106 protein-coding genes, 1 tRNA gene and 1 riboswitch (2 of these 108 running past the window's edge) are annotated in these 115,343 nt (G+C 54.3%); of the genes, 55 read left to right on the top strand and 52 right to left on the bottom strand.

The window, feature by feature from the left end:
• From ACTU44_RS20875 to ACTU44_RS20860, 4 genes are all read left to right on the top strand, one after another.
• Nucleotides 1-707, top strand: partial view of an SDR family oxidoreductase gene (locus tag ACTU44_RS20875; RefSeq protein ID WP_462096278.1) — the 3' portion only. Its footprint begins 64 nt before the window's first position; the window shows 707 of its 771 coding nt (coding positions 65-771); its start codon lies beyond the left edge, outside the window; it ends in the stop codon at nucleotides 705-707.
• Between the two features lie 10 nt (nucleotides 708-717).
• Nucleotides 718-1,410, top strand: a complete 693-nt coding sequence (locus tag ACTU44_RS20870) for a TVP38/TMEM64 family protein (protein ID WP_462096277.1) — start codon at nucleotides 718-720, stop codon at nucleotides 1,408-1,410.
• A gap of 7 nt (nucleotides 1,411-1,417) precedes the next feature.
• Nucleotides 1,418-2,299, top strand: a complete 882-nt coding sequence (dapF, locus tag ACTU44_RS20865; protein ID WP_462096276.1) for a diaminopimelate epimerase — start codon at nucleotides 1,418-1,420, stop codon at nucleotides 2,297-2,299.
• Between the two features lie 189 nt (nucleotides 2,300-2,488).
• The gene (locus ACTU44_RS20860) at nucleotides 2,489-3,685 is read left to right on the top strand and encodes a phosphoglycerate kinase (protein WP_336083085.1); all 1,197 of its coding nucleotides are present in this window, start codon (nucleotides 2,489-2,491) and stop codon (nucleotides 3,683-3,685) included.
• A 90-nt stretch (nucleotides 3,686-3,775) separates the two neighbouring features.
• On the opposite strand, the gene ACTU44_RS20855 is transcribed toward ACTU44_RS20860, so the two are convergent.
• From ACTU44_RS20855 to gpmI, 10 genes are all read right to left on the bottom strand, one after another.
• Entirely contained in the window at nucleotides 3,776-4,762 is a 987-nt protein-coding gene (locus tag ACTU44_RS20855; RefSeq protein WP_114097086.1) for a squalene/phytoene synthase family protein, read from the bottom strand.
• Nucleotides 4,763-4,875: 113 nt separating this feature from the next.
• Nucleotides 4,876-5,538 (bottom strand): hypothetical protein, encoded by a 663-nt coding sequence (locus tag ACTU44_RS20850; RefSeq protein ID WP_462096275.1) that lies wholly within the window; start codon nucleotides 5,536-5,538, stop codon nucleotides 4,876-4,878.
• A gap of 217 nt (nucleotides 5,539-5,755) precedes the next feature.
• The gene (locus ACTU44_RS20845) at nucleotides 5,756-6,601 is read right to left on the bottom strand and encodes an alpha/beta fold hydrolase (protein ID WP_462096274.1); all 846 of its coding nucleotides are present in this window, start codon (nucleotides 6,599-6,601) and stop codon (nucleotides 5,756-5,758) included.
• A 33-nt stretch (nucleotides 6,602-6,634) separates the two neighbouring features.
• Nucleotides 6,635-7,441 carry a methyltransferase domain-containing protein gene (locus ACTU44_RS20840; protein WP_336083077.1) on the bottom strand — a complete coding sequence of 269 codons (807 nt, stop codon included), beginning with the start codon at nucleotides 7,439-7,441 and terminating at the stop codon, nucleotides 6,635-6,637.
• 76 nt (nucleotides 7,442-7,517) lie between these two features.
• On the bottom strand, nucleotides 7,518-7,706 hold the full coding sequence (locus tag ACTU44_RS20835; protein WP_114097090.1) for a hypothetical protein: 189 nt from the start codon (nucleotides 7,704-7,706) through the stop codon (nucleotides 7,518-7,520).
• A gap of 82 nt (nucleotides 7,707-7,788) precedes the next feature.
• Nucleotides 7,789-8,322: an RNA pyrophosphohydrolase gene (locus ACTU44_RS20830; RefSeq protein WP_114097091.1), complete on the bottom strand. Its 534-nt coding sequence runs from the start codon at nucleotides 8,320-8,322 to the stop codon at nucleotides 7,789-7,791.
• A gap of 42 nt (nucleotides 8,323-8,364) precedes the next feature.
• Nucleotides 8,365-9,882, bottom strand: a complete 1,518-nt coding sequence (locus tag ACTU44_RS20825) for a divergent polysaccharide deacetylase family protein (RefSeq protein ID WP_462096273.1) — start codon at nucleotides 9,880-9,882, stop codon at nucleotides 8,365-8,367.
• A gap of 58 nt (nucleotides 9,883-9,940) precedes the next feature.
• Nucleotides 9,941-11,242, bottom strand: coding sequence for a S41 family peptidase (locus ACTU44_RS20820; protein WP_336083071.1), 1,302 nt, complete (start codon nucleotides 11,240-11,242; stop codon nucleotides 9,941-9,943).
• Nucleotides 11,239-12,600 carry a murein hydrolase activator EnvC family protein gene (locus ACTU44_RS20815; RefSeq protein WP_462096272.1) on the bottom strand — a complete coding sequence of 454 codons (1,362 nt, stop codon included), beginning with the start codon at nucleotides 12,598-12,600 and terminating at the stop codon, nucleotides 11,239-11,241. The genes ACTU44_RS20820 and ACTU44_RS20815 overlap by 4 nt, the downstream gene beginning before the upstream one ends.
• Nucleotides 12,578-14,170 (bottom strand): 2,3-bisphosphoglycerate-independent phosphoglycerate mutase, encoded by a 1,593-nt coding sequence (gpmI, locus tag ACTU44_RS20810; RefSeq protein WP_462096271.1) that lies wholly within the window; start codon nucleotides 14,168-14,170, stop codon nucleotides 12,578-12,580. Before gpmI ends, ACTU44_RS20815 begins: the two co-directional genes overlap by 23 nt.
• Nucleotides 14,171-14,457: 287 nt before the next feature.
• A riboswitch (glycine riboswitch) is annotated at nucleotides 14,458-14,552 on the top strand.
• Nucleotides 14,553-14,753: 201 nt separating this feature from the next.
• On the opposite strand from gpmI, the gene ACTU44_RS20805 reads away from it, so the two are divergent.
• Both ACTU44_RS20805 and ACTU44_RS20800 read left to right on the top strand, forming a co-directional pair.
• Nucleotides 14,754-16,196: an L-serine ammonia-lyase gene (locus ACTU44_RS20805; RefSeq protein WP_462096270.1), complete on the top strand. Its 1,443-nt coding sequence runs from the start codon at nucleotides 14,754-14,756 to the stop codon at nucleotides 16,194-16,196.
• A gap of 162 nt (nucleotides 16,197-16,358) precedes the next feature.
• A complete protein-coding gene (locus ACTU44_RS20800) occupies nucleotides 16,359-16,898 on the top strand; it encodes a dihydrofolate reductase family protein (RefSeq protein ID WP_462096269.1) in 540 nt (179 codons plus the stop codon).
• Between the two features lie 63 nt (nucleotides 16,899-16,961).
• Here the strand turns inward: ACTU44_RS20800 and ACTU44_RS20795 are convergent, their stop codons facing one another.
• The gene (locus ACTU44_RS20795; RefSeq protein WP_181850157.1) at nucleotides 16,962-17,624 is read right to left on the bottom strand and encodes a YajG family lipoprotein; all 663 of its coding nucleotides are present in this window, start codon (nucleotides 17,622-17,624) and stop codon (nucleotides 16,962-16,964) included.
• Nucleotides 17,625-17,721: 97 nt separating this feature from the next.
• On the bottom strand, nucleotides 17,722-18,501 hold the full coding sequence (gene fabG / locus ACTU44_RS20790) for a 3-oxoacyl-ACP reductase FabG (protein ID WP_114097207.1): 780 nt from the start codon (nucleotides 18,499-18,501) through the stop codon (nucleotides 17,722-17,724).
• 313 nt (nucleotides 18,502-18,814) lie between these two features.
• On the opposite strand from fabG, the gene ACTU44_RS20785 reads away from it, so the two are divergent.
• Together ACTU44_RS20785 and ACTU44_RS20780 are read left to right on the top strand one after the other, a co-directional pair.
• A complete protein-coding gene (locus ACTU44_RS20785) occupies nucleotides 18,815-19,816 on the top strand; it encodes a phosphotransferase enzyme family protein (protein WP_462096268.1) in 1,002 nt (333 codons plus the stop codon).
• Nucleotides 19,813-21,147, top strand: a complete 1,335-nt coding sequence (locus ACTU44_RS20780; RefSeq protein ID WP_462096267.1) for an aspartate aminotransferase family protein — start codon at nucleotides 19,813-19,815, stop codon at nucleotides 21,145-21,147. The genes ACTU44_RS20785 and ACTU44_RS20780 overlap by 4 nt, the downstream gene beginning before the upstream one ends.
• An 8-nt stretch (nucleotides 21,148-21,155) precedes the next feature.
• On the opposite strand, the gene ACTU44_RS20775 is transcribed toward ACTU44_RS20780, so the two are convergent.
• The 6 genes from ACTU44_RS20775 to ACTU44_RS20750 form a co-directional block, all read right to left on the bottom strand.
• On the bottom strand, nucleotides 21,156-21,929 hold the full coding sequence (locus ACTU44_RS20775) for a DeoR/GlpR family DNA-binding transcription regulator (protein WP_462096266.1): 774 nt from the start codon (nucleotides 21,927-21,929) through the stop codon (nucleotides 21,156-21,158).
• Nucleotides 21,930-21,977: 48 nt separating this feature from the next.
• The gene (locus ACTU44_RS20770; protein ID WP_462096265.1) at nucleotides 21,978-23,759 is read right to left on the bottom strand and encodes a methyl-accepting chemotaxis protein; all 1,782 of its coding nucleotides are present in this window, start codon (nucleotides 23,757-23,759) and stop codon (nucleotides 21,978-21,980) included.
• Nucleotides 23,760-23,958: 199 nt separating this feature from the next.
• Complete coding sequence (rlmH, locus tag ACTU44_RS20765) at nucleotides 23,959-24,417, bottom strand: 23S rRNA (pseudouridine(1915)-N(3))-methyltransferase RlmH (protein WP_114097103.1); 459 nt, start codon at nucleotides 24,415-24,417, stop codon at nucleotides 23,959-23,961.
• Nucleotides 24,418-24,507: 90 nt separating this feature from the next.
• On the bottom strand, nucleotides 24,508-24,897 hold the full coding sequence (gene rsfS / locus ACTU44_RS20760) for a ribosome silencing factor (protein WP_309471199.1): 390 nt from the start codon (nucleotides 24,895-24,897) through the stop codon (nucleotides 24,508-24,510).
• A 55-nt stretch (nucleotides 24,898-24,952) separates the two neighbouring features.
• Nucleotides 24,953-25,561, bottom strand: coding sequence for a nicotinate-nucleotide adenylyltransferase (locus tag ACTU44_RS20755; RefSeq protein WP_114097105.1), 609 nt, complete (start codon nucleotides 25,559-25,561; stop codon nucleotides 24,953-24,955).
• Nucleotides 25,558-26,844, bottom strand: coding sequence for a glutamate-5-semialdehyde dehydrogenase (locus tag ACTU44_RS20750; protein ID WP_336083042.1), 1,287 nt, complete (start codon nucleotides 26,842-26,844; stop codon nucleotides 25,558-25,560). The genes ACTU44_RS20755 and ACTU44_RS20750 overlap by 4 nt, the downstream gene beginning before the upstream one ends.
• A 252-nt stretch (nucleotides 26,845-27,096) precedes the next feature.
• Here ACTU44_RS20750 and ACTU44_RS20745 point away from each other — a divergent pair, with 252 nt between their 5' ends.
• The gene (locus tag ACTU44_RS20745; RefSeq protein WP_462096264.1) at nucleotides 27,097-28,959 is read left to right on the top strand and encodes an ABCB family ABC transporter ATP-binding protein/permease; all 1,863 of its coding nucleotides are present in this window, start codon (nucleotides 27,097-27,099) and stop codon (nucleotides 28,957-28,959) included.
• A 99-nt stretch (nucleotides 28,960-29,058) separates the two neighbouring features.
• Nucleotides 29,059-30,153 (top strand): YHYH protein, encoded by a 1,095-nt coding sequence (locus ACTU44_RS20740; protein ID WP_462097443.1) that lies wholly within the window; start codon nucleotides 29,059-29,061, stop codon nucleotides 30,151-30,153.
• Between the two features lie 76 nt (nucleotides 30,154-30,229).
• On the opposite strand, the gene ACTU44_RS20735 is transcribed toward ACTU44_RS20740, so the two are convergent.
• The gene (locus ACTU44_RS20735) at nucleotides 30,230-31,186 is read right to left on the bottom strand and encodes an AEC family transporter (RefSeq protein WP_462096263.1); all 957 of its coding nucleotides are present in this window, start codon (nucleotides 31,184-31,186) and stop codon (nucleotides 30,230-30,232) included.
• Nucleotides 31,187-31,339: 153 nt separating this feature from the next.
• Between ACTU44_RS20735 and ACTU44_RS20730 the strand changes: the two genes are divergently transcribed.
• Entirely contained in the window at nucleotides 31,340-31,939 is a 600-nt protein-coding gene (locus tag ACTU44_RS20730; RefSeq protein ID WP_462096262.1) for a DUF4269 domain-containing protein, read from the top strand.
• Between the two features lie 5 nt (nucleotides 31,940-31,944).
• On the opposite strand, the gene ACTU44_RS20725 is transcribed toward ACTU44_RS20730, so the two are convergent.
• Together ACTU44_RS20725 and nadB are read right to left on the bottom strand one after the other, a co-directional pair.
• The gene (locus ACTU44_RS20725) at nucleotides 31,945-32,403 is read right to left on the bottom strand and encodes an MOSC domain-containing protein (protein WP_462096261.1); all 459 of its coding nucleotides are present in this window, start codon (nucleotides 32,401-32,403) and stop codon (nucleotides 31,945-31,947) included.
• A gap of 25 nt (nucleotides 32,404-32,428) precedes the next feature.
• Nucleotides 32,429-34,075: an L-aspartate oxidase gene (gene nadB, locus ACTU44_RS20720; RefSeq protein WP_114097110.1), complete on the bottom strand. Its 1,647-nt coding sequence runs from the start codon at nucleotides 34,073-34,075 to the stop codon at nucleotides 32,429-32,431.
• 245 nt (nucleotides 34,076-34,320) lie between these two features.
• Here nadB and ACTU44_RS20715 point away from each other — a divergent pair, with 245 nt between their 5' ends.
• Nucleotides 34,321-34,731 carry a GFA family protein gene (locus tag ACTU44_RS20715; protein WP_462096260.1) on the top strand — a complete coding sequence of 137 codons (411 nt, stop codon included), beginning with the start codon at nucleotides 34,321-34,323 and terminating at the stop codon, nucleotides 34,729-34,731.
• On the opposite strand, the gene ACTU44_RS20710 is transcribed toward ACTU44_RS20715, so the two are convergent.
• From ACTU44_RS20710 to ACTU44_RS20675, 8 genes are all read right to left on the bottom strand, one after another.
• Nucleotides 34,722-35,696 carry an SAM-dependent methyltransferase gene (locus ACTU44_RS20710; protein WP_462096259.1) on the bottom strand — a complete coding sequence of 325 codons (975 nt, stop codon included), beginning with the start codon at nucleotides 35,694-35,696 and terminating at the stop codon, nucleotides 34,722-34,724. The genes ACTU44_RS20715 and ACTU44_RS20710 overlap by 10 nt on opposite strands.
• Before the next feature lie 94 nt (nucleotides 35,697-35,790).
• Complete coding sequence (locus tag ACTU44_RS20705; RefSeq protein ID WP_336083028.1) at nucleotides 35,791-37,092, bottom strand: esterase-like activity of phytase family protein; 1,302 nt, start codon at nucleotides 37,090-37,092, stop codon at nucleotides 35,791-35,793.
• Between the two features lie 166 nt (nucleotides 37,093-37,258).
• Nucleotides 37,259-37,864, bottom strand: a complete 606-nt coding sequence (locus ACTU44_RS20700; RefSeq protein WP_114097112.1) for a flavin reductase family protein — start codon at nucleotides 37,862-37,864, stop codon at nucleotides 37,259-37,261.
• Nucleotides 37,865-37,901: 37 nt separating this feature from the next.
• Nucleotides 37,902-39,200 carry an amidohydrolase family protein gene (locus ACTU44_RS20695; RefSeq protein WP_462096258.1) on the bottom strand — a complete coding sequence of 433 codons (1,299 nt, stop codon included), beginning with the start codon at nucleotides 39,198-39,200 and terminating at the stop codon, nucleotides 37,902-37,904.
• Between the two features lie 53 nt (nucleotides 39,201-39,253).
• Nucleotides 39,254-40,195: an ABC transporter permease gene (locus ACTU44_RS20690; RefSeq protein ID WP_114097114.1), complete on the bottom strand. Its 942-nt coding sequence runs from the start codon at nucleotides 40,193-40,195 to the stop codon at nucleotides 39,254-39,256.
• A gap of 11 nt (nucleotides 40,196-40,206) precedes the next feature.
• On the bottom strand, nucleotides 40,207-41,274 hold the full coding sequence (locus ACTU44_RS20685) for an ABC transporter permease (RefSeq protein WP_114097115.1): 1,068 nt from the start codon (nucleotides 41,272-41,274) through the stop codon (nucleotides 40,207-40,209).
• Nucleotides 41,271-42,869, bottom strand: coding sequence for an ABC transporter ATP-binding protein (locus ACTU44_RS20680; protein ID WP_462096257.1), 1,599 nt, complete (start codon nucleotides 42,867-42,869; stop codon nucleotides 41,271-41,273). Before ACTU44_RS20680 ends, ACTU44_RS20685 begins: the two co-directional genes overlap by 4 nt.
• A gap of 230 nt (nucleotides 42,870-43,099) precedes the next feature.
• Nucleotides 43,100-44,104 (bottom strand): BMP family protein, encoded by a 1,005-nt coding sequence (locus ACTU44_RS20675; RefSeq protein ID WP_114097117.1) that lies wholly within the window; start codon nucleotides 44,102-44,104, stop codon nucleotides 43,100-43,102.
• A 509-nt stretch (nucleotides 44,105-44,613) separates the two neighbouring features.
• On the opposite strand from ACTU44_RS20675, the gene ACTU44_RS20670 reads away from it, so the two are divergent.
• Complete coding sequence (locus ACTU44_RS20670) at nucleotides 44,614-45,714, top strand: site-specific DNA-methyltransferase (RefSeq protein WP_114097119.1); 1,101 nt, start codon at nucleotides 44,614-44,616, stop codon at nucleotides 45,712-45,714.
• Nucleotides 45,715-45,854: 140 nt separating this feature from the next.
• Nucleotides 45,855-46,064, top strand: coding sequence for a hypothetical protein (locus ACTU44_RS20665; protein WP_114097120.1), 210 nt, complete (start codon nucleotides 45,855-45,857; stop codon nucleotides 46,062-46,064).
• An 84-nt stretch (nucleotides 46,065-46,148) separates the two neighbouring features.
• On the opposite strand, the gene mutY is transcribed toward ACTU44_RS20665, so the two are convergent.
• Entirely contained in the window at nucleotides 46,149-47,222 is a 1,074-nt protein-coding gene (gene mutY / locus ACTU44_RS20660; RefSeq protein ID WP_462096256.1) for an A/G-specific adenine glycosylase, read from the bottom strand.
• 70 nt (nucleotides 47,223-47,292) lie between these two features.
• On the opposite strand from mutY, the gene ACTU44_RS20655 reads away from it, so the two are divergent.
• The 9 genes from ACTU44_RS20655 (at nucleotide 47,293) to ACTU44_RS20615 (ending at nucleotide 56,718) form a co-directional block, all read left to right on the top strand.
• A complete protein-coding gene (locus tag ACTU44_RS20655) occupies nucleotides 47,293-47,916 on the top strand; it encodes a DUF721 domain-containing protein (RefSeq protein ID WP_462096255.1) in 624 nt (207 codons plus the stop codon).
• 243 nt (nucleotides 47,917-48,159) lie between these two features.
• Complete coding sequence (locus ACTU44_RS20650) at nucleotides 48,160-48,756, top strand: thioredoxin domain-containing protein (RefSeq protein ID WP_114097123.1); 597 nt, start codon at nucleotides 48,160-48,162, stop codon at nucleotides 48,754-48,756.
• Nucleotides 48,757-48,829: 73 nt separating this feature from the next.
• Nucleotides 48,830-52,363 (top strand): chromosome segregation protein SMC, encoded by a 3,534-nt coding sequence (smc, locus tag ACTU44_RS20645; protein ID WP_114097124.1) that lies wholly within the window; start codon nucleotides 48,830-48,832, stop codon nucleotides 52,361-52,363.
• Between the two features lie 105 nt (nucleotides 52,364-52,468).
• On the top strand, nucleotides 52,469-53,800 hold the full coding sequence (locus ACTU44_RS20640; RefSeq protein ID WP_462096254.1) for a class I SAM-dependent methyltransferase: 1,332 nt from the start codon (nucleotides 52,469-52,471) through the stop codon (nucleotides 53,798-53,800).
• Between the two features lie 454 nt (nucleotides 53,801-54,254).
• Nucleotides 54,255-54,608: an AtpZ/AtpI family protein gene (locus ACTU44_RS20635; RefSeq protein ID WP_462096253.1), complete on the top strand. Its 354-nt coding sequence runs from the start codon at nucleotides 54,255-54,257 to the stop codon at nucleotides 54,606-54,608.
• A gap of 34 nt (nucleotides 54,609-54,642) precedes the next feature.
• Nucleotides 54,643-55,365, top strand: a complete 723-nt coding sequence (locus ACTU44_RS20630) for a F0F1 ATP synthase subunit A (protein ID WP_114097126.1) — start codon at nucleotides 54,643-54,645, stop codon at nucleotides 55,363-55,365.
• A gap of 60 nt (nucleotides 55,366-55,425) precedes the next feature.
• Complete coding sequence (locus ACTU44_RS20625; protein WP_033068123.1) at nucleotides 55,426-55,650, top strand: ATP synthase subunit C family protein; 225 nt, start codon at nucleotides 55,426-55,428, stop codon at nucleotides 55,648-55,650.
• Between the two features lie 74 nt (nucleotides 55,651-55,724).
• Nucleotides 55,725-56,210, top strand: coding sequence for a F0F1 ATP synthase subunit B family protein (locus ACTU44_RS20620; RefSeq protein ID WP_114097127.1), 486 nt, complete (start codon nucleotides 55,725-55,727; stop codon nucleotides 56,208-56,210).
• Nucleotides 56,211-56,214: 4 nt separating this feature from the next.
• Nucleotides 56,215-56,718 (top strand): F0F1 ATP synthase subunit B family protein, encoded by a 504-nt coding sequence (locus ACTU44_RS20615; RefSeq protein WP_114097128.1) that lies wholly within the window; start codon nucleotides 56,215-56,217, stop codon nucleotides 56,716-56,718.
• Nucleotides 56,719-56,832: 114 nt separating this feature from the next.
• On the opposite strand, the gene ACTU44_RS20610 is transcribed toward ACTU44_RS20615, so the two are convergent.
• Entirely contained in the window at nucleotides 56,833-57,795 is a 963-nt protein-coding gene (locus ACTU44_RS20610) for a glutathione S-transferase family protein (RefSeq protein WP_462096252.1), read from the bottom strand.
• A 175-nt stretch (nucleotides 57,796-57,970) separates the two neighbouring features.
• Between ACTU44_RS20610 and ACTU44_RS20605 the strand changes: the two genes are divergently transcribed.
• Complete coding sequence (locus ACTU44_RS20605) at nucleotides 57,971-58,936, top strand: LysR family transcriptional regulator (protein ID WP_462096251.1); 966 nt, start codon at nucleotides 57,971-57,973, stop codon at nucleotides 58,934-58,936.
• 51 nt (nucleotides 58,937-58,987) lie between these two features.
• Here the strand turns inward: ACTU44_RS20605 and ACTU44_RS20600 are convergent, their stop codons facing one another.
• Genes ACTU44_RS20600 through ACTU44_RS20585 form a run of 4 tightly spaced genes read right to left on the bottom strand, consistent with a single transcriptional unit; the run spans nucleotide 58,988 to nucleotide 65,765 of the window.
• The gene (locus tag ACTU44_RS20600; protein ID WP_462096250.1) at nucleotides 58,988-61,063 is read right to left on the bottom strand and encodes a hypothetical protein; all 2,076 of its coding nucleotides are present in this window, start codon (nucleotides 61,061-61,063) and stop codon (nucleotides 58,988-58,990) included.
• On the bottom strand, nucleotides 61,060-63,774 hold the full coding sequence (locus ACTU44_RS20595) for a DUF4159 domain-containing protein (RefSeq protein WP_114097132.1): 2,715 nt from the start codon (nucleotides 63,772-63,774) through the stop codon (nucleotides 61,060-61,062). The genes ACTU44_RS20600 and ACTU44_RS20595 overlap by 4 nt, the downstream gene beginning before the upstream one ends.
• The gene (locus ACTU44_RS20590; protein ID WP_114097133.1) at nucleotides 63,771-64,724 is read right to left on the bottom strand and encodes a DUF58 domain-containing protein; all 954 of its coding nucleotides are present in this window, start codon (nucleotides 64,722-64,724) and stop codon (nucleotides 63,771-63,773) included. The genes ACTU44_RS20595 and ACTU44_RS20590 overlap by 4 nt, the downstream gene beginning before the upstream one ends.
• Nucleotides 64,725-65,765, bottom strand: coding sequence for an AAA family ATPase (locus tag ACTU44_RS20585; RefSeq protein ID WP_114097134.1), 1,041 nt, complete (start codon nucleotides 65,763-65,765; stop codon nucleotides 64,725-64,727).
• An 11-nt stretch (nucleotides 65,766-65,776) separates the two neighbouring features.
• Between ACTU44_RS20585 and ACTU44_RS20580 the strand changes: the two genes are divergently transcribed.
• Genes ACTU44_RS20580 through ACTU44_RS20560 form a run of 5 tightly spaced genes read left to right on the top strand, consistent with a single transcriptional unit; the run spans nucleotide 65,777 to nucleotide 69,440 of the window.
• Nucleotides 65,777-66,457, top strand: a complete 681-nt coding sequence (locus ACTU44_RS20580; RefSeq protein ID WP_258548623.1) for a DUF1285 domain-containing protein — start codon at nucleotides 65,777-65,779, stop codon at nucleotides 66,455-66,457.
• Nucleotides 66,457-67,101: a CoA pyrophosphatase gene (locus tag ACTU44_RS20575; RefSeq protein ID WP_114097136.1), complete on the top strand. Its 645-nt coding sequence runs from the start codon at nucleotides 66,457-66,459 to the stop codon at nucleotides 67,099-67,101. The genes ACTU44_RS20580 and ACTU44_RS20575 overlap by 1 nt, the downstream gene beginning before the upstream one ends.
• A 24-nt stretch (nucleotides 67,102-67,125) precedes the next feature.
• Nucleotides 67,126-67,413, top strand: coding sequence for a hypothetical protein (locus ACTU44_RS20570; protein WP_114097137.1), 288 nt, complete (start codon nucleotides 67,126-67,128; stop codon nucleotides 67,411-67,413).
• Between the two features lie 60 nt (nucleotides 67,414-67,473).
• Nucleotides 67,474-68,793 (top strand): CCA tRNA nucleotidyltransferase, encoded by a 1,320-nt coding sequence (locus tag ACTU44_RS20565; RefSeq protein WP_114097138.1) that lies wholly within the window; start codon nucleotides 67,474-67,476, stop codon nucleotides 68,791-68,793.
• A complete protein-coding gene (locus ACTU44_RS20560) occupies nucleotides 68,790-69,440 on the top strand; it encodes a DUF459 domain-containing protein (protein ID WP_462096249.1) in 651 nt (216 codons plus the stop codon). Before ACTU44_RS20565 ends, ACTU44_RS20560 begins: the two co-directional genes overlap by 4 nt.
• Before the next feature lie 6 nt (nucleotides 69,441-69,446).
• Here ACTU44_RS20560 and ACTU44_RS20555 read toward each other — a convergent pair whose 3' ends face one another.
• From ACTU44_RS20555 to ACTU44_RS20535, 5 genes are all read right to left on the bottom strand, one after another.
• A complete protein-coding gene (locus ACTU44_RS20555) occupies nucleotides 69,447-69,800 on the bottom strand; it encodes a hypothetical protein (protein WP_114097140.1) in 354 nt (117 codons plus the stop codon).
• A 127-nt stretch (nucleotides 69,801-69,927) separates the two neighbouring features.
• Nucleotides 69,928-71,709: a GGDEF domain-containing protein gene (locus ACTU44_RS20550; protein WP_258548624.1), complete on the bottom strand. Its 1,782-nt coding sequence runs from the start codon at nucleotides 71,707-71,709 to the stop codon at nucleotides 69,928-69,930.
• Nucleotides 71,710-71,974: 265 nt separating this feature from the next.
• Nucleotides 71,975-72,931 carry a site-specific tyrosine recombinase XerD gene (gene xerD / locus ACTU44_RS20545; RefSeq protein WP_114097142.1) on the bottom strand — a complete coding sequence of 319 codons (957 nt, stop codon included), beginning with the start codon at nucleotides 72,929-72,931 and terminating at the stop codon, nucleotides 71,975-71,977.
• Between the two features lie 12 nt (nucleotides 72,932-72,943).
• A complete protein-coding gene (locus ACTU44_RS20540; protein WP_462096248.1) occupies nucleotides 72,944-75,001 on the bottom strand; it encodes an antifreeze glycopeptide in 2,058 nt (685 codons plus the stop codon).
• A 1-nt stretch (nucleotide 75,002) separates the two neighbouring features.
• Nucleotides 75,003-75,140, bottom strand: a complete 138-nt coding sequence (locus tag ACTU44_RS20535; RefSeq protein WP_170310220.1) for a hypothetical protein — start codon at nucleotides 75,138-75,140, stop codon at nucleotides 75,003-75,005.
• 433 nt (nucleotides 75,141-75,573) lie between these two features.
• On the opposite strand from ACTU44_RS20535, the gene ACTU44_RS20530 reads away from it, so the two are divergent.
• From ACTU44_RS20530 to ACTU44_RS20505, 6 genes are all read left to right on the top strand, one after another.
• On the top strand, nucleotides 75,574-76,185 hold the full coding sequence (locus tag ACTU44_RS20530) for a shikimate kinase (protein WP_114097144.1): 612 nt from the start codon (nucleotides 75,574-75,576) through the stop codon (nucleotides 76,183-76,185).
• Nucleotides 76,151-77,305 (top strand): 3-dehydroquinate synthase, encoded by a 1,155-nt coding sequence (aroB, locus tag ACTU44_RS20525; protein WP_114097145.1) that lies wholly within the window; start codon nucleotides 76,151-76,153, stop codon nucleotides 77,303-77,305. Before ACTU44_RS20530 ends, aroB begins: the two co-directional genes overlap by 35 nt.
• A 168-nt stretch (nucleotides 77,306-77,473) precedes the next feature.
• Nucleotides 77,474-78,748, top strand: a complete 1,275-nt coding sequence (locus tag ACTU44_RS20520) for an HlyC/CorC family transporter (RefSeq protein ID WP_114097146.1) — start codon at nucleotides 77,474-77,476, stop codon at nucleotides 78,746-78,748.
• 229 nt (nucleotides 78,749-78,977) lie between these two features.
• A complete protein-coding gene (locus tag ACTU44_RS20515; RefSeq protein WP_114097147.1) occupies nucleotides 78,978-79,427 on the top strand; it encodes a CBS domain-containing protein in 450 nt (149 codons plus the stop codon).
• Nucleotides 79,428-79,602: 175 nt separating this feature from the next.
• On the top strand, nucleotides 79,603-80,184 hold the full coding sequence (locus tag ACTU44_RS20510) for a DUF2889 domain-containing protein (protein WP_114097148.1): 582 nt from the start codon (nucleotides 79,603-79,605) through the stop codon (nucleotides 80,182-80,184).
• A 262-nt stretch (nucleotides 80,185-80,446) separates the two neighbouring features.
• Nucleotides 80,447-81,667: a type 2 periplasmic-binding domain-containing protein gene (locus tag ACTU44_RS20505; RefSeq protein WP_147251941.1), complete on the top strand. Its 1,221-nt coding sequence runs from the start codon at nucleotides 80,447-80,449 to the stop codon at nucleotides 81,665-81,667.
• Nucleotides 81,668-81,670: 3 nt separating this feature from the next.
• On the opposite strand, the gene ACTU44_RS20500 is transcribed toward ACTU44_RS20505, so the two are convergent.
• The 3 genes from ACTU44_RS20500 to ACTU44_RS20490 form a co-directional block, all read right to left on the bottom strand.
• Nucleotides 81,671-82,258, bottom strand: a complete 588-nt coding sequence (locus tag ACTU44_RS20500) for a c-type cytochrome (RefSeq protein WP_462096247.1) — start codon at nucleotides 82,256-82,258, stop codon at nucleotides 81,671-81,673.
• The gene (locus ACTU44_RS20495; protein WP_114097151.1) at nucleotides 82,258-83,511 is read right to left on the bottom strand and encodes a PQQ-dependent sugar dehydrogenase; all 1,254 of its coding nucleotides are present in this window, start codon (nucleotides 83,509-83,511) and stop codon (nucleotides 82,258-82,260) included. Before ACTU44_RS20495 ends, ACTU44_RS20500 begins: the two co-directional genes overlap by 1 nt.
• A 142-nt stretch (nucleotides 83,512-83,653) precedes the next feature.
• Nucleotides 83,654-83,947 carry a BolA family protein gene (locus tag ACTU44_RS20490; RefSeq protein ID WP_114097152.1) on the bottom strand — a complete coding sequence of 98 codons (294 nt, stop codon included), beginning with the start codon at nucleotides 83,945-83,947 and terminating at the stop codon, nucleotides 83,654-83,656.
• Nucleotides 83,948-84,108: 161 nt separating this feature from the next.
• Here ACTU44_RS20490 and ACTU44_RS20485 point away from each other — a divergent pair, with 161 nt between their 5' ends.
• The 4 genes from ACTU44_RS20485 (at nucleotide 84,109) to gluQRS (ending at nucleotide 88,820) form a co-directional block, all read left to right on the top strand.
• Nucleotides 84,109-84,753, top strand: a complete 645-nt coding sequence (locus ACTU44_RS20485) for a J domain-containing protein (protein ID WP_114097153.1) — start codon at nucleotides 84,109-84,111, stop codon at nucleotides 84,751-84,753.
• A gap of 224 nt (nucleotides 84,754-84,977) precedes the next feature.
• A complete protein-coding gene (gene cobS / locus ACTU44_RS20480; RefSeq protein ID WP_114097154.1) occupies nucleotides 84,978-85,985 on the top strand; it encodes a cobaltochelatase subunit CobS in 1,008 nt (335 codons plus the stop codon).
• Nucleotides 85,986-86,036: 51 nt separating this feature from the next.
• A complete protein-coding gene (gene cobT, locus ACTU44_RS20475) occupies nucleotides 86,037-87,962 on the top strand; it encodes a cobaltochelatase subunit CobT (RefSeq protein WP_114097155.1) in 1,926 nt (641 codons plus the stop codon).
• Nucleotides 87,963-87,980: 18 nt separating this feature from the next.
• Nucleotides 87,981-88,820, top strand: a complete 840-nt coding sequence (gluQRS, locus tag ACTU44_RS20470; protein ID WP_114097156.1) for a tRNA glutamyl-Q(34) synthetase GluQRS — start codon at nucleotides 87,981-87,983, stop codon at nucleotides 88,818-88,820.
• Between the two features lie 3 nt (nucleotides 88,821-88,823).
• Here the strand turns inward: gluQRS and ACTU44_RS20465 are convergent, their stop codons facing one another.
• The gene (locus tag ACTU44_RS20465) at nucleotides 88,824-89,732 is read right to left on the bottom strand and encodes a LysR family transcriptional regulator (RefSeq protein WP_181850160.1); all 909 of its coding nucleotides are present in this window, start codon (nucleotides 89,730-89,732) and stop codon (nucleotides 88,824-88,826) included.
• Nucleotides 89,733-89,855: 123 nt separating this feature from the next.
• On the opposite strand from ACTU44_RS20465, the gene ACTU44_RS20460 reads away from it, so the two are divergent.
• Both ACTU44_RS20460 and ACTU44_RS20455 read left to right on the top strand, forming a co-directional pair.
• Nucleotides 89,856-90,455 carry a short chain dehydrogenase gene (locus ACTU44_RS20460; RefSeq protein WP_114097158.1) on the top strand — a complete coding sequence of 200 codons (600 nt, stop codon included), beginning with the start codon at nucleotides 89,856-89,858 and terminating at the stop codon, nucleotides 90,453-90,455.
• A 183-nt stretch (nucleotides 90,456-90,638) separates the two neighbouring features.
• Complete coding sequence (locus tag ACTU44_RS20455) at nucleotides 90,639-92,699, top strand: putative bifunctional diguanylate cyclase/phosphodiesterase (protein WP_462096246.1); 2,061 nt, start codon at nucleotides 90,639-90,641, stop codon at nucleotides 92,697-92,699.
• Between the two features lie 81 nt (nucleotides 92,700-92,780).
• Here the strand turns inward: ACTU44_RS20455 and ACTU44_RS20450 are convergent, their stop codons facing one another.
• Nucleotides 92,781-92,969 carry a hypothetical protein gene (locus tag ACTU44_RS20450; protein WP_114097160.1) on the bottom strand — a complete coding sequence of 63 codons (189 nt, stop codon included), beginning with the start codon at nucleotides 92,967-92,969 and terminating at the stop codon, nucleotides 92,781-92,783.
• A 488-nt stretch (nucleotides 92,970-93,457) separates the two neighbouring features.
• On the opposite strand from ACTU44_RS20450, the gene rpmB reads away from it, so the two are divergent.
• On the top strand, nucleotides 93,458-93,751 hold the full coding sequence (rpmB, locus tag ACTU44_RS20445) for a 50S ribosomal protein L28 (RefSeq protein ID WP_008889909.1): 294 nt from the start codon (nucleotides 93,458-93,460) through the stop codon (nucleotides 93,749-93,751).
• Nucleotides 93,752-94,125: 374 nt separating this feature from the next.
• Nucleotides 94,126-94,692 (top strand): HNH endonuclease, encoded by a 567-nt coding sequence (locus ACTU44_RS20440; protein WP_114097161.1) that lies wholly within the window; start codon nucleotides 94,126-94,128, stop codon nucleotides 94,690-94,692.
• 84 nt (nucleotides 94,693-94,776) lie between these two features.
• On the opposite strand, the gene ACTU44_RS20435 is transcribed toward ACTU44_RS20440, so the two are convergent.
• The 4 genes from ACTU44_RS20435 to ACTU44_RS20420 all read right to left on the bottom strand — a co-directional run bounded on the left by ACTU44_RS20435 (nucleotide 94,777) and on the right by ACTU44_RS20420 (nucleotide 99,430).
• Nucleotides 94,777-96,996 (bottom strand): TonB-dependent receptor, encoded by a 2,220-nt coding sequence (locus tag ACTU44_RS20435; RefSeq protein WP_462096245.1) that lies wholly within the window; start codon nucleotides 96,994-96,996, stop codon nucleotides 94,777-94,779.
• 146 nt (nucleotides 96,997-97,142) lie between these two features.
• The gene (locus ACTU44_RS20430) at nucleotides 97,143-98,030 is read right to left on the bottom strand and encodes a helix-turn-helix domain-containing protein (RefSeq protein WP_462096244.1); all 888 of its coding nucleotides are present in this window, start codon (nucleotides 98,028-98,030) and stop codon (nucleotides 97,143-97,145) included.
• A gap of 244 nt (nucleotides 98,031-98,274) precedes the next feature.
• Entirely contained in the window at nucleotides 98,275-98,799 is a 525-nt protein-coding gene (locus ACTU44_RS20425) for a disulfide bond formation protein B (protein ID WP_114097163.1), read from the bottom strand.
• Between the two features lie 43 nt (nucleotides 98,800-98,842).
• On the bottom strand, nucleotides 98,843-99,430 hold the full coding sequence (locus ACTU44_RS20420) for a YqaA family protein (protein WP_462096243.1): 588 nt from the start codon (nucleotides 99,428-99,430) through the stop codon (nucleotides 98,843-98,845).
• 217 nt (nucleotides 99,431-99,647) lie between these two features.
• On the opposite strand from ACTU44_RS20420, the gene ACTU44_RS20415 reads away from it, so the two are divergent.
• The 12 genes from ACTU44_RS20415 (at nucleotide 99,648) to ACTU44_RS20360 (ending at nucleotide 113,152) form a co-directional block, all read left to right on the top strand.
• Nucleotides 99,648-99,733, top strand: a tRNA-Leu gene (locus ACTU44_RS20415).
• A 215-nt stretch (nucleotides 99,734-99,948) separates the two neighbouring features.
• Complete coding sequence (locus ACTU44_RS20410; RefSeq protein ID WP_114097165.1) at nucleotides 99,949-100,896, top strand: cyclase family protein; 948 nt, start codon at nucleotides 99,949-99,951, stop codon at nucleotides 100,894-100,896.
• 53 nt (nucleotides 100,897-100,949) lie between these two features.
• The gene (locus tag ACTU44_RS20405; RefSeq protein ID WP_462096242.1) at nucleotides 100,950-101,435 is read left to right on the top strand and encodes a hypothetical protein; all 486 of its coding nucleotides are present in this window, start codon (nucleotides 100,950-100,952) and stop codon (nucleotides 101,433-101,435) included.
• 148 nt (nucleotides 101,436-101,583) lie between these two features.
• Nucleotides 101,584-102,621: a substrate-binding domain-containing protein gene (locus ACTU44_RS20400; protein ID WP_114097167.1), complete on the top strand. Its 1,038-nt coding sequence runs from the start codon at nucleotides 101,584-101,586 to the stop codon at nucleotides 102,619-102,621.
• 120 nt (nucleotides 102,622-102,741) lie between these two features.
• Nucleotides 102,742-104,274 (top strand): sugar ABC transporter ATP-binding protein, encoded by a 1,533-nt coding sequence (locus ACTU44_RS20395; RefSeq protein ID WP_462096241.1) that lies wholly within the window; start codon nucleotides 102,742-102,744, stop codon nucleotides 104,272-104,274.
• Nucleotides 104,271-105,326, top strand: coding sequence for an ABC transporter permease (locus tag ACTU44_RS20390; RefSeq protein WP_258548625.1), 1,056 nt, complete (start codon nucleotides 104,271-104,273; stop codon nucleotides 105,324-105,326). Before ACTU44_RS20395 ends, ACTU44_RS20390 begins: the two co-directional genes overlap by 4 nt.
• A 20-nt stretch (nucleotides 105,327-105,346) precedes the next feature.
• Nucleotides 105,347-106,309, top strand: coding sequence for a sugar-binding transcriptional regulator (locus ACTU44_RS20385; protein WP_114097169.1), 963 nt, complete (start codon nucleotides 105,347-105,349; stop codon nucleotides 106,307-106,309).
• The gene (locus ACTU44_RS20380; protein WP_462096240.1) at nucleotides 106,309-107,304 is read left to right on the top strand and encodes an aldo/keto reductase; all 996 of its coding nucleotides are present in this window, start codon (nucleotides 106,309-106,311) and stop codon (nucleotides 107,302-107,304) included. The genes ACTU44_RS20385 and ACTU44_RS20380 overlap by 1 nt, the downstream gene beginning before the upstream one ends.
• A gap of 11 nt (nucleotides 107,305-107,315) precedes the next feature.
• A complete protein-coding gene (locus ACTU44_RS20375) occupies nucleotides 107,316-109,010 on the top strand; it encodes a glycerol-3-phosphate dehydrogenase/oxidase (protein WP_462096239.1) in 1,695 nt (564 codons plus the stop codon).
• A 35-nt stretch (nucleotides 109,011-109,045) separates the two neighbouring features.
• On the top strand, nucleotides 109,046-109,894 hold the full coding sequence (locus ACTU44_RS20370) for a class I fructose-bisphosphate aldolase (protein WP_114097172.1): 849 nt from the start codon (nucleotides 109,046-109,048) through the stop codon (nucleotides 109,892-109,894).
• Between the two features lie 4 nt (nucleotides 109,895-109,898).
• Nucleotides 109,899-111,419, top strand: coding sequence for an FGGY-family carbohydrate kinase (locus tag ACTU44_RS20365; protein ID WP_462096238.1), 1,521 nt, complete (start codon nucleotides 109,899-109,901; stop codon nucleotides 111,417-111,419).
• Between the two features lie 128 nt (nucleotides 111,420-111,547).
• Nucleotides 111,548-113,152 carry a GMC family oxidoreductase gene (locus ACTU44_RS20360; RefSeq protein WP_462096237.1) on the top strand — a complete coding sequence of 535 codons (1,605 nt, stop codon included), beginning with the start codon at nucleotides 111,548-111,550 and terminating at the stop codon, nucleotides 113,150-113,152.
• Between the two features lie 183 nt (nucleotides 113,153-113,335).
• Here ACTU44_RS20360 and ubiV read toward each other — a convergent pair whose 3' ends face one another.
• The 3 genes in view from ubiV to ubiT are tightly spaced (at most 23 nt apart) and all read right to left on the bottom strand, a layout consistent with a single transcriptional unit that may run on beyond the window.
• On the bottom strand, nucleotides 113,336-114,232 hold the full coding sequence (ubiV, locus tag ACTU44_RS20355; RefSeq protein WP_462096236.1) for a ubiquinone anaerobic biosynthesis protein UbiV: 897 nt from the start codon (nucleotides 114,230-114,232) through the stop codon (nucleotides 113,336-113,338).
• A 17-nt stretch (nucleotides 114,233-114,249) separates the two neighbouring features.
• The gene (gene ubiU, locus ACTU44_RS20350; protein ID WP_336082913.1) at nucleotides 114,250-115,227 is read right to left on the bottom strand and encodes a ubiquinone anaerobic biosynthesis protein UbiU; all 978 of its coding nucleotides are present in this window, start codon (nucleotides 115,225-115,227) and stop codon (nucleotides 114,250-114,252) included.
• 23 nt (nucleotides 115,228-115,250) lie between these two features.
• Nucleotides 115,251-115,343: the final stretch of a ubiquinone anaerobic biosynthesis accessory factor UbiT gene (gene ubiT, locus ACTU44_RS20345; RefSeq protein ID WP_462096235.1), read on the bottom strand. The gene runs 618 nt beyond the window's last position; 93 of the gene's 711 nt are visible here — the last part of the coding sequence; the start codon falls outside the window, past its right edge; its stop codon occupies nucleotides 115,251-115,253.

Raw genomic sequence — 115,343 nt, 5'->3', positions numbered from 1 at the left:
TCGGTCTTTATTACGATCAGGGCTTTCAGGTCATTGCCCACGGGCGATCAGAGCTAAAACTTTCAACCCTTGTCGATCAGTTTCCGGGCGTGCAAACCGTCCTCTGTGATCTGGCAGACCTTGGTGCTGTCGAGCAGATGATGGATGGTGTTTTGGCGACACATCCAGCTATCAGCCTTGTGATCAATAACGCAGCGGTTCAGATGCCGGGCATGATCACGCAGAGCGCGTGCGATCCATGTGATGCGGATCGGGAAATGGCGATCAACTTTCTTGCACCGCTTTGCATTTGTCACGCGGTGATGTCCCGTTTGGCGAAGCAGCACGGAATGTTGGCAGGCGGAACTGCAAAAGACCGGATTCGGATTGTAAACGTATCGTCCGGACTGGCGTTTTTTCCCAAGACTGGAAGTGCAGTCTATTGCGCCAGCAAGGCCGCCCTGCACAGCCTGTCGCAAAGCCTGCGCTACCAGATTTCAGAGGCCGATCTTCCCATTGCTATCAGCGAAGTGTTCCTGCCTGTCGTGGATACGCCGATGACCAAGGGCCGCGATATGCGCAAAATATCTGCGCTGCAGGCTGCCAGCGAGATTTGGGATGGTATCACCGAAAACAGGGACGAAATCTTTGTCGGCAAGGCGCGATGGATTCCCGTTCTGAACCGGGTGTCGCCTGCCTTGATGAAATCAATCCTGCGCAGGGGCTAGGGCGAGAATCATGAAAGACCTTTTGAAAATCGCCCTGATTCTGGCGAGCTGCTTTGCTCTTACATTCTTTGTTCTGGTTGCTCTGGGCGTTTTGCAGCGCGAGGACGTGACAAACTGGCTTGAAGTCGCGCAACAGATTGATCCGGCATTTGTCGCGGGGCTTGTGATTGTTTTGCTGGTTGCTGATCTGTTTGTCGCGGTACCGACCATGACCATCACCATACTGGCGGGATATTTTCTGGGGCCGGTGGCTGGCGCATGTGCGGCCGGAACAGGTATGATACTGGCGGGCGGTACGGGATATGTCCTGAGCCGGAAATTCGGTCGACCTGTGCTGGGGCGAGTCATTTCCGATGACGCACGATTGAGCGAGATGGAGGATGTCTTTGCCCGATATGGCGTGGTTGTTCTGATGATTTGCCGGGCAATGCCGATCCTGCCCGAGGTATCATGCTGTCTTGCCGGTGTGACCCGTATGCGGTTGGTCCATTTCGTTTCGGCCTATCTTGTTGGCACCGTGCCATATGTGATCGTGTGTGCCTGGATCGGCGCACAAAGTTCACTTGTCGATCCGATGCCTGCAATCTGGGGAGCCGGGGCTGTGTCGGCCGTGCTGTGGATTTCCTGGTTTGTTCTGATCGGTCATCACCGTCGTCAAAAACGCAAGCTTGCACAAAGCTCCGGGCGTGCTACATCCGGGTAAGCGACATATGGACTGGTTTTGGAAACAGGACTATAAGGCGGGTATGAACGGTATTCCTTTTGTCAAAATGCATGGTCTGGGAAATGATTTCGTTGTCTTTGACGGACGACGCGATCCCGCCGTGCTTGATCTTGATGATGCAACAGCCGCCCGGATTGCAGATCGCAAGACCGGTGTTGGCTGTGATCAGCTGATCGTTATTGAACCCGCCCGTGATGATATGGCGGACGCCTTTATGCGTATCCGAAACAATGACGGCGGCGAAGTCGAGGCATGTGGCAATGCTGCGCGCTGTGTTGCCAGCATCGTGATGGGCGAGCTTGGCCGCAATGATGCGATCATTGAAACCGTTGTCGGATTGCTTGATGCCAATGCGTCAACCAATGGTCTGGTGACGGTCGATATGGGGCAGGTCAAACTTGACTGGCGCGATATCCCGCTTGCCGAGGCAGTTGATACCAACCACATTCCGCTGTCGCTTGGCCCGCTTTCCGATGCGGTCGGGGTCAATGTTGGCAACCCGCATGCGGTGTTCTTTGTCGAGGACGCCGAAGCGATTGATATCGAAAAGCTTGGTCCGGTTCTTGAACATCACGAGATGTTCCCGGAACGCGCCAATATCGAAGTTTGCAGCATCGTTGGCGAAAACCAGATCCGGATGCGTGTCTGGGAGCGTGGCGTTGGCGTAACCCGTGCTTGCGGGACCGGGGCCTGTGCTGTTGGTGTGGCAGCTGCGCGCCGCGGTTTGACCGGACGCAAGACCGAAATCATTCTGGATGGTGGCAAACTGACCATCGAATGGTTGCCAGATGACCATGTTTTGATGACCGGGCCGGTAGCGACCAGTTTCCAGGGCTTTTTGCATTCATCCCTTCTGGGACAGCATTGATCGAAATTCGATAACCGGCCGTCAGGATCATGACCGGCCGGTTATTTTTTACAGGTACTTTTACGGACCGCTTCGGGCCTTGCGTCGATTGCCCTGATCAGGCAAAACAGGGCCCAACAGGATTTGGTTCGATCCATGTCGGGACGCCCGCCTCCCGTCTTTTGTGAAACTCAAAAGCAGGTTCAGATAATGGCTGACTTTAATACGCTTGACGGTGTCAATGTCGCTGGCAAGCGCGTTTTGCTGCGCGCTGATCTTAACGTTCCGATGAAGGATGGTGTGGTTGGTGATACGACTCGTATCGACCGTACCGTTCCGGGCCTGATTGAACTGGCCGATGCCGGTGCGAAGCTTGTGGTGATCACCCATTTCGGCCGTCCGAAAGGCGCGCGCGTTCCCGAAATGTCGCTTAAGCCGGTGGCAGAGGCCCTTGCCAAGCAGCTTGGCCGTCCGGTGAAATTTGCCGATGATTGCATCGGTGAAGCAGCAGCAAGCGTTGTGAACAGCCTTGAAAATGGCGAGATCGCGCTTCTGGAAAACCTGCGTTACCACGCAGAAGAAGAAAAGAACGATCCGGCTTTTGTAGCGGAACTTGCCAAGCTGGGTGATGTTTATGTCAATGACGCGTTTTCATGCGCGCACCGTGCGCACGCCTCGACCGAAGGTCTGGCACGTGCGCTTCCGGCTTATGCCGGGCGTTTGATGCAGGCCGAGCTTGAAGCACTTGGCAACGCGCTTGAGGCACCGAAACATCCGGTGATGGCGATTGTGGGCGGTGCCAAGATTTCCACCAAGCTTGATCTTCTGGGCAATCTGGTTGCCAAGGTTGATCAGCTGGTGATTGGTGGTGGCATGGCCAACACCTTCCTTGCGGCCAAGGGTGTCAATGTTGGCAAATCACTGTGCGAACATGACCTGCTTGAAACCGCGCGCGAGATTTTCAAAAAGGCAGAAGCCGCCAATTGCGAAATCGTTCTGCCGGTTGATGGTCTGGTTGCCAAGGAATTTGCCGCCAACGCACCGCATGATGTTTCCGACATCAATGATGTTGCAAGTGATGGCATGATTCTGGATGCCGGTCCGGAAACCATCAAGGATCTGAACAAGCGCCTTGAAACCTGCGAAACGCTGGTCTGGAACGGCCCGCTCGGTGCCTTTGAAATCACGCCGTTTGACACGGCAACGGTTTCAGTGGCCCAGCATGCAGCAGCTCTGACCAAGGCAGGAAAGCTTCTGTCGGTTGCCGGTGGCGGTGACACGGTTGCCGCATTGCGCCACGCCGATTCTGATCAGGCATTTTCCTATGTCTCGACTGCGGGCGGCGCATTCCTTGAATGGCTTGAAGGCAAAACCCTTCCGGGTGTTGCAGCCCTTAGCGCCAAATAATATCCATCAGGTCCGACCTGAAAATGACAAACCCCGCCAGTTTGGCGGGGTTTTCTTTTGCCTTGATGGTGTCGCGACCATCCAGAATGGTCAGTCGTTGCTGATATCAGGCAGGCTGTTCTGGGCGGTGGTTTCCATGATCGATTTGCGATCTTTGAGGAAACTGGCATAGCCGTTTTCCATCATTGCGCCGCCCAACTCGATATAAACCGTGAACAGGCGAGACAGGGTGTCGGCCTCGTCAGTGTCAAGGACAGACAAAAGTTCGCCAGACCGGGCCTGACCGGTTTCGAAATGTTCCCATGCATGTTCGAGCATGATTTTCCCGAGATAATCGAGCTCTTCATACTTGCCCTGACCGATGGCATTGCGAATTTCGCCAAGGGTGATGTCGGCTGCGATCAGCATTTCGGACGGAATGGTGACAAGGCGGTCGGGGCCTTTGATGTCGTCGGGCAGATCGCGCAGGATGTGAATAATATAGCAGAAAATTGCCATGTCCCGCGCGTGATAGATCGGCGGATTGGTCAGGGGCGAGGTATAGCCGATTTCCGGGTCAAAGCGCGCAGATAGCAGATAGACAAAGATCGATGCAGGCGCAGCAGTCGCGCCTTCGCAATAGGCGATGAAATCGTCCCATTCATCCATCGGTTCTTCGGCAACGTCGCGATGAAGGGCGTCAGCCAGTTCGATCCATGGATCGGTCGCAAGATCACTGCGGCCAAGGGTCAGGCGGAGTGCCTCATACACATCACCGCTAAGCGGTCCGGTTTCGGGCAGCGGATTTTTCGCCCCGGCCTTGGCCGAGATGATTTGTGCCTGCCACTGATTGATGGTTTCGATAACTGTTTCGCGCTGAGCATCGCGTTCGGCGTCGGGCAACTCAAGAAAACCGTCATCGACGATATCGTCAATGACGCGCATCGAGGCGTAGCTTGCCAGAAAGAAGCGCTGGCGTTCCGGAGAAAGACGCATAGCCGCACGATAAAGATTGGCGTTTTTGGCCGCAGCAAGTTCATTGCAGGCATTAAACGGTGCGCCAAGTACGGCATTTTCAGGTGGGAGCGAATGGCTCATACGCGTCTATATGTCCCTTTGGGTTGCCTTTCAAAGAGTCATACAGGACTGCCCGTCCTGTGCAACAGGGTATTTGCCCATCGGCCTGTAAATGCAGATATCGATCGGTCAGATCAGAATTCGATTCGATAGCGCGCGGTCAGGCCCAGCATGGCATCAATACCGTCAAGGACGCTTTGATCGGGTTGGGACGGCGTCAGGTTGCGCGACACACTGCCATGCAAGCCGATCCAGATATCCTGAAGCGGCATGTAGGAAAGTGACGCAGCAAGACCGGCATCGTTTATGTCATTGTCGCTTTCAGATAACAGAAGTGGCCTGCGTGATTGCTCAAAAGCATAGCCGCCCGTCTGGTATATGCCGATATTTTCCGATTTCGATGCGCTCAGATCAAGAAACGGTCCAACGGCAATGCCAAGACCCGGTGTCGGTGAATAGCCCAGCCCGATCTGGGCGCTAAGCCCGTTGTGGGTGTTCCGGGTCCCGTCCATTTCAAGCCAGAACTGACTGCTTTGTCCAGTGTCATCGGGTTCCGAGCCAAGCAGGAAACTGCTGCGCGTGCGTCCGGAAAAATACCGGCTGATACCGTTATGACCTGCCGGCGGCAAGATCGCGGCCCCCAGATCACTGCCAAATGCAAGACGCGGAGCCGAACTGATCGGAGGAACGTCATCTGATTGCGCATAGGCAGAAGAAAGCCGACCCATGCCCACCGTGATGAGGGCAGCGAGTAATGCGCTATAGAGCGAAAAGTTTGCCAGATGCAGTTTCATCATGCCGCCTGTTCCCACAGGTGATCACAGAGCCACAGCAATCAGCGCATTGGATTTGGGACCTCTGCGTAGGAGGTCATATACGTCTTCGGTGTCGGTCCCATACCAACCATGTATTGTCCGCGCCGCCACATTCTGCGTGGCATTTTTCGCGGATCGAACCTGATCAGGTCACTTGTGAAGGAGGGAGACGTCAACGGGACCGCGTAACGATTGCGGCCTATTGGCTTGTGCTTCCCAGAAAGTCCCTGATTGCGTTGATTTGCGCTTTGTCATTCAGATGGGGAGCATGTCCGCAGTTCGCCACTGCAAAAACAGGCATTTCAGGTTTTTTATTTTTCATTTTATCGACAATAGCCCTGGGGATCAGATCAGATTGTTCGCCGCTGATCAGCATTACCGGACAGGGCAGGGCATCAAAAACATCCCAGGCATCAAAGGAATCAATGTGTTCGGCAAAGATGCGCATGACTTCGGGGTCGTAATGCATCATGAAATTGCCATTCGGCAGGCGTCGCACGGACCGTGAAGCTAAAAACGCCCAGGTGGCATCATCGGCAACGCCAAACGGGGCATAAACCAGCCTGACCAGCTTTTCAACATCATCGATGGTTTCGAATTCCGGTGATGCCCCGACATAGGATTTGATCCGGGCAACCGCATTCGGATCAAGTTCCGGCCCGATATCATTGAGGACCAGCTTTTCGATCCGTCCTGCGACTTCGGCAGTGGCATAAAGGCCAATCAGCCCGCCCATGGATGTGCCGATCCAGTCACAGGTACTGACCCCGAAATGGTCAAGCAGTTCAAACATCTGGGCGACATAGAAAGGGACGGTATATTCGCGGTCCGGATCTTTGGCCCAGCCGGAAAAACCACGCCCGATCATGGTTGGACACAGTACGTAATACTGATCGGTGAAATGCGGGGCAACATGATCAAAATCATCGGCAAGTCGCGCCAGACCATGCATCATGATCAGTGGGCGTTTTGCTGGATCACCCCATGCCCTGACATGGATTTCATACCCACAGCATTTGACGAAATGTTCGCGAAAATCTGCCATGGGAAGGCTCCTTGTCAGGGAAGTGATCGGGGATCAGCTGGCCCGTTTGCGGGCGATCATGAACAGGCGATTGAATGGGAACAATGTGCGTCCATCATCGCGTATCGGGTAAACCTGATTAAGGCGTTCCTTGTATTTCGCGGTAAAGCTCGCACGTGCCGCGTCATCAGGAAGGGCTGCCATAACCGGGCGCAGGATGGTCGAGCTGGTCCAGTTATAAACCGCGTCCGGGCCATTGAGCACATGGCAATATTGTGTCTGCCAAAGGTCAATCTCGTCACAGGACGGTGCAAGAACATCAAAATAGTCGCCAGGTCGCATGATGCGTGCGGCATGCATGGCTTCGGCGACTTCCTTGCGCCACTCGATCCCGGCTTCACCGATCAGCTGATGGCTGGGGGCCAGGAAATTATTGGGCACCTGAATGGCAATCATGCCGCCGGGGCGGACAAAACTCATCAGGCGCGGAAACAGGTGTGAGTGATCGGGGACCCATTGAAGGGCGGCATTGGAAAACAGCAAATCAACCTGATCATCAGGCTGCCATATTGCGATATCGGCCTTTTGCCAACGGATATTTTCCGACCGTTTGCGTGCGGTCTCAAGCATCTCGTCAGAGGAATCAACACCTATAATTCGCGGGGTATCGTCGCCTTGATCCGCATATGCATCGGCAAGGACAGCTGTTACCGATCCCGGGCCACAGCCCAGATCAACGATGTGACGGGGTGAAAATCCGCTTGCTGCTTTGGGCAGGCGGGTAATCAGATCAATGGCCGGTCGCAAACGCTCATTGCCAAACAGACCGTAACGGGCAGGGTCCCAATATGTATTGCTCATAGACAATTCCTAGAGCTTTCTCGGGTGTTTTTAAAGCATTAGATGCCGGTTACGGCTGCGTCAGGCACAAGGTTGATTAATGATCGGCTGCTTCGAGCTGATCATAATAACCCTTGATCAGATGGAACATGAACAGCACAGCGCCAATGAAAAGGGCCAAACCGACAAAATAGGAATAGCCGTCTTGTGAGCCAGATGCATAGAACAGGCCCAAAATACCGACCGCAATGGTCAAAACACCAAAGATAATCCGATCCGCACCCATATTGGAACTCCTCTAAACCGTAGGTGTTATTGATTCTTGAAATTTAGCGAAAAGAACGCGGCGATCAAGCCGCATAGTCGCCTTATGCCTGTTTGATTTCACGAATTCTTTGCGGTACATCACGAAATGCATCAGCAATTTGCAAATAAACCGGCCGTTTGAACGGCACGATCAGATCGGGCAGTGTGGCAAGATCATTCCAGCGCCAGGCATCAAATTCCGGATTGGGAACATCAATCTTGATGTGCTTGTCCTTGCCGGTAAAGCGCATGGCGAACCATTTCTGTTTCTGGCCGCGATACTTGCCCTTGAATGCTTTGCCGACCAGATGGTCGGGCAGGTCATAGGTCAGCCAGTCAGGTGTTTCTGCGATGATTTCAGCCTTGTCGGTGCCGATTTCTTCCTTGAGTTCGCGAAGGGCGGCCTCAACCGGTGTTTCGCCATCATCGATACCGCCCTGTGGCAACTGCCAGGCACCTTCAAAGCCCAGACGATTGCCCATCCAGACCAGACCATCCGCATTGAAAAGTGCAATGCCGACGCACGGACGGTATGGCAGGTCTTCGGCACGGACCTTTGATTTGGTTTCGGACGGGTTTGCGGATTTGTCAGCCATGATTTCTCCTGCGTGACCGGGGCCGGAATTGGCGGCTTGCCGTCACTGACCTTCGATGGTGGCGGCGGGTTCTGTGTTGTTGGCAGAATCTTGCGCCATTGCTTCGATTTCGCGTTTTTCAGCTTCAAGGCGCGATGCTTCGGCCTCGGCGACGGATTGCGGTGTGACTTGCATCCCGGAAATTGCACTGACCGGGGCCAGTTCGACCCCCTGACGTTTTAAACGCAATGCCCAGTTCCGCAGACGCTGGATTGTGACCGGATAGGATTGGGCAAATCCGATTGCCGCGCCGTTGCGCTTTGCAAGTTTCACCAGTTCGGTCAGTCTCGCATCGATCTGGCGGCGGCTCGGGATTTCATCAATCAGGACATTGCCGATTGCATTGGGTGTTCCGGCATTCGATGCCAGTTGTGCGCCGTAGCTTGCCATGCCGCTGCGTGTACCTTCGACATACATCAGACCGGATCGGGAAATGAATTCGATGATCGGCCGGATGGCGCTATCAAGGCTGCCGAATTTTGATCCTTCGTGACTGACCAGTCCGGCATAGCCGGGGAACTGTGCAAGTAACCATTCAAGCCGCACAAGGTTTTCCCCCTCGGACAGGGATGTCAAAAGTGCACGTGGGCCGGGATCAGACAGCGGGAAGTCGACGGGTTCCATCGGCAGTTCAAGGAAGACTTCATGTCCCATTGCACGGGCCTGACTGGCGACCGATTTGATGTCGCGCCCATAAGGCGAAATCGCCAATGACACGTTCAAGGGAAGATCATTGATCGCGGTCTGGGTGCGTTCATCATTCAAGCCAACACCGGTCAGAATGATGGCGACATAAGGCTGTCCGTCGGTTTTCTCGAACGGGCGTTTATAGGCATCAAACGGGGTTGTCCCGTCATCTGCAATACGCGGAATACGTCCGAAGCTTCCTTCCTCGTCAAGGCCGGGAAGCGGGGCCTGTCGCAAGGGATCGGGTTCGATGGGATCGTCAATCGATCCTTCCTCGGCGATCAGGGCTGCGAGTTCTTCGGGGGATGGCTGGTCCCCTGAAGTTGCAGCATCACCCTGTTCGGGGGTCCCGATCAGATCGGAAATACCTGATAGCTGACTGGCGATTTCTTCGGGACTGCTATTCGTGCCATCGGTTGGCATATTGGCGTTTTGCTGAGCGCGTTCGCGTTCCTGCATGTCGCGCACACCACGAGCAATCTCTTCCTGAAGTTCGCGCTCTGAGCCCGGCACGGCAACCAGTGCCTCGGGCCCGCCGGTATGAAACAGTCGCCAGCCGGTTTCAGGATCAAGAACCGGGATCATGGCCACAGCTGTCGCCCCGAAGGGCGACAGGAACAACGTAATGATCAGAAGTTTTGACAGCCAGCTGCGCCTTGATTTCGGCCGCTTGGGAAGTCTTTTGAACTGAACATCGATGGGCAGTTCATTGAAGGGCAGGTCATCGAGATCAACATCGTGTTCGGCGTCAGACATCCCGTCGCCAAGGTCGTCAGCCAGCGCGCCAGCCATGTCCTCGTCGAGATCGCCATTCTTCTTCTTTCTGAATGGCAAGGAGTTTAGGATTTTCCTGAACACGAACAGCTAGTCTCTCACGGTGTCCGGTTGGTCCTTACCCTTGCGGGCGAGAACCAAACAGGGAAATGCCCCGGATCATGTCAAGTGCACGCGACAGCTGGTAATCGTCAATCGCAAGCTGCTCGGCCTGATCCCGGCGGGAGTTTGCATCCTTTTCGGTGTCGGTGGTGTGTGCATCCTCGTTGCGAAGCGCACCATTCAGTGATGCTTCGGAACGGCGGGTGTCACCTTCGATGCTTTCGACACGGGCCTGTGGCACGATGATATCGGGAACGATCCCGACTTCCTGAATCGATTTGCCCGACGGGGTGTAATAGCGCGCTGTCGTCAGACGCAGTGCGACATTGCCCGGCATCGGAAGGATGGTTTGTACCGATCCCTTGCCGAAGCTGCGCGTGCCCATGATGATCGCCCGGCGGTGATCCTGAAGCGCACCGGCAACGATTTCGGATGCCGATGCCGAACCGTCATTGATCAGAACAATCATCGGAAGACCTTCGGCCAGATCGCCGGAACGGGCGTTGTAGCGTTCGGTATTCTGGGTGTCACGCGGACGGGTCGATACGATTTCGCCTTTATCAAGGAAGGCATCGGAAACCGAAATTGCCTGATCAAGAAGGCCGCCCGGATTGTTGCGAAGGTCAATCACTAGACCCTTGATTTCCGGGCCGATCTGATCGCGCATGTCGGTAATTGCGCGCTGCAGGCCGCTAAAGGTCTGTTCGTTGAATTTGGTGATGCGGATGTAACCGATATCTTCCTTTACCTCGGCGCGAACCGACTGGATCTTGATCACTGCACGGGTCAGGGTGACATCAAACGGCGCCTGTTCACCCTTGCGGATGATGGTCAGGACGATGTCGGTATTGACCTTGCCGCGCATCATTTCGACCGCGTCGTTAAGCGTCAGGCCGCGAATGGCAGTGCCATCAATATGGGTGATGAAGTCGCCCGGTTGCAGGCCGGCCTTTTCCGCGGGCGTGTCATAGATCGGCGAGATGACTTTGACAAAGCCGTCTTCCATCGTGACTTCGATCCCAAGCCCGCCAAATTCGCCGCGGGTATCGACTTGCATTTCCTCGAAATTATCCATGTTCAGATAGGAGGAATGCGGATCAAGCGAGGTCAGCATGCCGTTGATGGCAGCTTCGATCAGCTGCTTGTCATCGACTTCTTCGACATATTTGGCTTTGACCTGTTCAAAGACATCGCCAAACAAATTCAGCAGGCGATACGTTTCAGCCGAGGACGTTGAAGATTGCGCCAGACTTGGGGACGCAAGGCCGAAAGTCATGCCGGTCGCGAGTGCGAGTACTGCCAATCGAGAGGTTTTCATCCACTTACCTTGCCGTTTTTCGAGGCCAGCCAGGGAAGCGGATTAATCGCTTCTCCGTCCTGGCGCATCTCCAGATACAGTTTAGGCGCCGTTTCACCCATAATACCAACAGGTTCGCCCGCCAATAGATATTGTCCTACCACACTGTCGAGCCGATCAAAACCGGCGATAAGGCTATGGTATCCTTCGCCGTGTTCGATAATCAAGAGTCGGCCGTAACCGCGGAAGGGTCCGGCAAAGACAACTTTGCCGTCAAAGGGCGAGACAACCTGCGCATTTGCACGTGTGCTGATCTCAATTCCCTTGGATCTTGTGACTGTCAATCCGTCCGGGCCACGTGATTTTTCCCCGAACAGTGTGACGACTTTGCCACTGGCGGGCATTCGTAAATGCCCGTGTGCCAGCGTAATTGAACTGCCAACAGCGAATTCCTCGTCGCTGGTACCATCTTTTTTGTCTGGTGCGCTGGGTGCGTCATCTTTTCGCGCCGGGGGGTCCGGCGGCGGGTTGCGCGCAATCGTCGTCGCGCCAAGCGTGTCGGCGTCCGGTTCGGTCCGGCTGGCAAGCTGAATTTCCGGGCGGGAACGCGGTTTTGGCAATCCTTCGGCACGCTTGCGAAGCGTACTCAGCAACTCGCCAAGTGATTTGGCCTCGTCGGCAAGGGCGCTCACGGCTTTGGCGGCTTCGTGTGCTTCGGCCTCGGTCTCGGTGCGCAAGCGGCGTTTTTCACCCAGCAGGGCGGCCAGTGATGCGCGGTCCTGCTGTAATTCCTTGGTCGCTTTGGCGACATCGGCGCGACGGTCGCGGATATCTTCGCGAAGTGTGGCGATTTCAGACAATTCCTTGCGCAGGTCGCGCGCATGCTGCTCCACACCGGGAAGCGCTGCTTTGAGCAACACCGCCGAACGCAGGGTATCCTGCGGTGATGTTGGCAGGGCAATGACGGCTTCGGGCGGTGTTGTTGACAGACGCTGAAGCGCCATCAGGATGCGGGCATATTGCCCGGCCTTGTCTTCGAGACTGGTCGCGGCAACCTTTTCACGGGTTTCGAGTGTCTGAAGCTGATCTTCAAGTTCGGTCAGGGTCGTTTCCAGACGCTGGGTCCGCCGGGCAACCGAAATGGCTTCGGATTGCAGGGCCTGTTCCTCGGTCCAGAGTTCGCGCGATTTACGCGACAGGAACTCTTCCTGTTTTTGCTGTTCGGAAAGCTGGCTTTCGAGTTGATCAAGCTTCTTGTCAACTTTCTGCAGCGATTGGGCAAAAGAAGGCGCTGCCCCGCCTGCCGCAAGAACCACAAAAACGGTCAGCGCAGGCAGGGCTATCCTGTAAGCAAATTTAGCTCGCAAGAAGCGCATCATTCTGTTTCAGGCCCCTAAGCAACGGTTTGCCAGTCATCTCGGCTGGCTGGGCGACGCCAAGCAGTTGCAGCAAGGTCGGCGCAACGTCGGCAAGACGCCCATTCTCCAATGTTACCCCTTCCGGACCGTTAACAAGAATGGTCGGAACCAGATTAAGGGTATGTGCCGTGTGCGGTTCGCCGGTTTCAGGATCGACCATGACTTCGCAATTGCCGTGATCGGCAGTCACAAAGGCGACACCACCAACCGACTTGATCGCATCAATCACTTTGCCAAGGCAGGTATCAACGGCCTCGGCCGCCTTCATGGCCGCAGACAGAATGCCGCTATGGCCGACCATGTCGGGATTGGCAAAGTTCAGGATGATCGCGTCGTATTTTTCCGACTTGATCGCAGCAACCAGTTTTTCGGTCACTTCGGGGGCGGACATTTCCGGCTGAAGGTCATAGGTCGCGACTTTTGGTGATGCGACCAGAATACGGTCTTCGCCTTCGAAGACCTGTTCTTCGCCACCGTTAAAGAAGAACGAGACATGCGGGTATTTTTCAGTTTCGGCAATACGAAGCTGCTTCAGACCGGCTTTGGAAACCACTTCGCCAAAGATGTTCGGCAGGGTCTGGGGCGGATAGATCGCATCCATGTATTTGGCATGTTCGGACGAATATTCGACCATGCCAGCCTGTACTGCGAACTTGACCGGCGTGCCACGATCAAAGCCATCGAATTCCGGAGCGCACAGGGCTGCCAGGATTTCACGGGCGCGATCGGCACGGAAGTTGGTCATCAGCAGGCCATCGCCATCCTTGATGCCATCGAAATCACCAATCACTGTCGGCAGAACGAATTCATCGGTGGTGTCTTTGGCATAGGCATTGGCAATGGCGGCTTCGGCACTTTCAGCCGTACGGCCATCGGCGTAATTTTTGCCCTGCACCATCGTGAAATAGGCCTGACTGACGCGTTCCCAACGGTTGTCGCGGTCCATGGCGTAATAGCGCCCGGTAACGGTCACGATTTCAACGTCGGCATCGCCGATCAGGGCGCGGAATTTTTCAAGGAATTTGGCAGCACTTTTCGGTGCCGTGTCGCGACCATCAAGATAGGCGTGAATTTTCACCGGCACATCAGCGCCCGCGATGATTTTAGCAAGGGCGGCCATATGGGCCTGATGGGAATGAACGCCACCTTCGGACAGAAGACCGGCAATGTGGCAGACGCCATTGCTGTCTTTCAGGGTCGCGATAATCTTTTTGACGGTGTCGGTATCGGCAATGGAGCCAGTTTTGACGGCTTCATCAATTTTGGGCAGTTCCTGCATGACCACACGGCCCGCCCCAAGATTCATGTGACCGACTTCCGAATTGCCCATCTGGCCTTCGGGCAGGCCAACATCCAGACCGCACGCCTTGAGGAAACCGGTCGGGTTATTGGCATAAAGCGCATCCCAGACAGGCGTATTGGCCAAGGCAACGGCGTTGTCCTTGGTTTCTTCGCGATAACCCCAGCCGTCCAGAATGCACAGCACCACCGGGCGCGGGCGCTTTACGGAATTCGATACAGTCACGTTCATAAACCCCACTGATAGAGATAAAGGCTGAATTACCCGTAAATAATTACCAGTAAATATGGTGACTTACGGGACGGTTCGCCATCAATCCTGTTGCGCGGGCAGGGTGGGTCAACCGTTACTCGCAACAGGCACATGCGTAATTCCGGCAATTTAGCATGAATGTGGCCGCGAAACAGTACCCGTGCCGGGAATTTTTTGCAGGTGCAAAGCTGCTTTTTGACAGGGTTTGCAGACACAGATACTCTGCGTTCCAACGGTGATCCTCAGAGACGGCAGAAATGGCGTTTCGCACCACGACGGGAGAGCCCGGTCATCCGCATGGCCGGCGCCGAAGGAGCAATAGCCCCATAAAACTCTCAGGCAGATGGACCGTCGCGGATAGAGGCTCTGGAGAGAGAAAACGGATGGCGTGCATGTTCATTGTGCCCGGCACCCGGTTTCCACCGAAGGATGAAAACCTGTTGGCTGACATTGTTTTTGGCAGGCAGGCGCACAATCTCAGGTCAAGGGACAGAGGGGGCAAGACACCGGTTCGCAAACGGCGCGAGATTTCGCGCGTTCAAGAGCCGTGAAGGAGGCCCTTATGACCACCCATACCGCCACCGGTCCCGCTTCGGGATCGCAAGACGGATCTGTGCAAGACGTAAACCTTTCTGTTGTTGATCTTTATACCATCGGGATTGGCCCATCGAGTTCGCATACGGTTGGTCCGATGCGGGCGGGTTACCGCTTCTGCCTTGAACTTGAAGCCCGCAATCTTTTGAGCGCAACCGGCAGCGTTGTGGTCGATCTTTATGGATCTCTTGCCCTGACGGGTAAGGGACATGCGACCGATACCGCCGTGATCATGGGCCTTTCAGGGCAACGTCCGCGCAGTGTGGATCCCGATGATGTGGCCCCGACCATGGCGGCAATTGATGCCAGTTCCGAGCTGCAACTTTACGGGCAGCATCCGGTGGCCTTTAACCGCGAGACCAATCTTGTTTTCCATTTTACCGAGACCTTGCCGCAACATCCCAATGGCATGCGGATCACGGCCTTTGATCGTGACGGGGTGAAAATCCACGAACAGGAATATTTTTCAGTTGGCGGCGGATTTATTGTGTCTGGTGATGATCGCGGGGCGGAATATTCCGGTGATAACATCACATTGCCCCATCCGTTCGGATCAGCCGATGAATTGATGGCGATCTGCAAGCGCGAAGGGCGTTCGATTGCCGAAATCATGATGGCAAATGAACAAAGCTGGCGCAGCCCGGACGAGACATATGAATTTGTCGATCGCGTGCATCGGGCGATGATGGATTGTATTGATCGTGGCTGCAAAACGGACGGTATTTTGCCCGGCGGGCTGAATGTGAAACGGCGTGCATCCAAGCTTTATCACGAACTGACAGATAAACCCGAGGCGGGCCTTCGCGATCCTTTGACCGTGATTGACTGGGTCAATCTTTATGCCCTTGCCGTGAACGAGGAAAATGCCGCAGGCGGGCGCGTCGTGACGGCTCCGACCAACGGGGCAGCCGGGGTGATCCCGGCGGTACTTCGTTATTATGAACGGTTTGGGGCCAATGCCAGCCAGGCCAAAATTCGCGAATTCCTTTTAACTGCTGCTGCAATCGGTTCGATCTACAAGAAGCGTGCCTCGATCTCGGCAGCCGAGGTCGGATGCCAGGGCGAGGTCGGTGTTGCCTGTTCGATGGCAGCGGGCGCACTTTGTGCCGTTCTGGGCGGCACACCCGAACAGGTCGAAAATGCTGCCGAGATCGGGATGGAACATAACCTTGGCCTGACCTGTGATCCGATTGGCGGTTTGGTGCAGGTGCCCTGTATCGAACGCAATACAATGGGGGCGGTCAAGGCGATCAATGCCGCACGTCTGGCATTGCGCGGCGACGGACAGCACACCGTCTCGCTTGATCGTGTGATCGAAACCATGCGCCAGACGGGACTCGACATGCAAAGCAAGTACAAGGAAACCAGTCAGGGCGGGCTTGCGGTTAATGTCAACGTTGTCGAATGTTAACCCCTGTTCGGAAGAATAGGGCGGAAAACAGCGGTTTCTGACAATCGGGTGGTGATGGAAACAGTGCCGGTTTCTGCTTTCTTGTCACTCCCGGTTGATAATCTGCTATGATCGGTGAACCAAAAAAAGGGGCAAAGACCCCATCAAAGGTTGGACATAGACATGGGCAAAAAGCTGTTCCGCATATATATCGCGGTCAGTCTGGATGGCTTCATTGCGCGCACCAATGGTGCGGTTGACTGGCTGGATCAATATGATCCGGCCGAGTTTGGCTTTGATGACTTTCTGGACTCCGTTGGCACATTGATCATTGGCAGAAACACCTTTGATCAGGTCATGGAATTTGGTGACTGGCCGTACGAGGCTCGCCGCACCATCGTTCTGACATCACGCGATCTTCCCGAAGACCGCCCGGCAAATATCGAGGCCTATGGCGGCAGCATTATCGAACTTGTCGATCAGCTTCGCGACAGTCGGAATGGGGACGGGGATATCTGGGTTGTTGGCGGGGGCAGCGTGGTGACGCAGTTCCTGTTTGGCGGCTTTGCCGACCAGCTTGATATCTTTACGGTACCCGAAGTGCTCGGCGATGGCATATCGCTGTTCGGGCGCGATGCCGGTGGTATCAAACCCCGACTTCTGGCGTCAGAGCGCTATAATTCCGGCGTGGTCCGCAGCCAGTATGGGTTGCATGATATCTGAATGACAAAAACCGCGCCCAAACGGCGCGGTTTTTGGTTCACCACGTTTCGGCTTAAAGGCCGATCATTTTTCTGAAAGCGCCAAGAGCTGTTCGGTGATTTTTTCGCGAACCTGCTTTAAAGCGTTGATTGCACTTTTCTGCCAATCGCTATCGAGCGCCATTTGCATGTTCTCGTTGTACTGCTCTTTGATCCTGATAGGGCCAGACTGGGTGATATTGTCGGCAGTTAAGGTTATGTCGCTGCGATTGTGTATGGTGATTTGCCAGAAGCCGGGTTCAAACCATGACCAGAATTCCGAAATATCAACTTTGACATCGGCGGCGCTGGCGTAATTCGGATCTTCTGGTGTCAAAACACGGTATCCTGCTGCCTGGAATCCGTTTTCGACCGTTTTGGCAATGGCGTCGGCGACGGTCTTGCCTTCGGGGATCAGCACATCGCCCAAGGCCATGCCATAGGTGTTGCGTTTACGCGCATAGGCGCGGGACGTGATCGACTTGTTATCAATTTCGTCATTGGCAAGTGAGGGGATATCCGGACTGGGCGGGTCAATCTGGAATTGACGGTTGTCGTTCACTTCCAGAATTCTGACCTCGGTCCCTTCGGCGGGGTTTTCAATGGTGTCTGGTTGTTCGATTTGAACGACACTTCGTGATGTTGCGCAAGCCCCGAGGAACGCAACGCAGCCGAGCACTGCGAGAATCTTAAGGTGATGAAGTTTCATGATAAATCCCCTCTGAATACTGAAAATATCAGTATCCAAAGGGGAAAGGGGATGCAAATTTAAATTGTGTTTCCCGGGTGAGTATCTCGTTTTTTGCTTAGATCTCGCCCAGTGCATCAAGCGATTCAGGCAGGATTTGTCCGCCGTCGACGATAATGGATTGGCCGGTGATATAGGCGGCCTCGTCGGATGCAAAGAACAGGGCGGCATTGGCGATGTCCTCGACACTGCCCAGACGTTTGAGCGGGATCGAGTTCGCCATCGAGTCCAGGTAATCCTGTCCAAGATCAGCCAGACCTTCGGTCATGATATTGCCCGGCATCACGGCATTGATCGTCGTGTTATAGCGCGACAGTTCCATTGCGGCAGTCCGGATGAAACCAAGCTGACCAGCCTTGGACGCACCGTAATGCGCCCAACCGGGATAGCCGGTGACCGGACCGGTTATGGACGAGGTGATCACGACCCGGCCTTTGCCGGCTTTCTCGAAATAGGGAATGCAGGCCTTTACGCAGAGAAAGCTGCTTTTGAGGTTGGTCGACATGACCTGATCCCAGTCATCTGCACCCATTTCAATCATTTTGACCTGCGGGAAGATACCGGCATTGGCGCACAGGATATCAATCCCGCCAAAGGTCTTTGCGGTGTATTCCGCCATGCCCATGACCTGATCCCAATCTGCGACATCACACAGAAACATATCCGCTGTACCACCGGCAGCCTTGATTTCCTCAACCGTTACGACCGCATCCTTTTCGGTGCGGGCCACAACCATGACCTTTGCGCCCTGTTTTGCAAAGACGCTGGCGATGCCCTTGCCAATGCCCTTGGAGCCACCGGTAACGATGACGCTTTTTCCGGAAATTGAAGTCAGCATGAGGGATCCTTTCATGAAGTCACGGCACGCCGGTCGATGCATTTGAAAAGCGTCTGACGGGTGCGTCGTCCCTGATTGTGCGGTGCGTTATGTTTTTCAGATGATCGGGGCAATTTTTCCGTGATGCAACAAAAAATGTTGCAAGTTACACATTTTAGAGCACAATATTCACAGAAGGCCGTCTAAAACGGCTTATCCGGTGAAATGCGTGACGGATGCCTTGGGCCAATGCCGACAGTTTTCAACGGCTTTGATGGCAGTCACCCGATCAGGTTTCGAGACGGTTTCAGCTTGGGAATGAGGGAGGCCAATATTGGGCGGAATTTACGATGACGAGCTGATTGCTGCCCTTAAGGCTGGTGCAATATCGGTTTTGGGCGGCTGGGGTATGGGGCCTGACAGCATCGTGTCGCTTTTGACGGTTTCGGAAAACGCCACCTTCCTTGCGACCGATCCGGATACGGGTGCCAGGATGATCTTGCGGGTACACCGGCCCGGTTATCACACCCGTTCCGAAATCGAGTCCGAACTTGCCTGGATCAATGCCTTGCGCGCGGCTGACGTGGTCGATACGCCCAAACCGCGCTTGCGCAGTGACGGATCACTGGTGGCCGGTTTTGATCAGGATGGCGTTACCCGCCATGTGGTGGCCTTTGATTTCATGAAGGGCGATGAACCATCCGCCGATGATGCCTTGATCGACGGGTTTTTCAAGTTGGGTGCGATTAGTGCCCGGTTGCATGGTCATGCCCGGAAATGGTCGCGTTCGGTGAATTTTGTGCGCAAAAGCTGGACATTTGACACCACCCTTGGCGCAACACCGCATTGGGGGGACTGGCGTGCTGCACCGGGGCTGGACCCGGACGGGCTGGCTCGTCTGGAACAGGTTTGTCGCCATCTGGATCAGAAACTTATGGCCTTCGGGATGGGGAGTGAGCGGTTTGGACTGATCCATGCGGATTTGCGTCTTGCCAACTTGCTGGCCGATGGCGACCGGCTTGGTGTCATTGATTTTGACGATTGTGGCTTTGGCTGGTTTGGCTATGACTTTGCCGCAGCCATCAGCTTTATCGAACTGGACCCGATCATTCCGGCACTCAAGGAAGCCTGGGTGGAGGGGTATCGAACCATCGCGCCATTTTCCAAAGCAGATCACGAGATGCTCGACAGTTTCGTGATGCTGAGACGGTTGTTGCTGACGGCATGGATTGCAAGTCATCCGGAAACACCAACGGCCCAGGAAATGGGAACCGATTTCACCAGCGGAACCCTTGCGATGGCGGAAACCTATCTTGCGGCAGAGGGGGTATCATGACCGAGGTGCGCCCCATCCTTGATATGAATGCCTATGACATTTCTGCCCCGGACAGAAATGACCCGGCGCGACCTGATCTTTTAAGTCGCCGGTTGCGCAATGTCGGGGCAGCATCGGTGCTGTTTTACCGCGACCCGATTGAAATGGTATCCGCATCGGGATGCTGGATGACTGCCGCAGACGGCACCAACTATCTTGATTTCTACAACAATGTGCCCTCGGTTGGGCATTGTCATCCACAGGTGGTCAGCGCAATGGCCGACCAAGCTGCGCGCCTGAATATCAATAGCCGCTATCTGCATCAGACGGTGGAAACCTATCTGGATCGTCTCAAGGAGACGTTTCCTGATCATCTGGAAAATATCGTTCTGACATGCAGTGGCAGCGAGGCCAATGACCTTGCAATCCGGGTTGCGCAGCGTACGACCGGGGCACGGGGCATCATCGTTACCGAAAGCGCCTATCACGGGAATACTGCGGCCGTGACCGAGATATCACCATCGGCGATCAAGCGCGGCGCGCTGCCCGATCACGTGATTGCGATCCCGCCTCCTGACAAGCAGGCCTATGGCGATAATATTGCTGCCGGTTTTGCCGATGCTGTGCATTCGGCGATTGAAACGCTGAAAGAACGTGGTTGCGGTGTTGCCGCCCTTATTGTCGACAGCATCTTTTCGAGTGACGGCGTCTTTTCAAATCCAAAGGGCTTTTTGCGACTGGCCGTGGCGGTTGTCCATCGCGCGGGCGGGGTGTTTATTGCAGATGAAGTTCAGCCCGGATTTGGCCGGACCGGTGATGCATTTTGGGGATTTGCGCGTCACGATGTTGTTCCCGATATCGTTAGTATGGGCAAGCCGATGGGCAATGGTTTTCCGATGGCGGGCATTGCGGTCAGGCCGGAATTGCTGGCCGCCTTTTGCGAGGATGTCGGTTATTTCAACACCTTTGCGGCAAGTCCGGTTGCCGCAGCCACAGGGCTTGCGGTGCTTGACGTCATTCGTGACGAGAACTTGCAAAATAACGCGACCGTGTGCGGCACCTATTTGCGCGAAGGGTTGCAGCATCTGGCCGAGATTGATGGCCGCATCAGTGATATTCGCGGTGCCGGTCTTTTTCTGGGGGTTGATCTGTCGGCTAACGGGGACCCGGCACAGCCAAGCGGGCAACTGGTCGGGGATGTGATCAATGCGATGCGCCGTCATCGCGTTCTGATCGGTGCAGCCGGAAAATACGGGCAGACATTGAAAATTCGTCCGCCCCTTTGCCTGAAACGATCAGAAGTCGATTTCTTTATCGAGGCACTGGGCAAGTCGCTTCGCGCCTGTGGCTAGATGAGTGTTCAGTCGGGTTGTTTGGCCTTGATCACGGAACCGGCGGCACGAATGGTTTCACCCAGTGCGCCCAACGGCTTCTGGTCACTGACCAGAACATCCACACCATTCCATTCGCAATAGCGCGCCGGGAAGGACTGATTGAATTTGGTGTGGTCGGCGACGATCATGCTGCGCGTGGCGCGTTCCATCATTACGGCGTAAACCTCGGATGCATCAATCATGGCGTCGCTTGCGCCGTCACCATCAAGGCCGCTGGCCCCAAGAATTGCCCATTCCACCCGATAGTTTTCCAGAAACCGGATGGTCTGTGCGCCATGCATCGCACCTTCCTGGGCGTGATAAAGACCGGGTGCCATGATCACGCGAATGGTCGGATTGATTGCAAGCACGGTCGCGACCCCGAAGGAATGCGTGATCACGGTCAGATCATTCATGGTCACAGCCAGACGCTTGGCGACATGCACTGTGGTTGCACCGGACCCGATCATGATATGGCGGGCACCGGCCAGAACCGGCATCGCCTGACGGGCAATCAGTTCGCGTTCGGCAATGTGAAGCTTGTGTCGTTCATTCAGGCCCGGCTCGCTTGATTGCCGGCGCACCGCACCGCCATAGGTCCGGTTGATCAATCCCTGCTGGGTCAGTTCGTCAAAGTCACGACGAATGGTCTCGGTCGAGACACCAAGACGTTCTGCCAGATCAATGATCCGCAAGGACGGTTCATGATCCAGTTCGCCTAGAATGCGTTGTTGTCGCAGGGATTTTTTGTTTGCTGCCATGGCGCGATGATAGTGCCGATACCCTCATCGCGCCAGAGGCTTAATGCGTTACAATGATGACGGATTGACCGGATTGAGGCCGAATTTCCTGCAATGTGCATGATAGCTGCTGGCAAGCTCATCAGCCCCGATCAGATTGCCGGTCTCGTCCTTGTAGGTCAGATGATGAGTGATCGCCTGCCCCTGCCAAAGCTTTTCAATTTCGGTCCGTTCCGGGGTGGTGCGGAACCTGCCAATGAAGTCATTGATGGCACACAGCAGGGTATAGGATGCCGGATCGGAGGCGACAGCGGCGGTGTAATAGTATGGCAGTGGCAGGATACTGCCTGGCAGGACCTCAATCCGGCCGTGCCAGGGACTTTCGGGATTGTTTGCGGCCCAGTGAAAGATCGGCTGATCAACGGCAAAGGCATCAACGGCCCCGTCGGCCAGTGCATCATGCAGGCGCGTCTGGTCGCTATAGGCGATCAGGTTGGAAAGTTTGGCAATACCACCGGGCTTGTTTTCATTGCCTGCCCAGCGAAGCCCCTGTTCTTCAAGTACCATGAAGGCGACCGGGTCGTTGATGATGCCAAGTACCTTGCCATTGAGATCGGAAAGCCGGTTAATACCGGTATTTCCCGCCCGGCGACACAGGGCGAAATTCAGATATGTATAGGTATCTGAATAGGCGACTCCCTTATAAAACTCGCTTGGGGGAAGGGCGCTCCAGACCACATCGGCGGCCGGGGTTCCGGGTTTGCTGCCAACAAACAGAAGTTCGGTCAGCAAGTCCCACGGATGTTCAACGAATTCGCACTCAACGCCCAGCCATTTCGCCAGTGCGCGTGCATAATCGGCATCAAGACCGCGCAGCGGGTCACCCGGTTTCAGGCGGAAAGACAGACCGACAAAGGCCGGTTCAATGGCGATCCGGATTTTGCCACGTGCCTTGATGTCGGCCAGCCGATCATAGGTCGGGTCATCATGAAGATGATTGGTCTTAAGGAAGCTCGCGAGTTTCTGTTGAGCCGAGCCCGTGTCTGTAAGGCTTCCGGCAAGGTTTCTGGTATCCGTGCGGGCCCATGTGACCTTGTTGCGGGTTCGCGCGGACGCATCCTTGCTTCCTGCAAGCAGTTCAAATACCACCTGATTATGTTCGGAGATGTCAGCCAGACGATCCGACATATTGGCAAAGCGTTCCTGCAAGGTGGCAAGGGATGCCTCGATCTCGTTGCCCAGACTGTCAAGGTCGCTACCGATATTGGCCATGCTTTGGCGTAAGGCACGGGTCACATCGGACAGGTCGATCAGATCGACGGCCTCGTTGGTGCGTTGCATGGTGCTTTGTGCCAGATTGCCGACTTCCTTGGCGACAACTGCAAAGCCGCGGCCATGGTCACCGGCACGCGCCGCCTCAATCGCGGCATTAAGAGCCAGAAGCTTGATGCCCTTGCCGATATCTTCAATTGCACCCAGAACCTTGTTGGCACCTTCGGCCTTGGTTTCAAGTTCCGCGCTGATGCGTTCAAGGTCGCTTCTGATGGCCTCGGTCTTGCGGGCAACGGTAGAGCGCGTGGTGTTCTGAATATCCCGGGCGACGTCGGTACTATTGGCAATTTCGCGACGGGTTTCATCAAGACCGGCGCGCAGATTGTTAGACCGGACATCGATCTCGCGCATCAGGCTATCCTGACTTTCGCCAGCCGTGTTGGCAAATTCCAGAAGGTGCTGGATGTAATCGAGTGCGGTTGAAATACCGCGCATCAGATCTTTGATCTGTGCTTTGGCCACAACGCTACTGTCTGCGTCATCGGCGACATGATGTGCCGAAAGGACGGTCTGTTCCATTTTTTAAAGCCTCGCCACTACCCAAGAGTATTTTTGATTTTGGGAATGTTTTTTTCTTATGGGGAAAGATTAGCGAGTGTGGCGTTATGTTGCAAGGCAACATACACGAAAAACGAGAGAAGTTGTTTCTTCACTCGGTCATCAGTTGCTGTCATTGAATTTTGGAAGGGCCGGTCACGAACAGGGAAGCGTAAAGACCTTATTCGCGGTGGTAGGGATGATTGGTCTGGATGGCGTGGGCCCGAAACAGCTGTTCGGCGATCAATGCGCGGACCAGCATATGGGGCCATGTTGCCTTGCCAAGCGACCAAAGCGTGTTGGCGCGGGATTTCAGTGCCGCGCCATGGCCGTCTGCCCCGCCAATGGCAAAGGCGATATTTCCGGCATACTGATCCATCCAGCCTTCAAGTTTTTGCGAAAACTCGATGGAGCCATATTCCTTGCCATGTTCGTCAAGCGCGATCAGGAAGGCGTTGTCGGGAATGACGCCAAGCAGCAATTCTGCTTCGCGGTCTTTAAGCTGATTGGGCGGGAGCTTTTTCTTTTCCTCGACTTCGCGCACGACAAAGGGCCAGCGCAGTCGGGCAGCATAATGGTCAAACAGATCTTTTTCGGGCCCGGCTTTGATCCGGCCCACGGCTGCAAGGGTGATTTGCATGGTTATGATCCTGGCCGTTATGCTGCAATCGGTCAGATATGCGCCCGAATGAAACGATATCAGTCGGGCGCAGCCGGGCTGCGCGGACTGTTAGTACAGTCGCGCTGCCTGCTGTTTCAGTGCCGGGTTTTCAACGCCCCACATCTCTTCGATGTTGTAGAAGGCGCGGACTTCCGGACGGAACAGATGAACAATGACGTCGCCGGTATCAACCAGAACCCAGTCACCCTGTTCCTTGCCTTCTGCCGCTGCACGGCCCTGACCGGCATCCTTGATTGCCTCGACAATATGTTCTGCCATGGAAGCCACGCGACGCGAGGACGAGCCAGTTGCGATGATCATATGATCGGCAAGAGAGGTTTTATCGGTCAGATCAATGATGACAAGGTCTTCGGCCTTGTCGTCTTCGAGGGTACTCTTGATCAGTGCAAGCATTTCGCCAGACTGAAGAGTTTGTTTTGCGGTACCTATGGTCGCCACCTTAATGTTCCACGTGCTGGACCGGTTTGAACCGAATGCCCAGATCACCGTTTGCTTACACCTGCCATCTGCCTTCGGCGCGGATTGCGGTCGAAGAAGCCGGATGGCGCTTGATTGGCAGGTATACCCAGGCCGGAACATCCAGATCGGCCAGCAAACCCGCCCTGTCCATGGGAATACGCCAGCGTTCCATACGGCGCGCAGCGGTCCCGGACAATGCCTTGTTAGAATACCCCTCACGGTCGATAACCGCAATGGGAGCACGTAAAATCAACCTTTCCCACCATTTCCATTTATGGAACTGGGCCAGGTTGTCTGCTCCCATCAGCCAAACGAACCGTGTTTGGGTAAAACGACGCTGCAAGGCTGCAAGAGTGTCGGCCGTATAGCGGGTTCCGAGCTCGGTTTCAATTGCAGAAACAACAATGCGGGGATGCTTTGCCATCATCAGTGCAGAATCAAAGCGATCTGCAAGATCGGCCATCCCGGTTGTCGGCTTTAACGGGTTCTGTGGTGACACCAGCCACCAAACCGCGTCCAACTGCAGGCGTTTCAAGGCTTCCAGCGAGATATGCAGATGCCCTTCATGGGCGGGATTAAACGACCCGCCCAGCAATCCGACGCGTTTTGGTGCCACATGCGATCTTGGCGCAGGTACGGTCATGGACGGGTCTGACCCTGACCGCGAACGATGTATTTATAGCTGGTCAGCTGTTCGACTCCGACCGGACCGCGCGCATGAAGCTTCCCGGTCGAAATGCCGATCTCCGCACCCATGCCAAATTCACCACCATCGGCAAACTGGGTCGAGGCATTGACAATCACGATCCCCGAATCAACTCCGTTGAGGAAGGTTGTGGTTGCGGCGGCATTTTCGGCAATGATCGCATCGGTATGGTGCGAGCCATAGGTGTTGATGTGATTAACGGCCTCTTCAACGCCCGAAACCACCTTGATCGACACAATTGCATCAAGATATTCAGTGACCCAGTCTTCAGACGTTGCAGCTTTGATCCGCCCATCAACCGCCTGTGCTGTTTCATCTCCACGCAGTTCACAGCCCTTGGCGACCAGTGCCTCGGCAATACGCGGCAACAGGCGTCCGGCAACCGAACTGTCAATCAGGATGGTTTCGGTGGCACCGCAAATCCCGACGCGACGCATCTTGGCATTGACGACAATGTCGACAGCCTTTTGTGGATCAGCGCTGGCATGAACATATGTGTGGCAAAGGCCTTCCAGATGCTTGAACAGCGGAATGCGGCTTTCATCGGTGATGCGCGCAATCAGTGACTTCCCGCCGCGCGGAACAATCACATCGATATAATCGGACAGTTTCAGCATTTCACCGACGGCTGCGCGATCGGTGATCGGGATCATCTGAATGGCATGTTCAGGCAGGCCAGCCTCAATGATGCCTGCAACCATGCAGTCAAAGATTGCACGCGAGGAATGGAAGCTTTCCGACCCGCCACGCAGGATCGCAGCATTGCCCGATTTGATGCACATCGCGCTGGCATCGGCGGTAACGTTCGGGCGGCTTTCATAAATGATGCCGATCACGCCAAGCGGTACGGAAACGCGGGCAATATCAAGCCCGTTATGTTCGGGGCTCCAGCGGGCCAGTTCGCGACCAACAGGATCGGGAAGGTCTGCGACTGCTTCGACACCCGATGCAATACCCTCAATGCGACCTGCATCAAGGGCAAGACGGTCCAGAAGGGCGGCGGTCAGGCCCTTTGCACGGCCTGCTTCCATATCCTTGGCATTGGCAGCAAGGATGGTTTCGGCGTTTTCGCGCAGTTTCGCAGCCGCCGCTTTGAGGGCAGCGACTTTTGGTTCGGCCGGGACCTGTGCAAGTTCGAGTGCAGCTTTGCGGGCATTCATACCCATTTCGCGCATAAGTGCAGCGATGTCCTGGCTTTCGATACTGGCAAGCGCCGTCATGGTCCTGATTCCGTTCCTAGAAAATGATTTGAACACACATGTCTCAAACCCGTCGTTTTGAGATTTTATCAACAAATTGACAAAATAGACATCAAACCCGCGCTCTGCAATGACCTTAAGTCGATAAACAATCGACGATGCTTGCCAAACGCGGCTTCCCGGTCCATCTGTTGATGACAGTAAGAAAAAGATATACCGCGCGCATCCCGCAATGCCGTTCGGTACCTGTTTGGGGATAAGAAATTGAAAAATATGGGTTCCGACCAACCGACTGCACGCGCAGAGTTCGGCGTCGTCAAAACATTCTTGCCCTATTTGTGGCCGCGTAGCGAGTTCGAGCTTAAGGCGCGTGTTGTTATCGCACTGATGTTTCTTGTCGGTGCCAAGGTCGCAAACGTTTACATCCCGGTTCTTTACAAATATGCGGTCGATGCGCTTGGCGGTGGGGACAAGGCCGGGGCAGCGGTCCAGTCATCTGGTACCGATACCACATCCCTGATTGTCGTGCCGGTGGCATTGATCATTGGATATGGTCTTGTGCGTATTCTTGTGTCGGCCTTTGGCGAGATGCGCGATGCGGTCTTTGCCAAGGTGGCCCAGCGCGCCATTCGCAGATCGGCGCTTAGCGTATTTGAACATCTTCACGGGTTGTCATTGCGGTTCCATCTGGACCGCCAGATGGGCGGACTTTCGCGGGCGATTGAACGCGGTGTTAAAGGCATCGAATTCCTTCTGTCCTTTATGCTGTTCAATATTCTGCCGACCTTGCTTGAAATCTTCATGGTCTCGGCGATTCTGTGGGCACTTTATGATGTCTGGTTTGCGCTGATTACCTTTGTCACCATCGTGATTTATATCGTCTTTACGCTGGTCGTGACCGAATGGCGCATGAAGTTCCGTCGCGAAATGAACAAGCGCGATGACGAAGCAAACACCAAGGCCATCGACAGCCTGATCAATTACGAGACGGTCAAGTATTTCAATAATGAAGCCCATGAATCCAAGCGTTATGACGCAGCCCTTCGTGGCTATGAGGTTGCCGCCGTTCAGTCACAGGTGTCACTTTCCAAGCTCAATGTCGGGCAGGGTGCGATTATTGCGGTGGGGCTTGTCCTGAACATGCTGCTGGCGGCTCAGGGTGTCAAAGACGGCACCATGACAGTGGGTGACTTTGTGCTGGTGAATACCTATTTGTTGCAGCTTTACATGCCGCTTAACTTCCTTGGCTTTGTCTATCGCCAGATCAAGCAATCCCTGACCGATATGGAGCGGATGTTCTCGTTGCTGGATGTCGACAAGGAGGTTGAAGACAAGGAAGGTGCCGATACGCTGGCCTGTCAGGATGCCGCGATCCGGTTCGAGGATGTGCATTTCTCCTATAATCCTGATCGCAACATCCTTAAGGGTGTGAGCTTTGACGTTCCGGCGGGCAAGACGGTTGCCGTTGTCGGCCCAAGCGGGGCGGGTAAATCGACCCTGACCCGACTGATGTTCCGGTTCTATGATGTGTCGGGTGGCCGGATCACCATTGATGGTCAGGATATCCGCGATGTTACCCAGAATTCCTTGCGTCAAAGCATCGGTATCGTTCCGCAGGACACGGTGCTGTTTAACGACACCATTGCCTATAACATTTCCTATGGCCGCCCCGGCGCAGAGCAGAGCGAAATCGAAAATGCTGCGAAACTTGCCAGCATCGATGGTTTTGTTGCGGCCTTGCCAGACGGTTTTAAAACCATGGTCGGGGAACGTGGCCTTAAATTGTCAGGTGGCGAAAAGCAGCGTGTTTCCATTGCGCGCATGTTGCTGAAACGGCCCAAGATCATGATCTTTGACGAAGCCACATCTGCCCTTGATACAAGAACGGAAAAAGACATTCAGCAGGCCCTGCGCGAAGTATCGCGTGGTCACACCACCCTTGTGATTGCCCACCGTCTGTCGACCGTGATTGATGCTGATGAAATTATTGTCCTGCGTGATGGTCAGGTGGCCGAACGCGGGCGTCATCAGGAATTGCTGGCTATGGAAGGTCTCTATTCCGAAATGTGGGCACAGCAACAGGAAATCCGCGAGGCCGAGGAAATCCTTGCCCATGCGGGGGGAATTCCCGGTTAATTTGGATCGGGTGCATTTTTCTCTGGAACATCGTGACGTTATCGCCAGATAAAAGGGATAACGTCACGATTACTTTTGGGGGGAAGTCCAGTGCCGAAAATGACAAGAAGCGAGCTTCATGCGCTTCAGGATCAACAGCTTGGACATGCACATGTCCATCACCAGCACCACCACCACCACCACCATCATGAACCGATGGATGAAGGCAAATATGCCGGTGATACGCGCGAAGAAGTCGACCGGATGCGCCGCAACATTCTGGTCGGACTGGGAATGTTGCCGCTTGCCGGCATGGTCCTGAACCCGACGCGGCAAGCCTGGGCACTTTCAAACGAAATCAGTGTTCGTGAAGACGGCCGGTATCGCTATATCACGTCGAATGCGATCCCCGATCACGCAACGGGCAGTTTCCCCAATCGCCGGAATCCCAATTCGATCAAGGCCCAGTCACTTGAATTCCGTATGCCGATCAATCCGCAGCGCAGCGGACGTTTCATGCCCAATCCGCGTAATCTTTTCGGGGTTGCTGTGAACGGTGTGCCGTTTGATCCGTTTACGGGCGAGTTCTGGAACCGTGATCGTCAGTCGGGTTGGCGCTACGAAGCGATTTCACCCACGCTTGATCTGGGCCTTGATCAGAACAATGCCCATGTGCAGCCCGACGGGACCTATCACTATCATGGCGTGCCAAAAGGCCTGATCACAAGCTGGTCACCAAGCCAGCATTCCATTCGCATCGGTTTTGCGGCTGACGGGTTCCCGGTCTATGCGATGTTCGGCTATTCAAATCCCGATGATCCGGGATCACCGGTAACCGCTTTGCGCAGTTCATGGCGGGTTAAGAACGGAACGCGCCAAGGTGGTCCGGGCGGGAAATACGATGGTACCTATGGCGAGGATTTCGAATTTGTCCCCGGCCTTGGCGATCTTGATGAAGCCAATGGGCGTGAAACCGTGACGCCGGAATACCCGCAAGGCACCTATGCCTATTTCGTCACTGAAAGCTTCCCGTTCATTCCGCGCGTGCTCGCTGGGATTCCAGATCCAAGCTTTGACAAGGGACCGGGCGGAATGCAGCCGGGTGGCCCGGGCGGCGGAGGTCCCGGTGGCGGTGGACCAGATGGTCGTCGCGGCCCTCCTCCGGGTGGTGGTTTCCCGGGACAGCGTCCTCCGTTTGGTCAGCGGCCGGGTTAAAACCGGTACTTGGACGACATTAAACAACAAGGGCGGTCATGCATGTTCTGACCGCCCTTATTGATTGCCGATTTTCCTAGGGAAGCGGGCCAAAGACACTTGTCGTATCAAGCAACCACAACGCCGTGCTGATGGTGATAAAGGACAGGGACGTCGCCATCATAAGGGACGCTGCACAAAGTCCTTCATGGCCATAACGCTGGCCGAAAATCGGATAGATGCTCAGCATCGGGGAACAGGCAAAGGCGACGCACGCGATCCTCAAAGTCGGGTCGAAACCGGGCAGTAAGTAAACCAGAACGAAGACTGCAATTGGATGGAGGACGAGTTTCGCACTGACGATGCGGGCCATGTCCGCACGCAGACCTTTAAGCTTAAGCCCGACAAGGCCGCCGCCAATAACAAACAATGCAACCGGCCCGGACGCAGATGCCAGCATATCAACAACCTTGAAGATCGGCGTTGGTAACGTGATCCCGGAAAGCGAAATTACCAATCCGATCATGATACCGATAATGATCGGATTACGGCCAAGATTGAGGAATGCCTTGCCCAGAACCTGCATGCGGGTCTGGCCGTTATTCTGTGAACTGTCGCCCAGCACCAGAACAAGCGGCATCATCACAAGGTTTTCAATAATAACGCACAGGGCCAGTGCAATTTCGGCGGTCGGGCCAAAGACCTGCGACGCGACGGGATAACCGACAAAGCCGCTGTTGCACATCGACATGCCAAGTCCCTGCAAGGTGGCATTCGCCTGTCCTTTCCCGGCGACCTTAAGCGCATAAAGATATCCAAAGGCAAAAACCAAAAGCGATCCACCGCCATAGGCCAGAAGATAAACCGGTTCAATGACTTCGGTCAGATCGCGTTGCGCCAATGCCCGAATCAGAAGGCAAGGCAACGCAAAATTCATTACAAACGCCCCCATGCCGCGGGTAATGCTTTGCGGAACGATGTTGCGATAGACGGCGAAATATCCGATTGCGATAATCATGAAGATCGGTGACGTGATCGCCAGAATATCAATCATGGGGCGTACGGGCTTTCCGGTTTGGCGCGATCAAGGAAGTGCGCAGGTGGCGGGTCAGAACCATCTTGTTGGAATGGCTGCAACAATCAGATATCCCCGCAATGTTCAATCGGGTCAAGAAACAGAATGGTTTTGTAAATGAACCAAACAGTAATGAATTGGCCAGACCAACTGTGTATCGATCATTTCCGTGGTCTTGATGGTCTGGAACAGGCGTCGTCACGGGGGCTCTCCGCCGCTGGAATTCTGCGCGATTATCGCATTCTGGAGACATTGGCTGAATTTGATCCGGTCATCGCGGGGACATTGCCGATCGGCATTGATACCGCGCAATCAGATATCGATATTCTTTGCCATGCATCTGATTTAACTGCGTTCGAACAGTTTGCCTTGCGCGCATTCGGGGCGATGTCGGGGTTTACATGTCATGAACGCCAAGCGACGCGGAATGTCCGGCCGGCGCTGGTTGTGCGCTTTACATGTGATGATTTGCCTGTCGAGATCTTTGCAACCGACTGCCCGGCGACCTTGCAATATGGCTTTGTCCATATGCTGGTGGAGGCGCGTATTCTTCATCTGATGGGCGATGGGTTTGCCGATGACCTGCGTGCGTTAAAGGAAACCGGGGTCAAAACCGAACCAGCCTTTGCAAAATTGCTGGAGATCGATGGTGATCCCTATATCGCGCTGGCTAACCTTGTGGAGCTTAATCCGGTCGAACTTGCGACGTATCTTTCGGCAAAGCCGCGATAGGTGAGTTAGCCCGTAGTTTCAATAACAAAGGCGCTGTCGCCAAGGCGAAGTTCACCCCCTTCAATCACCCGGCAGGTCACCCCGCCACGCCAATCCGGCGTCATGGCATCCATGAGCCCGGAAGCGGCGTCATCCATCCGGCTGCAAGGATCGGTTTCCCCGGTGATTTCAAAAGTTACGGTACCAATCACAAGTTTACTGCCCTTTTCACGTGGCAGATCAATTCCGCGCACCAAAAGGTTTGCCCGGCGGGTTGTCCATGGCAGATCAGGTCTGTTGATTTCATTGATGGCTGCCTGCCAGCCTTCTTCTGCCAATATTGTCACCTGACGACGACGCAGCTTTCCCCGGTAATCGCCGTCAATGCCAAGATCTGTGCTTGCCGTAACCTGATCAAGTGAGTCCATTGGCGCGCGCGATTTTGACTTGCGGGCAATGCCGATCAGTTCTGCTTTGACAGTCATGGTTCTTCCCGAATGCTGTGACAGATCAGGTCTTCCACTGGCCGGAAATCACCCAGCGACCGGCAAAGTTTTCAGGCACCAGAATGGTCTGGCGCGGCGAGCCGCTTTGATCAAGGTCCGGATAGTCCGTGGTGTAATGCAGGCCACGGCTTTCGCGACGCCACAAGGCGGATTGAATGATCAGCTTGGCAACCACGGACAGGTTACGAAGTTCAAGAAGGTCATTGGTGACGCGGAAATTGCCGTAATATTCATCGATTTCGGACAGCAGCAAGTCAACGCGATGTTGCGCGCGCTGAACACGCTTGGTGGTGCGGACAATCCCGACAAAGTCCCACATAACGTTGCGCAACTGTTCCCAGTTATGGGCAACAATGACTTCCTCGTCGGAATCTGTAATGCCGGTTTCATCCCAGTCGGGGATCGGCTTGAAGTGATCCTCGACCGGGAGGGCTTCAATAATGTCATTTGCGGCAGATTCGCCAAATACCAGACATTCAAGAAGCGAGTTCGATGCAAGGCGGTTTGCCCCGTGCAAACCGGTACCGGCACATTCGCCGATGGCATAAAGCCCGGTCAGGTCAGTCCGGCCGCGCAGATCGGTCAGAACCCCGCCACAGGTGTAATGGGCCGCCGGGACAACCGGGATCGGCTGTTTGGTCATGTCGATGCCATAACCAAGACAGGTTTCATGAATGGTCGGGAAATGTTCCTTGATGAAATCCGCACCCTTATGGGTGATATCAAGATAAACGCAATCGGCACCCAGACGTTTCATTTCATGGTCAATCGCGCGCGCAACAATATCGCGCGGTGCCAGTTCGCCACGTTCATCAAACCGGTCCATGAAACGTGTGCCATCAGGCAGCAAAAGCTTGCCACCTTCGCCGCGTACGGCCTCGGTAATCAGGAATGATTTGGCTTGCGGGTGATAAAGGCAAGTCGGGTGGAACTGGCTGAATTCCATATTCATTACGCGGCAACCTGCACGCCATGCCATGGCGATGCCATCCCCGGTGGAGCCATCCGGATTGGATGTGAAACGGTAAACCTTGCTTGCGCCACCGGTAGCCAGAACGACCGTACGGGCATTGAATGATTTGACGGTGCCGGTATCGAGATCAAGGGCATAGGCACCGATACAGCGACGACCTTCGCCGCCAAACTTGCGATCCGTCACCAGATCAATCGCAAGGTAGTTTTCAAAAATCTTGATGTTGGGATGATTGACCGCCTGACTTTGCAAGGTGGTCTGCACAGCGCGCCCGGTGGCGTCTGCGGCATGGACGATGCGTCGGTGGCTGTGTCCGCCTTCGCGTGTCAGATGGAATGGCTGGCTGTTATCCCCGTCAGGATCGCGGGTCAGTTGAATCCCGAGTTCATCAAGCCATGCAATCGCGCGTGGTGCATTGGCCGCGACGAATTCGACGGTTTCGCGTTTACACAGGTCCGCCCCGGCAATCAGGGTGTCGCGGACATGGTTTTCAATGCTGTCAGTGGCATCAAGAACGGCGGCAATCCCGCCCTGCGCCCAGTTGGTGGAGCCGTCATCAATCTTGCCCTTGGACAGGACTGCGACCTTTACATGCGGGGCAAGTTTAAGGGCGGTGGACAGACCGGCAGCACCACTACCGATGACAAGCACATCATAATGGAAAGAATTTTCGGACATTTTATCCCATCACTTTCGGGCGGTGCCAGATGGCAGGAACTGGCGCGGTGGCGTCATCATCTGGCTCCGAACAGACGCGCAGAATAGGACTGCTTTTCGGCAATCTCAAACATATTTGTCTGAAATGGTGTGATGAATTCGTGCTGAACAGGTGTCCGGATGGTCGTGTTTGCGGCTGTGCTTGCAATTTGGGCAAGGCAAGACAGATTAAGATGAACCACACATCACCGGTCAGGGAGGTCAGGGTGGCCCAAAATTCTACACAGAAACCGACCTATCAAGGCGGTTGTTATTGCGGTTCGGTTCGATTTGAAATCAACGGAGCGATCAATGATACCGTGATGTGTCATTGCAATCTGTGTCGCAAGCTGCACGGTCATGTCAGTTCCTATGCGCGGTTTGATCGGCAGGATCTCGAACTGGTGCGTGATGACGGATTACGCTGGTATCGTCTGTCTGAAAAGACGGACCGGGGCTTCTGCAAGGAATGCGGGACCGGGCTGTTCTGGCGTCCTGTGCGTACCGAGCATATGGCGGTCATGCCCGGCACCCTTGACCAGACCGGAGGAATCAGGACAGCCGGGCAGATTTTCTGTGCCGATAAAGGCGATTACTATCCGATTGATCCTACGATCAGGCAGCTGGATCAATCCTGATCGGTAACGCCCGGCACCTTCATCCAGGTCAGTTCGTGCTTGTTGTTATAGAGATGCACGACCTTTGATCCGGGGATATCGGCAAACTGGGTGATGGCCGAATAATCGGTATCGCCCTGCAATTTGATGGTGCAGATAAAGTTGGTCGCCATGCCTGCATCCATCCACTGATTGACCAGTGTAAACAGGCGATCAGGATAGCAGATCACATCCGAGCACAGCCAGTCGATATAGCCGATTTCTTCCGGATTGAGGCCAAAGGCGCTTTCCTGTCGGAAATCAACACGGGGCAGACTGGCGATCTTGGCGTCAAGACGTGCCTTGTCGATGGAAATGACATCGGTGCCGAACTCATGAAGCACCCATGTCCAGCCGCCGGGGCTGCCACCCAGATCCATGGTACGATCACCGGCCTGCGGCGCGGCACCAAGACGGGTAAAGGCTTCCCACAGTTTCAGATAGGCGCGGTTTGGCGGGGTAACCTTGTCTTCCTCAAACTCGATTTCGCCGTTTTTCCAGGGGCTTGAGCAATCTGCCGATGCGATGATCGTATCAGGATCAATCAGGGTCCAGGACCCGAGCGGTGCGGTCGGGGCCGGTTCACCAAATACCTGACGCTTCGCCGATACATGGGGCAAATGCCCCTCGATCAGTTTGGCGCGGGAAAAATGATCGAACTTGAACAGGGCCCAGTTACGCTGATTGAATTTCAGGATTTTGGCAGCACCCTTGATCGACGGAATGGCGATCCGAACCGGATTGCGCCAGACATTCTGTGCCCAGAAAACACGCCGTTCGGGACCGGGTGCGAACATCAACCGGTCGTGGCGCTCAATGACGTCGCCCAGTTCGTTATACAACTGCTCCTCGAACCCGACAGGGGCGAGATAGCCGGTTGCATCCATGGGCTCGATGACGGCGGTAATGCCGTCCGGGGTGTCGAATGTCTGTGTGTTTGTCATCATGGGCCTGCTTTTACGCCCATTTCAGGCAATAAAAAAGCAGGAAAGCTGCATAACAGCTTTCCTGCTTTGATGTGCCAATCCGGGAAAAGGCAAATCAGAATTTATCGGCCTGAACCAGACCATCGATCAGGATCACCTTGGTCGGGTCGCCCTTGATGCCAAAGTCATTGTCATTGATCATCGCAAGCGCGCCGTCACCCATGATGGCAAGCCCTTCGAGCTTGTTTGGTGCCTCCGGATAATCAGCACTGTCAAAACGCAGGGTTTTGGAAACAGCAACCAGATCAATTCTGGAAAGATCGTTTTCCTGTTCAAGTGTCGGGCTGGTGGACATGTCATCCCAGCGCGATGCGAGGATATTGGTTGCACCATCCAGCTTGACTTCGTGAAGCTTGGTGGTTTTGTCGGTGCGTTCGAGAACCAGAAGACGATCATTGCCAAGAGCAAGAACTTCGGAAATGCGCGGGGCATTCTGCTTTTTGGACGGATCGTTACGGAAGGTCTGCGGATCATCAAGCTGATAGATATATTCACCGGCAAGCTTCTGGGCTACGCGGTCATAAACGAACAGGCGGGTGTTCTTGGCCGCCTTGTAGGCATCGGCATTCGGGTTGGCCAGCGGGTTCTGAACCATGAAATACAGTTTGGTTTCATCAGGGGAAACCGCCATGGATTCAATGCCACGGTTGGTCTGACGGGTAACCAGAATTGCCGGAAGACCGCCGGTGATTTTGTATGCAGCGCCTTCGAAGTCTTTTTCCGAACCGGCCGGAACGATGCGTTCGATCACGGTACCATCGGCAGCAACATGAAGTACGGACGGACCGTTTTCTTCACCAATCCAGTAGGAGCCATCCGAAAGGCGAATGATGCCTTCGGCGTCAATCGAGGATACTGACTGTTCAAGCGCATTGCCGTTGGCATCAACCGGTTTTTCGGTTTTGGCAACGGTCAGCTTGTTGGTCAGGCCGCTCAGTGGAACGCCTTTCTGATCCTTGATGGTGATGACATCCTTGATGTCAAAGCTGCCATCGCCATTGAGGAAAATGGTGTAGATCGACGGGGAATAATCCGGGGTCGGATAGATACGGACTTTCTTGCCTTTGCAGACGACGTCTTCGGATACACCAAGGACATCCTGAACGTCACCGCAAACGAAGTTCGGACCACGGTCGGAAACCGCATAGAACATATTGGCGGGGTCGCCCGGACGGCGATAGGCACCAGATCCCAGCCCAACGGTCAGGTCACGGGCCTTGCCACCCTCAACCATCACGGTCGAAAGATTGTTGATCGCACTTTTGGTTTCGAAAACCTTGGCTTCTCCAGCCATTGCCGAGCTGGCAAGCAGCAAAGCTGCAAAGCCGGCGACGCCCGCTGCAAACGTCCGTTTCATGGAATGATTCCCCCACAGAAAAATCTGAAAAATGTAAAAAAGACACAGCTCAAGCCCGGAAATGTTCGAGCGAACTGTGTTCCTGATCACATTAGAGAGTCTCTGTGACAGTTTGTTTGCGCTTGGGCGTCGTTTTGATGAAACCGATCTTTTGGTTAACGGTTTTCTATTTCCAGAAATCTTCGCGTCGTACCGTAAAGGTCTCCGATACGCTGGCATATTCCTGATAACCGAGCCGCGCGAGCGGTTCAAACAGGGTGATATCGACCATACCATCGCGAATGATGGCGTCATCAATATGCAGCCCGATTACGGTTCCGATCACCATGGCACAGGGACGTTCCGGATTGGAACTGGGCAGGTCGACAATCTGGAACACTTCACATTCCATATGGATCGGAACGCCTTTGATCAGGTATGGTTTCACGCATTTGGCGGGGAGCTTTTCCAGACCGGCATACTCAAATTCATCTTCTTCGGGCGGCAGCGGGGCCGAACTGAAATTCAACTCTTTCAGCATAGCCCTGGGAGCGACACCGACAACGAATTCTCCGGTATCACGCGCGTTTCTGAGGCTGTCGATGGATCCGCCGGATGAAAACATCACCATTGGCGGATTGCCATGCACGGCATTGAAAAACGAATAGGGCGCCAGGTTCGGACGCCCGTTTTTATCCAGCGTGGAAACCCAGCCAATCGGACGCGGCGCCACACAGGCCTTGAACGGATCATGCGGCAGGTTATGTGGCGTTTTTCCGGGTTCATAGAACATGGCAGCGTCCGTTCAGTAGTGATGTATCAATGCCCGGTCAGGTTGATTGCTGACCGGGGGTGTATTCATGTTCGCGGACATGGTCCGGGCGATCAGCCAGATGCAGGCGGGTCTGGGTCATCGGGGTTTCGGCAATGATTTTACCGCGCCGAATGACAAACAGACGGTTTGCCCGCATGCGAATGGCTTCAATTGTATCGCGGGCTTGGAGGATGACAAAATCGGCATTGTTACCGATTTCGATCCCGTACCCTTCAAGTCCCATTATTTTGGCAGGTTCGACCGTTACGGCGTCAAAGCAGGCCCGGATATCATCACGTGAGGTCATTTGTGCAACATGAAGTCCCATCGATGCGACTTCAAGCATGTCGCCCGATCCCATCGAATACCAAGGATCCATAACGCAATCATGACCAAAGGCAACCGTCAGTCCCGCCTTGCGCAGTTCCGGCACACGGGTCATGCCGCGACGTTTCGGATAGGTGTCGTGACGGCCCTGAAGGGTTATGTTGATCAGCGGGTTGGCGATGGCGGCAACCTCGGCCTCGGCCATAAGGGCGATCAGCTTGGAGACGTAATAGTTGTCCATCGAGTGCATGGATGTCAGGTGCGATCCGGCAACGCGACCCTGAAGACCCAGACGCTGGGTCTCATAGGTCAGCATTTCGATATGCCGCGACAGCGGATCATCCGATTCATCGCAATGCATATCAACCATCAGGCCGCGGTTCGCAGCCATTTCGCAAAGCTCCTTGATGCTTTGCGCGCCATCGGCCATGGTGCGTTCGAAATGCGGAATACCGCCAACAACATCGACACCCTTGTCGAGCGCACGAATGGTGTTTTCCTTGGCCGTGGCACTGCGGAAATAGCCATCCTGCGGGAAGGCAACCAGTTGCAGGTCGATATAGGGTGCGACCTGTTTCTTGACTTCCAGCAACGCATCAACGGCCAGCAAACGGTCATCGCAAACATCGACGTGACTGCGGATTGCAAGCAGGCCCTTGGACACAGCGAGATCGCAATATTTAAGGGCACGTTCAATTACGGCTTCCGGCGTCAGAAGTGGTTTGAGCTCCCCCCAAAGGGCGATGCCTTCAAGCAGGGTGCCCGACTCATTCATGCGCGGTAGACCAAGGGACAAGGTCGCATCCATGTGGAAGTGACTGTCGACAAAGGGTGGGCTGACCAGCATGCCGCCGCAATCGATTTCCTCGGTCGCGGGGATGTTCAGGTTTTCGCCAATCTCGACGATCTTTCCATTGCTACAAGCGATATCAACGCCCGCCTGTCCATTGGCGATATTGGCATTTTTCAAAATCAGATCGGCTTGCATGGCGTCATCCTTGGTGTGGTGGTCGCAAAATCAGAGACGTTTGGAAGTGATACTTAACGCTGGCCCTTGAACCATGGCACCAGAAGTGCCTTGGGGTAATCGGCCTTACGGGCAACAACAATCAGGGCGATGATCGACAGGATATAGGGCATCATCAGGAAGACCTGTGAGGGCAGGAATGCCCCGACTTCGGTTTGCAGGCGAACCTGAAACGCATCAAAGGCCCCGAACAACAGGGCGCCGATCAATGCCTTTCCGGGGCGCCAGCTTGCAAAGACGGTCAGCGCAATGCAAACCCAGCCACGGCCATTGATCATGCCAAAGAAGAAAGCGTCAAAGGCCGACATGGTCAGGAAAGCCCCGCCCAAGGCCATCAGCGATGATCCAACAACAACGGCGCCGATGCGCAAACCATAAACCGAAAGTCCCTGTGCCTCGACCGAGGACGGATTGTCGCCAACTGCACGGATGGCAAGACCCAGCGGGGTGCGATACAGAACCCAGCCGGTGACAAACACCAGAACAAGGGCCAGCATCGTCATTGCGGTTTGCGAAAACAGCGCCTGGCCGATGAAAGGCAAGTCTGACAGGAACGGAATATCAAGCGGCCGGAACGGTTCGATGCGCGGCGGGGACGAGACATCGGGCAATGCCGTGCGATAGGTGAAATATGACAAACTGGTCGCAAGCAACGTCACCCCGATGCCTGATACGTGTTGGCTAAGGCCCAATGGCACAGTCAGGATCGCATGGATCAGGCCAAAGAAACCCCCGGCAAGGGCTGCGACAAGAACGCCGCCCCAAAGTCCGGCACCTAGCCATACCGCCATCCAGCCCGCCATGGCACCGGCGGTAAAAATACCCTCGATGCCAAGGTTAAGAACCCCGGCGCGTTCGCACACAAGTGCGCCCAGAACCCCGAATATCAGCGGGGTCGCGATACGAATGGCGGCTTCCCAGAAGCTGGCGGCAAGAAGAATATCAATGATTTCCATGTCTTTTCCCCTTAACCGGCCGTCTTGCGATCAAAATGAACCGTAAACCGGGTCAAGAAGCCGCCAATCAAAACACAAAGCAACGCCATCGCGACGATCAGATCCGCGAGATAGCTTGAAACGCCAATGGCACGGCTCATGGAATCAGCACCGACAAAGACCGAAGCCACAAACAGCGCCGATGCAATGACGCCAACCGGCGACAAACGGGCAAGCATGGCAACCACAATTCCGGCATAGCCATATCCGGGCGAAAGATCGGTTGCGAGATACCCACGCGTTCCGGCAACTTCGGCAACACCTGCAAGTCCGGCCAGCCCCCCCGAAAGGGCGGCAACAAGGATCATGGTTTTGGTGACAGAGATGCCTGCAAATCTGGCGGCGGCGGCGTTTTCACCCACGGCGCGGATTTCAAACCCCCAGACGGTGCGTTTGACAAAGATCGCAAGCGCAATCGCCGAAATCAGTGCAATGATCAGACCCAAATGAACACGCATCCGTTCCAGAAGTGGCGGGAACACGGCACTGTCAATGATCGGTTCGGACTGCGGCCAGCCCATCGACATCGGATCTTTAAGCGCGCCTTCAAGCATCATTTGCACAAACAGGAGAACGATGAAGTTCAAAAGCAGCGTGGTGACGACTTCATCCACACCCAGACGGGTTTTCATCAATGTCGGCCCGATCAGCATCAGCGCACCGGCAACTGCACCGGCAATCATGATAATCGGGATCATGACCCAGCTTGGGCCATCAATCGCACCCGATCCGATGGCAACAGCGGCCATGGCCCCCATGTAAAGCTGTCCTTCAGCACCGATATTCCAAAGCTTGGCGCGAAATGCGATGGCAGCAGCAAGGCCCGTCAGGATCAGGGGCGTTGCGCGTGTCAGCATTTCCGAAATCGAGAAAACCGAACCATAGGCACCCGTGATCATAAGACCATAGGCCTTGATAATCGGGGCATCGGCAAGGGCAAGCGGGATGGCGGCAAGCAAAATGGCAATGGCAGCTGCAATGACCGGCACGCCATAGGTCAGAACCGGGCCTGGATTGGTGCGGGGTTCAAAGCGGATCATGCCGTTTCTCCCGAATGTGCGTTGGTAGAGGCATGACGGACTTTCTTTTGGCCGGCCATCATCAATCCCAGTTCGGATCGATCAATGGTGTCGGTTGCCATTGCCGGTGTGACGTGACCGGCATGGATAACGGCAATCTGATCTGAAATGGTCAGAAGTTCATCAAGATCTTCGGAAATCAGAATTACGGCAGAACCATTCTGACGCGCTTCAAGCAGGCGGCGATGGACTTCGGATTGCGCGCCAACGTCAAGGCCACGCGACGGCTGATTGGCCAGAATAAGTTTGGGTGATTTTTCCAGAACACGCGCCAGAATAAGTTTCTGGATATTACCGCCCGACAAAAGGCGCGCTGGCGCATCCGGGCCGGGACAGCGGACATCATAATCCTTGATCGCGTGTTCAGCGCGTTTGCGAATAGCATCGAAATCAAGGAAGCCGAATTTCTGGTAACCGGCATTACGGACATCTTCGATGGCGATGTTTTCAGCCACCGTCATCGATCCGACGATGCCATCATGATGGCGGTCTTCGGGGATGCGGGCGATGCCGTTTTGCGCAAATTTGTGGGCGTCGAATTTTTCGACCTTTTCACCGAAAATCTCGACCGAACCCTGATCGGGTTTATCAAGGCCCGCAATCAGTTGCGCAAGGGCAGCCTGCCCATTGCCCGAGACGCCGGCAATCCCGAGAATTTCCCCTTCGCGGGCCATGATGGAAACGCCATGAAGCGACCGCCGTGAATCCCCGCGATCAATCGTGATATCGGTTAGCGTAATGACTGGTTTGCCCGGCTCGCGCGCGACGCGGCGGCTGACTGGAACTTCACGACCAACCATCAGTTCAGCAATCGAGCGATGATCAGCATCGCTTGTCATCATTTCACCGACCTTTTTACCGCCGCGCAGAACAGCAATACGGTGCGATACGGCCAGAACTTCAGCCAGTTTGTGGGCGATAATGATGACAGCCAGCCCGTTCTGGGCCAGTTTGCGCAGGATGGCAAACAGGCTGTCGGCTTCTTGCGGGGTCAGAACCGCAGTTGGTTCATCAAGAACCAGAAGTCGTGCGTCGCGATAAAGCGCCTTAAGGATCTCAACGCGCTGCTTTTCACCAACGGTCAGCTTGTGAACCGGCTGATCAAGGTCAACATTAAGGCCCGAACCGGCCATCAATTCGGCCAGTTTGGCGCGTGCCTTGGTGCGGTCGCGGCGCAGCCGGAAAATCGGCTCGGTGCCAAGAACGATGTTATCAAGACCGGTCAGGTTTTCGGCCAGGGTGAAATGCTGATGAACCATGCCGATCCCGGCATCAAGGGCAGCCTGCGGGGCACCCGGTTCAAGCTGTTCAAGGTTTCCATCGCGCGCAGCAACCGTGACGGTGCCTTCGTCTGCGACATAGTGACCGAACAGGATGTTCATGAGCGTGGTCTTGCCCGCGCCATTTTCGCCAAGCAAGGCAACAATTTCGCCCTTGTGGACCGTCAGGTCGATGGCGTCATTGGCGATAAGCGGGCCAAATCTTTTGGTAATGCCTGCAAGCGCAAGCAGCAGGTCTTGGGATATTTCAGGTGATGTTTGCGCAGCAGATGACATCCGGGTAATCCGTTTTGTTTTTATGCGTCACGCTGTAGGGCGAAGTGCCGATGGTGCGGGACCCGAACGCAAAGAGCAAGCTTGGCGACAAGATGTCTGCATCGGATTTACAGCACAGGCATGATGGGGTGCGGTGACGGCCCCGATTGGTTCAAACCCGGGAAACAGGGTCAAACGGCAAAGGGCAGTCCGGCTTCTACACCGAACTGCCCCCGCATTTTAAGCAAATCTTACATCGAAGATTTCGGTTCTTCGTCATTCACGGTGACGGTGAACTTGCCACCAAGGATTTCAGCCTGTTTGGCTTCGACCTTGGCAACAGTGCCTTCCGGAAGGAGGCTTGCATCAAGAACAACGCTGCCGCCGCCAAATTCCATGTAGCTGAACTTGCCGTAATCTTCGGCTTTGAAGTTGCCAGCTTTGACCGCTTCGATGGCGTGATCAATGGTTGCTTCCATGTGCCAGAGCGCCGAACCAAGAATGGTGCCCGGATAATCAGCAGCCGTGTCGATCACGTTGCCAACTGCCAGAATGCCGCGTTCCTTGGCCGCATCAGATACGCCGAAACGTTCCGCATACATGACGTCCGCACCCTTGTCGATCATCGCGAAGGATGCTTCCTTGGCCTTGGGCGGGTCGTACCAGCTGTTGATGAAGGTCACCATGAATTCAACATCCGGATTGACCGATTTTGCACCTTCCATGAAGGCATGCATCAGGCGGTTGACTTCCGGGATGGCAAAACCGCCAACCATGCCGATTTTGTTCGATTTGGTCGCCGCACCGGCAGCCATGCCGACAAGATAGCTCGGTTCGTGAATGAAGTTGTCAAAGACCGAGAAATTGTCGCCATCCGGGGCAAAGCTTGATCCCATCAGGAAGGCCGTTTTCGGATAATCAGCAGCAACCTTGCGGGCTGCGCGTTCAACGCCAAAGACTTCACCAACAATCAGGTCAGATCCGTTTTCGGCATATTCGCGCATGACGCGCTCATAGTCGGTATTGGCGACGTTTTCAGAAAACTCATAGGAAATATCGCCACGTTCCTTGGCTGCATTCAGCGCCTTGTGAATGCGCGAAACCCATTGCTGTTCGACCGGAACGGTGTAAATGGCCGAAACTTTAAGCGGGTCGGCCTGTGCGGGCGTGCCAAAGCCAAAGGAAACCACTGCTGCTGCGGCCGCCATGGCCGAAAGCAATGCACGGCGGGAAAGGCTAAAAGTGCCTGACTTCATTTTGTCCCCCTGAAGGTTATTGCCGTTATGCGAAGTTCAACTTTTGTGCATAGATTGTGGGCAGATTGTATACACGATCAGAAATGAGGCAAAGGGTGTTCTGTCCAAATGGTCAGTTTTTGTTATTTTACCCGGAAAACCGGATCTTTGGCGTAATAAAACCGGCTTTTGGCGTGTATAAGTTATTGTTTATTCACCCAAAAGGTGATTTTGCGCTTTTGATGTGTGACATTCGGGGGATCAAACAGAAAGCAGCCCTGCGGAGTCCGGCCGGTCTGACCGCGTGATCGGGCAATTGGGGGCGGGGTGGATTGCCGACCCAAAATCTTCCGGTTTTTGGAGTAGACCGGTTAAGATTGTCTAAACAGATCACCCACTTTCTAACACAATGCGAATCCTTGAAAAATTTCGGAGTCGCCAAAGAAAAATTTCGAAGCTGGTTAACCCTTTCATTAACTATTTCGGTTGATGCTTTCCTCAAGATTTCAAGGGGGAACCTAGAAGGCATCATGACTAAAAAAGCAACTTTACCACTTGATCAGGTTCTGGTCGGCGATTGCATCGAGCTGATGAACAGCTTGCCGGAAAAATCGGTTGATCTGATTTTTGCCGATCCGCCCTATAACCTTCAGCTTGGCGGCGATCTGCTGCGTCCGAACAACTCCAAGGTCGACGCTGTTGACGACCATTGGGACCAGTTTGACAGTTTCCGCCATTATGACGAATTCACCCGCGACTGGCTGACGGCTGCGCGCCGGGTGTTGAAGGATACCGGCGCGATCTGGGTGATCGGTTCGTATCACAACATTTACCGCGTTGGTAACATGCTCCAGGACATCGGTTACTGGATCCTCAACGACATTGTCTGGCGCAAAACCAACCCGATGCCGAATTTCCGCGGCAAACGTTTCTGCAATGCGCATGAAACGCTTCTGTGGTGTTCGAAAAGCGAAGAGCAGAAAGCCATCACCTTCAATTATGAAGCGATGAAACAGCTGAATGAAGGCCTTCAGATGCGTTCTGACTGGCTGATGCCGATTTGCTCGGGTTCGGAACGTCTCAAGGATGAAAAGGGTAAAAAGGTCCACCCGACCCAGAAACCCGAAGCCCTTCTTCAGCGCGTGCTGATGGCAACCACCCGTCAGGGGGATGTGGTTCTTGACCCGTTCTTCGGGACGGGCACGACCGGTGCTGCGGCACGTCGTCTGGGCCGTCACTTCATCGGGCTTGAGCGCGAAGAAACCTATGCCGAAGCCGCGCGCGATCGGATTGCCAAGGTCCAGATGCTTGATGGCGACAGCCTTGAACTGACCGAATCGAAACGCTCTTTGCCGCGGATTCCGTTCGGTGCGGTAATCGAACGCGGCCTGCTGTCGCCGGGCGACAAAATCTATGACAACCGTGGCAATGTGGCTGCGATGGTCCGTGCCGATGGCTCGATCAGCCACAAGGACAATGCCGGTTCGATCCATCAGATCGGCGCACATGTCCAGGGCGCACAGGCTTGTAATGGTTGGACTTATTGGCATTACAAGTGTGACGGACGTCTGGTTTCGATCGATAATTTGCGCAGCCAGCTGCGCAAGGAAATGGGTCAGGTCCCCGCCTGATTCTGATCGGAAAACCGATTAAATCATTGATGCCCATAGGCCGGTGCGATTGAAAAATTGCACCGGCTTTTGCTTTTTGCCCAAAAACTTGCTATGACTTGCAGACCAAATATTATCCGCAAGGATAGATGGAGTAGGCCATGCAAGCAGGCGCAGTAGGCGGTGCAGGATACGCACCCAACCCGGTTCAGATTCAGCAGGCAACCGCCCCGATTGCTGAAGCGGGCAACAATGACCTGAATTCGCCGCCGACACAGCGGGTTGAGCAAACAGCAGAAACAGAAACCTCGCAGCAGGCAGCGCCGGCCCCGACCGGGGGACGTGGACAGGTAATCGATATTTACGCCTGATCGCACCGTAGCAAGGTTAAAAACAAAAAGGGCCCGTGAGCAATCACGGGCCCTTTCACGTGCGGGCAATACGTCAACGCTGTTTTAGCGGTATTTCAGGGCGTGGCGGACAATTTTCTTCATGATTGTCGGTAAGGCAAAATCGGCCAGTCCGTCAATGGTGGTCCAACTGCCATTCATCCGGTCTGCCTGATCGGCGGGAACGGTGGTCGCAAGAACACTGACATTGAGATGGAAGTGGGTAAAGGTATGCCCGACCGTTCCGTCAAGTTCGGACCATTTTGCCGAGATCGGTGCTTCGGACAACATGACGTCATCGGGGGTTTCGATTGCGCGCCAGTCACTTCCCGGTACTTCATAAAGGCCGCCCAGCAGTCCCGTTTCGGGGCGGCGGCGTATCAGAATACGTCCATCATCCTCGCGCCGGATCCAGAAGGCATATCCGACACGGGTCGGCTTGGCTTCCTTCTTCCGTTTCTTCGGAAGATCTGGTGCGATGCCCGATTTGCGGCCTTCGCAATCAGCCTGCCAGGGACAGATGCCGCAAGCCGGATTGCGCGGCGTGCAGACTGTTGCGCCCAGATCCATCAGGGCCTGGGCATAGTCACCGGGCCGGTTGGCCGGTGTCAGGGCTGCCGACTTTTCCTTGATTTCCGGTTTGACGTCAGGAAGTGGCGTTTCAAGTGCAAACAGGCGTGAAATCACCCGTTCGATATTGCCATCCACCGGACTTGCATGCCGGTTAAAGGCAATGGCTGCGACCGCGCAGGCGGTATAGGGACCAATGCCGGGCAGTTTCAGCAATCCTTCCTCGGTATCGGGGAAAATGCCAGCATGGTCGCTAGCGACCACTTTGGCGCATTTGTGCAGATTGCGCGCTCGTGCGTAATATCCTAGGCCTTGCCAGGCATGAAGCACGTCATCAAGTTCGGCACTGGCAAGATCGGTCACAGTCGGCCAGCGTTTCAGAAAGGCCGCGAAATACGGACCGACGGTTTGTACCGTGGTTTGTTGCAGCATGATTTCGCTGAGCCAGACGTGATAGGGATTAGGCGTTTCGCCCGGTTCCGAGCGCCACGGTAATGTGCGGTGATGTCGGTCATACCATTCAAGCATGGTCTGACCGAGGCGGGCGATATCGTCAGTGGTGAAATGCACGGCGTTCCCGTGTTATGTTGTGATTACGATTTACGGGTAAAGTCAGACCGACCCTACGAAAGAACCGGGCGTGAGCAAGCAAAAAGATATGACTGGTACGAAAACTGCTGCTGCGATGGATCAGGCACCCTCGTCGGTTGACGCCAAAAACGCGGTCAAAAAGCGCCAGAAAATTACCCCGATGGGCAGTTCTGAACGCCGGATGGGCTTGCGCAATGTTGCCCCTTTGGTTGGCAACCTGACGCGTCCACTGGTGCGCAAGCGCGGCTTTTTCCAGACGGAAATCATCCTGCATTGGGCGGAAATCGTCGGACGTGATCTTGAACAATTCACGATGCCGGTGAAATATTCCCCGCCACGCGGCGAAAATGCCGGGGGCGGGACGCTTGTCATCCGCGTAACCGGACCTGTCGCAATCGAGCTGCAACACCGGATGCCCCAGATCATTGATCGGGTGAATACCTATTTCGGGTATCGGGCGGTTGACCGGATCAAGATGATGCAGGGCGATATTTCCCGTCCTGAACGCACCGTTCACCGTCCGACTATTGTGCCCGAAGGCGACATCACCCAAGCCAGCCAGATCAATATCGACAAGATCGAAGACCCGCATCTGCGCGAAGTCCTGACCCGACTGGGGCGTCACATCGCCGGTGCCAACGGTGCTGCAAAGCCGGGCACTGGCAAAAAATAGTCCCCCGGGGATATGGGCAAGTCCGTCAAATCACGGTGTTTTGGTGTTGCTGACGGACGTTGATTGCCACCTGTTTTGGGGGGTGATTATCGAATCAGTTTCCTGAAATGAACGAACACGGTCTTGCCGCATTTTCCCGGCAGCTTGGCGACTCGTTGGTGCAATAGCAGTTTTGGGGGGCGTGTTGACTCCTGCGCTGCAACAGGCTTGTAATCACAAAACTTTGTTTTAACGGAGGTTTCCTTGCTAAAGGCGGTTAAGTTTCTTGCAGGTGCGTTTCTGATTGCGATCGGTGTCGCTGGTACGCAACAGGCACATGCAACAGAATGGAAAGAACATGTGCTGGGTGATGAGAATGCACCGGTCACGATGATTGAATATGCATCTTTGACCTGCCCTCATTGTGCGACCTTTCACAATGAAGTTCTGCCCGAACTCAAGGAAAAGCTGATTGATACCGGAAAACTTAAACTGGTTTTCCGTGATTATCCGCTTGATGCGGTTGCCCTGCGTGCAGCAGCTGTTGCGCAATGTGCGGGCGATGACCGTTATTTCGGTGTGCTGAGCATGCTGTTCAAATCGCAGCTGACCTGGGCCCGTTCACAAGACCCGATAGACGGGATCAAGCAGGTTGTCCGTTTCGGTGGCATGAATGGGGATGCCGTTGATGCGTGTCTGGCTGATCAGGACATGATTGATGCAATCGTTGCTTCGCGCATGAAAGGCGAACAGGAATACAATGTTTCCTCGACGCCGAGTTTCGTTCTTGATGGTGAAACCATTGCCGGTTCGCGTGACGCTGAATTCTTCATCGAAAAAGTCGAAGACCTTATCGACTAAATAAAACAAATCTGCCGGATACCGTGGTCACGGTGTCCGGCATCAGGGGCAGAGGTCGGACCGGGGGACATGATTGGTCCAGTTTAAATCGCTAAAGCTGACGGGGTTCAAATCCTTCGTCGATTCAACAGACTTACTGGTTGAAGACGGGCTGACAGGTGTTGTCGGCCCCAATGGCTGTGGCAAATCCAATCTTGTTGAAGCACTGCGCTGGGTGATGGGCGAAACGTCCGCCAAACAGATGCGCGGTTCTGACATGTCCGACGTTATCTTTGGCGGGACATCGTCCCGTCCTGCCCGAAATGTGGCCGAAGTTTCTGTGACGCTCGATAACAGCGAACGCAAGGCCCCGGCCATGTTCAATGATTTCGAGCTTCTTGAAGTTACCCGTCGTATCGAGCGCGGTGGCGGATCGAATTACAAGGTCAATGGCAAGGATGTCCGTGCGCGCGATGTCCAGTTGCTGTTTGCCGATGCGGCGACCGGTGCACGATCCAATGCCATGGTCTCCCAGGGCAAGATTGGTGCGCTGATCGGGGCCAAACCGATCCAGCGTCGTCTGATTCTTGAAGAGGCCGCGGGCATTACCGGTCTGCATTCGCGTCGTCATGAGGCCGAACTGCGCCTGAAAAACGCAGAACAGAATATGGAACGTCTTGAAGACGTTCTTGTGCAGCTTGATGCGCAGCTTGCGAGTTTACAAAAACAGGCCCGTCAGGCAGAACGGTATCGCAAGCTTTCCGACAGCATCCGCGAGACCGAGGCATTACTGTTCCATATCCGCTGGACCGAGGCGCAGAAACGTCAGAATGATGCGCGTGAATTGCTGGTGGCGGGTGAAAGTGCGGTCCGTGATCTGACATCCTCGGTGACCGAGGCGACAACGGTTCAGGCTCATATTGCGGCAAGCCTTCCGGATTTGCGCAAAAAAGAAGCCGACGCCGCAGCAGCCCTTCAGCGTCTTTTGATCGAACGCGAAGGCCTTGATAAAGACAAGGCCCAGATCGAAACCCAGATGAGCCAGCTTCGCGCCCGCATCCAGCAGATTGATGCCGACCTTGCGCGTGAAGCTGAACTGGCAAGCGATGCACAGGGTGCGCTTGAAAAGCTGAAACGTGAACGTGAAGAACTCAGCGAAGCCCAGGGTGGCGAGGATGACGAGCTTGATGAAGCCAAGGAAAGGGTCGCCGAAAAGGCCATCCGGGTTGAAGAGCTTGAAGGTGCGGTCGATGCCCTGACCAACAAGGTCGCCGAGGAAGAAGCCCGTCTTAAATCCGTCCAGCAGCGCTTAAGCGAGCTTAATACCCGCCGCAACCGGTTGACCGAACGTCATGACGAGGCAGTGGCAAAGCTTGATGATATTCGCATCGAGGCCGACTTTACCGAGGCCCTTGAAGAAGCAAACATGCATCTTGAAGAATGCGAAGAGCTTTGCGAGCAACGCAAAATGGCGGTCGAAGAAGCCGAGATGCGTCTGGCAGAAATGCGCGACCGCGAGGACGGCCTGAAAACTGCCGAAAGCGACGCCCGCGATGCCCTGCGTGACGCCGAAAGCCGCAAGGCGCGCCTGGTGGCCGAGATCGAGGCGCTTGAAAGTCTGCTTAAGGGCGGGGATGACGATAAATATCCCGGCGTGATCGAAGACATCACCGTGCAAAGCGGTCTTGAACTGGCAATGGCAGCGGCCCTTGGCGAAGACCTTGATGCGCCTGATGCACCTGATGCCGCGATGCATTGGTCGGCCATTGATCCGGCGACCGACGATCCGGCTTTGCCTGACGGGGTAAGTGCCCTCGCCAAATTTGTCGAGGCACCGGCACTTCTGAACCGTCGCCTGTGGCAGATCGGTATTGTCGATGATGAGGCGACCGGTAATTTCCTGTCGAAGAATTTGAAAGTCGGTCAGCGACTGGTGTCACGCGAAGGTGCGCTTTGGCGTTGGGATGGCTATCGCATTCTGGCCGGTGCCGAACTTCCGGCGGCTGTGCGTTTGCGTCAGCGTAACCGGCTTGATGAGCTGCGCGGTGAACTTGAAGAAGCCGACGGCGTTGTCGAAGCTGCCCTTGAGCGGTCCGAAATTGCCAGCGAAAATGTCGAACGGCTTGATGAAGAAATCGAAGCTGCGCGCAATGCCGAACAGGAAGCCCATCGTGCTGTGCGTGAGGCAGAAGGCACCCTGTCGCGGGCCCGCGAGGAAATCGCCAATATCAAGCGCGATGCCAGTGCTATTGAGAGCCGTCTGCAAAACGCCGAAGAGGCCGAAAAACGCGCCAAACAGGACCTTGATGAAGTCATCGCCGAACAGGAAGAGCTTTCCGCCCTGCCAGAGGAAAGCAGCGAAGGCCTTATGGAAATCAAGGCCGAACTGATCGAACAGCGTGCCAATCTTTCCGATGCGCGCGCCGATCAGATGGAAGCAAGAAGTCTGCTTGAACGTATGCAAAGTGCGATGTCAGGCCGTCGCAAACGGCTTGAGTTTGTTGAAAACGAAATTGCCACCTGGAACGAACGTGCATCGGGTGCGGGTGAACGTGTTGCCGAATTGCGCGACCGTCAGGAAGAAGCCCGCATGGAGATCGAGGAGCTTGAGCTTAAGCCCGACGAAATCGAAGAACGCAGGGCGATCCTGTCTGACCGGATCGAGCTGTCTGACCAGACCCGCAAGGACGCGGCAGATGAGCTGCAAAAGGCCGAAAACGCCCAGCGTGAAGCGGATCAGAACCTTAAGGAAGCTGAACAGAAACTGGCCGAAGCCCGCGAAGGCCGTGTGCGGTGTGAAGCATTGCTCGAACAGGCCGAACAGCATCGCCGCGATTTGATCGAGCGTATCCGCGAACGCGTCAATGCCACGCCCGATCAACTGGTCGAACTTGGTCAGATTGACCTAACCAAGGAATTGCCGTCCGAAACCGATATCGAAGCGCGCCTGCAACGCCAGTCACGCGAACGCGAAAATCTTGGCGCGGTTAACTTGCGTGCCGAAGTCGAACTGGCGGAATTGCAGGAACAGAAAGACACGATGGTGTCTGAACGCGATGATTTGATTGCTGCCATCGACAAGCTGCGCAATGGCATCAATCAGCTCAACCGCGAAGCTCGTGCGCGCCTTAAAACCGCGTTTGACGAGGTCGACAAACATTTCCAGCAACTGTTTGTGCGCCTGTTTGGTGGCGGTGGCGCGCATCTTATGCTGACCGATGCAGATGATCCGCTTGAAGCCGGACTTGAAATCATGGCGTCCCCGCCGGGCAAGAAGCTTCAGCATCTTTCCCTGCTTTCCGGTGGGGAGCAGGCTTTGACGGCGGTCGCACTGCTGTTTGCAGTGTTCCTGACCAACCCGGCCCCGATCTGCGTGCTTGACGAGGTCGATGCACCGCTTGATGACGCCAACGTTGACCGCTTCTGCAAGCTGCTTGAAGCGATCGGGCGCCATGCCAATACCCGTTTCCTTGTCATCACCCACCACCGTATGACCATGGCCCGCATGAACCGTCTGTTTGGTGTGACAATGGCAGAACGTGGCGTGTCGTCGCTGGTATCGGTCGACCTTCATCAGGCCGAAGTCTATTCCAAAAAAGAACAGACCGAGCTCGATTTTACAAGCTAGGGTCGCCGTCGCGTTTTCAGGTGCGATTAGATTATCCGAAGTTAATAAACTGATAGGGTGCTCAATGTTAAACCGAGATTGAAATTCAATGACGGTGAAGAATTGATGTCCCAGAAAGTGCGTGAGCTTTACGAACAGTTTCCTTATCCCCTGCGAGACCCGCAGGACGAAAAAGACCGTTTGTTGATGCCGCCGCTCGACAATCTGTCCCGGGTCAATCACTACTGTTTTGGGGGAGCCGGGGGGATCGACGGATCATTCCGTGCCCTCGTTGCCGGCGGCGGTACGGGTGATGCCATGGTCTGGCTTGCCGAACAGCTCCGCGATGTTGGTGGCTCGGTGACATATCTTGAACCGTCCGAAGCCAGCACCAGGGTGGCACGTGCACGTGCCGAGGCGCGCGGTCTTGCGAATGTTACCTATGTTAAGGCGACGATTGCCGAATTTGCGCGATCAAAGCCCGAACCGTTCGACTACATCAATTGCGCCGGCGTTTTGCACCATCTTGAAAACCCGCCAGAAGGGCTTCGTGATCTGACTTCGGTTTTGAAGCCTGACGGCGCGATGGGCGTTATGGTGTATGGCGAACATGGTCGTCTTGCGGTGACCGAATGGCGCAAGATGATCGAACCGCTTCTCGTCAACAAAAGTTTGTCCGAACAACTTGCCATGACGCGCACGTTGCTGGGCAATCTGCCCGACGACAATATGCTGCTCAAGATGGGCGGTGGTCCGGGGTTCATCAAAGGATTGCTTGAAAACGATCCTGAAATTGTTGATTTGCTGCTTCATCCTGTCGAATGTGCTTATGACGTTCACGGGGTCTATGACTTTGCCGCATCAGCGGGTTTGCATGTTGCGGCCTTTACCGGATTTTTCGGGTTCGGTGGGACGGGCAAGGCGCATTACGCGGTTGGCAATCTGGTACGAGATCCGGTCTTGTTGCGGCAACTTTCGGCCAAGCCACTCCGCGATCAGCAGGCATTTTGCGAACGTTACAGCGGGGCCATGCCGCTCCATGCGTTTTATCTGACCCGTGAAGACCGTGCGCAGGTGGCAGAAATGCTGCCGGATGGGGAACTTGCACCATATTTCTTTGTCAAACCGGATGACACATTCTTTGATGATCTGGTTGCCCTGGCAGGCAAGCCGGTCCTGATCGAAGATGGCAGTGGTAATGCCGTTGACCTGACAGGCGGTCCTGATCTGGCGCGATTGTTATCGGTGTTTGATGGCAAGAACACGGTGGCCGATCTGGTCCGGATTCTGCGTGACGAGATTCTGGTCAAACAGCCCATCGATATGAATTCGATTGCCATCAACACGCTTGGAGCTGTCTGGGCGTTGTTCCACAAGTTTGACTGGATGCTGGCAAGCCGTCCCGATGGCTGGCAAAAATCCGAAAGCGAACGTCGATTGAGCATCCGCAAACTTTGACGCTGTGATCGTCGAGATTCTCGTTTGTGAATTGTGTTTTGAGCGACCCGGGGTGAATCGACCAACCTGTGGTGCAACTGGTCGGGAAAAACTACGCCAACACCGTAAAATATCGACCAGAATCACTGAAAATCGCAGGTGCATGTGAAATTAGATCACATTGTAATATGTTGCGCTCTTTGCTGCCAAATCCATGATAACCAAGGGAAACTGCCGGTTGCAGCCGACCTGCTTGCAAAAATGGCAGCTTAATCGTCTGCGACTATTGCCTAAGTGCAAAAGTGTTTTCCTTCACATTATTCAATATAAGACATTGTTATAAAAAGACTTATGCCTGTTTTGATCCCGCTTGCGAGGCGGGGTTTTACAGCTTGACAGCCCATGGGGTGCTAAGTATGTTGCCCGCGCATTTCCTTGCGACGTTTGCGAGGTTGCCAAAGCGGGGTTCACGACAATGAGCGATGATAAAGATCGCGCTTCATTAGAAGAGCTGGAAAGCAAGCTGGCAGCTGTAGCAGGCAAACGCGAAGAGACGCGCGGCCCGAACCGGGCGACTGGCAAACCGTCCCAAGGGATGGCACTAGGCATGAGAATTTCGGCGGAAATGATCGCTGCTGTTCTTGTTGGCTTGTTGATTGGCTGGGCGCTGGATCGGGTGCTTGATACGACGCCTTGGCTTCTTGTCCTGTTCGTTTTTCTCGGGGCAGGTGCCGGAGGCTTGAACGCTTATCGTGTTGCCAAAGGCTATGACAGTGCTGTCGGTCTTGGTCGTGCGATAAGGGAGGACAAGCAGGGGGACGGGGAATAACCCCGAAGCCTTATAATATTGAGCGAGGATTACGGTGGCTGGACCGCTAGAGCAGTTTGAAATCAAGCCCTTGGCCGAGCTTTCGCTTGGTGGCATTGATATTTCCTTCACCAACTCCGCCCTTTGGATGGTAATCGCAGCCGTTCTCGTAACGTGCTTCATGACGCTGTCCATGCGTCGCGGTGCATTGGTCCCGGGTCGCTGGCAGGGTGCTGCCGAGGTGATGTACGAATTCGTCGCCAATATGCTCAAAGATAACGTTGGAAGCGCGGGTCGCAAGTACTTCCCGTTCATTTTTACGTTGTTCATGTTCGTTATGTTCGGGAACCTGCTTGGCATGATCCCGCACAGCTTTACATTTACGAGCCACATCGCGGTTAACTTCGCGCTGGCTCTGGTGATCTTCATCGGTGTGACGGTCATCGGCTTTATGCGTCATGGTACGCATTACCTTCGGATGTTCTTCCCCGAAGGTGCGCCGATTGCGACTGCGATCATTCTGGTCCCGATTGAAATCATCTCCTATTTCTCTCGTCCGTTCAGCCTGGCTATCCGACTGTTTGCAAACATGACCGTCGGCCACATCATGCTGAAAGTTATCGGTGGGTTCGTCGGCCTGATTGGCATTCTCGGCGTGCTTCCGTTCGCTCTGCTGACGGGGATTACTGTTCTGGAGTTCGGCATTGCTGCGCTTCAGGCTTATGTGTTCACAATTCTCACCTGCATCTATCTCCATGATGCAATCCACATGCACTAATGTGTGTGGTTTGGTGTGATCTCTTCTGATTGCCTTTAAGAAATTCGAAAGGGTGAAGTTATGGAACTCGATGCTGCTAAGATGATCGGTGCTGGCCTGGCTGCTATTGGCATGATTGGTGCCGGTATTGGTGTTGGTAACATCTGGTCGAGCCTGATTGCGACTGTTGGCCGTAACCCGGCTGCAAAAGGCGACGTTGAACTGTATGGCTGGATCGGCTTTGCTGTTACCGAAGCTATTGCACTGTTCGCACTCGTCGTTGCGCTGATCGTTCTGTTCGTCTAATCGGCGCCTTTTGAGCGAATACACGGCCCGGCGAGGAAGACCCTCGCCGGTGTCGTTGAATTCGGGAGTAGGCTATGCCGCAGTTTGATATTGCGACGTTCTCAGCACAGATCTTCTGGCTGTTCGTTATTTTCGCCGTCTTGTATTTCTTGATGTCGAAAATCGCGCTGCCGAAAGTTGGTGAAGTGCTTGAACGCCGTCAGAAAACCATCGAAGACAACCTTGGCAAGGCCCGGGCGTTGAAAGACGAAACCGATGCCGCCATCGCGAAATACGAGGCTGCTCTGGCAGAAGCTCGTGACGCCGCACAGGCTGACATTCGCGAAGCTTCGGAAAAGGCTGCTGCAGAGCAGGCCAAGAAAACCGAAGCGCTGGTCAAGAAGCTGTCTAAAAAGACATCTGATGCCGAGAAGGCAATTGCGGATGCCAAAACGGATGCACTGAGCGGTGTTGCAGAAGCAGCATCGGAAATTGCCCGCGAAGCAACCGAAAAACTTATCGGTGTCAAGGTTCAGGCCAAAACTGCCGACAAGGCCGTTTCGGCGATTGTAGGAGAGTAAGATAATGGCAACCCAAGAGGTTACTTTCCTTACCGATCCATACACCTGGACTACGCTTTCTTTCGTCCTGGTCGCCGGTTTTGGCGGTTTCAAGGCCGTTAAAGGCATCTCGAGCGCACTTGATAAACGTGCGCAGAAGATCTCTGACGAGCTGGACGAAGCTCAGCGTCTTCGCGAAGAAGCTCAAGAGCTTCTGGCCAATTATCAGGCCAAACAACGCGAAGCCCTGAAGGAAGCTGACGAGATCCGCGCACATGCGAAGGTGGAAGCCGATCGTATGCTTGAAAGCGCCCAGGCTGAGCTGAAAGCGGCACTTAAACGCCGCGAGCAGCAGGCTCTGGAACGTATCTCCAACCTGGAAAGCCAGGCTGTTGCTGAAGTTCGTGCGCATGTCGCCGAAATCGCAGCAAAGGCAACCACTGCCCTTGTCACTGACAAGGTCGCGGGTGCCAAGGCAGACGAGTTGGTGAACGGCGCGATCGCGGAAATCAAAGTTCGCCTGAACTAAGATTTTCCGGTTTCGGAAATTGAAAACCCCGCAAGCATCGCTTGCGGGGTTTTTGTTTGTGTTCAGCCAGGAACCTGCTTCGTCATTTCGTCGGGGCTGACAAACTGGCGTGCCTTAACGTAAAAAACGATCCCGATCATGGGCACCGTCAAAATCAAGGTCCGGCCCGACCGGCACAACGCCCGACGGGTTCACTGACGGGTGGCTTTGGTAATAGTGTTTTTTGATGTGATCGAAATGCACGGTCTGTTTGACACCGGGGTGCTGATAAAGCGCCTTGGTGTAGTTCCACAGATTGGGATATTCGTGGATCATCTTGCGGTTACATTTGAAATGACCGTGATAGACCGCATCAAAGCGCAACAGGGTCGGGAACAGGCGCCAGTCGGCTTCTGTCAGTGTGTCGCCAATCAGGTAGGCCTGTTTGCTCAAACGGTGTTCAAGCCAGTCCAGCGCATCAAAAAGGGTCGTAACGGCCTCTTCATAGGCCTCCTGGCTGGTGGCAAACCCGGATTTGTAAACGCCGTTATTCACATCATGATAAACACGCTCGTTAACGGCATCGATTTCACTGCGCAAATGTTCGGGATAGTAGTCGCCCGCTTTGGCGCCAACTCTGTCAAAGGCGGTATTTAACATTCTGATGATGTCAGAAGATTCGTTGCTGACGATCCGGCTTGTTTTCTTGTCCCACAGGACCGGAACGGTGACGCGACCGGTATAATCGGATTTGGCCGCGATATAGACCTGATGCAGCAAGGCATGACCGCCCAAGTCATCAACAAGACCCTCATCGGGCGAGAATTGCCATCCATCGTCACCCATGTGCCAATGTACGACCGATACCGAAATCATGTCTTCAAGGCCTTTGAGGGCGCGGAAGATCAGGGTGCGATGGGCCCAGGGGCAGGCATAGGAAACATAAAGATGGTAACGACCTGATTCGGCCGGGAATTCGGCATCGGGGTCAGCAGAAAGCCATTGCCGAAAGACCGAGTCCTGCCGGTTGAACTTGCCGTTTTTGTTCTTGGCCAGCAGCGCTTCGGTCTGCCATACGCCATTTACCAGTTGACCCATCTTGTTCCTCCGTCACGGACCTGCGCGTCACGCCTAACGATGATCATGGCAGGTCGGTAATTATGCTGTTTCTTTCATTGTCGCCATTTCCGCATTGAAGACAATCCGGTGATGTGAGATTTATTTGTTTCCCAATGCGCAACAGTCGTGTTGCGAAGCGATCAGGAGAACGACGATGTTGATCGGTAATCTGGACGGTATGACCGTTTTTGCCCGCGTGGTTGAGGAAGCCAGTTTTTCCGGTGCTGCACGCAAACTCGGCATGTCAAAATCCGCTGTCAGCAAGCATGTCACCAAGCTTGAAGACAGTCTTGGCATCCGGCTCCTGAACCGTACGACACGTCGTCTTAGTCTGACCGATGCCGGGTCGACCTTTTATCAGCATTGTGCACGTGTCGTCGAAGAGATCGAAACAGCCGAACATGCCCTGACTGATTTGCGCGGGACGCCGCGTGGTACCCTTCGGATTTCGGCACCCCTGACGTTCGGGCAAATGTATTTGCCGCAACTGGTCACGGAATTCATGGCAATGTATCCGGGGCTGCATGTCGATATTCATCTGGCCGATCATATGGTTGATCTGGTCGCCGAAGGGTTCGATATGGCGATCCGCATTACCCGTCTCAAGGATTCAAGCATGATCGCGCGCAAGCTGGCCGATTTTACCGGTCACGTCGTTGCTGCACCGACTTATCTCGAACAGCATGGCGAGCCGAAAACACCCCAGGAACTGGCCGATCACAAGACACTTGCCTATACCAACGTTGCCAGCCCGAATATCTGGGATTTCGAAGGTCCCGATGGTCCGGTCACGGTCCGGGTCAATCCGGTCATGTCGTGCAATAACGGTGAGTTCACATCAATTGCAGCCATCCGGGGGCTGGGTATCGCGCGCGAGCCGGAATTCATCGTTGCCGAGGCGCTCAGCGAAGGCAGGCTTGTCCGCATTCTCAAGGATTATGATCCGCTCAATAATGGCGGTATCTATGCGGTATATCCGGAACGTCGCCACCTGCCGAGCAAGGTACGTGTGTTTATCGATTTTCTGGCCGAAAAATTCCGTGGCGGGCTTTGCAATTTCCACGAAGCTGCCTGCAAGGAATACAAGGAAGGTCGGGGGCGGCAGCGTCTGGCCCCCTGATATGTGTTCGCACAGGGTTGTTGGCGTTTTTGGTCCATCGCAACAGAGAAGCTATTTGCTTTCCACCCGCCAGCCAAGAAGGCAGATCGCCCCGATCAGCAGGGCAATGATCGGGATCGGCAGCAGGTTGGTGATACCGCCAATCACGGTCTTGTAGCTGTCGGTTTCAATGAAACCTGCCCAATTGCCACCATGCCAGATGCGATCATCGGGAACATGGCGCAAATCCGGAAGACCGTCTTCGATCCGCCCGATATAACCGCCATTTTCTGCCACCAGTCCGGCCAGAAGTTCCGGTGTGGAGTTGGTGTTCTGGGTTTCTGCAGTCAAAACATCCCGATCGACATGCAGGGCTGTTTGCTGGCGATCATTGCGATCAAGAACGCTGACCCGGATCAGCCCGCGTTCCGCAATCGGCACGACGGCCTGCCACGACTGGTTGGGCAATTGTTCGAAACTGGCATTGATCTGCTCGCCGGTTTCCGGATTGATGGCGCTTGCCCTATCCGGTGCTGCTCCGATCTTGCGCCAGTTCAGGATAAGGCTTTGTCCGTCGGCACTGCGCGACGTCGTAACCGTGTTTTCGTCAAGAGCGGGCTCCTTCATCAGCCAATGTGACAGGCGGCGCAACAGTTCGGCAACCGGGCCACCACCGTCATGACCCCGTTGCCACAGCCACATCTGGTCGGAACTGAGCATCGCGACCCGGCCTTCCTCAACCCGTTGCAAGGTCAGAAGCGGCATGTCATCAGCCCCGGTCAGAAGCGTCATGGCATCGGGATCGGAAACCCGTGTTTCGATCTGACGATACCACCGCCCCCATTTCGGTGGTGTGTTTGGTGATCCGGCAATTGCGGCGGTCACCGGATGCAGTCGACCAGCCGCATTCACACGCGGAACAAATGGTTGTTCGACGATGCGACCGGTTGCTTCGGCGGGCATCAGGCTGTTAAGGGCAGTGCTTGATAGCCCGTCAGGTCCGATATATTCCGGCCCGGCAACCACCAATGCAGCCCCGCCCCAGCGCACAAAATCAACAACCTTTTCCAGATAGTGCGGCGGCAAAACCCCGCGCATTTGATAGCGGTCAAAAATGATCAGATCGAACTGACGCAGGCGAACTTCAAAAAGATCGCGGATCGGAAACGGGATCAGGGCCAGTTCATTGATCGGTGTGTCATCGCCTTTTTCGGGCGGACGCAAAATGGTGAAATGCACCAGATCAACACCGGGATCAGCCCGCAAAAGATTGCGCCATGCCCGTTCACCCGGATGGGGTTCCCCCGATAGTAGCAAGACCCGCAACCGGTCACGAACGCCGGTGGTTTCAAGGATCAGGCGATTATTGGTTTTATCGGTTTCCTCGGGCGCGTCATCCATGCGCAATTCTGCCAGAACCGATCCGGCATGGGGTACGGGAATGCTGACCCGGCTCTGCTCGTTGGCAGGCAGCAAGATTTCATTTTCAGTGCCGTCTTCAAGCAGCATCCTGACCGGGATGGCGGTACCGGGCGGCAGGTCATGATCAATCGCCTCGATCATGAATTCGGCCTTTTTGCCAACAATGCCGTAATCAGCACTTTGACGAATGACAAGGCGGCGGTCGCGTTCATCGCGCGCGCCGCTGATCAGAACATGCAAAGGCGCACCAAGATCAAGGCGGGTCGGAACGTCATGGACCTGGCCGTCGGTGATCATCATCACCCCGCCCAGACGTTCACGCGGAATGCCGCCCAGCATCCGATCAAGAACGGCAAACATGCGTGTGTCTGACTCACCTCTGACATTTTCGAACCGCAACTCGACCGATGGATCATCTGCAAAACGATCCCTGAGTTCGGCGATGGCCTTGTCCGTCTGCTCTGTCCGGTTGGCAATGCGCTGACTTGCCGATCTGTCGACCAGAACCAGCACAATGTCGCTCAGCTTCTCACTTTCGCGGTCAGTGAATTGCGGTGCCAGAAGCGCAAGCAGGACAAGCACCATCACCCCCCCGCGCCAGACCGTCCCGCGCAGTCTAAACAGGGTAAACAGAATGATTGCCCCAAGACACAGTACCGCCAAGCCCTGAAGGATCGTGATATCAAGCAGCGGGGAAATCTGGAGGTTTTGCCAGCCCTGATTCATCGTCCCAGCCTTTCCAGAATGGCTGGAAGGTGGACCTGATCGCCCTTGTAACTTCCGGTCAGGGCATACATCACAAGATTGATGCCAAAGCGCACCGCCATTTCGCGCTGACGCGGGGCGATGTCCTCTGAGCGGATTTCATCGCGGCCTTCGGGGATCATCCAGGCCGATGCCCAGTCATTGCCACCAAATAAAACCGAGGCAACACCGTCCAGTCGCTGATTGGGGCGAGCATCAAGCCAAAGCGGGGCGGAAAACCGGCCATAGGCATGATCAAGCAAATAGAAACTGCGAAACAGAATGTGATCGCCCGGTGCCCGATCAAGAAGCGGAACTTCAAGCCCGGCCAGCAAACGGCGCAGGCGGGCTGGCTGAACTTCGCGGTCGCGACTGTCGATCAGGATCATGCCGCCATTATTCAGATAGCGGTTCAACCGTTCGCGTGCGCGCTCCGAAAACGCAGCCTGTCCGTCAACAAGTGGCCAATAGATCAGGGGATAGAAACTTAGCTCGTCAGTTTCAGGATCGATCCCATCGACTGTATTAAGGTCCGCAGCACTGCGACGGCGCAGATATTCCGTCAAACCGGTCATGCCGGCCTGACTAAGGCGGTCGACCGGTGCCACGCCGGTTTTCAAATAGGCCAGACGTGGTTGCAGGGCGGCTTCCTGTAGCGAGGCTGCATGACTGCTTCCGGACGATCCCATAAGGATGGCGCTGGTCATCCCCGTAATTCCGATCACCATCAGGATCGAGGTAAAGGCATTGCTGCGCCGGTTACGTCGTAACGTCACATGATGAATGGCAAGCAGGATCAGCGCATCACACAGCAACAACAACAGTGCCCCCAACAGACAAAGGGCTGCCAGATCGACCTGGTCATGACGGGTAATCTGGCGGACACTCACCCCGGATGGCCAGTTGACGGTATTGGCAACATTGCCAAGGGACGGGCCAAGGTTAAGTGCAACCGCCTGTCCGTTTTCCCCGTAAATACCCGGCGGGTGGCGCGGGTTCGGGGGCGGAAGTGGTGCTCGCACCGGCAGGATCACCGCATCTGGTTGATGGGTTTGTCCAAACCCGTCCAGAACCGCTTGCGGCGGCAGGCTGGTGCTGAGTTCGGCGTCACTATTGTTACTTGGGCTGGCAAGAGGCAGGATTTTTTGCCACAGCTCGACAAACAGACCCGACATCGGAAGGTTCGACCAGTCCGCCCAAGGTGTTACATGGAACAGAACAATACGGCCGGAATTGCGCGTGGCACTGGTGATCAGGGGGGTGCCATCGGTCAGTCGCGCCCAGGTCTTGCTCAGAATATCTGGGTCCGGTTCGGCAAGAAGCTGGCGGTTAACGGTGATGTCGCCCGGAATGGCAATGCCGTAAAACGGACTGTTATCGGGGAAATCAAGCAGGCGCTTTGGCTTCTCCCATGACATGGAACCACCAAAATCGCGGTTGCCCAGACGCAGCGTCACCGGCAAAAATTCATTGCCGATGTCGGTCGAACTGTCACCGGCAAATCGCACCAGCATTCCGCCGTCATTGACCCAGCGTTCCAGTGCTTCGAACTGGCTGCCAAGACCGGAAATCGGGCCGGTTGCGACCAGAATGTCGACTTTCCTGTCCAGAAGCTGACCAAGCGGCGCATAGGTCACATCGGCATAGGGTGAAATGGCACGATCAAGGAAGAAATACTGATCTGACAGAACACCGGGACTGTCACCTGAACTGACAATCACGCCAACGCGCCGCTGTTGCCAGCGCGCCCCGGTCTGATACATCGTTGCCGCACTTTCGATACCTTCAACGCCGACAGCCTGAATGGCATTGGCAATGTCACTTGGTAAAAAGATGGCGATTTCGCTCTGGTCACTATTGGCGGCAAGTTCGGCAGTATGGCGTAACAGGACGGAACCCCGTTCGCCACGGGCCAGCAGGTTGATTGTACGCGGATTCTCGTTGCGGTCATGGGCGATGGATACAACCATGCCGGTGCGCGAACGTGTCAGTGATGTGATGGCAATCCGGTCGGTCCGGGTCGGCGAAATAACGGTGATCGGGGCAATATCCTGAAGGTCTGTGGCAAGTGCGGATTTGCCTGGGCCATCCATATTGTCGGTCAGCCACAGGATACTTCCGATCGCATTATTCATTTCCGGATTTTCGGAAATCAGATCAGAAAGGGCCGCATAGTCGGAATTCCACGGGCGCGGATGCAGTCGATCAATCAGGTTTTCAGTATCATGCGGGGAAACCGGGCCAACAAGTTCGGGCAATTTCCATGTCGATGCGCCTGCGGCCTCGGGGGCGGTGCGCGCGACATAGATGGTCCGAAGGTCAAAGCGCGCCTGATTGGCAATCTGTTGCAAGGCGACGCGATATTGCGACCAGTTGGCAGCACTTTCCCAACCGTTATCGGCAATGATCAGAAGCGCCCCCTCATTCCGGGCAAAGTCGTTGCGGTTCATCACCGGACGCGCGGCGGCAATGATCAGTAATGTCAGGATAAGACAGCGCAGAATAGTCTGCCAGATCGGGGCGCGCTGAATATCGCGGCGCTGGCTTTTCAGACCGCGTAATAGCCGTGCGGCCGGAAAGATCACATTCTTTGGCGCACGCGGGGCCGAGCGGATCAAAAGCCATACAATCGGCAAAACCATCAGGCCAGCCAGCATCGCAGGATAAAGGAATGTGATGGCCGACAGGCTCATGACATCTCCTGCTGGTTATGGCGATGCAAGTTTGGTCGTCCGCGACCGTTTGATCCGCTTTGATTTTGCCGCTCGCTGAGATGCTGATACAGCGCAAGCAGGGTCGGGCTGGCACTTTCGGACGTGACATGACGATCATAAAGCCAGTCATTATGACGTGCAGCATCGCGCACTGCTGCGCGCCATTTGCGGGCCCGCTGTTTGAAGCCATCCGCAATGTCTTCGAACTTTTCGCTGCGATAGATCATCTGATCGTCGGTATCAAACAGATCAACGCGTCCGCGAAATGGCGGGGATATTTCAGCCGGATCAAGAATTTGCACCAGTGCACCGTCATTCTGATACTGGCCAAGTCGCCGGATGACATTGGTGCTTTTTTCAGCCTGATCGGAAAATTCCAGAAAATCACCCAATAGCAGGACCGATTGCTTGCGCCCGGCATGTATGCCGCTTCCTTGTTCGGCGATGCTTTGCGGTGTTGCCAGCATCGCATGGGCCAGCTTTTCAAGATGTTCGGCCGACGTGATCCGGGTGCGTTCCCCGTCAAAGGTGCCAACGGTCTCGCCATTGCGGATCAAAAGATCGGCCAGCGCGATGGAAATGATCAGGGTGCGCTCGGCCTTGGACGGAATGGAACTATCGGATGACCAGTACATGGACGGCGAAAGGACAGGCCAGATCCAGTAATTGTGACTGGCTTGCCATTCGGTCTGGCGGATAAAGGTATGATCGCTGCGTGCGGACCGACGCCAGTCTATCTGGTTGGTTGGGTCGCCGGGAACATAGGGCCGGAATTGCCAGAAATCACTGCCCGGGCCGACCTTGCGATTGCCATGCAGACCGCTTCGCAAACTGATGGCCGTTCTGCGGGACTCATCAATCAGCTGTGGCAGCCGTGCCGCAAGGGCGCGTGCGGCGGCAACATGATCATGCACGGCGGGAACGGCCAATTATGCTTTCTCCTGCAAGTGGGCAAGGGCATCCGTGATCAGGCCTTTGGCAGTGAACCCTTCGGCGCGCGCGCCATAGGTCAGACCGAAACGATGACGCAGGACGGGGACGGCGAGTTCTTCGATATCCTCAAGCGACGGGGCGAAACGTCCAAACAGCATCGCACGTGCCCGGCATGCCAGCGAAAGCGCCTGTGCGGCACGCGTCCCCGGACCCCATGCAACATTGTCGCGGATGTCGGAAAGCGATGTGCTTTCCGGGCGGCATTCGCGACAGAGTGCAATGATGGTATCAAGCACCCGGTCAGGCATTGGCAGGCGACGGACAAAATCCTGTGCCTCGACCAGATCATCTGCCTGAAGAACCTGACGCGGACGGGTCGGATACCGCCCGGTGGTTTCGGTTACGATTTTGCGTTCTTCGTCTGCGTCGGGATAGCCAAGGCGCACTTCCAGAAGGAAACGGTCAAGCTGTGCCTCTGGAAGGGGATATGTCCCTTCCTGTTCCAGCGGGTTCTGGGTTGCGACAACATGGAACGGTTCGGGAAGCTTGTGGCTGTATCCGGCGACGGATACTTCGCGTTCCTGCATCGCCTGAAGCAGGGCGGACTGGGTACGCGGGCTGGCGCGGTTGATCTCGTCAGCCAGCAACAACTGGCAGAAGACCGGACCCTTGATAAAGCGAAATGCCCGCTTGCCGTCGGCACCTTCTTCAAGGACTTCGGAGCCGAGGATATCGGCCGGCATCAGATCAGGGGTGAACTGAACACGTTTGTCCAGAAGCCCCAGAACCTTGCCGAGCGTATGGGCAAGCAATGATTTGCCAAGCCCCGGCGCACCGACCATCAGGACGTGACCGCCTGATAAAATACCGATAAGTGTTTGCTCTACGGCTTCATTCTGCCCAAATATAACAGATGAAACCATTTTGCGGGCTTCGGCCAGCCGCGCGACACATTCGTCTAAACGAGCGGCGTCGCGTTCCAGACTGCTATCTTGGGAAAATCCCATTTCTTCGGGGAAACGTGGCGCGTTTGTCATGATGCGAAACTTTGCTTCCTTTGTTGCAGCATGGATGCCAGCAGGTTGAAGAGCGCAGATGGATTCACATAAATATTACGGGAAAACGTCTGGCTCAGGATCAACTGTACAGCATGAGTGACAACCAACAAACCGTCGATCTTGCCGAAAAATTGTGGTCGCGCCTGCGCGGGCAAAAGCCGGGTAGTGGGCGGCATCCGCAAATCTGCGGCGATATTCCTATGTCTATAGGTCGGGATGGAACCTGGTTCTATCAAGGTGGCCCGATTGGCCGAATTGAGCTGGTGAAACTTTTTTCTTCCGTCCTGCAACGTGACGATGAAGGCGGCCATTGGCTGGTGACGCCTGCCGAGATGGCCCGCATCGAGGTTGAAGACGTCGCCTTCATTACCGTCGAGATGCAAAATGAAGGCAGCGGACAGGATCAGATCATTCGTTTCCGGACCAATATTGATCAATGGGTGGAACTTGATATGTCCCATCCCTTGCGGGTTGAACATGATCCGGAAACTGACGAACCATCCCCCTATATCAGCCTCGAACGCGGTCTTGAGGCGCGCCTGAACCGGGCGGTATTTTATCAGCTGGTTGAACTGGCGGACGAAATTATTGAGCCCGAAAGCAATATGTTACGTATTGGCGTGTATAGTCATGGACACTTCTTCGAGATTGGCCGGATGGAGGCTGTTTGATGAGTCCAGATGATATCATTGCCGCCCTCAGGGCACCCCAGACCGACATTTTGCAACGTCGGGGTGATCATGCTGTTGACTATCCGGGGTCGAAATCGCGCGCGCGTGCCTTTGCCGAGGGCGAACTGGTGTCACGGCCTGCGGCCGTTCTGGTGCCATTGGTAAAACGTGAAGCCGGTTTGCATGTCATTTTAACCCGAAGAACGGATCATCTTAGTGACCATGCCGGGCAAATCAGTTTTCCCGGTGGCCGTCAGGAAGAAGAGGACGCGACGCTCGAAGAAACCGCCTTGCGTGAGACCGAAGAAGAAATTGGTCTGTCGCGACGGCATGTCGATCTGGTCGGACGAATTGACGATTATTATACCGTGACCGGATATCAGGTGACCCCGGTGATTGGTCTGGTGACACCCCCCTTTGATCTGTCGCCAGATGACCATGAAGTGGCCGAGGTTTTTGAAGTACCCCTTAACTTTATCATCGATCCGAGAAACCAGAAGCTCCAGACCGTTACATTCGAGGGAATGCGTCGGCGGTATTTTGCCATTCCGTACCGGGAATATTACATATGGGGGGCAACAGCCGGAATGCTGGTAAACTTCAGTGAAGTCATCCGCGCCAATACACAGACCTTCCAACCTTAAACCAAGTGTCAGGAACTCAGCTTTATGTTGCGACAAATCATCCAGATCGGCCTGCCTCTGATCCTGCCCTTTGTCCTTTACGGGCTGTGGTTGAAATGGGCACGCGTCAAGGCGATCCGGGAAGGTCACGACGTTATTCCGCCATGGAATAAAGGTCCCTGGTTGCTGCTGTTCGGGGCCGGTGTTGCACTGACGGCCGCTATCCTGATTTTCACGGCACTAGGGACTGGCGCACCGCCTGATTCCATCTATCATGCCCCGGTACTGCGTGACGGTGTGGTCGAGCCGGGCTATTTCGAGCCAAAAAAATAACCTGGCATGACATATCGAAGTTTATGTTCAGACGGATAAGCGTTTAAGGCCAAGCGTGCAATGACAGCACTCGAACCAACCGGAAGATTGCAGCCATACGGGATCATGGTTGCCGACGATACCGCCCGCGTGTTTGCCGCCATCGCACAGCATGGTGGCAAGGCGCGCTATGTTGGCGGTATTGTCCGGGATGCCTTGCTTAAACGCGATCTGGTTGATGTTGATATCGCATGCGACCTTGCACCCGAAGAAACGCAAACTGCGCTGGAAAAGGCGGGTATTCGTGTCCTGCCGACCGGGCTCAAACACGGGACGATCACGGCGTTAACAGACGCGGGCGCCTATGAAATAACCACCCTGCGTGTTGATGTCGAAACCGATGGACGTCATGCCGAGGTGGCTTTTACCGACAGTTGGCTTGCCGATGCCAAGCGCCGCGATTTTACCTTTAATGCAATTTACTGCGACCCTGACGGCACCGTTTATGATCCGTTTGACGGGGAAACCGATCTTCGCGAAGGGCGGGTGCGGTTTATCGGTGTGGCGGAAAACCGAATTGCCGAGGATTACCTGCGTATCCTGCGGTTCTTCCGGTTTCAGGCATGGTTTGGCCGCCCGCCGGTTGATCCTGTCGGGGCAGAGGCCTGTCGCAAGGGGGCGCATGGGCTGATCGATATTTCGGCCGAGCGTATCCGCGACGAGATATTCAAGTTATTGCGGTCCAGAAGCCCGGCGGGAACCGTCGGGGATATGATCGGCTTTGGCATTCTGCCGGTGATCTTGCCGCAACTGGCGCGGACGGACTGCCTGCGCATCATGCAATGGCTTGATAGTACAGCCCTTGCTGATCCGGCGATCATGCCTGATCCCTTGCGCCGTCTGGCTGCATTGTTCCAGACCGGCGATGACGGGACGGATGACAACCTTGCCGCGGCAGAACGGCTTGCGCGTGCGTTGCGTCTTTCCAACGAGCAGACGGACCGGTTCGCCGCGATGGTGGCACAAGCGCCGCTGATTGATCCCGAAATGTCGGCAGACAATATTCGCCGCGATTTATATCGGATCGGACCGGATGCCTTTCGTGATGCTGTTTTGCTGGCCTGGAGCACGCGGGCCGCTGTCCCGCCACGATGTTCGCGGCAGGAAAATGAACAATGGCAAAGCCTGATTGATGCGGCGAGAAATTGGCAACCGGTCAAATTGCCGATACAAGGTCGCGACATTCTGGCCGCCGGGTTGGCTCCGGCAGGGCCGAAAATTGGCGAATTGTTGAAACAGGCCGAAGAATATTGGCTTGATCACGGGTTTGAACCCGATCAGAACGAACTGAAGACTTATATTGTCGGCCTGCTATCGGCTGGCGCACAGGAGACGGAATGAGCACAGGCGCAATCGGGCATCGCATTTGCTGTTTTGGAGACAGTCTGGTGAATGGTGTCCGCGATGGGGAAAAGGGCGGCTGGCCGATGCGCCTTGGGCGCAGGTTGCTTGAAGAGGCCAAACGTGAAACCACGATATACAATCTTGGCATCCGCGCAGAAACCACCGAGGGGCTTAAGGCCCGCTGGAAATTTGAAGCTCAGTTACGCATGGTCACCGAATTTCCGAACATCCTGATGTTCAGCTTTGGTGTCAATGATGCCAACCATGCCGAAGATCGTGGTGAAGAAACCACTATGCGTGTGTCGCCTGCAACGTCGGCGGCAAATGCAGCCGAGATCATCGGGGAAGCATCCAGACTTGCCCCGACACTCTGGATCGGGCCACAGGCGGTGATTGATGGCAGCAAATCCAGTCAGGAAATCAATGAACGTCTCGAAGGGTTAAACCAGATTTATCTGGAAACCGCGCGTGGCTTTGACGTGCCTTACCTTGATCTGTTTGCGACCACGCTTAAGGACGATAGATGGCAGCGTGCATTACGCCGTGGTGATGGGTATCACCCCGACAAGGCCGGTTATGACCGGGTGGCCGAACTGATCTGGGAATGGGATGGCTGGAAACGGGCTGTCGGGCTGACCGACTGATCCGGATCAGACAATGATGTTGATATATTGACCACGACCGGCGGCGTTATTTGCACTGGCAGAATTCGTCGTACCGGTCTGCCCGTAGCCTGACGGGTCATACTGGTCGATATAGTTTTCCAGAATGGTTTCTTGTGTGCCTTCCTTGACGAATCGCTGCTGTTCGTTGCGATCACGCTGAAAGGCCTGAACAGCACGTTCAATTTCCTGATCCGTCGTCAAGGAGACGCGGCTGGTCCGTTCAACAGACTGGTTTTGTTGTTGAATTTCCTGTTCGGATTGCTGACGTTGCGCAATCGGACTTGCCGGGCGAACGGGGATTGCCGTTTTAATATCGGACGATGAGGAAACGCTTACCATCGTTGTAGAATGCTCGTGAAAGATCGTTGCTGTTCTGGTCTTTGGTCGGAATATTACCCAGCAATTCTATAATTTGAAGCGTTAATTTGCGGTTGCGAGAAACTTGTTTTCGTATCCCGGTGCAAACTTATTTTCCACTGATCGGAAGCGGCGCACAGGGCGCATCATAAAGTCCGCTGGCAAAACGGTTTATGCTGTTTTTGGCAATCGCCTTGAGCTTGGCAGCTTCGACCGAAATATGATCAAGGGTGATATCGGTTCGTTCGGGCGGGATGCGGACAAGGGCGGCACTGACGCTCATCAGATCGAATTTGGTAACCTGGTTATCGCGACCCTTGCCGATCAGATAGCCGCGATCACGGGTTTCCTGATCATAGAAACTTTTGATCTGTGCATCGAACATGGCCTGTGCGCGCTGCACGGCTTCGACGGCCACTTCGAAATCAACCGACTGGACATAGGCAAAGAAATCATCGCCGCCGATATGGCCGACAAACCAGTCATTCTGGCTCAGCGCCTTGCCCAGAATATCCTTGAAAAGAAGAATTGCACGGTCACCTTGCCGAAACCCGTAGCGATCATTGAACGGCTTGAAATTATCAAAGTCAAAATAGACGGCAAATCGACGTTTGCGCGGTTGGGATAAGGCATGTGCGGCATATCGATAAATCGCGCTGTTTCCGGGTAATCGGGTCAGCGGGTTTTCATCGCGCGCATTTAACGTGTTGCGTTCATTGACCGCGCGCAGCAGCGCACTTTGATCAAGCACACCAAGATAGCGTCCGTTTTCGGTCAGGATTACGCCATCAAGTGCATTGGTCGCGACAAAGGTTTCAAGCAGTTCCGAAAGACTGGTACGAATGTCTGCAACCGGGCATCTGCGCAGGAACCGTTTGATATTGGCGCGGTTTGCCGGGTTTTGCAGCAATTCACGTCCGAATGGCGTGTAAATGAATGCCTTGAATTCGGAATCGCGAACGACGCCCATCGGCTCGCCATCCGGATTAACGACGGGAACGAGTGTGATGTCGGGGTTCTGCTGAAAGTAGGTCAGGATATCGACCGGGTTGATATCACTTGGAATGGCCGGGGTATCAAGCAGGTAGGATCGAACTACGTCATCATCACGATCCGACTGCCGACGGGTATCAGCCGCAATGTCGGCGGCAACCTGAACAAGGTCGGTCCGCTCCGGCAACTCGATGGACGGGCGGGCAATGAAAAAGCCCTGTACCAGATCGCATCCCAACCGGCGGCAACACAGGAATTCCTCGCGGGTTTCGACACCTTCGGCGACCACCTGGGCGGCGATCATGTGGGCAAAGGCGGTGATTTGGGTGACGAACAGTTCCTTGCGGCGGTCGCGGTCAATGCCATCAATAAAGAACCGGTCGATCTTGATGATGTCAGGTTCGCATTCATAAAGGGCGCGCAACTGGGCAAAGCCACTGCCATAATCATCAATGGCGATCTTGAACCCCTGACTGCGGTACCGCACCAGAATGTCCTTGAGATAGTCTGCATTGCTGATGTCGTGACGTTCGGAAATCTCAAGAAAGATGGTATCGCGCTCAAGCCCGGCATCGGCCAGAAGGGCTGCCGTCTGACCGGGCTGGTAATCCTCGGTCTTCACAACGCGATTGTCGAAATTGTAAAACAGCTTCAGACGTTTTGCGTCCGGCATCCGGGCGAATTTTTCAATTGCCTTGGCGCGCAGCAGCATATCGACGCTATGCAGGTTGCCTGTATCCCAGGCGGTATCAAACAGGGCCTGAATGGAGGTGAAACCGGCATCCTCCCAGCGGCGCAAAAGCGCTTCGTAGCCGAAAATATGGCCTGTATGCGGGCTGACAATGGGCTGGAATGCGAAGTCGACCTTTTCAACGACCTGCTGCCAGTTCCGCAGCATGACTGGTTTGCTTACGGGTCGGTCCGCTATCAATTCATCTTCTGCATCAAACGCCAATGCAGTTCCCCGATCTTCAAAAATGGCCTGAAATCCCGGATATAAGGAGAAACTATTATTTACGATCTTGCTGGTAGCTCAGGTTCGACAACAACTTGATGACAGTTAGATTACGAATATATGACATCCGCAGAAAAAGTCCGTTTTTATGTCAAATTATCGACTTTTACCTATGCGGGGGTATTAGACAAATCTGATTATTCTGTGGTCAGGATCCGTGTCCGGCCATCCGCGCAAGCGGGTGATGTTCCTGTACCAGCCCGCGCAGGCGAGACTCGAGAACATGGGTATAAATCTGTGTCGTCGAAATATCGGAATGGCCCAGCATTTTCTGTAAGCTGCGCAAATCCGCACCATTGGCCAGAAGGTGACTGGCAAAGGAATGGCGGAGCACATGGGGCGATACGCGCGATGGTGCGATGCCTGACTCAATCGCCAGATCCTTGATCATTTTCAGAAACATCTGGCGTGTCAGATGGCCGGTTTTACCGCGTGACGGGAATAAGTATGAGGATTGCCCGGGGCGATCAGCGTGCCCGTCTGATTTGTCAGAGGGAATGAATGCATCGCGGACATCAAGGTAATCGCGAAGCGCATCACGGGCCGGATCAGACAGGGGGACAAGCCGTTCCTTGCTGCCTTTACCTCGTACGATCAGCATTTGCGGATCGCGAGCCGCAGCGGCATAGGGCAGTTCGACCAGTTCGGACACACGCATGCCGGTGGCATACATCAACTCGACCATGGCAAGCAGGCGTTTGCCCTTGATGCCAGGATGATTGGCAGCGGTTGTGATCAGACGGTCAATTTCGTCAATCGACAGGAACTTGGGAAGTGTCTGTCCCTGTTGCGGGCTGTCGATATTCGACGACGGGTCGTCATTGCGATACCCGTCGGAATAAAGAAACTTGTGAAACTGTCGCAGGGCTGAAAGGCGTCGGGCCTGCGTGCGTGGCGCAAGACCCGCCGCACCCAACTCGGCCATATAGCGACGAAGGTCCTTTTCGGTGGCATCGACCGGACCGGATTTCCCCGCAAGGAGCGACGCCACATAATCTTCAAGGTCACGGCGATAGGCATCAAGCGTGTGGGCACTTGCCCCGCGCTCGGCGGCCATCATTTCAAGAAAAGCCGATATCAGCGAGCTTGTCAGTGCCTTGGCCATTGCCCGGTTCCATTACTGATCAAATGATAGCAACAGTTCAGTCGCAAGATGCTGCGCATCATCGTGAAGGCCTATCATCTCAAGTGCTGCAACCGTATCTGCCAGTGCCTTGGGATCGGCATTATCCGCATTTGCTATCTGCTGGGCCTGAATGGCCATGGCAACGGTTCTGGCTTTTTGGCGGGCAGCTGCGGACGCCATCATGTTATGGGCAACCGCACTGCTGATCGTCAGGCGATCCTCGGCATAGGGTGCTGTCAAAAGACTGTCCCAAAGACCGGCGGGAACTTCGATTCCGAACCCTTCAAACAAGGCAAAGGTCAGTTCTGCATAGCGTTTTGCTGCGGCCTGATCACCGCGCGCAGCCTGCATTTCCTGCCACTCGGTCATACGGGCGCGATGACGTGCAATGGCGGCCGCCTGATCGGTGGCCTTCTGGATGTCTTCGGGGGATGTCGAATTGGGCATGACGGTCGCCGATGCCATGCCGTTATTTGTATTCGGCGTGATCGCACCACCCAGACCAAAACTTTGCGTCGGCATCTGCGGGGCAAGTCCCGGAGATGTCATGCCCATGCTATCGGTTGCGTTCGCAACCTGATTGACCGGCTTTGCCGCACCGGTTTCTTCGAGACCGGCAATGGCAAGAATCGGGTAAAGAAGGCTCAGCCGCGAGGCTATATCATTGCCGGAATTCGATGCGTTCTTGGCGACCTGAAGCCAGTTTTCGGCGCGCTCAAGACTGTTTGCAGCAAGCGCCCCCTTAAGGGCATCAACCGCAAACCACGAAAAATCGCCATTGACCGGAATATCGGCAAGTAGTGGCGCACTCAGGCGCGCTGCCTGCATGAAATCGCCTTCGATCTGGGCTGCTTCAAACAGGGCCGCCAGAATTTCGGCGCGCGCAGCAGGCACATCACTTTGTGCGGCGGCCTGATACAGTTTGGCATATTGGCGGGCCTGAATGGCCTCGGCACCATCATCAAGCGCATTTTCAAGTGCGGACGGCTCGAAGTTTACCGAGCCATAAATCCCGGCAAGTTTTTCAGCATCAATCAGCCCAAGCTTCTCAGCCTTGCGCGCGGCTTCAAGGCGAATATCGGTTGCGGTGGCATTTGCATTGGTGATGCCAATAATTGCCGCAGCATTATCTGATTCAAGCTGGCTGGTCGGGATCGATTGTTTGGCAATGGCCAGAAGAGCGATGTCAATCGGGCGCAATTGGGCAAGAAGTTCGGATTTAATGGCCGTCCCGCTGCGAATGGCGCTGGCCAGACCAAAGAAGGTTGCATCCTTTTCGCCGTCCATTTCACGGACCAGATCAACCGAAAATGCCGCGGCTGTCGGATCGTTGGCATAGAAGGCACACATGGCAGCGGCCTTTAGCCAGAACAACTGATCATAGCTTGCGCCGTAACTTTCAACTGCGGCACAGGCTTCATCCATCCGTGCGCCGATCAAAAGTGCATTCACTTCGGCCTCGGCAAGCAATTCGCCACGGGATCCTTGCGGGGCTGCACGGACCAGTCCGATCGCCTCGTCGAGCGCCCCCATATTGATCAGCTTGGCCACGCGGGCATCAAGGAGACTGATATCCTGTGAGTCCTGCGGCAAGGCAGCGGCTGAAAGCAGCAAACGAACCTGAAGGTCGCGTGCCGCATGAGTGGCTGGTGTGGCTGGTAATTCCGAAATCAGCTGGGCTGCGGATTTACGGGTCGTGCCATTCCACATATCAATGCCCAGCCCGCCACGCGACCGGTCAATGGTTCCGACAGCCTCGGCATCGACTGCGCCAAGAGACAGCGACTGAACCGCATTCGGATCAGAGGGGAACTGCGAAGGAGTGGTGGTTGTGCCGCCAAATCCGCCCTGTGACAACGTGCCGCCGGTGCTGTCGGGGGCCGTATTTGAGTCAGGAGATCGCTGTTCTGCATCCCGTTCTGCTTCCTGTTTTAAAAACAGCGGTACAGGTGCCGATGTCTGTGCATTGGCAGGAACGGCGATCGCGCCCGTTCCCGTCATCATTGCCAGTAAACAGGTCTGTATCAGCAGGCGGGAACGCAACGTCATCTCAGTTGAACCTCGAATTCGGAATGGTTTCTTCGATTTGGGTGGTCGGTGCCGGGATATCCCAAGTCACAAGGAACGTCGCACCGCCAACAATGACGGCGATGACCAGCAACAAGATGATGCGCGATAAGATTCTCATTTTAATCCAGACTTCGAAGCGTTTAAGCAAATGACGCAGCTACCAGTATGGCCACGAAAACCAAAGATGCAAGAAACGGAAACCCCATGGTCTGGTCATTTGTTGCAAACGACCATTTGCGCTTCTAGCAAGTCTGGTGCCCCCACCCTGATGATGCCGCGTTTTGGCATGATCAAAGGCGGTGGATGACATTTCAATCCGGCAACTTCAAGGCAGTATAGGATGCTGTTCCTCACAGAGGGTTAATACCCAACGCCGCAACGTGATTAGTCAAATCAGGTTGTCGGAATGTTTCATGTGACCGGGATTGGCAAATATGTGCAGGTTTTTGTCGCCGATGATGTGCGGTTTGCTTGCGTTCGTGGCTCAGCTGCCCTAAAGAATTGGGTAATTTGTATATCAACCGAATGAACTACAGGACTGCAAACCGAACATGGACAGCAACATTGCCGAGTCGGGTTTGCACGAAGACGTGATCGCCAAAATCCGGAACGGTCTTAAGGGCCGGACCCTGGTTTTCATCGGGCTTATGGGCGCTGGAAAAAGCTGCATCGGCCGTATGGTTGCCAAGGAACTGAAACTGGATTTTGTCGATGCCGACCGCGAAATCGAAGAAGCCGCTGGCTGCTCGATTGCCGATATCTTCAAGCTGTATGGCGAAGAGGCATTTCGCGATGGTGAGGAACGTGTAATAGCCCGGTTGCTTGAAGGCGAACCGATTGTATTGGCGACGGGGGGCGGCGCGTTTATTCGTGAACGCACCCGCGAGCTTATTCTTGAAAAATCCGTATCCGTCTGGCTGCGCGCCGATCTGGAATTGCTGTTGCACCGTACGAGCGGGCGTACCCATCGTCCGTTGCTCAATAACGGCGATCCGCGCCAGATCCTGGCCGACCTGATCGAAACGCGTTACCCGGTCTATGCGGGGGCAGACATTATTTTCGACTGTGATGAATCTTCAAAGGAAGCAACGCGGGATGCCGTTCTCGAATTGCTGGCGCAATCCTTTGATGACGACGGTCACCTCATCAAGACAGGAACCTGACAGAGTGAGCAATCACGACACCCTTCGCGTCGAGCTTGGCGCGCGCAGCTATGACATCCTTGTTGGCAGCAACCTTTTGGCTGATACCGCCAAATATATTGCACCGTTCGTCAAAAAGGCCGGTGTTGTCGTGATCAGTGATGCCGTTGTTGCCAAGCATCATCTTTCAACGGTTCTGAACTCCCTTGATGGTGCCGATATCGCCCATCGCGAAGTGATCGTGCCGTCGGGTGAAAAATCCAAAAGCTTTGCCGTGTTCGAAGATGTTGTCGAACAGATACTGGCAATGGGGATTGAACGGTCTACCCTGATTATCGCACTGGGTGGTGGTGTTGTCGGTGACCTGGCTGGTTATGTCGCAGCATCACTTTTGCGTGGTCTTGATTTCGTGCAGATTCCAACGACACTTCTGTCGCAGGTTGACAGTTCTGTCGGCGGAAAAACCGGGATCAATTCGAAATCGGGCAAGAACCTTGTCGGGGCGTTTCATCAGCCGCGTCTGGTTTTGGCCGATACTGCGGTTCTTGATACCCTGCCTGCGCGCGAATTGCGTTCTGGCTATGCCGAGGTCGTCAAATACGGCCTGATTGATGACCCGGAATTCTTTGACTGGCTTGAAGAAAACGGGCAGGCGGTTCTGGCCGAAGATGGTGCGGAGCGGCGTCAGGCTGTTATCAAAAGCTGTGCGGCCAAGGCACGTATCGTCTCGGAAGACGAACGCGAAGGCGGCAAGCGTGCGCTGCTTAATCTTGGTCATACCTTTGGTCATGCTTTTGAAGCGGAAACCGGGTACGGCGAGAAACTTTTGCACGGCGAAGCCGTCGCAATGGGTATGGTCATTGCCCATGATGTCTGTGGTGCCATGGGAATGGCACCCGCCGGCGAAAAAGACCGTATTGTTGCGCATCTGAAATCGGTTGGTCTTCCGGTAAGTGCATCGGAAGTCAGTGGCATGCACTGGGATATCGACAAGGTGATCGGCCATATGTCACGTGATAAAAAAGTCCGCGATGGCGAGATTACCTTTGTCATGACGCGCGGTATCGGCAAGGCATTTACATCCAAGGCAATGGATGTTGAAAAGATGCGGGCTGCCGTCACGCGATCCTGCCGGGGCTGACTGATCGTTTGCGCTTGGATGCCCGGAACCAGTAATGACCGTGTGGCGGGTATTCAAAGCGGGTTTTATGATTTGTGATGTCGTTAACTTGTTTAACGCCAATTGACCTTATAGGTGAACACAGGACAAAGTAATCCTGTTGCGATCACTCTTTGGAGACTTCCCTGAATGACAATCACGATTATCGTGATTTTTTTCCTGCTGATGTTGTCGGCATTCTTTTCTGGCTCGGAAACCGCGCTGACGGCTGCGTCGCGTCCGGTGATGCATCACAAGGAACAGGATGGCGACCAGCGGGCCGGGATCGTTAACAGGCTGCGCCAGTATCAGGAACGGTTGCTTGGTGCGATCTTGCTGGGCAACAATATGGTCAACATTCTGGCCTCGGCCCTTGCGACATCGGTGATGATCGAGCTGTTCGGGGAAAATGGCGTTGTTTACGCAACGGCGGTGATGACCGCACTTGTTCTGATCTTCTCGGAAATTCTGCCAAAGACATACGCGCTGCAACATGCCGATACCATGGCGTTGCGTGTCGCGCGCCCGATGAGCATTCTCGTCGTCATCTTTGCCCCGGTCACCCAGAGCATTCAGGTCATCGTGCAGGCAACCTTGCGGCTGTTTGGCAGTGGTGAGGGACCCGGACTGGATAGTGAACGCGAATTGCGCGGGGCGATTGAGCTTCATGCCGATGATGTTGTTGTCGGTAATCATCACGCCGAACGGACCATGTTGCATGGGGTTCTTGATCTTGAGGATGTCGGGGTCTGGGAAATCATGGTTCACCGCCGCAAGGTGCAGATGATCGATATTACCCGCCCGATGGAAGAAATTCTTGATACGGTACTGGCAAGTCCGCACACCCGTATTCCGATCTATGAAGAAGATCCCGACAATATCGTCGGTGTTCTCCATGCCCGTGAAGTGCTCAAGGCAATTGTACGCGGGGCCAAACCGGCCAATGCCGCCGATGTTCGTGCACTCAGCGCCGAACCATGGTTTATCCCGGATTCAACCACCCTTGCCGATCAGCTCAAGGCATTCAAGGAACGGCATGAGCATTTTGCCATTGTCGTTGACGAATATGGTGCGTTCGAAGGCGTGGTTTCGCTTGAGGATATTCTCGAAGAAATCGTCGGTGATATTGCTGATGAAACCGACGTCGAAGTGGTTGGCGTGCAGCCACAGGCCGATGGATCGGTCATTGTCCGGGGGGATGTCACCATTCGTGACCTGAACCGCCGGTTTGGCTGGCGCCTGCCTGACGAGGAAGCTGCCACTGTTGCAGGTCTGCTTTTGTATGAAACCCGTCGTATTCCTGATGTCGGGCAGCAATTCCGGTTCCACGGGTTCGAGTTCGAAATATTGCGCCGTATCCGCAATCAGATCACCCGTGTCCGGATGAATGAAGTTACCGATCTTGCCGGGGATTCTCACGAATAGCGGCACATACGGTTTCTTGATCAGGTTACGTTAGCTAAACCTTATTCGCGTAAACAGTTTCAGGTTTCTCCACTTATGGGTTAAAATCTTGTTTCAAGGTCTTGACCCAAAGGATTGCAGGGCCACTTGCAGATAAGGGCCCCTATGTATTGCAATGATTTGCAGCATAGAACCAGATGATCCAGTCGGGTTTGGGCATGTGGCAACAGCAATCTGCAGAGAGAAATAAATGGATACGAAAATCGTACCAGGTGTGGTCAAGGAGCAATCCCTCGCAACGCTTAATCCCGCTGATTCCGTAATGGATGCCGTGAACCTGATGTCCGAACGCAAGATCGGTGCCGTGATCATCGTTGATAATTCGGCAAGACTTGCGGGTATTTTTACTGAACGCGACCTTGTGAACCGCGTCGTCGCCCAGGGGCTGGACGCAGCAACAGTCCCTTTGTCCAAGGTGATGACCGCCGACCCCGATACGCTTGCGCCAAATGATTCGGCAATGGATGCGCTGGATCTGATGAGTGCGCGGCGTTATCGCCATCTTCCGGTGGTTGACGGGGATACCGTCATTGGCATGGTGTCGATCCGCGATCTGTTTAATGTGGTCAAGGCTCAACTCGAAGAAGATGTTCGTGAACGTGAAAAGTTCATTTTCGGGTCTGACTACGGAGTTGCCTGATCCTTGTTGATCGTTCGGGTATTGGCTGTAACCGGAACAATCGTGGCTTTGAAAATGCAGGGTTTCGGCGCGAATATCAGGCGGGTGAGGTGGCCGCTACATTTGAATGGCGTGCTTTGATACTTGACAGCGCATAGGGGAATGTCCTTACGTTTACGTAAAGGAGAGATTTCCCATGCCATTGTCCCGCCCCGTTGATCGTGAACATATTCATACCCGCACCGTGACCTGTCAGGGTTTCCGTCGCAAAGACGATCTGTGGGACATAGAAGGTCACATCACTGATATCAAGACATATGCCTTCACCAACGATGATCGTGGCGAAATACCAGCCGGTGAGCCGGTTCATGAAATGTGGATACGGGTTACCATCGGCAACGATCTGGTGATACGTGCGGTCGAGGCGGTCACCGATTATGCGCCGTTCAATGGCTGTGATGCCATTGCGCCAAACTACGAAAAACTGGTTGGTCTTAAACTGGGGCCGGGGCTACGTAAGCAGATCCGCGAACGGGTCGGCGGTGTACATGGCTGTACACATCTGAACGAACTGATGGGGCCGGTTGCGACAACAGCTTTTCAAACTGTTTTCCCGATCCTTGCACGTGAATCCCTGGTGGCAAGAAAAGCCGAACAGACATCATCCGAAGAAACGCCACGTCGTCGCATGCCGTTGATCAATACCTGTCACGGATGGCGAAGCGACGGGCCAGCGGTCAAACGTATCGCGCCTGAATTCTTCACAGGGGATGAATAGCTTTTAGAAAATGCCGTCCTTCGACGAACTGTCAGAGCAGTCTTGCAAGTTCTGAAAGCAGGCCCAATATCAATGCCACTCCGCCACGTGTTTTTGCAGGTTTTTCATGACCGTACTATGCCGTGCTGGAATAACAAAAAAGATCACCAAGGCCATAAATGGTTTGTTGCGCAACACTGACCGGTTTGCGCAGGCTGCGGGCTTGATTGCAATTTCGATGTTGGTCCCTGTTTCACCTGTGTCTGCAACAGGTGGGGGATCAGTGTCGGACGAAGTTTCTCAAGCTGACGATGATGGCATTGAGAACTTCCTGATCCTGCAAACCAATCTTCATCCGCCCTATCAGGAACTTCATAACGGGACGCTGGGTGGATATTCTGTTTCAGTGCTTAATTGTGCGTTTGAACGTATTGGTGTCGGATACGGTCTTGCCGTTGCTCCGCGCCAGCGCAACCGCGAACTGGTCCGTAATGCGCAGGCAGACGGATTTTTCCTGGCCCGGATCAGCCAGTTCATGGATGAATATGCGGTGGCGTCAAACCCGCTGGCACTTGAAAAATGGGTGTGGGTGTCGCCGTCCCGACGGGCGGTTGAAGCGAGCAATGTCAAAGTGCCAAAACCCGATGGTGTGGCAACAATCGGTGCGATACTGGGGTCCAACGAGGCCGAATGGCTCAGCGAGGAAGGCTATACTGATCTGGTGCGCGTGCCGTCGATTGCATCGCTGGTCGGGCAGGTTGCTGCGGGGCGTGTTGACTATGCCTTGATTGATAAACACAGTTTCGAGATCGCTCGCAACGAGCTGGGCATCGGTGCCGAACAGTTTCTGGTTCAGTTTGAACGGTATGCGCCGCTTGTTGTCTATTTCTCAAAGCGCTATGTGGCGAAGTTTCCCGATCTGATTGATCGACTGAATACGGTTCTGGAATTTTGTGAAACCAATCCTATGCGTCTTGAACCTTGGGAACGGGACGCAATTGAACGGGTGCATTTACCTGCTGTTCGGCAATTGGCGCGGTCGCCAGACCTGATCCGAAATGTGCGCGCGGTAATGGAAAGAAACAGGATGCCTGCTGATCAGCGCCGTCTGGTCGATGAAGAATGGACAACCATGGCGCGTCTTGGTGAACCCAGCATGAAGGCCCGTGCGGTACTGGGGAATCAATTATCGGAATTCTTGCGAAACTTTCAGCTTACAAGTGGCGGTCAGGTTGCCGAGGCATTTGTGTTCGATGTCTATGGTCAGACCATCGGGATGAACCGTCTGACGTCGGATTTTGACCAGTCTGACGAGCCGCAATATCAGATGGCACAAAACATCAATCGCGATCATGCCCTGATTGATGACATCAGATTTGATGCATCAACCCGTGCTTTTTTGTCGCAAATTACGGTGCCGATCCTTGATCCGGACAGTGGTCAGACCCTTGCGGTTCTGACCGTCGGGCTTGATGTTTCAGCCGCTTTGCGTCCGGAAAGCTGATGCTCATTTCTTCGTCGGGTCTGTAATCGCAATCGTGATCTTGCTGTACCAGTCAGAAGCTTCCTGCATTTCGGTTTCTGTCAGGTCCCGGGCAATCGGGGACATGATGTCATGAGTGCGTTTTCCTGTGCGGAATGCCTTAAGCTGGGTTTCAATATAGATATTGGTTTCACCGGCCAGATTGGGGGCATCCTTTAATTCGGAAATGCCATTTGCCTCGTGACAGCCAACACATAATTGTGGTGCGTCATCTTCGGTTTTGCCAGTGGGCAAGGTGGCCTCGATGGTGAAATGGTTGAACCATGTGGCGACCTTGGTGATCTGTTCGTCTGACAGCCCGCTTGCTACAACAGTCATCATTTCATGTTCACGTGCGCCGGTTTTGAAGGCTCGAAGCTGAGAGATCAGGTAATCGACCGGCTCACCGCCAATATGTGGTGCAATCGGAATGCGGGCCTTGCCATCCAGTCCGTGACAGGTGCGACACATACCAGCGACCTTGCGCCCGTCTTCAAGATTGGTGGCGTCTTGTGCGAACAAGGTCCCGGCGGGCAAAAGCCCGCCGAGAAGTGCAATCCGGAAAATTCGCATCAGTTGCCCTCATACCAGATGCGATAAAGTGCGCCGGCCAGATCATCAGAAACAATGATCGAACCGTCACGCAGCTGGGCAACGTCAACCGGACGGCCAAGATATTCGCCATTCTCGTCGATCCAGCCTTCGGCAAACGGTTCGATGGCGGCATTGCCGTCGGCATCAATGAAGGTCACCATCACGCGTGCGCCGACCGGTGTCGTGCGATTCCATGATCCGTGCTGGGCCGAGAAGATGGCGTTCCTGTATTTTTCCGGGAACATCTTGCCAGTATAGAAGGTCATGCCAAGATCGGCGGCATGGGCCACGGTTTCGACCGCAGGCATCACCACGTCATAGGGGACTTCCTGTCCGGCATATTCATTGGTGCGAACGTCGCCGCCGCCATACCAGGGATGCCCGAAATGCTGACCGGCTGCGGTCTGGTGGTTGATTTCACCGGGCGGGATGTCATCGCCCATCCCGTCGACCTGGTTATCGGTCCACCACAGCTCACCGGTTTCTGGATGGAAATCATGACCGACAGAGTTGCGCACCCCGTAGGTATAGACTTCGCGGTCCGAGCCATCCGTATTGATGCGAATGATGCCGCCAATACCGTGCTTGCGATACAGCTCAAGTTTGTTTTCCGGCGCAACGTTAAACGGTTGGCCCAGCGAGATGTAAAGCTTGCCATCCGGGCCGATTTTGCAGACGCGTGCGGTGTGGTTATAGCTTTCCTCGGATGGCGGGATCAGATCACCCTGTTTGACGACATTGAATGCCGCAACGTCCGGGCTTTCATAGAAAAACTCTGCCGCCGGGAAGGTCAGAACCCGGTTCTGTTCGGCGATATAAAGCATTCCGTCGGGCGAGAAGCAGGGACCATTGGGAATAGCAAAGCGCAGGGACGGGGCAAAGTCCTTGACCTCATCGGCGACACGGTCCTTGTTGCGGTCCGTTACCGACCAGACCTTGTCCTTGCGGGTGCCGACAAAGGTCACAACACCCTGCGGCCCGACCGCGATATGACGGGCATCGGGCACAACGGCATAAAGCCCGATCTTGAAGCCGTCGGGCAGTTTGATGCGTTCAAGTGTCTTTTTGATGCCCTCGGCGTAATCGCCACCCTGTTCGATAAGGGTGAATTCCGTGGTTCCGGTAGATTGAAAGTTCGACAGCTTTTCGAGGTTATCCGGTGCTGGTGCTTGCGCATGGGCGGTTCCGGATATGGCAAGCGCAATGCTCGCCATAAGCAGGCGTTTCGTCATTACGTAGTCCTCCCGATTGTAGCGGGTGCCATTTGTCGGCACCCGTGCCGTACCTGCAATGCTTGTGGACGGCTTGTGTCACAAGCATTGCGCCTAATCGGGATTAACGTCTAGGTTGATTTCACGATGTGAAATTGTATTTTCAGGTTCTGTTTTCCGGAGCCGATTTGTATTCGCCAGGCGTCATGGTTTTCAACGCCAGCGCATGGACACGGTCCTTCAGAAGGCTATCAAGTGCGCCATAGACCAGCCGTTGACGATTGACACGGTTTTCACCGGTGAATTTTTCAGACACAACCAGAACGGAAAAATGGGACTCGCCACGCGGGTCTGCACCCGAATGACCGGCATGTTTTGAAGAGTCGTCGATAATCTGCAATTCGGTCGGGGCGAATTGTTCGGTCAGGATGTCGCGGATCTGATTGGCTACCTGCATGATAAGGGCCTCTATTTTCTTGGGGATATTTGCAAATTGCTGCAAAAACGAATTGCTGCGTTAGGTTCTGGCACGCGATGGCGGTTTTTCAAGCCTTTTATCGCATTTAAACGATCCCTATGATATTGCGTGCATCGATTTTTCAGAACATATAGACGCAGATGAACCGAGGACACCGCAACAAGCGCAAGACGCTGTATCACAATGAACCCATCCTGCCCGATTGCGATTGGCCGGGCTGCGAGGGGCATGGTGAGTTCCGTGCGCCCAAGGATCGCAAGCTGCGCGACTATTACAAGTTCTGCCTTGATCACGTTCGCGAATACAACAAATCCTGGAACTATTATGAAGGCATGAAGGCCGAGGATATCGAGAACGACATGCGTCGCGATACCCATTGGCAGCGCCCGACATGGAAATTCGGCCATATTCGCGGTTCCAAGAAACCCTTCAATTTCAAGTTCAGGGACGGGTTCGGCTTCTTTAACGAAGACGGTGATCAGACCCATCATGGTCCGGGTGCCGATCCCGGTGCGGAGCGCCGACGCAAAAGCGAGGAAGCCCAGCGCCGCGCAGGGGCACTTGGCATGCCAAGCGAACAGCAGCAGGCCATGGCGACGCTTGACCTTGGCTGGCCCTTTACCCGTGACGAGCTCAAGGCCAAATACAAGGCGCTTTCAAAAAAGTACCATCCCGACGCCAATGGCGGCGACAAGGGGGCAGAAGAACGCTTCAAGAAGATCAGCGCGGCCTATAGTTCCCTGATGAGCTATATCCGCGATCTTGAGGCGCGTGTGACCCTCTGATTTGACAGAGGCCGCCCCGATAATTTCAAAAAATCTGGTCAATCTGGCTGCGGTTTGCGTACCGTGCCAGAGTATTTAGAGAAGCTCTTTGAGCAAACCTTTTGCGGGAATAGAGATTTTTTGCGCATCTTCCCTTTGTGTGATGCGACTAAACCGCTATTAATGAGCAAGTTTAACGAAACGACCGCGTCACCAGTGCCGGTCCGAGAAATGCGCGAGTACTTATGAGCCAAGGTTACGAAGCGACAGGTACGGCGGCTGAACATCCGCTTGATACACCTGACATCACCATTTCCGTGCGCGAAACGTTCGGGATTGATATCGATATGGAAGTCCCGGCATTTAGCCAGGGCAGTGAACACGTGCCGGTCGCTGATCCGACCTATCGTTTTGACCGTGATACCACGCTGGCAATTCTTGCGGGCTTTGCCCACAACCGCCGTGTGATGATTCAGGGTTATCACGGTACGGGCAAATCCACCCATATTGAACAGGTGGCTTCGCGCCTGAACTGGCCTTGCGTGCGCGTGAACCTTGATAGCCATATCAGCCGTATCGACCTGATCGGCAAGGACGCGATTGTTCTGCGTGATGGCAAACAGATCACTGAATTCCGCGAAGGCATTTTGCCCTGGGCGCTGAAACGTCCGGTGGCGATGGTCTTTGACGAATATGATGCCGGTCGCCCGGACGTCATGTTCGTGATCCAGCGTGTTCTCGAAGTTGATGGTAAACTGACCCTTCTTGATCAGAACAAGGTCATCCACCCGCATTCGCATTTCCGCCTGTTTGCGACGTCAAACACCGTGGGCCTTGGTGATACCACCGGTCTTTATCACGGCACCCAGCAGATCAACCAGGCCCAGATGGACCGCTGGTCGATTGTGGCCACACTGAACTATCTGTCGGTTGCCGATGAAACCAATATCGTTGCTGCCAAGGTTCCGGCATTTGACAATGCCGACGGCCGCCAGAAGATCGAAGCGATGGTCGCACTTGCCAATCTGACCCGTCAGGGTTTCATTGCTGGTGATATCTCGACCGTGATGAGCCCGCGTACGGTGATTACGCTGGCTGAAAACGCCAAGATTTTCGGTGATATTTCCTATGCCTTCCGGGTGACGTTCCTTAATCGTTGCGATGAGGTCGAACGTCCGATCCTGGCGGAATATTATCAGCGTTGCTTTGGTGAAGAGCTGCCCGAAGAAGCCATCAATGTGATGGTTCGCTAAGGCGTGTCTTTAAAGCAGCTTGGCGAGCTGATCCCACAAGCGAGTAGTACGATGAAGAATGATGAGGCTCTTTCCGGGTTCTTGCGCGGCACGGCAGCGACGTTTCGCGCGCTTGCCGGGCGCAATGATCTGGAAGTCGGCTTTGTCAAAGGCGGGCGGCCGGGCGGCTATGGCGAACATGTGCGTTTGCCGATGCCCAAAACGGCCTTGCCCAAGGATGAAGTCGCAGACCTTCGTGGTATTGCGGATGGCTGGGCGCTCAAGATGCGTCACCACGACGTGGCCCTGCATGCCAAACGCATGCCCGAAACAGCCGAGGCTCAGGCTGTTTACGATGCGCTTGAAACAGCACGCTGCGAAGCGGTGGGATCGCGCTATTTCCCGGGTGTCCGCAAAAACCTGCGCGACCATGCCGAACAGGATTGCCACGCCAAGAATTATCATCGCCTGACATCGCGTGAAGATGCACCGTTTGCTGATGCCATCGGCATGCTGGCGCGTGAAATCTTTACTGGTGAACGTGCGCCCGAAAGCGCGCGTCCGCTGATTGATCTGTGGCGCACTCATATCGAAGAAAGTGCCGGGTCTGACCTTTCTGATCTGCGTGAAGTTCTTGATGATCAGGATGCCTTTGCGCGCGGTATGCGCCGGTTGCTTGATCACCTGTCGCTTGAAGATGACCTTGATGATGTCCCGCCCGAACAGGAAGGCGAGGATGACGAGGAAAAAGAAGGCGAAGCCGATCCTGAACAGGAAGACATGGAAAGTCAGGGCGGCCAGCAAGGCCAGAACGACGATTCCGAACCTGATGGCAGCGATCAGCAACAGGACGCGGGTTCCGAAGACGCCGAAGCAGGCGAAGGCGATATTGACGATCAGCAGCTTGAAGCGATGTCGCAGGAAGAAAAGCCTGCCGGTCCGGGTGAGCAGCCTGAATTTGACGGTCGCAACGAGCCGATTGAACGTGGCTACGAGCCGTTCACGCGTGAATTCGACGAGGTCGTAACCGCAGATGATCTGTGCGAAAACCTTGAACTGTCACGCTTGCGTGCGATGCTCGATAAGCAGTTGGCGAACCTTCAGAACGTGGTGTCGCGTCTTGCCAACCGTTTGCAGCGTCGTCTGATGGCGCAACAGAACCGCGGCTGGGACTTCGATCTTGAAGAAGGCATCCTCGATGCCGCCAAACTGGCGCGTATCGTTTCAACACCGTCGACATCCCTGTCCTTCAAACAGGAACAGGATACCAATTTCCGCGATACGGTTGTGACCCTGCTGATCGACAATTCTGGGTCCATGCGCGGGCGTCCGATCACGATTGCCGCGCTGTCTGCCGACATTCTGGCACGTACGCTGGAACGTTGCGGGGTGAAGGTCGAAATTCTCGGCTTTACCACCCGCCAGTGGAAAGGTGGTCAATCGCGCGAACGCTGGGTCGATAGTGGCAAGCCGCCCAAGCCCGGTCGTTTGAACGATCTGCGTCACATCATCTACAAGGCCGCCGACACCCCATGGCGTCGCGCGCGCAAGAACCTTGGTCTGATGCTGCGTGAAGGGCTGCTTAAGGAAAACATCGACGGCGAAGCATTGCTTTGGGCACATGAACGTCTGCTTGGCCGTTCCGAGCAACGCCGGATTCTGATGGTGATTTCTGATGGTGCGCCGGTTGATGATTCGACCCTTTCGGTCAATTCCGGAAATTATCTGGAACGCCATCTGCGCGAAGTGATCGGCTGGATCGAAACCAAATCACCGGTGGAACTTCTGGCCATTGGTATCGGCCATGACGTGACGCGTTATTACCGTCGCGCGGTTACGATCAACGATCCCGAAGAACTTGGTGGCACGATGCTTGCCGAATTGTCAGACCTGTTTGACGAACAGGGTGCGCGTCAGCCCAAACGCCCGATGCGCCATGTGCCCGCCGATGGCGGACAGGCACGCGACCGTGCGGCTGGCGATCGGGACCGCTGGTAAGAGCGGGGTGCATTCAGGATGACGGTGATCACCCGATTTGCACCAAGTCCGACCGGATATCTGCATCTTGGCCACGCGGCCTCGGCATTGTTTTCAATGAAACAGGCCGGGCCGCATGGCCGTTTTCTTTTGCGCATAGAAGATATCGACCAAACCCGGTGTCGCCCGGAATATCTTGATGCGATTTACGAAGACCTTGCCTGGCTTGGGCTGGGTTGGGAACAACCGGTTCGGGTGCAGTCCGAACATTTTGCCGATTATCAGGCGGTGCTTGATCGTCTGACGGATATGGGGTTGCTGTATCCGTGTTTCTGTACCCGCAAGGATATTCAGGCCGAGATCGAGCGGATTGGCAATGCGCCGCATGGACCGGATGGGGCACTTTATCCCGGAACCTGTCGTCATTGTTCAGCGCAAGAGCGATCAGACCGGATTGCCGCGGGCGAAAGCTATGCGCTGCGTCTTGATATGGATGCTGCAATTGGGCGTGTCGGGCGGGAACTTGTCTGGTTTGACCGGTCGGCCGGACGGCAGGTTGCAACACCCGAGATTTTCGGTGACGTGGTTCTGGCACGCAAGGATACGCCGACCAGTTACCATATTTCCGTTACCCATGATGATCATCTTCAGGGGATCAGTCTGATCACGCGCGGGCAGGATTTGTTCTTTGCCAGTCATCTTCATCGGCTGATGCAGGAATTGCTGGGATATGACGTGCCGGAATATCATCACCATGGTCTTTTGACCGGGCCCGATGGCAAACGCTTTGCCAAGCGCGACAAATCAAAAACCCTGCGTTCAATGCGCGAAGAGGGGATGACGCCCGATGCCGTGCGCGATCTTGCCGATCAGTTCTGAACGCTAGTCGGTTGTCGATGGAGACCTGGTTTCAAGCAGATCCGGGCGTTCGGTGAACCAGTTGTGAATGAAATCAATCATCAGCCGGTTCTTGATCGGAAGGTTCCCCTGATAGGGATAAACCAGATAGATCGGACGCAACGGTGACTTGTATTCTTCAAGGGCGGTTTCAATCCGTCCGGCCCTGATTTCCGGCATGGCGATATAGCGTGGCAGTCGGGCCACCCCAAGTCCCTGAACAGTGGCATTGCGGATCAGTGGATAATGATTGAGGCGCAAATTGCCCTCGGCCGTGATGGATGTCGGACCGTCATCGGAAAAGAACACCCACTTGCGATCCTTGTAATACTGGAAATTGACCAGACAATTGTGATCGGCAAGGTCGGCGGGCGTTTGTGGTTTTGGGTGTGCTTTCCAGTATGCCGGGCTGGCACAGATCAGCTCGGAAAGTTGGCCAAGCGGAATGGCAACCTGATCAGGATCATCGGTCAGGCCAGCCCGTATCGCGATATCAATATGGGCTGACTGCAAATCACGGAATGTATTTTCCAGCTCCATTTCAATCTGAATACGCGGATGAACCTGTTGGAACGCAACGATGATGTCGTGCAGGAACATCTCGCCAAAGGATACCGGGACGGTGATGCGAACGGTCCCGACCGGTTCGCCGCGAAGGGCTTCGACCGCTTCGAATGCGGCATCGGCACTTTGCGTGATGCTTTGGCAATAACCCAGAAAGGTCGCACCGATTTCGGTCAGTTCCAGTTTGCGGGTTGAGCGAAACAGCAATTGCGCGCCCAGCACATCTTCAAGGCGTTTGATATGCTGACTGATCAGCCCTTTGGATACGCCAGTGGCGCGGGCGGCATCGGTGAAACTGCCCTGTTTGATCACGGCAGCAAAGCTGCGCATTTCGCTCAGATAATCCTTCATTGTTTAAAATACTAAACGAATGGTTCGTAAATATCCAGATTATCGGCTGTACTGTTCTGTGAAATCATACATTCATCAAAATTTCCAGAATTGGAGGATGATATGAAAGTTCTGTTGATCGGCGCATCCGGGATCATCGGCAAAGGTGTCGATGCCGAACTGTCCCCGCGCCACGAAATTATCCGCGCATCGCGCACCAGTGGCGATGTGAATGTCGATCTCAAAGACATCGCATCCATTCGCGCGATGTTTGAAAAAATCGGTCCGGTCGATGCCGTGGTTTCGACCACCGGCAAGGTGCATTTCGGGGATTTTGCCGAAATGGACGAGGAAAAATATCGTATCGGGATTGATGACAAGCTGTTTGGTCAGATCAATCTGGTTCTGATTGGCCGTGAATATGTATCGGATCGCGCATCCTTTACCCTGACCACCGGTATCCTTGCCAAGGACCCGATCCAGTATGGCAGTTCGGCCTCGATGGTGAATGGTGCGATAGAAGGGTTTGTTAAGTCGGCCGCGATTGAAATGAAGCCCGGTCTTCGCATCAATGCCGTCAGTCCCGGTGTGATTACCGAGGCGATGGAAGGCTATGCACCTTATTTCCGTGGACATGATCCGGTGCCTGCTGCCCGTGCCGCACTTGGCTATGCCAAGTCGGTCGAAGGTTTGCAGACCGGGCAGGTGTTTGAAATATTTTGATCTTCTGACATGACCATTCCGGGGGAGAAGCAAGGTGATTGCTTTTCCCCCGATTGCATTTTGGCGCACATCACGAAAGCGTTTTCCTAATATTTGTGAAACTCGATATTCTCGTTGGTGTTCAGTATTACCTATGTATAGGATTATCTATTCATGCGATGAGGTTAGAGGCAGCAAGGCCAGATGGAAAAGCACGCCAGTTTGGTCAGGAAAATCGCAAGCCGATTTGTTGATCCCCAAATAGCGATAAAGGTCGGTGATGAACTTACCGGGAAGGTTCGGCGTGACCTTCTTGATCTGGCATATCGCAATAACTGGGCAAACATTCTGGTGAACCTTGCCGCAGCGTCGGGGCTTGTCGCGATATTGTGGCTGCAGGGCGATCTGGTCTGGGTGACGGCATGGTGGGCGATACTTGTTACCATCCTCTGTGCGATCCGGCTTTGGGGTGGTTATCTTTTTGCGCGCGCCCGTGCTTCTGTTGCTGAACTTGATGCCGACGCATACAGGCTTTGGCATGGGCGGTATGTGGTCGGGGTCCTGATCGCCGGTTTTCTGTGGTCGATGATCGGTGTTTTTGAAATTCCCACCGTGCGCGGTGAAAGCCAGTTCATGACGCTGATCATTATCGCCGGTCTGGCGGGCGGGGCGACGGGGATTCTGGCGCCTGTATTTCTTGTCGGGCGGATTTATCTGGTTGCATTGCTGTTTCCGCCTGCTGTGATCCTGACAGTGATGGCCGAGCCGAACTATGTTCTGGCCTTTCTGTCTTTGATCTTCCTGATTGTGATGCTGGTGACCCATCGAAACAATCATGCGGTGTTGTTCCGGTCCCTGGTGCTGAAACATCAGAATGTCGATCTGGTCGAGGATCTGCGCCAGAAGAACCGCATCACAGAGAACTGGAACGCAACCCTTGAAGCACGGGTGGCCGAGCGGACAGAAGAGCTCAGAAAGCTTGTTGAACACGATACCCTGACGGGGATTTTGAATCGTGACGGGATTGTTGCCTGGTTTAACAAAAAACGTCAGTCGACCGACAATCTTGATTATGCGGTCCTGTTTATCGACCTTGATCGTTTCAAGCAGATCAATGACGGGCTAAGTCACGCGATTGGTGACGAGGTTCTGCGCATCGTCAGTGAACGACTGAAGGTCTATATCGATGATCAGCATGCGGTTGGCCGTTGGGGTGGGGACGAGTTCCTGATGGTTCTCGCAGCCCCCCATGATGAGCTGCATGACCTTGTTGAAAGCACGATTGATCAGGCGCGTGCGTCGATCAGTCAGCCAATCCTGATTTGTGGTCATTCCCTGCATATCGGCTTTAGTACCGGAATTGCCTTTGCTGCGGCACGTAATCCGGGAATTTCGGAATTGATCCACTGGGCTGATCTGGCGGCGGCGGATGTGAAGCGTTCGGGACGTGGCAATGTGCGCAGTTATGACCGCACGCTTTTGACCGAACAGGAACGGCGGCTGGCAATCAATCAGGCCTTGCGTCGCGCCCTCGGCGCTGACGAATTTTATATTGAATATCAGCCGGTCATTAATGCGGTAAGCGGGGCGATTGTTTCCTACGAAGCGCTTTTGCGCTGGAATAGCAACGAGCTTGGTCTTGTGCCGCCCGACGAATTCATTCCTATTGCAGAGGAAAGCGCATTAATCGTCGATATCGGTGAATGGTGCCTGCGCGAGGCGTGCAAGACGATTCGTTCCTCGACCGAAGATGACACCAGGATTGCGGTCAATGTCTCGATCCGCCAGCTGGTCGCGCCGCGATTTCCGGAAATAGTTTCAGGCATTCTTGAAGAGGCGGGGCTTTTGCCAACCCGGCTTGTGCTGGAAGTGACAGAATCAATCTTTGAAGAACGTCAAAGGGCTCTGATCGCGAATGTGATTGATCAGCTGTTTGATATGGGGATCGGTATTCACATTGATGATTTCGGAACAGGCTATTCATCGCTGTCGCGTCTGCATCAAATCCAGATTGATGCGGTCAAGATCGACAAATCCTTTGTTCTCAAGATGGATGAGAATGCACGGGTGGTGATCGAAGGTGCAATTCTGATTGCACACCGCTTTGGCTTGCAGGTCATCGCCGAGGGGGTTGAAACCGAACATCAGCGGAGCATGCTTGATGGCATGGGTGTTGATGCCTATCAGGGATATTATTTTGCCCGGCCGGGCGCTGTTCCGTGCGTTGATTGCCATTGGCAAACGGATGTGCCGGTCAGGATATGAAGTATGGCAGGGACCATAAAGAAACGGCCTGACCGCAGGTGCGACAGGCCGTTTTAGTGCCATTCTGATGGGGGGGCAGAATCAGCGGCTGAAATCAATCAGTACAAGGAAGCTGACCGGTACAAGTGCCAGTGCAACGTAAATCCAGAACGATGCGACAGGGACACCTAAATGCGCCAGCACAAAGCCGACAAGATAAAGTACCAGACCGATCACTGCGACCAGTAGAATGCCCAACAGTGGCAAGGATACGTTGCTATCTGTTTTCATGTCCCGTCATGCTCCCGAAACGGATTTTTTAACTCATGGTGTTGAAGTTAACATTCTTTACGCGCATGCGTTTTGATCCGTATCAATGATCGTCATAGATTAAGTGACCCGTGCCCGTCGTGGTCTCTATATATAAAGATAGTGGATAGCGGGTCCGTATGTCGGGAATGCTTGTCGGGATGTCCGTCATTCAATCGAGAATCGGTCACGATCACAACCGCTGCTCTTGGAATTGCCTGTCAAAGCAGACTTTGATACTGACGCGCAGGTTTGGAAAGGAGCAGATTCCGTGCGGTTGAGTTGGGTAAAATGCGACCCAAACCACGGTTTCCCGCCAAAACGGGCCAGATAAGCGTTTTTGTCGCAGATTTCGGTTGATGAAGGCTTGACGACATTGGTCAGAGGCGGTAATAACCCGGCTCCAAGCGCGGGCCTGCATGTTCAGGCCAAGCGTCCTTTTGCGAATTTATAGACCAGGAGATCAGGTCATGGCACGTCGCTGCCCGGTATCCGGCAAAGGCGTTTTGGTCGGCATGAATGTGAGCCACGCCCACAATCGTACCAAACGTCGTTTCCTCCCGAACCTGCAGCCGACCTCGCTGCTTAGTGAGTCGCTCGGTCGTTCGGTGCGTCTGCGTCTGACCACCAATGCTGTCCGCACCATCGAAAAACGTGGTGGTCTGGATGCATATCTGCTCAGCACTGCAAATGCAAAGCTGCCGGCAGATTTGGTGAAAATCAAACGCCAGGTCGCCAAAGCTGTTGAAGCAAAAGCTGCCTAATTCAGGCTTCTGCTTTACAGACAGATTTTACGAAGGCTCGCTTCTGGCGGGCCTTTCGTTTATCTGATCGCAGGGCTTGGTTCCAAGCCCACAAGACAAGCTGCACCATCATTGATGGGCAGCTTTTTTTGTGGCTTGCGGCATAGGCGGATGGTCGGAGTCGCCTGATTTCGGGGCATCCGGATTTGACAAAACGCGACTCGGCGGCAGACGGACTTTGCGCTTTTGCGAAAATGGTCTATACTTTGCTCTATCAGTGGTTTACGTCGCCGCGTCGCCTGGTTTGGTGAAACGTCACGATTTCTTCATCACCAGCGATTCCCGAACCTGCTAAACAAGGCAAGCGACTCGGTAAACACGGTGGAGCGGATGGTATGCATTTATCGCCCAATGCGTGTCCGGCACTTGTTCTTAACGCCGACTTTCGGCCGTTGAGCTACTTCCCGCTGTCTCTTTGGTCCTGGCAGGATACGCTCAAGGCGGTCTTTCTTGAACGCGTCGATGTTCTTTCGGAATACGACCGCGAAGTACGTTCCCCATCCTTTAAAATGAAGCTGCCGAGCGTCATTTCGCTCAAGGAATATGTGCCGCTCAAAAGCAGTCCGGCCTTCACACGATTTAACGTCTTTTTGCGTGATGAGTTCTCCTGCCAGTATTGCGGGGATCGCCTGCCGACCAACGAGCTGACCTTTGACCATGTGATCCCGCGTGCGCGCGGTGGACGTACCAACTGGGAAAATATCGTCACGGCCTGTTCGGACTGTAACCTGTTCAAGGGTAGTCGATCGGTCCGGGAAGCTGGCCTGCGACTGCGCAGGACGCCGGGGCAGCCCTCCATGCATGAACTCCAGTCAACAGGACGCCGTTTCCCGCCGAACTATCTCCATGAAAGTTGGCGGGATTTTTTGTACTGGGATACCGAACTGGAATACGACTTCTGATCCGGTCTTGCTCGGAACCTGCAAAACAGAAAAGCCGACGGAAAATCCGTCGGCTTTTCTGTCTGAATAGATCGCCAGTAACTTTTAGAAGTTGGCCGTCAGGGCCAGCTTTGCCGTCAATGGTGCGCCCATCGTGATGTATTCGCTATCGGTGCTGGCACTTGCCCAATAATTGTTGTTGGTCAGGTTTTCGATATTGCCGCGGAAGGTAACCGGATAGCCATACAGCGTTGTATTGTAGCGCCCCCCAACGTCAAGGCGTGTCCATTCGTCGAGCTGCAGCGTGTTTTCGTCATCAACAAACTGCGGGCCGCTATGGATAACCCGACTTGTTAATGTCGCCCCCCGCAGGAACGGCAAATCATATTCGACACCGAATGTTGCCTGATATTCGGCAACACCCTTTGCCCTTTTGCCGTCATTGGTCCGGTTATCGGTGTCCTGCAATTCTGAGTCGATATAGGTCAGGCCGCCAAGCAGACGGAAGCCTTCAACAGGTTCGCCAAAGGCCGTAAACTCAATCCCGCGATTTTGCTGTTCACCGTTAGTGTCTTCAATATTGGTGGTGCTGTCCTTGTAAACAGAAGGCTTTTCAATTTGGAAAAGTGCAATACCGCCGCCAAAAGTACCAAAGTCGGCTTTCACGCCAGTTTCAAACTGTTTGGAGACATAAGGTGCCAAAACAGATCCGAAGTTCGCTGCACCGGTATCGGTGACCGTTTTGCCTTTTGACAGGCCTTCAATGTAGTTGGCGTAAACCGACCATTCATTCGTCACCTTGCCGACGATGGCAAACATTGGTGAGTCCGCACGTGAGTCGTAGTAGGAGTTCTGTGCGCCTGTGCCAAGATTATATCCCTTGGTGTTGACCTCTTGATGGCGAATACCCGCGGTGAGTTCAATCCGGTCATTCAGGAAGCCCATGGTGTCGGCGATATAATAGCTGACAAATGTGTTCTTGCTGCTCAAGGGAAGATCATTGAGGTTGCCGCCGGTGAAGGTGACCGTCGAACTGTGGCTGTCTGCACCGGAACCATAAATGCTGCCAGTCTGACTAGAATAGAACTCATAGGCCTGATAATTCTTTTGCCAGATCCCGGAAATCCCGAGATTGACTTCATGGTTAACAGGCCCTGTTTCAAACTTTTGCCGGATGCCAGCCATTGAGCTCAGATCGGTATTCTGGAAGTTGATGACACTACTTCCAAATGAAGCTGTTCCATCAGAGCTATTCAGGGTGGGGGTGGCATAACCGCCTTCTTCTTCCGAATTACGACCGCCAAGAACCACATAGGCCATCGTGCTATCGGTAAGGTCATATTCGCCACGTACCTGACCGATATAGTCCTCCAGATCACTATAGGTCCATGCACTGGCATAGTTGTGACTTGCGGATGGCGCGTTGGGGATACTGGTAAGGGCGCTTCCGATATTGACCGACGGGCGAGCCTGGGAAATATAGTGCTGGTTGATGATGCCATCGACTGTAACGCGGGCATTCTCGCCGTTGAAATCAAGTGCAAGAGATGCAAGGCGCGTGGTTACTTCTTCGTCATCAATGCTGGTTTCCCCGTCACGATAAACGGCGTTGGCCCTTGCACCAAACTGGTCAGCAGAGCCAAACCTGCGCCCAATATCGACATGGGAGCCAAAGGTTTTACCGTTTTCCGTACTTCCGGTAAGACTTGTCACGGGATCATCTGTCGCCCGTTTGGGAACAAGGTTAACCGTTCCACCAATGCCGCTGGACCCCGGAGGCATACCGTTGAGGAACGCAGAGGCACCTTTCAGGAGCTCAACCCTTTCATAAGTCTCGATGATTGCTTTCTGACGTGGTGCTGTGCCACTTACCCCGTCAAGCGAGATATCATCGGATTGCAGGTCGTAACCGCGAATATTGAACCGGTCTGCGAAGTTGCCATAGCCGGTTGAATTGACGACCGAAGGGTCATTCAAAAGGACGTCTGCAACATCCTGAGCTTGCTGGTTTGTGATGAGCTCACTGGTATATGACGTTGTACTAAAGGGCGTATCCATCACATCCTTGTTGCCAAGAACGCCTGCGCGACCACCGGTTGCCACCTGACCACCGGCATAAACGGGCGGGGTCGGATCGCCCGGTTCTGCTTCGCTATCAGCTTCGATGACAATGGCCGGGGTTTCGGTTGACCCGGTGTTTTCCGCTTCGCTCGACGTCGTATCATTGGTCGACTGCGCCCGTGCAAAGTTCGGCGCCGCAAAAACCAATGCGATCGCAGTGCCCAGCAAAAGGGTCGAAGACAGTTTCTGTCCTGTAAAACGCATTTGGGAATCCCTATCGGTTGTCTCTGGCGACGACCTGCTGGGCGGGAACCGGCGGGCCATCTTGAATGATGGGCCAGTCGATATCACGCGCGCGGGGGTGGAATATTGAACCCGATTTGTCCGGATTGAACGGAATTTGGCTTAATTCAGGCGATCTGTTCCTTGCGCCAGGCACCCGGCGTGGTTCCGACGATCTTGCGAAAGACACGGGTCAGATGGGCCTGATCAGCAAAACCGACGCCAACCGCAACCGATGCCAGTGGCGTGTCACCTTTTTTCAGCAGTTTTTTTGCCCGTTCAACACGGGCTTTCATTTGCCATTGCTGGGGCGGCATGCCTGTGGATTCACGAAATGCAGAACAGAAATAGGATTGAGACAGGCCGGTCAGTTGGGCGAGTTCATCAAGCCGGATGGTCCGCCCGCAATTCTGTTCGATGTAATCGACCGTTTTGCGCAGCTGATAGGGGGCGAGTTTGCCACGCTTGCGCTGTGGTTCCGTGGCTGGCGACGGGCCAAGAAGGGCAGCAGTCAGGGCTGTTACCAGTCCTTCGCCGTAAATCTGCGGGGCTGCCATACCGGTCTCAAGATCGTCGGCAAGCAGCCGCACAAGCGCATTGATGCGCGGATCGCAGAACCCGATCCGGGGTGTTTCAAGTGCCCGCCGGTCAAGGATGCTCCCCATTGAACGTTCAAGGGCTTTGACATCGAGATGAATATCAAGATGACGCAGGCGGCATTTGCCAAGAACTTCCGATGATACCTCCATCCCCGCGGGGATATAGGAAAGGCATCCCTGCCCACGATGGCTGCGGGTAGTTGTGTCACTTGAAGCCCGGACTTCGACGCGTCCGTCACCGATACAGTCCAGAATGGCGACCAGACGCGGTGCGCGCGAGACATAGGTGCCGCCCGCTTCCTGTTCGCATTCGACATGCCACAGATCGGTGATGGCTGCGTTCCAGCGCCGGAAACGCAAATCATCCAGAAGGGAAATACCTTCGATCTTGCTGGTCATTCGTGGATGAAATGTCATCTTGGTCAATCCTGCGTCAGTCCTTTGGTCCGGGTTCTGAAAGGGACTCTCTTGAGAATCGCAGGGCAAATATAGCCGGGAATGTCCTGCAAACAATAACAATTCTCATTATCAAAAGCAGAATTGTTCATTCACCGGTCAATTGATCGCGTTTGGCGGGTGGCCGGATACAAACAAACCCGCCCGGAGTGCGGGCGGGTTTGATGGGACGAACGATGACGTTTGTTCCGGGCGTCTTTTGATTCTAGAGGCCGTGTTCGCCTTCTTTCTTCATCCAGCGTGACGGTGCGATGAAGCAGAAAATGGTAAGGGCTGCCGAGAAGAAGACATTGACCGTGGGCATGGTGATGCCAAACAGGGTCCAGTCGATTTTGTCGCAACGAATAATCGGCTGGGCAAGAAGCTGTGCCTTAAGTTCGGCAAGCGAACTTGCACCACTTTGCACTCCGCCACACATCGCCGGTCCCTGCCACCAGAGTTCCTGAACGCCGACGTGATAAATGGCAATGCCGGTGCCAACCGCAAAGGTCAGCCCGCAAAGATAGACGATTGCACGTGCGGCCTTGGGGAAGCGGATCAGAAGCAGGGCCAGAACAGACAGGCCGATCACGATATAGAAGGGCTTGCGCTGATACAGGCACAGAATGCAGGGCAGTAGTTTCTGAACATACTGCGCATAAAGAGCAAATCCGATGCTGCCGCTTGAGACCAGGAACAGGATAATCGGTGCGAAGGCCGGGATATAGCGCGGGCGAAGCATTTTGAACATCAGCAAATCCGTATCTCGTCTTCCTTGAAATGTGCTCATGGGGTCACCCGTGCGGGATCAGTTTGATTGCGGCGAACCCACCGACAAGAACCACGATAAATATGGTGAAAACGAGGCCCAGCCGTTTTTCGATGAAATCACGAATGGCCGGGCCGAATTTCCAGATCAGGGCCGCAATGACAAAGAACCGCAATCCACGGGCAAAGATCGAAGCAACGGTAAAGACCACCGGATCAAGTGCTGTGACACCCGACAGGATCGTAATGACCTTATAGGGGAACGGAGTGATGCCGGCGATCAGCACAGCCCAGGCACCCCATTCATTATAATAGTCTTTGAACTGATCGAACTTTGCGCCATAGCCATAAAGCTCCAGCACCGGACGGCCGACCGTTTCAAACAGGAAGAACCCGATTCCATATCCGATCAGACCGCCCAGAACCGATCCGACAAGACAGATCAGCGCATAACGCCAGGCCTTGGTTGGAGCTGCAATGATCATCGGGATCAACAGGATATCTGGCGGGATCGGAAAGACCGAGCTTTCAATCGCAGCAATAAAGAACAATGCCCAAGCGGCTTGACGGTGACCCGCCAGGTTCATGGTCCAATCATAAAGACTGCGGATCACGGCAATCGCGCCTTATCTTGTTTAGCTATGGTCTGGTGAATGGCGCAGGGCCTTGAAACTCGGCGCGATCAAAGCGCATTTTGCGACCAATCGCAATGATGCAGTTGATGATCGCAAAATCAGCAACATTTTTGCACAAAGCCCCATTGACCCCGCGAAATTTACAGCTATTATCCCGCCCGTCGATGGAGGGTGCGATCACGCACCCAGATTGCCTGCCCCTGTGGCGGAATTGGTAGACGCGGCAGACTCAAAATCTGTTTCACTTAGTGAGTGGGAGTTCGATTCTCCCCGGGGGCACCATCGCTTTTTTCCGGTAGATGATATTAACAAGACCGCAGGCTCATGTGAGTCTGGTTGTCGCCTTGCATGTTTTGCCGGAGCGGTAACCGATCATTCCAACGTTGTGGTTGATCGTATTCCGCTCAAATCCCCCTTGAAAGTCTCCGTTTTCAGCCATTTTTTGTTGGCACCATAATTGCAATTTTCTGACTCCTTATCAACTTAGGGAGGAAAAAATGCAAAAAGCAAAAATGTTTGTCACGGCTTCCATGATGCTGGGTTTTATCGGTGCAACCGGCGTTGCTTCTGCCGATGAACGATTCACGTCGCCGTTTGGGCCCGATGACCAGATCGGTGCCGCAAACTATCTGACTGCCGAAGTTACCCTTGCCGCGAGCAAGTTGATATCCGAAGGGAAAGTCTACTCGCTTGGTATGGAGATTTCACGTGATACACCGGCATTTGCGCCGCGTGGTGTTGCTGTAACTGTTTTCTCGCCGGGGCAAAGTGGTAACAAGACCCTTGGCAGCAATTCCGGGACATATAACGACGACATGTTCACCGGTTGGCTTGGTGTGGGGACGCAGATTGACGGTTTGGGGCATCTTGGCGATCACCACACTTACTACAATAACAACCATGCTGAAGACATGGTGGCAGCTACGGGCCTGACCAAACTGGGTATTGAGAATGTTCCGCCAATGGCGACGAGGGGTGTGTTGCTCGACGTTGCTGCGATCAAAGGAACCGGGCGGCTCGAGGGTGGATATGTCATTACCCTTGATGATGTACTGGCAGCACAAAAGGCGGCCGGAACTGAAATTCGCAAGGGGGACGTGGTTCTTGTCCATACCGGATGGCTTGATCTGGTTGGACAGGATAATGCACTTTATGGTTCGACCGAGCCTGGCATCGGCTTGGAAGCCGCGGAATGGCTGGCAAAAAAAGGGGTCGTTGCTGTCGGAGCCGACACGTGGGGGCTGGAAGCCGTTCCCCATGAAGATTCGACGGCATTCTTCCCGGTTCACGTAAAACTTTTGGCGGAAAACGGTGTTTATATTCTTGAGAATATCGTCACCAGGGACCTGGCCGAAGATCGGGCGTACGAGTTTCTTTTTGTTCTTGGTCAGGCAAAGCTTAAGGGTGCCGTCCAGATGATCATAAATCCGGTCGCCATTCGTTAAGCCTGTTGCTTGATGTCACAGATCTTTGAGGACCGGCGGCCAGGTGATCAAACATGCCGCCGGTCTTTTTGCCGGGTTGTAAACGGGTGTTTGCAAGCAGCAAAGTCGGAATACGCTCCGATAGTTCGCGTCGATATCGCTTGCGGTCATGTCGCGCAGGCATGTTTCAAGTTGCGTGTCAGATAAAGGTCACGGGCCGCAAGATCATCTTCCTGTCATTGTCGAACCACCTGTCCGTCACGGCAGAGCTTCAGGCTGCATTGGTGATGTCGGCTTGGAAAATTGTATTTTCCGAGATGTTAGACGCAGCAGGGTGCGATTCCAGCCCCGATAAATTTCCATTACCCAAGCCAAAAATTGATCACAGTCATACCTTGCGACCAGCAAGGTTGAGTGTTTCGGGCGTTTCCCGCTGGCTAGGTGGCAAGGTTAAGCAAAAAATATCGAGGAAAATTCGGATAGAAAACGATCTTCTGAAAATTTCTTTGCGGGCGGAAAGCGTTGGTTTTGCAAGCTTACGCGGCGACATTTATGGTTGAAATATATTTCATGTTGACTCCCGAAACGGGATCAATCCAAATGAATGGTAGATATTTCCAGATGTGAAATATCTACCATAAATAACATTATGCGAACCACACCGTGTCCTGGAAAGCCCGGAACTGGTTACGCATTAGGGAGGATAACATGAAAATCAAATCAATGCTGCTGGGAACAGCAGCGGCTGCTTTCTTGACTCTCACTGCGTCTTCGGCAATGGCGCAGGATACTAAAAAAAGCGCATTCCAGTGTGAGCCCGGCGAGCTTTATGCCATGAACGTCATGGTCAGCGGTGTCGAATACTGGTTCCCTGTCTATGAAATGTTCAAGCAGGCTGCGCAGCAGATGGGATGTGACACGGTTTATACCGGCACGCCGGAATATGATGTGAACAAGCAGATTGCGACCTTTGAACAGGTTCTGGCGCGTCAGCCAGCCGGCATCATGGTTCATCCGATGAACTCTGATCCGTTCATCGCACCGATCAATCGTGCTGTTGAGCAGGGCGTGGCTGTCGTCACCTTTGCCGCAGATTCTCCGAATTCGAAGCGTTCGGCCTATATCACCTCGAACAATGACCGCGAAGGAGCAGCTGCGGCTGATGCCATTGCCGAGGCTATGGGCGGATCCGGTGAATATGCAGTTCTGGAGAATCCCGGGCAGGACAACCATGATCGCCGCGTTTCGGCCTTCATCGCCCGCATGGAAGAAAAATACCCGGATATTAAGCTGGTTGCTCGCGCGGCATCAAACCAGGATCCGACCAAGGCCTATAACGCTGTTCTGACCATGCATCAGGCACACCCGAACCTTGGCGCTGTCTTTATGCCAGAGGCAAACAGTGCACTGGGTGCAGCGCAGGCGGCCATCGAGACCAAGGCAGATATCAAGGTGATGACTGCTGACGTGAATGCCAAGATCCTTGATATGATCAAGGCAGGAGAGGTCTTTGGTTCAATTAACCCGAACCAGGGTATTCAGGGTTACATGGGCTTCATTTCCCTGTTCCTCGCAGCACATCCGGATCTGATTGATCCGATGAATGACTATATGCGGGCTGGTGCCAACCCGATGATGGTTCCCTACATCGACAATGGCTATGCGGTCGTGACTGCAAAGAATGCCGATGACTTCTATTGGGAAGATTATCTGAAACGTCGCGGTACCAAAGGTATCGAAGAATAAGGACATCTAGATCTGGTCGCTATGCCCATGGCGACCAGAAGACCCTTCCTTTCGGTCCTCCCACTTTGATTGGTCGAAAGGAAGGGCTGCCCTTCTTTTCATCGCAAGGCATCCGGTTTTATGCAGCCCATTCTAGAAGTTCACGACATTCATAAATCCTTCGGCCCGGTGCAGGCCCTGCGCGGTGTTCAACTGTCGCTGATGCCCGGCGAGGTCCATGCCCTTATGGGGGAAAATGGTGCGGGAAAATCCACGCTGATGAATATTCTCAGCGGTGTATTCCCGCCTGACCAGGGACGTATCCATTTCAAGGGACGTGACATAGTTCTTTCCGACCCGGCAAAAGCGCAGGCACATGGCATCGGTCTGGTACATCAGGAAATAGCACTGTGCCCGGACATTTCCGTTGCAGAAAATATCCTGATGGCAGCGACCAACGCGCGTACCTCATTTTTGATGAATGATCGTGAATTGCGCGAACGTGCCAAAAAAGTTCTGGCCGATCTGATGCCGATACCCGTTGATGAAAAAGTCGGAAATTTGCCAATCGCCAGTCAACAAATTGTCGAGATTGCCAAGGCCCTGACCCTTGACTGTGATGTGCTGATTTTCGATGAGCCAACTGCGGCACTGACAGATAGTGAGGCCGAAGCCCTGTTTCGGATCATTGCTGATCTGAAGGCGCGCAATATCGGCATCATCTATATCAGTCACCGTATGGCAGAAATCTTTGCGATTTCTGACCGGATCACGGTGTTCCGGGACGGGACTTTCATTGACACCCTGATGACGGAAGATACCAGCCCTGATGAAGTGGCAACCAAAATGGTTGGCCGCGAAATCCTTCATCAGTTTCCGGCAAAGAACCCTGATCTGAAAGGGGGGATGTCATCGGTCATGTCTGTGCGTGAACTAAGTGATGACGGTTTCCTGAAAGATATCAGCTTTGATTTGCGCGAGGGCGAGGTTCTGGGTCTCGGCGGTTTGATAGGTGCCGGACGCAGCGAACTTGCACATGCGATTTGTGGACTAAGCCGCAAAACCGCCGGATCCGTGGCAATGCGCGGCAAACCTCTGAATATCGAAAGTTATGCCGAAAGTATTCGGAACGGGCTTGTGTATCTGTCTGAAGATCGTAAGGGATCAGGCGTGTTCCTTGACCTGTCGATTGCTGCAAACATCACGGCCCTTGATCTTCGGCATGTCAGCTCAAAGGGATTTGTGCTCCAGCGCGAAGAGGAAAAACGGGCAGAGGAACTCGGCCGTCTGCTTTCGTTGCGCTGTGCTCATGTCAGTCAGCCGGTATCTGCGCTCAGCGGTGGAAACCAGCAAAAGGTGGCAATCGCCAAGATGCTTTCGGTGCACCCCGATATCATCATTTTTGATGAACCGACCCGCGGTGTTGATGTTGGTGCCAAGAGCGAGATTTACACCATCTTGCGTAATCTGGCGTCCAAGGGGGTCGGGGTTCTTGTTATCTCGTCCGAGATGCCTGAACTGATTGGTCTTTGCGATCGCATTATTGTTCTTCACGAAGGCAGAGTTGCCGGTGAAGTCGAAGACGAAAATATGACCGAAGAAAAAATCATGAAACTGGCTTCGGGGCTTTCCCGCCAGAACGCGGTCGTGAAGGAACGGGAGTTGGTGTCATGACATCGGTCAAGGCCTTGAAACCAGAAACCAAAACGAAAAACGAAACACAGAATGCGGAGGCAACCCAGTTGAACAAGGGTGTGCAAAACCGAATGTTGGGAATTTTCAAAGCGCGTGAAGCGGGGCTTGTTGCCATCATCCTGATTATTTGCATCGCGATGAGCTTTGCCTCGCCCTATTTTCTGACCTGGCAAAATTTCCGGGCCATGTTGCTGTCTTTCTCGATTGAGGGGATTGTCGTGGTCGGGATGACAATTCTTTTGATTGTTGGCGGAATTGATCTTTCTGTCGGTTCGGTCGTGTGTCTGGCCATGGTGATTGGTGGCAAGCTTTTCCTGATGGGGATGGATCCCTGGTCGGCAAGTTTGATTGCAATTCTGGCATGCGGCTTTATCGGCTTCCTTATGGGGCAATGTGTAACCCGCATAGGACTTCACTTCTTTATCGTGTCACTGGCCTTCATGGTCATCGCACGTGGCCTTTCATTGCTGATCACAAAGGGGACGCCGCAATCGCTGTTTACCCTGCCGCCAAGTTTCAAATTTATCGGACAGGGTGATATTGCCGGAATGCCGTTTGTGATCATCCTGTTCTTTGCGCTGGTTGTCTTTTTCGACCTTTTGCTGCGCCATTCAACCATCTTCCGCAAAGTCTATTACACCGGCAGCAACGAAAAGGCGGCGCTGTTTTCAGGGATCAAGACCAAGCGTATCAAGATTTTATGCGCGACCCTCTGCGGACTTTTGTCCGGTGTGGCCGGCGTTGTCTATATGGCGCGTTTCGGTGCCGCGACGCCGCAGTTCGGTATTGGCATGGAGCTTAGCGTGATTGCGGCCGCGGTAATTGGCGGCGCCAGCCTGAATGGTGGATCGGGAACCATCTTTGGTGCGGTTCTTGGTGCGGCCCTTCTGTCACTGGTGACAAGTTCCCTCATCCTGCTTGATGTGCCGGTTTACTGGCAGGACATCATTCGCGGTCTGATTCTTCTGGTCGCGGTTTCGGCGGACCATCTGCTCAATCGCCGCAAGCGCAGCGCATCGGCCAAATCGTAATCGCGTCAGGAACAAAAAGAATGACCAACAGTACAGAATTCGAGCGACTGCGACGCCTGCACAAGGTTCTGGTGATGTTCTACGAACAGAATATTTCCCAAGCCAAAATTGCGGAACTGACAGGTTTGTCACACACCACAGTTAACCGGCTGGTGAAGGAAGGCCAGGAGCGTGGACTGGTCGAGATTACCGTCAAGTCACCCTTTGGCAATATGACGGATCTTGGGGCCCTGATCGCGGAAGCGGGACGGATTGAAAACGCGATTGTGGTGCCGGAAGTCTCGACCGACCCCAAGATCACGATCAAGTCTACGGCGGATGCGGCCGCAGCCGCTTTGTTTGAAAAACTTGAAGATGGCATGACCATCGCAATCTCAGGCGGGGTTGGTGTCAGTGCGATTGTCGAGGCAATGAAACCAAAACGTACATATGACGTGACGGTTGTGCCGGGAACCGGCGGGGTTCAGGGAAAATATTACACGGATGTCAATCAGGTTTCGATGGCAATGGCCGAAAAGCTTGGGGGGCGTGCGCTTCAGCTTCATGCACCAATTATCGCGGGTTCACGAGAAGCACGTGACACTTTGCTGGATGTCCGTTCGATCCGTGACGTTTTTGATATTGCCCGCAAGGCCGATATTGCCGTGATGGGTATCGGGTCAGTGCGCGAGAGCACATCAACCTACCTGTCTCTTGATGACGATATCGACCGTGACGAAGTCCTCGCTGCCGGGGCAAGTGGTGAATTGCTGGCGCATCTGATCAGCAAGGATGGCGCCCCGTGCGACTATTCGGGCAATGACCGTGTGGTTGCCCTTACCCTTGATGAATTGCGTCAGATCCCGCACCGCTTTGCCATTGCCAGTGGTCAACACAAGGCAGAGCCGATTGCAGCAATTTTGCGCGGTGATTTCCTGACAACCTTGGCGATCGATGAACAAACCGCCTATGCGGTCAGCGACATACTAAAAGGAGATGCCTGATGGCACAGCTTATTCGTGAAATTGGAAAATCCGGTGTATCGGCATCAGCAATTGGGCTTGGAACCTGGGCGATGGGGGGCTGGATGTGGGGGGGGCATGATGATGCCAACTCCATCAAAGCCATTCAGGCGTCAATTGATGCAGGTATCTCGCTGATTGATACAGCACCTGCCTATGGTCTTGGTCGTGCCGAGGAACTTGTTGGTCAGGCTATCGAGGGACGCAGGGACCAGGTGGTGATCGCGACCAAGTGCGGCATGGTCTGGGATACGGACAAGGGCAACTATTTCGTCGATGAACATGACAAGAAAATCCACCGTTATCTGGGGGCAGAGTCTGTCCGTGCCGAACTTGAAAGCAGCCTTAAACGTCTGCGCACAGACTATATCGATCTTTACATCACCCATTGGCAGGACCCAACAACACCAATTGCCGAAACAATGGGGGCCCTTCTTGATCTGAAACGTGAAGGCAAGATCCGCTCAATCGGGATCAGTAATGTGAATGCTGGCGAGATGAAACAGTATCTGGCCGCCGGGCAACTTGATTGCATCCAGGAATGCTACAACATGCTCGAACGTCAGCTTGAAGAAGAACTCGTGCCGCTCTGTCTTGAGAACAATGTGGCCGTGCTGAGTTATTCTTCGATGGCGCTTGGTTTGCTATCGGGCAAGATCGGGCCGGACCGCGTGTTTGAAGGCGATGATCTTCGCCGGGACAACCCGAAATTCTCGGTCGAAAATCGCAAGCTGGTTGCCGATTTCATGAAGGTTCTGCTTCCGATTGCTGATGCGCATAATGTCGAGCCGGGACAAATTGTGATCGCATGGACGATTGCGCAAAAGGGCATCACCTTCTCGCTATGCGGGGCGCGAAATGCGCAGCAGGCCTTGGAAAATGCCCGCGCCGGTGAAATCGTCCTGTCTTCTGATGAACTTGCAATCATTGACCAGGCAATTGTGGCCCATCTTGGCCCAGTCGCACGTGCGGCCTGATTGACAATAAGATGACACAGAACTCTCAGGATAAAACAATCCCGAAACGGGCCACCGTTGTTGTGGTCGGGGGCGGGATCAACGGGATCAGTGTGTTCCGTGATCTGGCCTTGCAGGGAATCGATGTTGTGTTGCTGGAACAGAGAGATTTCTGTTCCGGTGCAAGTGCGGCACTTTCGCGCATGGTTCATGGTGGATTGCGCTATCTGGAAAATGGCGAGTTCCGGCTTGTCCGGCAATCCCTGCAAGAACGCGACCTTCTGTTACGCAATGCACCGCACTACGTATTTCCGTTGCCGACGCTGGTGCCGATTTTTGATGTCTTTAACGGGTCAATGGCATCTCTGAAACGTTTCATTGGTCTTGGAAGCGGGCCGTCGCGGAGATCCGCGATGATGATCAAGATAGGCTTGATGCTCTATGACTGGTTGTCGCGCAAAAGCCGCACCATGCCAGCCCATCAATTCGTCTCGCGCAAGAAACTTCATGCGATGACCCCTGATCTTTCGCCGGATGCCAAGTTCGGGGCGATCTATTATGACGCTTGGGTCAAGTATCCGGAACGTCTTGGTGTCGAGATGATCCTTGATACGCAAGAAGCCTGTCCGAACGCCAGTGCACATTCCTATATCGCGGTCGAAAAAGTCGAAGGTAAAAATATCCACTGGCGCGACCGCCTGACCGGCGAGACCGGTACGATTGCCCCCGATTTGGTTGTTAATGCAACCGGTGCCTGGGTTGATTTCACTAATCTGGCCTTATCTGGCGGACAGGAAAACGACACGCCACGCTTTGTCCGCGGGACCAAGGGATCGCATCTGATGATCCGTAACAAGCAGCTGGCCGCTGCTTTGGATGATCAGATGGTTTACTACGAGAATGCTGACGGACGGATCTGCATTGCCTTTAATTATCTTGGTGTCTCACTGGTCGGGTCGACAGATATCCTGATTGATGATCCCGAACTCGCGCGCTGCGAACAAAGCGAAAAGGACTATATGCTTGACGCGTTGCGTTTTGTTTTTCCTGAAATCGAGATCAGGCAGGACGATATCGTTCATGTCTTTACCGGTGTGCGGCCATTGCCCGTCAGTGATGCGGATGCTACGGGCCGGATCAGTCGTGATCATTCGCACCGCGAACAGGAACCTAATGACAAACGTGATTTCCCGGTCATCAGTCTGATTGGCGGGAAGTGGACAACATTTCGCGTATTTGGCGAAGAAATTGCCGATGTGGTTTTGAAGCGTCTGGGACGCAAACGCCAATGCAGCACAAGCCATCTGCGTATCGGAGGCGGTCGTGATTTTCCGAATTCCGAGAGCGATCTGGATGACTGGGTCGGGGCTGAACTGATTAATCTGACAGTTGATCGCCCGACCCTTGAACGCCTTGCCGAACGTTATGGCAGCCGGGCTATAGAGATCGCGCGTTTTTGCCAGTCGGGTCCGGATGCTCAACTTGTCGCAGCATCAGCATATTCCCGTCGGGAGATCGAATTTCTGATCCGCAATGAAAAAGTGCGCAGCCTTTCCGACATCTTGTTACGCCGCACAGGCATCGGTTTGGAAGGTGGGATCACACAGCCTTTGATTGATGAAATCGGAACGCTGATGTCTGACGTGCTGGGTTGGACTGCATCCGAACTTGAACATCACAAACAGTTGCTGGGTGAAGAGCTCGGCAAAAAACACAGCATTGTCTGAAGAATGAACCGGGCAATCCGGTCAGAGGAGGAAACATGTTCGTATCGAAAAAAGTGCGCTTGAACCGTTTGATGAAAAACGGCCGTTGTCTTGATGTCGCCATTGACCATGGTGTTTGTAATGAACCCAGCTTCATGCTCGGTCTCGAAGATGTGCAGTCGGTGGTTAACACACTGGTTGATGCGCGGCCCGATGCCATTCAGATGAATTACGGGCAATCCGACCTGTTGCAGACATTGCCGGGGGAAAACCGCCCGGCACTGGTGATGCGTGTTGATATGGGTAATCCATATAACAAGGAACGCCATCGTTCGATGTGGGCGGTGATGCAGAACGAAAGTGATCCGATTCTGCCGGCATTGCGGATGGACGCGGCCTGTGTCGTGGTCAATCTGTTCATGCTTCCGGACGAACCAGACCTGTTCCGTCAGTGTGTGCAGAACATTTCGAAGCTTGGCAATGATTGTGAAAAATATGGAATGCCATTGATGATCGAACCGCTTGTCATGCAGCCCAACAGCGCACGCGGCGGATATCTTGTCGATGGTGATACAGAAAAAGTCACGACCCTGGTACGTCTGGCACGTGAAATGGGTGCCGATATCATCAAGGCGGACCCGACGGACGATCCTGAGGACTTCCACCATGTTGTTCAGGCCGCGCGTTGTCCGGTTCTGGTCCGCGGTGGTGGCAAGGCCGATCTGCGAACTGTGTTTGACAATTCTGCGGCCCTGATGGCGCAAGGGGCTCACGGCATGGTTTATGGTCGCAACATCTATCAACATGATAATCCCAAGGCGGTCGTCGCGGCCCTGATGGCGATGATTCACGACGGAGCCGACGGGGCCAAGGCGTGGGATATCTATTCCGGGTTCGAAGGTTAAGCTGATGGCGCGCTATTTTCTTGGAATTGATGCGGGCAATACGGTGGTCAAAACCGTGCTGTTTGATGCCGCTGGCAGCGAAGTTGCCCATGCCTCCCGCGAGGCTGTGTCACATTGTCCTGCCCCGGGGTTTGTGGAACGTGACATCGACCAGTTACGTAATGACCTTTTGGAAGTGGTGGCGGAAGTCATCAGGAAATCCGGTGTCAATACATCCGATATTGCCGCAATCGGCAGCGCCGGGCACGGCAATGGATTGTATCTTCTGGGGGCGGAAGGCAAAGCGCTTTTAGGGGTTCAGTCCCTTGATACACGCGCAAACGGGCTTGTTGATGATCTGACCCGTGATGGTGTTGGGGATATAAGTTATCCGATTTCCGGGCAGCGTCCCTGGGTCTCGCAGACACCGACGTTGCTTGCCTGGGTCAAGCGCGAACGCCCGGATATTTATGGGGACACCCGCGCAGTTTTGTTGTGCAAGGACGTGGTGACACATGCGCTGACCGGGGTACTGGTCAGTGATATTTCCGACATGGGCGGATGCGGAATGTTGCGTATGCCCGAGAATATATACGACGATGATTTACTTGATGCCTTTGGCATTCTTGATGCGCGGGACAAACTGCCGCGTCTTGCGCATCCAAGCGAGATTGTTGGTCATGTCACGGCGGAGGTGGCGGCTAAAACCGGCCTTAGTGTCGGAACCCCGGTTGTTGCAGGCTTCTTTGACGTGATTGCAAGTGCACTGGGATCGGGTGTTGCCCGTCCGGGACAGGCATCAATGATTGTCGGCACATGGAGCATTAACCAGATCATCCTCGAGAATATCGATTTCCAGAGTGAGAACGAAATTTTCATGTCATCTGGTTATGCGGATGGTCGCTTCATGTCGATTGAGAGTTCGGCGACGTCTGCGGTTAATCTGGAATGGCTGGTTCGGGAATATCTTGAGCATGATGCCGAAGTCGTAAATGGCAAATCACCATTTGACCTTGCCAATGAGCTGGTTGCCCAAAGCAAATTTGGTCTGGATGGCCCCTATTACCATCCGTATCTGTATGGTGCACCATGCAACGGTACAGCCCGTGCAGGATTCTTTGGTGTCGGTGGATGGCATGGGCGAGCCGATATGTTGCGTGCCATCTACGAAGGTGTGACCTTTGCGCATCTTCAACATATGCACAAGTTGCGGGCGACCGGTGCTCATTTTGACAAGATCATTCTGTCGGGTGGCGGAGCACGCAGTACAATCTGGCCTCAAATTATTGCCGATATTCTTGAACTGCCCCTCAGTGTTGCGAAATGTCAGGAGACAGGTGCGCTCGGCGCGGCAATGGCTGCTGCTGTTGGTGTTGGTATGTATCATGACTACGATCAGGCAGCAGACAGCATGGTCAGGATGGATCGTCATTACAGCCCCGCCCCGGAAGCAAGCGAGATCTATCGCAAACGCTTTGCAATGTGGCGTGATCTGGAAGCGGCGATGCTGCCATTCTGGTCACGGTTTGCTGCGGCAAACGCCTGATTTCAGATATTCAGCCCCCTGTTGCGACAGTGTGTAACAGGGGGCCTTTCACCTGAAAATTCGACAAAAGACTGTTCTGACTTATGAACAGGGGCGTCGTCATGCCTGTCCCTTTGCGGAGACAACAGATGTCTTTCGATAATTCTTCTTTTGATTTCATCATTATCGGTGCCGGATCCGCGGGATGTGTATTGGCCAACCGGCTCAGTGCAGATCCGAATAACCGGGTTCTGCTGATCGAGGCAGGGGGGAAAGACAATTATCCCTGGATACATATTCCGGTGGGTTATCTGTTTTGTATTGGAAACCCCCGAACTGACTGGCTCTATGAAACTGCGGCGGAAAAAGGACTGGGGGGACGGTCGATTGCCTATCCGCGTGGCAAGGTTCTTGGTGGATGTTCGTCCATCAACGGCATGATCTATATGCGAGGCCAAGCCGCAGATTATGATCGCTGGGTTGTCGAGGGAGCAACAGGTTGGGGCTGGGACGATGTACTGCCCTATTTCATCAAATCGGAGAATTATCACAGTCCGTCAAATGCTCATGGCAGTGACGGGGAGTTGCGGGTTGAAAAACAACGCCTGCGTTGGGACGTGCTTGATGCTGTGCGTGATGGCGCCGAGGAACTCGGCATTCCAAAAACGGACGACTTCAACGGAGGCAGTAACGAAGGATCGGGATATTTCGATGTGACCCAGAAACGCGGCGTGCGCTGGAGTGCGGCCCGTGCTTTTCTGAAACCGGTGATGCATCGCCCGAACCTTTCAGTTTTGACCAAGGCAACTGTTGTCAGGCTTGAACTTGATGGCACAGTTGTGCGTGGTGTGCAGTATGAACGTGGTGGCAAAACCGAGTTTGCATCTGCAAATCGTGAAGTAATCCTGAGCGCGGGTGCGATCGGAACGCCGCACATTCTGAAGGTCTCGGGCATTGGGCCGGCACAAGAACTGCGCAATCATGGAATTGAGGTCAAACACGACTTGCCCGGCGTTGGCGAGAACCTTCAGGATCACCTGCAAATACGCACAGCATTTCGGATAACGGGTGCAAAGACACTTAATGAAATGCAGTCCACCCTTGTTGGCAAAGCCAAGATCGCATTGGACTACGCACTACGCCGTCGTGGTCCGATGGCAATGGCACCCAGTCAGCTTGGTATTTTTACGCGATCCGATGAGCGCTATGAAACGCCCAATATCGAATACCATGTGCAGCCCTTGTCGCTCGACAAGTTCGGTGCGCCTTTGCATGACTTCCCGGCCATCACGGTTTCGGTATGCAATCTGCGGCCAACCAGTAAGGGACGCGTGACACTGACCTCTTCTGATCCGCATGCGGCTCCCCACATTGCCCCGAACTATCTTGGTACCGATCTGGATCGGGAAGTCTCGGTGCAATCAATCCGTCACGCCAGAGCCCTGATGGCAACAAAGAATATGGCGCAATATTGCCCGGTCGAGTTTGCACCAGGTGCCGAAGTTACTTCTGACGAGGCCTTGGCAGATGCAGCAGGCAAGGTCGCAACCACGATCTTTCACCCGGTAGGCACGGCAAAGATCGGTCCCAAAGATGATCCGATGGCGGTCGTTGATGAGCAGCTTCGTGTGCGCGGGGTGGAAAATTTACGGGTTGTTGACGCCTCCGTTATGCCTTCAATCGTCTCGGGCAACACACATGCGCCCGTTGTCATGATTGCGGAGAAAGCAAGTCAACTAATCATCGGGGGATAGCGGAATGTGCAACGCATCTGGCTATTCTTGGGGTTGACCATCGTCAAGGTCAGCTTCTTTGATTGCGATATAGTAGCCCGACAACAATGCATTGAATTGCTGACTCCCCGAAATTGCAATGTATTGTAGGGCTGCGCTTTCCGTCGCAGCCCTTCTTTTTTGATTTTTGTCGGGGTGGTGTGGTTATTCGGCGCGTTGCCCCAATGTGCTGCGCAATTCTGCACCCGGTAAACCGTGCAAGAAACCGTCAGAGAATGCCATCTGCAGAGGCATCTCCTGAAGGTTCCGGCGTAGCTCGCCAGCATCAATTTTACGATCGAGCAACTGACGATAGAGTTGTGCAACTTCCATCATGTCCAGGCTATGTGGTGACAGGCGGAATGCACTGACACCGGCATCCTGCAACTCTCCGATATTGTCAGAGAGTTCTACATAGTGGTTGGATAATGTCTGCAAGCCATTAACTGCGAGAAATGGCGCATCGTCGAGTGTTGCGACTTCCATGCCATCAAGCTGTTCACCGCAAACATATCTGCAACCGTCCTTGTGCAGGCCTTGCGCGCGCGCAGAATAACAACGCGCGGAAATAGCCAAAGGCATTCGACCAAACACCTGAACTTCAATTTCTGCAGATTTGCGCGTTTCGCACAGTTGCGAGATTGACGATAAAGGCAACTCCCAGGGAAGCGAAATACGCTTTGCCGCCCGGCTCTCGAAATATGAAAACGTGCTTTCGTTATAGATATTGATATAGGGACCGATGACATGTGGACGATCTGCAAGCAAGCCAGCTGCTGAAATATCATTGGCCTCAATAAGAAGATCAGGCATCTGGGTGATTTCGTTTATCAGTGCGTTTTCGCGACTGTTCATCACCAGCGCAAGTGTTGAGAAAACAACCTCCTTGCCAGCCCGCTGGAGGCGTTCAATTACATCTGGCAAATGCTTGTCAAAAAATGGCATGCGTTTGGCGCAGACAACTTCTCCGACATGGACTGTGTCAATGTCTGTCTCATCGGCAATCTTTGCATAAAAATCACGTTTCCGGTTTTCGTCCCAGTGAAAGAGAACGGGACCCATAATAAGTCGTGACTTTGTCATTGCCAGCCTCTCCGGTATGCGCCTGTAGTATCGCTTTGTCCTTCGCTAAGGGTATTCAGACTTGTCTGCTCGACCAGCTTGCCCTGGGCAATCCGGTCAAGAGATGCCCGAAAGGCACTGACAACCTGGGAAATATAGGCCTTCCCGCGTTGGCGCCCCTCAATCTTCAGGGCGGTGACACCCGCCTTTGCCAGTTCAGGCAGCATTCCGGTGACATCCAGACTGGTTGGTTCCTCAAACAGATATCCCGATTTGTCCATGGCGCGAAAACGGCCTTTGCAAAGGGTCGGATAGCCGACCTTCTCGTCCTGATCGTAAATATTGATTGTAAAGTCACCCAGTCGGGAAACCGTCATATCGTCGCGTTCCTCATAGCGGACATGGGCGGCGGGTGAACATACGCCATTCATATTCGGGCTTTCGCCGGTCGCATATGACGATAGTGAACAACGACCTTCCGCCATCACACACATGCCACCAAAGGCAAAGACTTCTGTCTCAACCGGGATGCGGCTGTTGAGATATGCGATTTCCTCAAGTGAAAGAACGCGTGGCAAAACGACACGGCGAACAGCAAACTCCCGATGGTAGAATTTGATCGCCTCTTCATTTGAAGCCGATGCCTGAACTGAAAGGTGAAGTCTTGCATCCGGATGGCGGTCCCGCGCATACCGCAACAGGCCAATATCTGCGAGAATGATGGCGTCAACACCAATTGCCACAGCATCATCGATTGCAGCATGCCATATGTGTTCGATACCGGCCTGCGGATAGGTGTTGCATGCAAGGTAAACATGCACATCATGTTTGTGGGCGTGTTCGACAGCGTTGCGAAGTTCGTCGCGCGAAAAATTCAGGCCCGGAAAGTTGCGGGCATTCGTCGCATCGCGGAAACCGCAATAAACAACATCTGCACCGGCATCGACGGCGGCATGAAGACTGGCAGGTGTCCCTGCCGGACAAACGAGTTCCATATCGTTCCTCTGACTGGCTTGGGCTATTTGTGATCGGGAAGGGCAAAGTCGTCTTTGGCTGACACCGCCGGGGAATATTGCGTTCGGCGACTGCTGCGCTGCACGGATTTTTCGAG

It is taken from the genome of Thalassospira sp. SM2505, from assembly GCF_054901115.1.
The sequence above is the reverse complement of the archived record's forward strand: the minus strand, read 5'-3'. Positions and strand labels throughout refer to the sequence as shown.

Coding starts and splice junctions, on each gene's coding strand:
- ACTU44_RS20435 (WP_462096245.1), bottom strand. CDS start 96,996: ATGCGTTTTACAGGACAGAAACTGTCTTCGACCCTTTTGCTGGGCACT.
- ACTU44_RS20440 (WP_114097161.1), top strand. CDS start 94,126: ATGCATTTATCGCCCAATGCGTGTCCGGCACTTGTTCTTAACGCCGAC.
- ACTU44_RS20740 (WP_462097443.1), top strand. CDS start 29,059: ATGACAAGAAGCGAGCTTCATGCGCTTCAGGATCAACAGCTTGGACAT.
- ACTU44_RS20430 (WP_462096244.1), bottom strand. CDS start 98,030: ATGACATTTCATCCACGAATGACCAGCAAGATCGAAGGTATTTCCCTT.
- ACTU44_RS20575 (WP_114097136.1), top strand. CDS start 66,457: ATGAGTCCAGATGATATCATTGCCGCCCTCAGGGCACCCCAGACCGAC.
- ACTU44_RS20735 (WP_462096263.1), bottom strand. CDS start 31,186: ATGATTGATATTCTGGCGATCACGTCACCGATCTTCATGATTATCGCA.
- ACTU44_RS20815 (WP_462096272.1), bottom strand. CDS start 12,600: ATGATGCGCTTCTTGCGAGCTAAATTTGCTTACAGGATAGCCCTGCCT.
- ACTU44_RS20670 (WP_114097119.1), top strand. CDS start 44,614: ATGACTAAAAAAGCAACTTTACCACTTGATCAGGTTCTGGTCGGCGAT.
- ACTU44_RS20360 (WP_462096237.1), top strand. CDS start 111,548: ATGTCTTTCGATAATTCTTCTTTTGATTTCATCATTATCGGTGCCGGA.
- ACTU44_RS20640 (WP_462096254.1), top strand. CDS start 52,469: ATGTCCCAGAAAGTGCGTGAGCTTTACGAACAGTTTCCTTATCCCCTG.
- ACTU44_RS20555 (WP_114097140.1), bottom strand. CDS start 69,800: ATGGTAAGCGTTTCCTCATCGTCCGATATTAAAACGGCAATCCCCGTT.
- ACTU44_RS20855 (WP_114097086.1), bottom strand. CDS start 4,762: ATGAGCCATTCGCTCCCACCTGAAAATGCCGTACTTGGCGCACCGTTT.
- ACTU44_RS20625 (WP_033068123.1), top strand. CDS start 55,426: ATGGAACTCGATGCTGCTAAGATGATCGGTGCTGGCCTGGCTGCTATT.
- ACTU44_RS20860 (WP_336083085.1), top strand. CDS start 2,489: ATGGCTGACTTTAATACGCTTGACGGTGTCAATGTCGCTGGCAAGCGC.
- ACTU44_RS20600 (WP_462096250.1), bottom strand. CDS start 61,063: ATGAATCAGGGCTGGCAAAACCTCCAGATTTCCCCGCTGCTTGATATC.
- ACTU44_RS20540 (WP_462096248.1), bottom strand. CDS start 75,001: ATGACGTTGCGTTCCCGCCTGCTGATACAGACCTGTTTACTGGCAATG.
- ACTU44_RS20800 (WP_462096269.1), top strand. CDS start 16,359: ATGGGCAAAAAGCTGTTCCGCATATATATCGCGGTCAGTCTGGATGGC.
- ACTU44_RS20370 (WP_114097172.1), top strand. CDS start 109,046: ATGTTCGTATCGAAAAAAGTGCGCTTGAACCGTTTGATGAAAAACGGC.
- fabG (WP_114097207.1), bottom strand. CDS start 18,501: ATGCTGACTTCAATTTCCGGAAAAAGCGTCATCGTTACCGGTGGCTCC.
- ACTU44_RS20515 (WP_114097147.1), top strand. CDS start 78,978: ATGGATACGAAAATCGTACCAGGTGTGGTCAAGGAGCAATCCCTCGCA.
- ACTU44_RS20610 (WP_462096252.1), bottom strand. CDS start 57,795: ATGGGTCAACTGGTAAATGGCGTATGGCAGACCGAAGCGCTGCTGGCC.
- gpmI (WP_462096271.1), bottom strand. CDS start 14,170: ATGAACGTGACTGTATCGAATTCCGTAAAGCGCCCGCGCCCGGTGGTG.
- ACTU44_RS20550 (WP_258548624.1), bottom strand. CDS start 71,709: ATGCTGCGGAACTGGCAGCAGGTCGTTGAAAAGGTCGACTTCGCATTC.
- ACTU44_RS20835 (WP_114097090.1), bottom strand. CDS start 7,706: ATGGGTGCGGATCGGATTATCTTTGGTGTTTTGACCATTGCGGTCGGT.
- ACTU44_RS20850 (WP_462096275.1), bottom strand. CDS start 5,538: ATGATGAAACTGCATCTGGCAAACTTTTCGCTCTATAGCGCATTACTC.
- ACTU44_RS20795 (WP_181850157.1), bottom strand. CDS start 17,624: ATGAAACTTCATCACCTTAAGATTCTCGCAGTGCTCGGCTGCGTTGCG.
- ubiV (WP_462096236.1), bottom strand. CDS start 114,232: ATGGGTCCCGTTCTCTTTCACTGGGACGAAAACCGGAAACGTGATTTT.
- ACTU44_RS20775 (WP_462096266.1), bottom strand. CDS start 21,929: ATGGCAGCAAACAAAAAATCCCTGCGACAACAACGCATTCTAGGCGAA.
- ACTU44_RS20400 (WP_114097167.1), top strand. CDS start 101,584: ATGAAAATCAAATCAATGCTGCTGGGAACAGCAGCGGCTGCTTTCTTG.
- ACTU44_RS20680 (WP_462096257.1), bottom strand. CDS start 42,869: ATGTCATCTGCTGCGCAAACATCACCTGAAATATCCCAAGACCTGCTG.
- ACTU44_RS20750 (WP_336083042.1), bottom strand. CDS start 26,844: ATGACGGCGCTTGCCAGTATCGAAAGCCAGGACATCGCTGCACTTATG.
- ACTU44_RS20620 (WP_114097127.1), top strand. CDS start 55,725: ATGCCGCAGTTTGATATTGCGACGTTCTCAGCACAGATCTTCTGGCTG.
- gluQRS (WP_114097156.1), top strand. CDS start 87,981: ATGACGGTGATCACCCGATTTGCACCAAGTCCGACCGGATATCTGCAT.
- xerD (WP_114097142.1), bottom strand. CDS start 72,931: ATGGCCAAGGCACTGACAAGCTCGCTGATATCGGCTTTTCTTGAAATG.
- ACTU44_RS20560 (WP_462096249.1), top strand. CDS start 68,790: ATGAGCACAGGCGCAATCGGGCATCGCATTTGCTGTTTTGGAGACAGT.
- ACTU44_RS20820 (WP_336083071.1), bottom strand. CDS start 11,242: ATGAAAACCTCTCGATTGGCAGTACTCGCACTCGCGACCGGCATGACT.
- ACTU44_RS20745 (WP_462096264.1), top strand. CDS start 27,097: ATGGGTTCCGACCAACCGACTGCACGCGCAGAGTTCGGCGTCGTCAAA.
- ACTU44_RS20395 (WP_462096241.1), top strand. CDS start 102,742: ATGCAGCCCATTCTAGAAGTTCACGACATTCATAAATCCTTCGGCCCG.
- ACTU44_RS20465 (WP_181850160.1), bottom strand. CDS start 89,732: ATGCGCAGCTTTGCTGCCGTGATCAAACAGGGCAGTTTCACCGATGCC.
- ACTU44_RS20450 (WP_114097160.1), bottom strand. CDS start 92,969: ATGAAAACAGATAGCAACGTATCCTTGCCACTGTTGGGCATTCTACTG.
- ACTU44_RS20535 (WP_170310220.1), bottom strand. CDS start 75,140: ATGAGAATCTTATCGCGCATCATCTTGTTGCTGGTCATCGCCGTCATT.
- ACTU44_RS20390 (WP_258548625.1), top strand. CDS start 104,271: ATGACATCGGTCAAGGCCTTGAAACCAGAAACCAAAACGAAAAACGAA.
- ACTU44_RS20375 (WP_462096239.1), top strand. CDS start 107,316: ATGACACAGAACTCTCAGGATAAAACAATCCCGAAACGGGCCACCGTT.
- rpmB (WP_008889909.1), top strand. CDS start 93,458: ATGGCACGTCGCTGCCCGGTATCCGGCAAAGGCGTTTTGGTCGGCATG.
- ACTU44_RS20755 (WP_114097105.1), bottom strand. CDS start 25,561: ATGACCGTACCTGCGCCAAGATCGCATGTGGCACCAAAACGCGTCGGA.
- ACTU44_RS20665 (WP_114097120.1), top strand. CDS start 45,855: ATGCAAGCAGGCGCAGTAGGCGGTGCAGGATACGCACCCAACCCGGTT.
- ACTU44_RS20500 (WP_462096247.1), bottom strand. CDS start 82,258: ATGCGAATTTTCCGGATTGCACTTCTCGGCGGGCTTTTGCCCGCCGGG.
- ACTU44_RS20840 (WP_336083077.1), bottom strand. CDS start 7,441: ATGAGCAATACATATTGGGACCCTGCCCGTTACGGTCTGTTTGGCAAT.
- ACTU44_RS20365 (WP_462096238.1), top strand. CDS start 109,899: ATGGCGCGCTATTTTCTTGGAATTGATGCGGGCAATACGGTGGTCAAA.
- ACTU44_RS20770 (WP_462096265.1), bottom strand. CDS start 23,759: ATGGAACAGACCGTCCTTTCGGCACATCATGTCGCCGATGACGCAGAC.
- dapF (WP_462096276.1), top strand. CDS start 1,418: ATGGACTGGTTTTGGAAACAGGACTATAAGGCGGGTATGAACGGTATT.
- ACTU44_RS20705 (WP_336083028.1), bottom strand. CDS start 37,092: ATGAAACGGACGTTTGCAGCGGGCGTCGCCGGCTTTGCAGCTTTGCTG.
- ACTU44_RS20490 (WP_114097152.1), bottom strand. CDS start 83,947: ATGCAGGTAGCCAATCAGATCCGCGACATCCTGACCGAACAATTCGCC.
- ACTU44_RS20695 (WP_462096258.1), bottom strand. CDS start 39,200: ATGCAAGCCGATCTGATTTTGAAAAATGCCAATATCGCCAATGGACAG.
- ACTU44_RS20700 (WP_114097112.1), bottom strand. CDS start 37,864: ATGTTCTATGAACCCGGAAAAACGCCACATAACCTGCCGCATGATCCG.
- ACTU44_RS20585 (WP_114097134.1), bottom strand. CDS start 65,765: ATGACAAACGCGCCACGTTTCCCCGAAGAAATGGGATTTTCCCAAGAT.
- ACTU44_RS20730 (WP_462096262.1), top strand. CDS start 31,340: ATGAATTGGCCAGACCAACTGTGTATCGATCATTTCCGTGGTCTTGAT.
- ACTU44_RS20570 (WP_114097137.1), top strand. CDS start 67,126: ATGTTGCGACAAATCATCCAGATCGGCCTGCCTCTGATCCTGCCCTTT.
- ACTU44_RS20635 (WP_462096253.1), top strand. CDS start 54,255: ATGAGCGATGATAAAGATCGCGCTTCATTAGAAGAGCTGGAAAGCAAG.
- ACTU44_RS20595 (WP_114097132.1), bottom strand. CDS start 63,774: ATGAGCCTGTCGGCCATCACATTCCTTTATCCTGCGATGCTGGCTGGC.
- ACTU44_RS20455 (WP_462096246.1), top strand. CDS start 90,639: ATGGAAAAGCACGCCAGTTTGGTCAGGAAAATCGCAAGCCGATTTGTT.
- ACTU44_RS20385 (WP_114097169.1), top strand. CDS start 105,347: ATGACCAACAGTACAGAATTCGAGCGACTGCGACGCCTGCACAAGGTT.
- ACTU44_RS20510 (WP_114097148.1), top strand. CDS start 79,603: ATGCCATTGTCCCGCCCCGTTGATCGTGAACATATTCATACCCGCACC.
- ACTU44_RS20780 (WP_462096267.1), top strand. CDS start 19,813: ATGACCGAGGTGCGCCCCATCCTTGATATGAATGCCTATGACATTTCT.
- ACTU44_RS20530 (WP_114097144.1), top strand. CDS start 75,574: ATGGACAGCAACATTGCCGAGTCGGGTTTGCACGAAGACGTGATCGCC.
- ACTU44_RS20845 (WP_462096274.1), bottom strand. CDS start 6,601: ATGGCAGATTTTCGCGAACATTTCGTCAAATGCTGTGGGTATGAAATC.
- ACTU44_RS20495 (WP_114097151.1), bottom strand. CDS start 83,511: ATGACGAAACGCCTGCTTATGGCGAGCATTGCGCTTGCCATATCCGGA.
- cobT (WP_114097155.1), top strand. CDS start 86,037: ATGAAGAATGATGAGGCTCTTTCCGGGTTCTTGCGCGGCACGGCAGCG.
- ACTU44_RS20830 (WP_114097091.1), bottom strand. CDS start 8,322: ATGGCTGACAAATCCGCAAACCCGTCCGAAACCAAATCAAAGGTCCGT.
- ACTU44_RS20565 (WP_114097138.1), top strand. CDS start 67,474: ATGACAGCACTCGAACCAACCGGAAGATTGCAGCCATACGGGATCATG.
- rlmH (WP_114097103.1), bottom strand. CDS start 24,417: ATGCAAATCACCCTTGCAGCCGTGGGCCGGATCAAAGCCGGGCCCGAA.
- ACTU44_RS20675 (WP_114097117.1), bottom strand. CDS start 44,104: ATGAAGTCAGGCACTTTTAGCCTTTCCCGCCGTGCATTGCTTTCGGCC.
- ACTU44_RS20410 (WP_114097165.1), top strand. CDS start 99,949: ATGCAAAAAGCAAAAATGTTTGTCACGGCTTCCATGATGCTGGGTTTT.
- ACTU44_RS20615 (WP_114097128.1), top strand. CDS start 56,215: ATGGCAACCCAAGAGGTTACTTTCCTTACCGATCCATACACCTGGACT.
- nadB (WP_114097110.1), bottom strand. CDS start 34,075: ATGTCCGAAAATTCTTTCCATTATGATGTGCTTGTCATCGGTAGTGGT.
- cobS (WP_114097154.1), top strand. CDS start 84,978: ATGAGCCAAGGTTACGAAGCGACAGGTACGGCGGCTGAACATCCGCTT.
- ACTU44_RS20520 (WP_114097146.1), top strand. CDS start 77,474: ATGACAATCACGATTATCGTGATTTTTTTCCTGCTGATGTTGTCGGCA.
- ACTU44_RS20685 (WP_114097115.1), bottom strand. CDS start 41,274: ATGATCCGCTTTGAACCCCGCACCAATCCAGGCCCGGTTCTGACCTAT.
- ACTU44_RS20460 (WP_114097158.1), top strand. CDS start 89,856: ATGAAAGTTCTGTTGATCGGCGCATCCGGGATCATCGGCAAAGGTGTC.
- ubiU (WP_336082913.1), bottom strand. CDS start 115,227: ATGGAACTCGTTTGTCCGGCAGGGACACCTGCCAGTCTTCATGCCGCC.
- ACTU44_RS20870 (WP_462096277.1), top strand. CDS start 718: ATGAAAGACCTTTTGAAAATCGCCCTGATTCTGGCGAGCTGCTTTGCT.
- ACTU44_RS20605 (WP_462096251.1), top strand. CDS start 57,971: ATGTTGATCGGTAATCTGGACGGTATGACCGTTTTTGCCCGCGTGGTT.
- ACTU44_RS20725 (WP_462096261.1), bottom strand. CDS start 32,403: ATGACTGTCAAAGCAGAACTGATCGGCATTGCCCGCAAGTCAAAATCG.
- ACTU44_RS20425 (WP_114097163.1), bottom strand. CDS start 98,799: ATGTTCAAAATGCTTCGCCCGCGCTATATCCCGGCCTTCGCACCGATT.
- ACTU44_RS20405 (WP_462096242.1), top strand. CDS start 100,950: ATGCCGCCGGTCTTTTTGCCGGGTTGTAAACGGGTGTTTGCAAGCAGC.
- ACTU44_RS20710 (WP_462096259.1), bottom strand. CDS start 35,696: ATGATGACAAACACACAGACATTCGACACCCCGGACGGCATTACCGCC.
- ACTU44_RS20690 (WP_114097114.1), bottom strand. CDS start 40,195: ATGGAAATCATTGATATTCTTCTTGCCGCCAGCTTCTGGGAAGCCGCC.
- ACTU44_RS20485 (WP_114097153.1), top strand. CDS start 84,109: ATGAACCGAGGACACCGCAACAAGCGCAAGACGCTGTATCACAATGAA.
- ACTU44_RS20805 (WP_462096270.1), top strand. CDS start 14,754: ATGACCACCCATACCGCCACCGGTCCCGCTTCGGGATCGCAAGACGGA.
- ACTU44_RS20380 (WP_462096240.1), top strand. CDS start 106,309: ATGGCACAGCTTATTCGTGAAATTGGAAAATCCGGTGTATCGGCATCA.
- aroB (WP_114097145.1), top strand. CDS start 76,151: ATGACGACGGTCACCTCATCAAGACAGGAACCTGACAGAGTGAGCAAT.